Annotated in this window: 117 protein-coding genes, 4 tRNA genes and 2 pseudogenes (2 of these 123 running past the window's edge); 75 read left to right on the top strand and 48 right to left on the bottom strand. The window is 42.4% G+C overall.

Going from position 1 to position 115,343, the window contains the following annotated elements:
• Positions 1–179, bottom strand: partial view of a GTP cyclohydrolase II gene (gene ribA / locus J4G44_RS01110; RefSeq protein ID WP_004974633.1) — the 5' end (the start) only. It extends 424 nt beyond the left edge of the window; only the first 179 of its 603 coding nucleotides appear in the window; the start codon lies at positions 177–179; its stop codon lies beyond the left edge, outside the window.
• A 308-nt stretch (positions 180–487) separates the two neighbouring features.
• Here ribA and dxs point away from each other — a divergent pair, with 308 nt between their 5' ends.
• The 8 genes from dxs to J4G44_RS01070 all read left to right on the top strand — a co-directional run bounded on the left by dxs (position 488) and on the right by J4G44_RS01070 (position 9,280).
• Complete coding sequence (dxs, locus tag J4G44_RS01105; protein ID WP_207973763.1) at positions 488–2,398, top strand: 1-deoxy-D-xylulose-5-phosphate synthase; 1,911 nt, start codon at positions 488–490, stop codon at positions 2,396–2,398.
• A gap of 104 nt (positions 2,399–2,502) precedes the next feature.
• On the top strand, positions 2,503–3,333 hold the full coding sequence (locus tag J4G44_RS01100; RefSeq protein WP_019836885.1) for an inositol monophosphatase family protein: 831 nt from the start codon (positions 2,503–2,505) through the stop codon (positions 3,331–3,333).
• Between the two features lie 484 nt (positions 3,334–3,817).
• On the top strand, positions 3,818–5,668 hold the full coding sequence (locus J4G44_RS01095) for a DEAD/DEAH box helicase (RefSeq protein ID WP_070153378.1): 1,851 nt from the start codon (positions 3,818–3,820) through the stop codon (positions 5,666–5,668).
• 389 nt (positions 5,669–6,057) lie between these two features.
• Positions 6,058–6,876, top strand: a complete 819-nt coding sequence (locus J4G44_RS01090; protein WP_004974642.1) for an ABC transporter ATP-binding protein — start codon at positions 6,058–6,060, stop codon at positions 6,874–6,876.
• On the top strand, positions 6,873–7,652 hold the full coding sequence (gene mlaE / locus J4G44_RS01085; RefSeq protein WP_004974646.1) for a lipid asymmetry maintenance ABC transporter permease subunit MlaE: 780 nt from the start codon (positions 6,873–6,875) through the stop codon (positions 7,650–7,652). Before J4G44_RS01090 ends, mlaE begins: the two co-directional genes overlap by 4 nt.
• Positions 7,652–8,329, top strand: coding sequence for an outer membrane lipid asymmetry maintenance protein MlaD (gene mlaD / locus J4G44_RS01080; RefSeq protein WP_096901228.1), 678 nt, complete (start codon positions 7,652–7,654; stop codon positions 8,327–8,329). The genes mlaE and mlaD overlap by 1 nt, the downstream gene beginning before the upstream one ends.
• A gap of 15 nt (positions 8,330–8,344) precedes the next feature.
• Positions 8,345–8,980 carry an MlaC/ttg2D family ABC transporter substrate-binding protein gene (locus J4G44_RS01075; protein WP_004974651.1) on the top strand — a complete coding sequence of 212 codons (636 nt, stop codon included), beginning with the start codon at positions 8,345–8,347 and terminating at the stop codon, positions 8,978–8,980.
• Between the two features lie 12 nt (positions 8,981–8,992).
• Positions 8,993–9,280, top strand: a complete 288-nt coding sequence (locus J4G44_RS01070) for an STAS domain-containing protein (protein ID WP_207973762.1) — start codon at positions 8,993–8,995, stop codon at positions 9,278–9,280.
• 131 nt (positions 9,281–9,411) lie between these two features.
• On the opposite strand, the gene J4G44_RS01065 is transcribed toward J4G44_RS01070, so the two are convergent.
• Positions 9,412–10,425 carry a CorA family divalent cation transporter gene (locus J4G44_RS01065; RefSeq protein ID WP_096901036.1) on the bottom strand — a complete coding sequence of 338 codons (1,014 nt, stop codon included), beginning with the start codon at positions 10,423–10,425 and terminating at the stop codon, positions 9,412–9,414.
• Between the two features lie 154 nt (positions 10,426–10,579).
• Between J4G44_RS01065 and J4G44_RS01060 the strand changes: the two genes are divergently transcribed.
• Both J4G44_RS01060 and J4G44_RS01055 read left to right on the top strand, forming a co-directional pair.
• Complete coding sequence (locus J4G44_RS01060) at positions 10,580–11,182, top strand: LOG family protein (RefSeq protein ID WP_026438479.1); 603 nt, start codon at positions 10,580–10,582, stop codon at positions 11,180–11,182.
• A 1-nt stretch (position 11,183) separates the two neighbouring features.
• Positions 11,184–11,594, top strand: a complete 411-nt coding sequence (locus J4G44_RS01055; RefSeq protein WP_004974664.1) for an NUDIX hydrolase — start codon at positions 11,184–11,186, stop codon at positions 11,592–11,594.
• Between the two features lie 74 nt (positions 11,595–11,668).
• Here J4G44_RS01055 and J4G44_RS01050 read toward each other — a convergent pair whose 3' ends face one another.
• Both J4G44_RS01050 and recG read right to left on the bottom strand, forming a co-directional pair.
• A complete protein-coding gene (locus tag J4G44_RS01050) occupies positions 11,669–12,304 on the bottom strand; it encodes a ComF family protein (RefSeq protein ID WP_154320297.1) in 636 nt (211 codons plus the stop codon).
• A gap of 18 nt (positions 12,305–12,322) precedes the next feature.
• The gene (gene recG / locus J4G44_RS01045; protein WP_180044029.1) at positions 12,323–14,368 is read right to left on the bottom strand and encodes an ATP-dependent DNA helicase RecG; all 2,046 of its coding nucleotides are present in this window, start codon (positions 14,366–14,368) and stop codon (positions 12,323–12,325) included.
• Positions 14,369–14,404: 36 nt separating this feature from the next.
• On the opposite strand from recG, the gene J4G44_RS01040 reads away from it, so the two are divergent.
• From J4G44_RS01040 to J4G44_RS01030, 3 genes are all read left to right on the top strand, one after another.
• The gene (locus J4G44_RS01040; RefSeq protein WP_004974669.1) at positions 14,405–15,184 is read left to right on the top strand and encodes an NAD-dependent epimerase/dehydratase family protein; all 780 of its coding nucleotides are present in this window, start codon (positions 14,405–14,407) and stop codon (positions 15,182–15,184) included.
• Between the two features lie 98 nt (positions 15,185–15,282).
• On the top strand, positions 15,283–15,531 hold the full coding sequence (locus J4G44_RS01035) for a type II toxin-antitoxin system HicA family toxin (RefSeq protein WP_207973761.1): 249 nt from the start codon (positions 15,283–15,285) through the stop codon (positions 15,529–15,531).
• Complete coding sequence (locus J4G44_RS01030) at positions 15,528–15,863, top strand: type II toxin-antitoxin system HicB family antitoxin (protein ID WP_004974672.1); 336 nt, start codon at positions 15,528–15,530, stop codon at positions 15,861–15,863. The genes J4G44_RS01035 and J4G44_RS01030 overlap by 4 nt, the downstream gene beginning before the upstream one ends.
• A gap of 90 nt (positions 15,864–15,953) precedes the next feature.
• Here J4G44_RS01030 and plsB read toward each other — a convergent pair whose 3' ends face one another.
• Positions 15,954–18,518, bottom strand: a complete 2,565-nt coding sequence (plsB, locus tag J4G44_RS01025; protein WP_004974675.1) for a glycerol-3-phosphate 1-O-acyltransferase PlsB — start codon at positions 18,516–18,518, stop codon at positions 15,954–15,956.
• Positions 18,519–18,822: 304 nt separating this feature from the next.
• On the opposite strand from plsB, the gene J4G44_RS01020 reads away from it, so the two are divergent.
• The gene (locus J4G44_RS01020) at positions 18,823–19,695 is read left to right on the top strand and encodes an acyl-CoA thioesterase (RefSeq protein ID WP_004974677.1); all 873 of its coding nucleotides are present in this window, start codon (positions 18,823–18,825) and stop codon (positions 19,693–19,695) included.
• Between the two features lie 165 nt (positions 19,696–19,860).
• Complete coding sequence (locus tag J4G44_RS01015) at positions 19,861–21,102, top strand: dicarboxylate/amino acid:cation symporter (RefSeq protein WP_207973760.1); 1,242 nt, start codon at positions 19,861–19,863, stop codon at positions 21,100–21,102.
• A 78-nt stretch (positions 21,103–21,180) separates the two neighbouring features.
• Here the strand turns inward: J4G44_RS01015 and J4G44_RS01010 are convergent, their stop codons facing one another.
• The 6 genes from J4G44_RS01010 to J4G44_RS00985 form a co-directional block, all read right to left on the bottom strand.
• Positions 21,181–21,594: a VOC family protein gene (locus J4G44_RS01010; RefSeq protein WP_167846340.1), complete on the bottom strand. Its 414-nt coding sequence runs from the start codon at positions 21,592–21,594 to the stop codon at positions 21,181–21,183.
• A 215-nt stretch (positions 21,595–21,809) separates the two neighbouring features.
• Complete coding sequence (gene yihA, locus J4G44_RS01005) at positions 21,810–22,664, bottom strand: ribosome biogenesis GTP-binding protein YihA/YsxC (RefSeq protein WP_179989915.1); 855 nt, start codon at positions 22,662–22,664, stop codon at positions 21,810–21,812.
• Between the two features lie 130 nt (positions 22,665–22,794).
• On the bottom strand, positions 22,795–23,238 hold the full coding sequence (locus J4G44_RS01000; RefSeq protein ID WP_004974689.1) for an RrF2 family transcriptional regulator: 444 nt from the start codon (positions 23,236–23,238) through the stop codon (positions 22,795–22,797).
• A gap of 92 nt (positions 23,239–23,330) precedes the next feature.
• Entirely contained in the window at positions 23,331–24,542 is a 1,212-nt protein-coding gene (hmpA, locus tag J4G44_RS00995; RefSeq protein WP_004974691.1) for an NO-inducible flavohemoprotein, read from the bottom strand.
• 239 nt (positions 24,543–24,781) lie between these two features.
• On the bottom strand, positions 24,782–26,365 hold the full coding sequence (locus tag J4G44_RS00990; protein ID WP_096901360.1) for a helicase HerA-like domain-containing protein: 1,584 nt from the start codon (positions 26,363–26,365) through the stop codon (positions 24,782–24,784).
• 51 nt (positions 26,366–26,416) lie between these two features.
• Positions 26,417–27,607, bottom strand: a complete 1,191-nt coding sequence (locus J4G44_RS00985) for a PLP-dependent transferase (RefSeq protein WP_207973759.1) — start codon at positions 27,605–27,607, stop codon at positions 26,417–26,419.
• Between the two features lie 148 nt (positions 27,608–27,755).
• On the opposite strand from J4G44_RS00985, the gene J4G44_RS00980 reads away from it, so the two are divergent.
• From J4G44_RS00980 to J4G44_RS00835, 30 genes and pseudogenes are all read left to right on the top strand, one after another.
• Entirely contained in the window at positions 27,756–28,499 is a 744-nt protein-coding gene (locus J4G44_RS00980; RefSeq protein ID WP_180008678.1) for a type 1 glutamine amidotransferase, read from the top strand.
• A 425-nt stretch (positions 28,500–28,924) separates the two neighbouring features.
• Positions 28,925–29,236, top strand: coding sequence for a 30S ribosomal protein S10 (gene rpsJ / locus J4G44_RS00975; RefSeq protein WP_000070912.1), 312 nt, complete (start codon positions 28,925–28,927; stop codon positions 29,234–29,236).
• A 59-nt stretch (positions 29,237–29,295) separates the two neighbouring features.
• On the top strand, positions 29,296–29,934 hold the full coding sequence (rplC, locus tag J4G44_RS00970) for a 50S ribosomal protein L3 (RefSeq protein ID WP_026438075.1): 639 nt from the start codon (positions 29,296–29,298) through the stop codon (positions 29,932–29,934).
• A gap of 11 nt (positions 29,935–29,945) precedes the next feature.
• Complete coding sequence (gene rplD, locus J4G44_RS00965) at positions 29,946–30,548, top strand: 50S ribosomal protein L4 (protein ID WP_004974702.1); 603 nt, start codon at positions 29,946–29,948, stop codon at positions 30,546–30,548.
• The gene (gene rplW / locus J4G44_RS00960) at positions 30,545–30,865 is read left to right on the top strand and encodes a 50S ribosomal protein L23 (RefSeq protein WP_004974703.1); all 321 of its coding nucleotides are present in this window, start codon (positions 30,545–30,547) and stop codon (positions 30,863–30,865) included. The genes rplD and rplW overlap by 4 nt, the downstream gene beginning before the upstream one ends.
• Positions 30,866–30,876: 11 nt before the next feature.
• Entirely contained in the window at positions 30,877–31,701 is an 825-nt protein-coding gene (rplB, locus tag J4G44_RS00955; protein WP_004974706.1) for a 50S ribosomal protein L2, read from the top strand.
• A 19-nt stretch (positions 31,702–31,720) separates the two neighbouring features.
• Complete coding sequence (rpsS, locus tag J4G44_RS00950) at positions 31,721–31,996, top strand: 30S ribosomal protein S19 (protein WP_004673001.1); 276 nt, start codon at positions 31,721–31,723, stop codon at positions 31,994–31,996.
• Positions 31,997–32,007: 11 nt separating this feature from the next.
• Complete coding sequence (gene rplV, locus J4G44_RS00945; protein WP_001982638.1) at positions 32,008–32,337, top strand: 50S ribosomal protein L22; 330 nt, start codon at positions 32,008–32,010, stop codon at positions 32,335–32,337.
• A gap of 1 nt (position 32,338) precedes the next feature.
• A pseudogene (gene rpsC, locus J4G44_RS00940) lies at positions 32,339–33,155 on the top strand (30S ribosomal protein S3).
• Entirely contained in the window at positions 33,095–33,508 is a 414-nt protein-coding gene (gene rplP, locus J4G44_RS00935) for a 50S ribosomal protein L16 (protein WP_004691317.1), read from the top strand. Before rpsC ends, rplP begins: the two are co-directional and overlap by 61 nt.
• A complete protein-coding gene (rpmC, locus tag J4G44_RS00930) occupies positions 33,508–33,705 on the top strand; it encodes a 50S ribosomal protein L29 (RefSeq protein WP_004650482.1) in 198 nt (65 codons plus the stop codon). The genes rplP and rpmC overlap by 1 nt, the downstream gene beginning before the upstream one ends.
• The gene (rpsQ, locus tag J4G44_RS00925) at positions 33,702–33,959 is read left to right on the top strand and encodes a 30S ribosomal protein S17 (protein ID WP_004974714.1); all 258 of its coding nucleotides are present in this window, start codon (positions 33,702–33,704) and stop codon (positions 33,957–33,959) included. The genes rpmC and rpsQ overlap by 4 nt, the downstream gene beginning before the upstream one ends.
• A 91-nt stretch (positions 33,960–34,050) precedes the next feature.
• Positions 34,051–34,419: a 50S ribosomal protein L14 gene (gene rplN / locus J4G44_RS00920; RefSeq protein WP_001982634.1), complete on the top strand. Its 369-nt coding sequence runs from the start codon at positions 34,051–34,053 to the stop codon at positions 34,417–34,419.
• 9 nt (positions 34,420–34,428) lie between these two features.
• Positions 34,429–34,746 carry a 50S ribosomal protein L24 gene (rplX, locus tag J4G44_RS00915; RefSeq protein WP_004974717.1) on the top strand — a complete coding sequence of 106 codons (318 nt, stop codon included), beginning with the start codon at positions 34,429–34,431 and terminating at the stop codon, positions 34,744–34,746.
• Between the two features lie 16 nt (positions 34,747–34,762).
• Positions 34,763–35,299 carry a 50S ribosomal protein L5 gene (gene rplE / locus J4G44_RS00910; protein ID WP_004974719.1) on the top strand — a complete coding sequence of 179 codons (537 nt, stop codon included), beginning with the start codon at positions 34,763–34,765 and terminating at the stop codon, positions 35,297–35,299.
• Positions 35,300–35,308: 9 nt separating this feature from the next.
• Positions 35,309–35,614, top strand: a complete 306-nt coding sequence (gene rpsN, locus J4G44_RS00905; protein WP_004825185.1) for a 30S ribosomal protein S14 — start codon at positions 35,309–35,311, stop codon at positions 35,612–35,614.
• Positions 35,615–35,626: 12 nt separating this feature from the next.
• Positions 35,627–36,022 (top strand): 30S ribosomal protein S8, encoded by a 396-nt coding sequence (rpsH, locus tag J4G44_RS00900; RefSeq protein ID WP_004974720.1) that lies wholly within the window; start codon positions 35,627–35,629, stop codon positions 36,020–36,022.
• A gap of 16 nt (positions 36,023–36,038) precedes the next feature.
• On the top strand, positions 36,039–36,572 hold the full coding sequence (gene rplF / locus J4G44_RS00895) for a 50S ribosomal protein L6 (RefSeq protein WP_004974722.1): 534 nt from the start codon (positions 36,039–36,041) through the stop codon (positions 36,570–36,572).
• 14 nt (positions 36,573–36,586) lie between these two features.
• Complete coding sequence (rplR, locus tag J4G44_RS00890; RefSeq protein WP_004281497.1) at positions 36,587–36,937, top strand: 50S ribosomal protein L18; 351 nt, start codon at positions 36,587–36,589, stop codon at positions 36,935–36,937.
• A gap of 2 nt (positions 36,938–36,939) precedes the next feature.
• Positions 36,940–37,437, top strand: a complete 498-nt coding sequence (gene rpsE / locus J4G44_RS00885) for a 30S ribosomal protein S5 (protein WP_004974725.1) — start codon at positions 36,940–36,942, stop codon at positions 37,435–37,437.
• A gap of 6 nt (positions 37,438–37,443) precedes the next feature.
• The gene (gene rpmD, locus J4G44_RS00880) at positions 37,444–37,620 is read left to right on the top strand and encodes a 50S ribosomal protein L30 (protein WP_004786899.1); all 177 of its coding nucleotides are present in this window, start codon (positions 37,444–37,446) and stop codon (positions 37,618–37,620) included.
• A 3-nt stretch (positions 37,621–37,623) separates the two neighbouring features.
• The gene (gene rplO / locus J4G44_RS00875) at positions 37,624–38,064 is read left to right on the top strand and encodes a 50S ribosomal protein L15 (protein ID WP_004974728.1); all 441 of its coding nucleotides are present in this window, start codon (positions 37,624–37,626) and stop codon (positions 38,062–38,064) included.
• Between the two features lie 45 nt (positions 38,065–38,109).
• Complete coding sequence (gene secY / locus J4G44_RS00870; RefSeq protein WP_171062591.1) at positions 38,110–39,429, top strand: preprotein translocase subunit SecY; 1,320 nt, start codon at positions 38,110–38,112, stop codon at positions 39,427–39,429.
• Positions 39,430–39,449: 20 nt separating this feature from the next.
• Positions 39,450–39,566, top strand: a complete 117-nt coding sequence (rpmJ, locus tag J4G44_RS00865; RefSeq protein WP_000867907.1) for a 50S ribosomal protein L36 — start codon at positions 39,450–39,452, stop codon at positions 39,564–39,566.
• Positions 39,567–39,673: 107 nt separating this feature from the next.
• On the top strand, positions 39,674–40,030 hold the full coding sequence (gene rpsM, locus J4G44_RS00860; protein ID WP_004974734.1) for a 30S ribosomal protein S13: 357 nt from the start codon (positions 39,674–39,676) through the stop codon (positions 40,028–40,030).
• Positions 40,031–40,049: 19 nt separating this feature from the next.
• Complete coding sequence (gene rpsK / locus J4G44_RS00855; protein WP_001040166.1) at positions 40,050–40,436, top strand: 30S ribosomal protein S11; 387 nt, start codon at positions 40,050–40,052, stop codon at positions 40,434–40,436.
• A 12-nt stretch (positions 40,437–40,448) separates the two neighbouring features.
• The gene (rpsD, locus tag J4G44_RS00850) at positions 40,449–41,075 is read left to right on the top strand and encodes a 30S ribosomal protein S4 (RefSeq protein WP_004974744.1); all 627 of its coding nucleotides are present in this window, start codon (positions 40,449–40,451) and stop codon (positions 41,073–41,075) included.
• 17 nt (positions 41,076–41,092) lie between these two features.
• Positions 41,093–42,100: a DNA-directed RNA polymerase subunit alpha gene (locus tag J4G44_RS00845; protein ID WP_004974745.1), complete on the top strand. Its 1,008-nt coding sequence runs from the start codon at positions 41,093–41,095 to the stop codon at positions 42,098–42,100.
• Between the two features lie 18 nt (positions 42,101–42,118).
• Positions 42,119–42,484 (top strand): 50S ribosomal protein L17, encoded by a 366-nt coding sequence (gene rplQ, locus J4G44_RS00840; protein ID WP_004974746.1) that lies wholly within the window; start codon positions 42,119–42,121, stop codon positions 42,482–42,484.
• Between the two features lie 199 nt (positions 42,485–42,683).
• The gene (locus tag J4G44_RS00835; RefSeq protein WP_207973757.1) at positions 42,684–44,174 is read left to right on the top strand and encodes a flavin-containing monooxygenase; all 1,491 of its coding nucleotides are present in this window, start codon (positions 42,684–42,686) and stop codon (positions 44,172–44,174) included.
• 75 nt (positions 44,175–44,249) lie between these two features.
• Here J4G44_RS00835 and J4G44_RS00830 read toward each other — a convergent pair whose 3' ends face one another.
• On the bottom strand, positions 44,250–45,422 hold the full coding sequence (locus J4G44_RS00830) for an acyl-CoA dehydrogenase family protein (RefSeq protein ID WP_207973756.1): 1,173 nt from the start codon (positions 45,420–45,422) through the stop codon (positions 44,250–44,252).
• Between the two features lie 185 nt (positions 45,423–45,607).
• On the opposite strand from J4G44_RS00830, the gene J4G44_RS00825 reads away from it, so the two are divergent.
• The 5 genes from J4G44_RS00825 (at position 45,608) to J4G44_RS00805 (ending at position 50,886) form a co-directional block, all read left to right on the top strand.
• Positions 45,608–45,865: an FAD assembly factor SdhE gene (locus tag J4G44_RS00825; RefSeq protein WP_004974752.1), complete on the top strand. Its 258-nt coding sequence runs from the start codon at positions 45,608–45,610 to the stop codon at positions 45,863–45,865.
• The gene (locus tag J4G44_RS00820) at positions 45,858–46,280 is read left to right on the top strand and encodes a protein YgfX (RefSeq protein ID WP_096901367.1); all 423 of its coding nucleotides are present in this window, start codon (positions 45,858–45,860) and stop codon (positions 46,278–46,280) included. The genes J4G44_RS00825 and J4G44_RS00820 overlap by 8 nt, the downstream gene beginning before the upstream one ends.
• A gap of 446 nt (positions 46,281–46,726) precedes the next feature.
• Positions 46,727–47,773, top strand: a complete 1,047-nt coding sequence (locus tag J4G44_RS00815; protein WP_004974758.1) for a hypothetical protein — start codon at positions 46,727–46,729, stop codon at positions 47,771–47,773.
• A 103-nt stretch (positions 47,774–47,876) separates the two neighbouring features.
• The gene (gene rrtA, locus J4G44_RS00810; protein WP_167846334.1) at positions 47,877–48,458 is read left to right on the top strand and encodes a rhombosortase; all 582 of its coding nucleotides are present in this window, start codon (positions 47,877–47,879) and stop codon (positions 48,456–48,458) included.
• Between the two features lie 220 nt (positions 48,459–48,678).
• On the top strand, positions 48,679–50,886 hold the full coding sequence (locus J4G44_RS00805; protein WP_207973755.1) for a TRAP transporter large permease subunit: 2,208 nt from the start codon (positions 48,679–48,681) through the stop codon (positions 50,884–50,886).
• Positions 50,887–50,991: 105 nt separating this feature from the next.
• Here the strand turns inward: J4G44_RS00805 and J4G44_RS00800 are convergent, their stop codons facing one another.
• The 6 genes from J4G44_RS00800 to rnr all read right to left on the bottom strand — a co-directional run bounded on the left by J4G44_RS00800 (position 50,992) and on the right by rnr (position 57,870).
• On the bottom strand, positions 50,992–51,885 hold the full coding sequence (locus J4G44_RS00800) for a DMT family transporter (RefSeq protein WP_004974770.1): 894 nt from the start codon (positions 51,883–51,885) through the stop codon (positions 50,992–50,994).
• A gap of 101 nt (positions 51,886–51,986) precedes the next feature.
• Complete coding sequence (locus J4G44_RS00795; protein WP_004974772.1) at positions 51,987–52,397, bottom strand: hypothetical protein; 411 nt, start codon at positions 52,395–52,397, stop codon at positions 51,987–51,989.
• A 21-nt stretch (positions 52,398–52,418) separates the two neighbouring features.
• Positions 52,419–52,628: a YheV family putative zinc ribbon protein gene (locus tag J4G44_RS00790; protein WP_171324836.1), complete on the bottom strand. Its 210-nt coding sequence runs from the start codon at positions 52,626–52,628 to the stop codon at positions 52,419–52,421.
• A gap of 40 nt (positions 52,629–52,668) precedes the next feature.
• A complete protein-coding gene (locus J4G44_RS00785; protein WP_207973754.1) occupies positions 52,669–54,708 on the bottom strand; it encodes a M3 family metallopeptidase in 2,040 nt (679 codons plus the stop codon).
• A 74-nt stretch (positions 54,709–54,782) separates the two neighbouring features.
• A complete protein-coding gene (locus J4G44_RS00780) occupies positions 54,783–55,367 on the bottom strand; it encodes a hypothetical protein (protein ID WP_111885424.1) in 585 nt (194 codons plus the stop codon).
• Between the two features lie 79 nt (positions 55,368–55,446).
• A complete protein-coding gene (gene rnr, locus J4G44_RS00775; RefSeq protein ID WP_207973753.1) occupies positions 55,447–57,870 on the bottom strand; it encodes a ribonuclease R in 2,424 nt (807 codons plus the stop codon).
• Between the two features lie 264 nt (positions 57,871–58,134).
• On the opposite strand from rnr, the gene J4G44_RS00770 reads away from it, so the two are divergent.
• From J4G44_RS00770 to J4G44_RS00745, 6 genes are all read left to right on the top strand, one after another.
• Positions 58,135–58,224: transfer RNA gene (locus J4G44_RS00770), tRNA-Ser, on the top strand.
• A gap of 15 nt (positions 58,225–58,239) precedes the next feature.
• Positions 58,240–58,316 (top strand) — tRNA-Arg (locus J4G44_RS00765).
• A gap of 49 nt (positions 58,317–58,365) precedes the next feature.
• Positions 58,366–58,442 (top strand) — tRNA-Arg (locus tag J4G44_RS00760).
• Positions 58,443–58,654: 212 nt separating this feature from the next.
• Positions 58,655–58,731 (top strand) — tRNA-Arg (locus tag J4G44_RS00755).
• Between the two features lie 193 nt (positions 58,732–58,924).
• Positions 58,925–59,422 carry a YcxB family protein gene (locus J4G44_RS00750; RefSeq protein WP_096901373.1) on the top strand — a complete coding sequence of 166 codons (498 nt, stop codon included), beginning with the start codon at positions 58,925–58,927 and terminating at the stop codon, positions 59,420–59,422.
• A 40-nt stretch (positions 59,423–59,462) separates the two neighbouring features.
• Positions 59,463–60,101: a fumarylacetoacetate hydrolase family protein gene (locus J4G44_RS00745; protein ID WP_154320311.1), complete on the top strand. Its 639-nt coding sequence runs from the start codon at positions 59,463–59,465 to the stop codon at positions 60,099–60,101.
• A gap of 71 nt (positions 60,102–60,172) precedes the next feature.
• On the opposite strand, the gene msrA is transcribed toward J4G44_RS00745, so the two are convergent.
• The 7 genes from msrA to lgt all read right to left on the bottom strand — a co-directional run bounded on the left by msrA (position 60,173) and on the right by lgt (position 65,353).
• Positions 60,173–60,694 carry a peptide-methionine (S)-S-oxide reductase MsrA gene (gene msrA / locus J4G44_RS00740; RefSeq protein WP_179993955.1) on the bottom strand — a complete coding sequence of 174 codons (522 nt, stop codon included), beginning with the start codon at positions 60,692–60,694 and terminating at the stop codon, positions 60,173–60,175.
• A gap of 62 nt (positions 60,695–60,756) precedes the next feature.
• Positions 60,757–61,224 (bottom strand): META domain-containing protein, encoded by a 468-nt coding sequence (locus J4G44_RS00735; RefSeq protein WP_004974787.1) that lies wholly within the window; start codon positions 61,222–61,224, stop codon positions 60,757–60,759.
• 153 nt (positions 61,225–61,377) lie between these two features.
• On the bottom strand, positions 61,378–62,433 hold the full coding sequence (locus tag J4G44_RS00730) for an Lnb N-terminal periplasmic domain-containing protein (protein ID WP_207973752.1): 1,056 nt from the start codon (positions 62,431–62,433) through the stop codon (positions 61,378–61,380).
• Between the two features lie 70 nt (positions 62,434–62,503).
• A complete protein-coding gene (locus tag J4G44_RS00725; RefSeq protein WP_004974792.1) occupies positions 62,504–63,016 on the bottom strand; it encodes a dihydrofolate reductase in 513 nt (170 codons plus the stop codon).
• A gap of 91 nt (positions 63,017–63,107) precedes the next feature.
• Entirely contained in the window at positions 63,108–63,950 is an 843-nt protein-coding gene (gene thyA / locus J4G44_RS00720; RefSeq protein WP_004974795.1) for a thymidylate synthase, read from the bottom strand.
• A 98-nt stretch (positions 63,951–64,048) separates the two neighbouring features.
• Positions 64,049–64,432, bottom strand: coding sequence for an AzlD domain-containing protein (locus tag J4G44_RS00715; protein WP_004974797.1), 384 nt, complete (start codon positions 64,430–64,432; stop codon positions 64,049–64,051).
• A gap of 111 nt (positions 64,433–64,543) precedes the next feature.
• Complete coding sequence (lgt, locus tag J4G44_RS00710) at positions 64,544–65,353, bottom strand: prolipoprotein diacylglyceryl transferase (RefSeq protein ID WP_096901379.1); 810 nt, start codon at positions 65,351–65,353, stop codon at positions 64,544–64,546.
• 93 nt (positions 65,354–65,446) lie between these two features.
• On the opposite strand from lgt, the gene J4G44_RS00705 reads away from it, so the two are divergent.
• Entirely contained in the window at positions 65,447–66,229 is a 783-nt protein-coding gene (locus J4G44_RS00705; protein ID WP_004974805.1) for an NRDE family protein, read from the top strand.
• Positions 66,230–66,269: 40 nt separating this feature from the next.
• Here J4G44_RS00705 and J4G44_RS00700 read toward each other — a convergent pair whose 3' ends face one another.
• From J4G44_RS00700 to rdgB, 5 genes are all read right to left on the bottom strand, one after another.
• Positions 66,270–68,585: a PhoX family protein gene (locus J4G44_RS00700; protein WP_207973751.1), complete on the bottom strand. Its 2,316-nt coding sequence runs from the start codon at positions 68,583–68,585 to the stop codon at positions 66,270–66,272.
• Positions 68,586–68,757: 172 nt separating this feature from the next.
• Entirely contained in the window at positions 68,758–69,543 is a 786-nt protein-coding gene (gene tatC / locus J4G44_RS00695; protein WP_004974811.1) for a twin-arginine translocase subunit TatC, read from the bottom strand.
• Positions 69,540–70,010 carry a Sec-independent protein translocase protein TatB gene (tatB, locus tag J4G44_RS00690; protein ID WP_167846331.1) on the bottom strand — a complete coding sequence of 157 codons (471 nt, stop codon included), beginning with the start codon at positions 70,008–70,010 and terminating at the stop codon, positions 69,540–69,542. Before tatB ends, tatC begins: the two co-directional genes overlap by 4 nt.
• An 18-nt stretch (positions 70,011–70,028) precedes the next feature.
• Positions 70,029–70,253, bottom strand: a complete 225-nt coding sequence (tatA, locus tag J4G44_RS00685) for a Sec-independent protein translocase subunit TatA (RefSeq protein WP_004974820.1) — start codon at positions 70,251–70,253, stop codon at positions 70,029–70,031.
• 169 nt (positions 70,254–70,422) lie between these two features.
• Entirely contained in the window at positions 70,423–71,049 is a 627-nt protein-coding gene (rdgB, locus tag J4G44_RS00680) for an RdgB/HAM1 family non-canonical purine NTP pyrophosphatase (RefSeq protein ID WP_004974822.1), read from the bottom strand.
• Positions 71,050–71,179: 130 nt separating this feature from the next.
• Here rdgB and J4G44_RS00675 point away from each other — a divergent pair, with 130 nt between their 5' ends.
• Positions 71,180–71,425: a cytoplasmic protein gene (locus J4G44_RS00675; RefSeq protein WP_225530200.1), complete on the top strand. Its 246-nt coding sequence runs from the start codon at positions 71,180–71,182 to the stop codon at positions 71,423–71,425.
• A gap of 50 nt (positions 71,426–71,475) precedes the next feature.
• Here J4G44_RS00675 and J4G44_RS00670 read toward each other — a convergent pair whose 3' ends face one another.
• The 8 genes from J4G44_RS00670 to J4G44_RS00635 all read right to left on the bottom strand — a co-directional run bounded on the left by J4G44_RS00670 (position 71,476) and on the right by J4G44_RS00635 (position 82,476).
• The gene (locus J4G44_RS00670) at positions 71,476–72,066 is read right to left on the bottom strand and encodes a tetratricopeptide repeat protein (protein WP_070153255.1); all 591 of its coding nucleotides are present in this window, start codon (positions 72,064–72,066) and stop codon (positions 71,476–71,478) included.
• Positions 72,063–72,656 carry a methionine biosynthesis protein MetW gene (gene metW, locus J4G44_RS00665; RefSeq protein WP_004974832.1) on the bottom strand — a complete coding sequence of 198 codons (594 nt, stop codon included), beginning with the start codon at positions 72,654–72,656 and terminating at the stop codon, positions 72,063–72,065. The genes J4G44_RS00670 and metW overlap by 4 nt, the downstream gene beginning before the upstream one ends.
• Positions 72,656–73,816, bottom strand: coding sequence for a homoserine O-succinyltransferase MetX (gene metX / locus J4G44_RS00660; protein WP_180061134.1), 1,161 nt, complete (start codon positions 73,814–73,816; stop codon positions 72,656–72,658). Before metX ends, metW begins: the two co-directional genes overlap by 1 nt.
• A 93-nt stretch (positions 73,817–73,909) precedes the next feature.
• Positions 73,910–75,607 (bottom strand): 2-isopropylmalate synthase, encoded by a 1,698-nt coding sequence (leuA, locus tag J4G44_RS00655; RefSeq protein ID WP_131260575.1) that lies wholly within the window; start codon positions 75,605–75,607, stop codon positions 73,910–73,912.
• A gap of 227 nt (positions 75,608–75,834) precedes the next feature.
• On the bottom strand, positions 75,835–76,941 hold the full coding sequence (locus tag J4G44_RS00650; RefSeq protein WP_004974839.1) for an alpha-hydroxy acid oxidase: 1,107 nt from the start codon (positions 76,939–76,941) through the stop codon (positions 75,835–75,837).
• Positions 76,938–77,621 carry a Fe2+-dependent dioxygenase gene (locus J4G44_RS00645; RefSeq protein ID WP_167846329.1) on the bottom strand — a complete coding sequence of 228 codons (684 nt, stop codon included), beginning with the start codon at positions 77,619–77,621 and terminating at the stop codon, positions 76,938–76,940. The genes J4G44_RS00650 and J4G44_RS00645 overlap by 4 nt, the downstream gene beginning before the upstream one ends.
• A 159-nt stretch (positions 77,622–77,780) precedes the next feature.
• A complete protein-coding gene (locus J4G44_RS00640; RefSeq protein WP_207973750.1) occupies positions 77,781–80,015 on the bottom strand; it encodes a catecholate siderophore receptor Fiu in 2,235 nt (744 codons plus the stop codon).
• Between the two features lie 292 nt (positions 80,016–80,307).
• On the bottom strand, positions 80,308–82,476 hold the full coding sequence (locus J4G44_RS00635; RefSeq protein WP_207973749.1) for a TonB-dependent receptor domain-containing protein: 2,169 nt from the start codon (positions 82,474–82,476) through the stop codon (positions 80,308–80,310).
• A gap of 265 nt (positions 82,477–82,741) precedes the next feature.
• On the opposite strand from J4G44_RS00635, the gene tig reads away from it, so the two are divergent.
• The 4 genes from tig (at position 82,742) to J4G44_RS00615 (ending at position 87,119) form a co-directional block, all read left to right on the top strand.
• Positions 82,742–84,073 carry a trigger factor gene (gene tig / locus J4G44_RS00630; protein ID WP_180008662.1) on the top strand — a complete coding sequence of 444 codons (1,332 nt, stop codon included), beginning with the start codon at positions 82,742–82,744 and terminating at the stop codon, positions 84,071–84,073.
• Between the two features lie 190 nt (positions 84,074–84,263).
• Positions 84,264–84,869 (top strand): ATP-dependent Clp endopeptidase proteolytic subunit ClpP, encoded by a 606-nt coding sequence (clpP, locus tag J4G44_RS00625; protein ID WP_004974855.1) that lies wholly within the window; start codon positions 84,264–84,266, stop codon positions 84,867–84,869.
• Between the two features lie 29 nt (positions 84,870–84,898).
• Positions 84,899–86,209: an ATP-dependent protease ATP-binding subunit ClpX gene (gene clpX, locus J4G44_RS00620; protein WP_180158773.1), complete on the top strand. Its 1,311-nt coding sequence runs from the start codon at positions 84,899–84,901 to the stop codon at positions 86,207–86,209.
• A gap of 193 nt (positions 86,210–86,402) precedes the next feature.
• Positions 86,403–87,119 (top strand): DUF2846 domain-containing protein, encoded by a 717-nt coding sequence (locus J4G44_RS00615; RefSeq protein ID WP_180158774.1) that lies wholly within the window; start codon positions 86,403–86,405, stop codon positions 87,117–87,119.
• A 102-nt stretch (positions 87,120–87,221) separates the two neighbouring features.
• On the opposite strand, the gene J4G44_RS00610 is transcribed toward J4G44_RS00615, so the two are convergent.
• Entirely contained in the window at positions 87,222–88,748 is a 1,527-nt protein-coding gene (locus tag J4G44_RS00610) for a fumarate hydratase (protein WP_004974861.1), read from the bottom strand.
• Between the two features lie 236 nt (positions 88,749–88,984).
• Between J4G44_RS00610 and J4G44_RS00605 the strand changes: the two genes are divergently transcribed.
• From J4G44_RS00605 to J4G44_RS00595, 3 genes are all read left to right on the top strand, one after another.
• Positions 88,985–89,596, top strand: a complete 612-nt coding sequence (locus J4G44_RS00605) for a class I SAM-dependent DNA methyltransferase (RefSeq protein WP_207973748.1) — start codon at positions 88,985–88,987, stop codon at positions 89,594–89,596.
• Positions 89,597–89,757: 161 nt separating this feature from the next.
• Positions 89,758–90,105: a helix-turn-helix domain-containing protein gene (locus tag J4G44_RS00600; RefSeq protein WP_207973747.1), complete on the top strand. Its 348-nt coding sequence runs from the start codon at positions 89,758–89,760 to the stop codon at positions 90,103–90,105.
• Positions 90,086–90,991, top strand: coding sequence for a hypothetical protein (locus tag J4G44_RS00595; protein ID WP_207973746.1), 906 nt, complete (start codon positions 90,086–90,088; stop codon positions 90,989–90,991). Before J4G44_RS00600 ends, J4G44_RS00595 begins: the two co-directional genes overlap by 20 nt.
• On the opposite strand, the gene J4G44_RS00590 is transcribed toward J4G44_RS00595, so the two are convergent.
• From J4G44_RS00590 to J4G44_RS00570, 5 genes are all read right to left on the bottom strand, one after another.
• Positions 90,984–92,360: a DNA cytosine methyltransferase gene (locus tag J4G44_RS00590; RefSeq protein ID WP_207973745.1), complete on the bottom strand. Its 1,377-nt coding sequence runs from the start codon at positions 92,358–92,360 to the stop codon at positions 90,984–90,986. The genes J4G44_RS00595 and J4G44_RS00590 overlap by 8 nt on opposite strands.
• A 234-nt stretch (positions 92,361–92,594) precedes the next feature.
• Positions 92,595–94,736: a phosphate acetyltransferase gene (gene pta, locus J4G44_RS00585; RefSeq protein WP_207973744.1), complete on the bottom strand. Its 2,142-nt coding sequence runs from the start codon at positions 94,734–94,736 to the stop codon at positions 92,595–92,597.
• Between the two features lie 55 nt (positions 94,737–94,791).
• Positions 94,792–96,009, bottom strand: a complete 1,218-nt coding sequence (locus J4G44_RS00580; protein ID WP_096901391.1) for an acetate/propionate family kinase — start codon at positions 96,007–96,009, stop codon at positions 94,792–94,794.
• A gap of 340 nt (positions 96,010–96,349) precedes the next feature.
• Entirely contained in the window at positions 96,350–96,760 is a 411-nt protein-coding gene (locus J4G44_RS00575) for a hypothetical protein (protein ID WP_026438428.1), read from the bottom strand.
• 186 nt (positions 96,761–96,946) lie between these two features.
• Positions 96,947–98,212, bottom strand: coding sequence for a glutamate-5-semialdehyde dehydrogenase (locus J4G44_RS00570; protein ID WP_131260781.1), 1,266 nt, complete (start codon positions 98,210–98,212; stop codon positions 96,947–96,949).
• Between the two features lie 341 nt (positions 98,213–98,553).
• On the opposite strand from J4G44_RS00570, the gene J4G44_RS00565 reads away from it, so the two are divergent.
• Positions 98,554–99,888, top strand: a complete 1,335-nt coding sequence (locus J4G44_RS00565; protein ID WP_004974874.1) for an alpha/beta fold hydrolase — start codon at positions 98,554–98,556, stop codon at positions 99,886–99,888.
• Positions 99,889–99,947: 59 nt separating this feature from the next.
• On the opposite strand, the gene J4G44_RS00560 is transcribed toward J4G44_RS00565, so the two are convergent.
• Complete coding sequence (locus J4G44_RS00560) at positions 99,948–100,838, bottom strand: class I SAM-dependent methyltransferase (protein ID WP_207973937.1); 891 nt, start codon at positions 100,836–100,838, stop codon at positions 99,948–99,950.
• 557 nt (positions 100,839–101,395) lie between these two features.
• A complete protein-coding gene (gene nagZ / locus J4G44_RS00555; protein WP_207973743.1) occupies positions 101,396–102,499 on the bottom strand; it encodes a beta-N-acetylhexosaminidase in 1,104 nt (367 codons plus the stop codon).
• Between the two features lie 194 nt (positions 102,500–102,693).
• On the opposite strand from nagZ, the gene J4G44_RS00550 reads away from it, so the two are divergent.
• The 8 genes and pseudogenes from J4G44_RS00550 to J4G44_RS00515 all read left to right on the top strand — a co-directional run bounded on the left by J4G44_RS00550 (position 102,694) and on the right by J4G44_RS00515 (position 112,977).
• Entirely contained in the window at positions 102,694–104,898 is a 2,205-nt protein-coding gene (locus tag J4G44_RS00550) for a carboxy terminal-processing peptidase (RefSeq protein ID WP_004974881.1), read from the top strand.
• A 323-nt stretch (positions 104,899–105,221) separates the two neighbouring features.
• A complete protein-coding gene (locus J4G44_RS00545) occupies positions 105,222–107,288 on the top strand; it encodes a putative bifunctional diguanylate cyclase/phosphodiesterase (protein WP_154320324.1) in 2,067 nt (688 codons plus the stop codon).
• 3 nt (positions 107,289–107,291) lie between these two features.
• Positions 107,292–107,528 (top strand): annotated as a pseudogene (locus J4G44_RS00540) (Fic family protein); the annotation flags it as partial.
• A 136-nt stretch (positions 107,529–107,664) separates the two neighbouring features.
• Positions 107,665–109,257 carry a peptide chain release factor 3 gene (locus J4G44_RS00535; protein ID WP_004974887.1) on the top strand — a complete coding sequence of 531 codons (1,593 nt, stop codon included), beginning with the start codon at positions 107,665–107,667 and terminating at the stop codon, positions 109,255–109,257.
• Positions 109,258–109,424: 167 nt separating this feature from the next.
• Positions 109,425–110,240, top strand: a complete 816-nt coding sequence (locus J4G44_RS00530; RefSeq protein WP_004974888.1) for a hypothetical protein — start codon at positions 109,425–109,427, stop codon at positions 110,238–110,240.
• A gap of 49 nt (positions 110,241–110,289) precedes the next feature.
• Complete coding sequence (locus tag J4G44_RS00525) at positions 110,290–111,309, top strand: RsiV family protein (RefSeq protein ID WP_207973742.1); 1,020 nt, start codon at positions 110,290–110,292, stop codon at positions 111,307–111,309.
• A 1-nt stretch (position 111,310) separates the two neighbouring features.
• Positions 111,311–112,135, top strand: coding sequence for a TatD family hydrolase (locus J4G44_RS00520; RefSeq protein ID WP_207973741.1), 825 nt, complete (start codon positions 111,311–111,313; stop codon positions 112,133–112,135).
• Positions 112,136–112,203: 68 nt separating this feature from the next.
• Entirely contained in the window at positions 112,204–112,977 is a 774-nt protein-coding gene (locus tag J4G44_RS00515; protein ID WP_207973740.1) for a tRNA threonylcarbamoyladenosine dehydratase, read from the top strand.
• Positions 112,978–113,040: 63 nt separating this feature from the next.
• Here the strand turns inward: J4G44_RS00515 and dusA are convergent, their stop codons facing one another.
• Positions 113,041–114,063: a tRNA dihydrouridine(20/20a) synthase DusA gene (dusA, locus tag J4G44_RS00510; protein WP_004974902.1), complete on the bottom strand. Its 1,023-nt coding sequence runs from the start codon at positions 114,061–114,063 to the stop codon at positions 113,041–113,043.
• 230 nt (positions 114,064–114,293) lie between these two features.
• On the opposite strand from dusA, the gene J4G44_RS00505 reads away from it, so the two are divergent.
• Positions 114,294–114,938, top strand: a complete 645-nt coding sequence (locus tag J4G44_RS00505; protein ID WP_178867855.1) for a hypothetical protein — start codon at positions 114,294–114,296, stop codon at positions 114,936–114,938.
• A gap of 28 nt (positions 114,939–114,966) precedes the next feature.
• On the opposite strand, the gene J4G44_RS00500 is transcribed toward J4G44_RS00505, so the two are convergent.
• Positions 114,967–115,343, bottom strand: the end of a protein-coding gene (locus J4G44_RS00500) for an MFS transporter (RefSeq protein WP_207973739.1). The gene runs 814 nt beyond the window's last position; only the last 377 of its 1,191 coding nucleotides appear in the window; the start codon falls outside the window, past its right edge — the gene reads right to left on this strand; it ends in the stop codon at positions 114,967–114,969.

Below are 115,343 nucleotides of genomic sequence, written 5' to 3'. Positions count from 1 at the left end.
GCATCGCCAGTTAAACATTCTGAGTGAATCCGTACCAGAACGGGCTGGGTTGGCGCAGTGTCCAAACCTTTGGATAATGCCACGTGTTCTTCGCCAGTTTCAGGATCTTGAAATACCGTAATGTTGAATTCACCAAATGCGGTCGGTAATCGTGAGGTTGCGACAAACTTAATCGGCACTGTTTAACTCGTGAAATAGTCGATAAATTGTTTAAAGTATAGCGTAATGCTCAGACATTAGTAGAATAGCGAACACGAATTTATACAGAAGATTTTCTTTTTTGTATAAAGCGCACGATAATGGTTGATAAATAGTTAGATTATTCAGGATAATCTACCCACCCAACGTGTGCCCAACTGAAATCACTGCTCAAAACTACATCGCTAGAAATGTGGCTGATTGAAGGTAATACCATTCGGTTATATGATCGAGTAATTCCCATTGACCTCGCTTAGGATTTGCCAGGCTTTAGAAGGCTTTGCCACATATGCTGTATACAGAAATTCCAACTCAACGCCCTGTAACACCATTGCTCGATGAGATTGACCATCCGCAGCAATTACGTTTACTCGCGCAAAGCCAGCTTCCACAGGTGGCAGATGAGTTACGTCAATTCATTTTGTATGCCGCAGGTCAAAGTGGAGGACACTTTGGCGCAAACTTAGGCGTGATCGAACTGACCGTTGCGCTGCATTATTGCTTTAATACCCCACACGATCGCTTAATTTGGGATGTCGGTCATCAGGCTTATCCGCATAAAGCCCTAACAGGACGCCGCGAGCAACTCACCACCATTCGCGCCAAAGATGGTTTGGCTGCATTCCCTGCGCGTGAAGAATCTATTTTTGATACCTTTGGCGTTGGTCACTCCTCAACAGCAATTTCTGCAGGATTGGGGATGGCGTTGGCACGACGTTATCAACAAAACCCGTGTGAAGTTGTTGCCATTATTGGCGATGGTGCTATGACAGCAGGTATGGCTTTTGAAGCCATGAATGATGCAGTGGCTCACCAAGCCGATATGATGGTGGTGCTGAATGACAACGATATGTCAATTTCATGCAGCACAGGCGGCTTTGCTAAACATCTTGCTGCCATTTGGGAACGTGGTGAATCGGTTTATGTCAGTGAAACTGGCGAAGCTTACGTGCAGCCACATCCGAAATGGACGTATAACTCGCGTTTACACTGTGCTGCCACTGAAGCTGCAGACAATTTATTTAAAGCGATTGGGTTTGATTATTTCGGCCCTTTCGATGGACATGATGTTGAACAACTCACACACGTATTCAATGCGCTGAAAAAACGTAAAGGCCCACGTTTAATTCACGTTTATACCAAAAAAGGCAAAGGCTTTGCGCCTGCAGAAGCCGATCAAATTAAATATCACGCCATTGGTAAAATTCATGCCAAAGCTGCACCAGTTAGCGCACCTAAATATTCTGATGTATTTGGGCAGTGGTTATGTGATCAGGCAGAACAAGATTCACGATTATTGGCAATTACGCCAGCCATGTGCGAAGGTTCGGGCATGGTGCAATTTGCCAAACAATTTCCTGAACGCTATTTTGACGTCGCGATTGCCGAACAGCATGCCGTGACTTTGGCTGCGGGCATGGCCTGCGAAGGTTTAAAGCCTGTGGTGGCGATTTACTCTACCTTCTTGCAGCGCGGTTATGACCAACTGATTCATGATGTCGCTTTGCAAAACTTAGATGTCACTTTTGGCATCGATCGTGCAGGTTTGGTGGGTGAAGATGGTCCAACCCATGCAGGTGCTTACGACTACGCCTATATGCGTACCGTACCGAATATCGTGATTATGGCGCCAAAAGACGAAAATGAATGTCGTCAAATGCTGCACACCGCTTATTTATATAACGGTCCTGCAGCAGTGCGTTATCCACGCGGGCATGGTTTGGGTGTCGAAATTCAGCAGCAAATGACAGCAATTCCATTGGGACAAGCTGAAATTGTGGCGCAGTTTAATCCACAATATGATGACTATATTTCAGTGCTGGCTTTTGGTAGCCGTGTGCAAGCGGCAGTTGAGGCGGCAGAAGCATTTGCTCAGCAGCATGATGTCGCAGTACGTGTGGTGAATATGCGTTTTGTGAAGCCATTGGATGAAAAACTGTTAGCTGAGATTGCAGACAGCACTGCATTATTCGTCACTGTAGAAGAGCATGCGATTATGGGTGGTGCAGGCAGTGCCGTGAGTGAATACTTGGCGAAGGCCCAGATTGTCAAACCGATTATTCATTTAGGTTTAGAAGATAGCTTTATGCAACAAGCGACACATGGTCAAATGCTGCAACAGGCAGGTTTAGATGCACAAGGCATTGAAAAATCAATGCAAAATGCTTGGCAAATACTGCATCAATCTATATTGAATTAATTTTTAGCAACACTTCTTCCCCAAAAGCCTCAATATTTGCTAAAATATTGGGGCTTTCATGCATTATTCTTTATCAATCTCTTCAAATTTGTAGTGGGTGTTCAATGGAACCTATGGTGGTGATGGCTGCGCGTGCGGCTCAAACAGTTGGTCAAGAGCTTTTAAAAGCGCATCAGAATCGTCATAAACTCGATCTACAAGTCGAAGAAAAAGGCATTGATGGTCCTGTGACGCGCGTAGATCGTTATCTCGAGCAATTGACCATTGATACATTACGCAAAAGTTATAAAAATCACAGCTTCCTGGGCGAAGAATTTGGCATGCAGGAAGGCAAAGGTCACGATGCCGACTGGTGTTGGGTGATTGATCCTTTAGATGGCACGCTAAACTTTGTTCACGGTTTCCCTCATTTCTGTATTTCGATTGCAGTGCAACACAAAGGTGTGACACAGCACGGTGTTATTTACGATCCTGTAAAAGATGAGTTGTTCTCTGCGAGCCGTGGCCGTGGTGCGATGATGAATCAACGTCGTATTCGTGTAAATGTAAAAGACAGTTTAGACAACACCTTCTTGGCAGTGGGTCATGCTTATCGTGCTAAGCGCGATGGCGAAATTGTTTCTTATGCCAAAAACCATTTTGAAAGTTTATTGAATGTGACAGAAGCAGGCGCTCAATACCGCCGTGCAGGTTCTGCTGCATTAGACTTGGCTTATGTGGCTGCAGGTCGTTTAGATGGTTATTTTGAACTTGGCTTAAAACCGTGGGATATTGCTGCGGGTGAGTTAATTGTGAAAGAAGCGGGCGGTACTGTGGTCGATGCACGTGGTGGCAGCGACTCTATGGAAAATGGGCAAGTTTTGGCATGTTCAATGAAAATGTTAAAACCACTTATGAAAGCGGTTGTGCCTGCTTGGGGCGAAGCAGCGAAATAATCAGCTGATCATATTTATACTTAAATAAGACACTTAGCAAAGCTCTCATCCTGAGGGCTTTTCTTTTACCTAACGGTCTAAAACTGCTGGTTTTAAATCTGTTGTTATCGTCCATATACTAGCCATAAAAGTAGAATCTATCACTGTTTACACAAAAAACAGCAAAAGTCGATTAAATAAGGTGACTTTTAAAATAATCCTGCTATAATCCGCGCACGCACTTAATTTCTGTTCATTACCTGAACATTTCTCTTCTAATCATTGTGTATGCGCGTGCGGTCCAAAGAGAGGACGATATCTCGCGCCCCAATCGCTAAAGCGATTCCTTCAGGTTAAGCCGTAATCATGCGTGCGTTATATCACATCGTCGTTACTCGGATCGCCGCTGAATCTTAAATTGTCAGCGATAATTGCTGTACCGCTTTTTGCCGATGTCCATCTGACTTTATTTAATGGAGCACCCATTTTCAGGGTGAAAATCTCTATGAGCAAAACTTTTGCTGATTTTTCTTTACATGAATCTTTACAACAAGCTTTAGAAGGCTTGAACTTTACTACGCCGACTCCTGTTCAAGAACAATCGATCCCAGCGGCACTTGAAGGTAAAGACTTATTGGTATCTAGCCAAACAGGTTCTGGTAAAACTGCTGCATTTTTACTCCCAACTTTAAACGCGCTTGCTAATCAAGATACTTTCGTACCATTTAAAGAGCGTATGAAAGCTATTACTCAGCCGTCAATTTTAGTGCTTTGCCCAACACGTGAATTGGCTCAACAAGTTAGCCAAGACGCGATTGCATTTGTACGTCACATGAAAGGTGTACGTATTGCAGCAATCATGGGTGGTATGCCTTTTGGTAAGCAAATCCAACAATTAAAAGGTGCGCAAGTGGTTGTAGCGACTCCAGGTCGTTTACTTGACTTGGTGAACCGTCGTCAAATCAAACTTGATAAAGTTGATGCCTTAATTGTAGACGAAGCTGACCGTATGCTCGATTTAGGCTTCTCTGAAGACCTAGAAGCGATTAGCGATTTAGCTGCTAACCGTAAGCAAACCTTGATGTTCTCTGCAACTTTTGCAAGCCGTATTATCACACTTGCAGAACGTATGATGAATGAGCCTGTACGTATTGCGATTGAAACAGGTCACTCAACGAATATGGACATCACCCAGACTTTACACTGGACTGATGGTTTCGAGCACAAGAAAAAATTATTGTCACACTGGTTATCTGATGAAGGTGTAGATCAAGCGGTTGTATTCGCATCTACTCAAGAAGATACCGATATGCTGGCTGAAGAATTGGCTGAAGCGGGTCACTCGGTTGTTGCACTACACGGTGCAATGCCACAAACCGTTCGTAACCGTCGTTTACGCAGCATTCGCGAAGGCCGTGCAAAAATCTTGGTTGCAACAGACGTTGCAGCACGTGGTTTAGACGTACCAACTATTTCTCACGTGATTAACTTCGGTTTACCAATGAAAAATGAAGACTATGTACACCGTATTGGTCGTACAGGTCGTGCGGGTCGTACTGGTAACGCGATTACTTTGGCAACTTACCGTGAGCGCGGCAAAATCCGTGCGTTGGAAGATTTCTTAGATGCACGTTTAAGCGTTTCTGAAATTGAAGGCTTAGAGCCATCTCCACCTCCAGCACGTTCTGGTCGTGACGGTGGTCGTGGTCGTCGTGATGGCGGTCGCGGTGGTCGTGGCGGTTTTGGTGGCGGTCGTCGTTTTGAAGGCGAAAGCAACTTTAAACGTCGTGAAGGTGGTGATGATCGTCCACGTCGCAGCTTTGATGACAAACCACGTGGTGAACGTCCTGCATTTGGTGAAGATCGTCCGCGTCGCGAGTTCAACTCAGACCGTCCACGTCGTGAAGGTGGTTTCGGTGATCGTCCACAGCGTTCATTTGAAGACCGTCCACGTCGTGAATTTAATTCAGATCGTCCACGCCGCGAAGGTGGTTTTGGTGATCGTCCACAGCGTTCATTTGATGATCGTCCACGTCGTGAATTTAATTCAGATCGTCCGCGTCGCGAAGGTGGCTTCAACGATAAGCCGCGTTTTGATGCGAATGATGACAACCGTGGCAACCGCGTAGATTACAAACCACGTCGTGAAGGTAGCTTCGGTGATCGTCCAAAACGTGATTTTGGTGATCGTCCTGCACGTCGTGAAGGTGGTTTTGGTGACCGTCAACCACGTTCGTTTGATGATCGTCCTAAGCGTTCTTTTGGTGGCGAAGATCGTCCACGTCGCGAGTTCAATTCAGATCGTCCACGCCGTGAAGGTGGTTTTGATCGCCCACGTCGTAAATTTAACGACTAAAACCGCGATAGTCATTTGTATAAAGAAAAACCAGTGCTCAGCACTGGTTTTTTTATGTTAAATATTTTTGCTTTAGATAAATAAAATGTATAATATGTCACGTTTTTAACTCTATTTGCTAATTATGAACATCAATAGCTTACGATTGCTCATGCAGACGAGAGAGGGAATGATGCCGTATATTGGTTTAGCACTCATCTTATGCAATTTAATGTATTATATTATTTCTTCTTACTTTTAAATTGTTGCTGTCCTAAAAGTGATTTAAATAACAATAATAAGACTGCTTGAACAATACGTGCACAGTTTTTAAAAATTTGCTAGATAACATTTTGCGCTTCAATCCTTTATAGTATGCGTGCTGAAAAAATGCAGGAAGACCCTCAGCTATGAATAATCCAATGCCTCAACATGAGCCGTCATTGATTGAAGTCAATGAACTGAGCTTTAAACGAGGGAAACGTGTCATTTTCGAAAATGTCAGTTTAAAGATTCGCCGTGGTCAAATTACTGCCATTATGGGACCTTCAGGTACTGGTAAAACCACGTTATTACGTTTGATTGGTGGTCAGTTGACTCCCGATCATGGTGATATTTTTCTGGATGGAAAAAATCTTGCGCAAATGTCGCGTCAGGAGTTATTTGCTGCGCGCGCACGTATGGGCATGTTATTCCAAAGCGGTGCGTTATTTACCGATATGAGCGTATATGAAAACGTCGCGTTTCCATTGCGTGCACATACCCAGTTGCCTGAACATTTAATTGCAGAATTGGTGGCTTTAAAACTTGAAGCAGTCGGTTTGCGTGGTACAGAACAACTTATGCCTGCAGAACTCTCAGGCGGGATGAACCGTCGTGTGGCATTGGCACGTGCGATTGCGTTAGACCCTGAATTGATCATGTACGATGAGCCGTTTGCAGGGCAAGACCCGATTGTAAAAGGTGTGTTGACCCGTTTAATCCGTTCCTTGCGTGAAGCGTTGGATTTAACCACCATCATCGTCTCGCATGATGTTGGCGAAACTTTATCAATTGCCGACTACATTTATATTATCGCGGAAGGCGTGATTCAGGGCGAAGGTACACCTGCAGAATTAAAACAGCATGAATCGGCATTTGTACGTCAGTTCTTAACAGGCGCTGCCGAAGGGCCAGTCGATTATCAATTTAGCCATCGGGCTTATTTAAGTGATGAGGTGCGTTCATGAATGCTATTGCCGCATTAGGTCAACGCGTCATTGAGCGTGTTCGTGGCATTGGTGTCGCCACCCAAATGTTGTTGCAAATTCTATTTTCCATGCCAACCCTGCTTGGGGTGAAGCTGTTCCTGTACCAAATGTACCGTGTTGGCGTGATGTCATTATTGATTATTGCGGTATCAGGTTTATTTATTGGTTTGGTATTGGGCTTACAAGGCTACTCCATTTTGGTCAATATTGGTTCAGAAGCCATGTTGGGCACGATGGTGTCTTTGACTTTATTACGTGAGTTGGCACCTGTGGTCGCTGCGCTGTTATTTGCAGGTCGTGCAGGTTCTGCCTTAACTGCAGAAATTGGTCTGATGAAAGCCACAGAGCAATTGGCCAGCATGGAAATGATTGGGGTAGACCCACTCAAGCGTATTGTGTCACCACGTTTATGGGCGGGAATAGTCAGCCTGCCAATGCTCTCCATTATTTTTGCTGCAATTGGCATTATGGGCGGCAAAATGGTTGGGGTCGATTTTCTAGGGGTCGATGAAGGTTCTTTCTGGGGCGGTATGCAAAGCAGCGTGCAGTTCTATAAAGATATTTTTAACGGCACAATTATTAAAAGTTTTGTTTTTGCATTAATTTGTACTTGGATTGCAGTATATCAAGGCTATGCCTGTGTCCCAACATCGGAAGGCATTGCGACGTCGACCACACGAACCGTGGTGTATTCTTCATTATGTGTTTTAGGTTTTGATTTTGTGTTGACTGCGGTCATGTTCGGAGGTGTTTAATGAAATCACGTACAAGTGAGCTGGCCGTAGGTGTATTTGTCATTTTGACAGGCATTGCATTATTTTTCTTGGCCATGAAAGTCAGTGGATTGGTGGGTACCAATTTGCGCGACAGTTACAATATGACAGCAACTTTTGACAACGTGAATGGTTTAAAACCACGCGCCAAAGTCACTATGAGCGGTGTCACCATTGGTCGCGTCAATGATATTACCCTAGACCCTGTATCGCGTTTGGCTACAGTTGAATTTGAACTGGATGGCAAGTTGACCAGTTTTAATCCTGAACAACTAAAAACAGTGCAAAATTATGCGCTTGAAGAATTGCGCTACAGTGCAGAATACCAAGAAGCAAATCCTCAGCAACAAAAAGAAATGGAACAACAACTGTTGGGTAACATGAAATCCATCACCAGTATTGATGAAGATGCTTACATAATGGTAGCAACCAATGGTTTATTGGGTGAGAAATATCTCAAAGTGGTTCCAGGTGGTGGTTTGAACTTTGTGAAGCGTGGCGAAAGTATTGCCAACACGCAAGGCACCATGGATTTAGAAGATTTAATCAGTAAGTTTATTACTGGCGGTGCAGCGAAAACATCCAACGCAGCGTCAGACGCAGATAAAGACACAGCGACAGCTGAAACAACAGATGCAGAAGTGTCATTTGTTGAGTAACGAAGGAGATTGTCCGTGAAAACACTTTTAAAGCAAACTCTGGCGGTAAGTGTACTTTCAACCATGTTGGCAGGAACTGCATTTGCTGCACCTGCAGAAGCGCCACCAGCTTTTGTGAAAAAAGTTGCCGATAGCTTGATTGCACGTTTAAAAGCAGATCATGCTAAATTGCAGAACAATCCAGCATTGGTCAAAACGATTGTGCGTCAAAACCTTGATCCGTATGTAGATGCGCAAGCATTTACCCGTATTGTGATGGGTACTTATGCGACGAACCAATACAGTTCAGCAGCACAGCGCGCGCAGTTTGAGAAAAACTTCCGAGAAACCTTAATTGAGAACTATGGCACAGCGTTTGCGAAATTTAGCAACCAAAGCTACACCATGCGTCCTTATAAGGCGACCAACAGCAAGAACCCAGTAGTGACCATTGATTTCTTGCATAATGGTGAAAAAATTCCTGTGTCATTCCAGTTGGCAGACAAAGGTAGTCAATGGAAAATCCGTAACATTAACGTGTCGGGTATTGATTTAGGTTTGCAATTCCGTAACCAGTTTGCAGCGAACGTGAAGCGTAATGGCGGCAATATTGATAAAGCCATTGCAACCTTTAAGCCAGATGCAGAAGCTGCTGTTGAAAAGAAAAAATAGGTTAGGTGTGGCGTGATTGAATTATCAAATCAGGAATTATGTGTTTCTGGAAAAATAGATTTCAGTAATGCAAAGCAATATTACCAAAAAGGTCTGCAGTTGATTCGTCAGCAGCAGTTGCCTTTGGTGGTCAATTTGGCGCAGCTAGAACACGGGAGTACTTTAGCTTTGGCCGTTTTGGTGCAATGGTTGCGTCAGACGCCTGAAGCCAAAGGCTTACAGTTTAAAGCGGTTCCTGAAAAAATGATGAAGATCATTCAAGCCTGTCATTTGCAAGATGATTTACAGCTAATCGCCTAAAACTGAAAACCATAAAAAAGCACCTACTTGTAAGGTGCTTTTTTATTGCGTTTAGTTTTCCGCTTTATTCAAGTGAGGTGAGATTGCAAACCTCTCTAATCCGCTGCTAAAAGGAGAGGGAATAAAAGGCATCAAATCCATTTTTTCCATCTAAAGTAAATTAATGGGCCAATAAAGAAGCCAATTAAAATAATACTGACCACTATAAAACTGGTGGTACCTTTGGCAAAAGGTAACACGTCGGTGTTCATACCATAAACACTGGCAACCAACATCGGTGGTGCTAACATACTCGGTAAAATCGAGAATCGACGAATCGTATCGTTCTGTTCGGTGTTAATGAAGCCTGAAGTGGTATCGAGCAAGAAGCGCACTTTCTGGAATAAGAAGGCATCGTGTTCGACCAGTGAGCGTACATCTTCACTGAGTTCTCGAATGTCGGCATCGTAAATATGACTACCCAACGCACGCGGACGTGCCAAAAAGGTCAGGACACGACGTAAATCAATCAAACACAATTGCGCTTTTCCAAGCATGTCTTCTAATTGTGCCAGTCGGGTAATCATGTCATCGAGGTCTAAAATTTGCTCACGATGACGGTTATTCAGAACTTCTGTGGAATACTTTTCCAAGTCCTTGTGGATATCTTCTAAGATATCCGCAAGTTCGTCCAGTTTGGCTTCAAGCAAGCCTAAAAGCACCCAAGTCGGGTCTTTATAATCAATTTCGTAGTCGTTACGTCGTGCACGCGCCCGAAATGCCCGAAACGCCACTAATTTTTCACCACGTAGGGTAAACAAGTGTTCTTTATGTAAAATAAAGGCGACGGTTTGCACAGTGGCTAAAATACTGGAATTGTCTTCAGTTTCGCCATCGACTTGATAGTTTTTATTTTTAGTTAAAAAATAGGTACTAATGTGTAAAATACCGTCATCATCGCGGTAGAATCGCGCTGAAGATGAAATATCTTCCAAAGATTTTAAGGTCGGTAAATTTTGTGAGTATGCGTCTAGTACCCATTGCTGTTCTTCTTGTGAAGGGGCAATTAGGTCAATCCAGACCAGATCTGGATGCAAATCAAAACCACCGTTAATGGTGGCATCTTCCAGACTACCGCGCTCTGTGGCATAAAAGGCTTCAAGCATTCGTCTTTTCTCCTTGCGCAGTATGGGTTTTGTGGATGGGTGTATTTTAGACAAGGATCTTACTAAATACACTGCTCAGAATGCTATTTTATTTAAAAATCTCCCTGAAGTTTAATTTTATGGCATGACAGCCAGATAACATGGTGAAAAAATGATGTCGTCAATTGCTATTTTCTGTGGTTCTGCCCCAGGAAAAGATTCAGTTTTTGTTGAAAATGCACGAAAAGTGGGTGAAACATTGGCTGCACAAGGCAAAACTTTAATTTATGGCGGTGGACGCTCAGGCTTAATGGGTGTGGTGGCAGATAGTACTTTGGCCGCAGGTGGGCGTGCAATTGGTGTCATGCCTGAAAGTTTGGCAGAGCATGAATTGGCGCATCCGCATTTGACCGAATTACACATCGTAGAAAACATGCATGCCCGCAAAATAAAAATGTCAGAATTGGCCGAGGGCTTTATTGCTTTGCCGGGTGGTTCTGGAACTTTAGAAGAAATTTTTGAGCAATGGACGTGGGCACAATTAGGAATTCACTCAAAACCCTGTGCCTTTTTTAATGTAGCTGGCTTTTATGATGATTTGCTGAAGTTTTTAAGACAGACCTCTGAAAAAGGTTTTACTCAGCCACGTTTTTGTGAGGCATTGATTGTATCGAATTGTATTGACAATATTTTGCAGCAATTTGAACAATACCGTGTTCCTGAAATGAAATGGGAAGTGCCTGAGCTAGAGTGGGTGCAGCAGGAACTGGCGAAATAAAATGGCTGAGATCAACAACATCATTACCGTTGCAGCTGCAATTATTTTAAATGTCAAACAGCAGTTATTGGTGGTGCGTAAACAGCATACCGCGTGTTTTATGCAGGTCGGTGGCAAATTAGAACCCAATGAAGCGCCTGAAACGACCATGTTGCGAGAAATTGCCGAAGAAATTGGCTGTCAGGCGCAAATTCAACAATTTATTGGACGCTATGAAACAGCAACGGCCAATGAGCCCGACTGCCGTTTGGTCAGTTATGTGTATTGGGTTCAGCTTGATCAGGCACCAAAAATTGCTGCTGAAATTGCCGAAATGAAGTGGGTAGATTTGGATGATCAAGATACTTTGTTGGCACCGCTGACCCGTGAAGTGGTGATGCCGTGGTTAAAACAATATTTACAACAAAATTAAGAGCAGTTGATCATTCTTCTATATTTTAAGTTCAACTTTTTAATGCGTTGAGCATATTCAACCGAATAGTTTTTTTATTCAGCACTGGCCAGACAAACCGCCTCGACTTTTTGACAGCCGAGCTTGAGCAACTGCTGTTTGAGTGCATGAATTGAACTGCCCGTCGTGACCACATCATCCACAATTAAAACCCGACGAAAACGGATTTTAGGCGCATTCTGAATTTGAAATTGCTGTTGGATGTCTTCCAATCGTTCTAAGCGACTTAAGCCTTTTTGCGCGTGCTGTTGTAAGCGGGTCACAGGTTGCCAAATCGGGACATTTAAATGCCGCGCTAGTCCTTTTGCTAACAATAAAGATTGATTGTAGCCGCGTTCAGTCAAGCGGGCAGTGGAAATTGGCATCGGTACAATGGCTTGGATTTTAGGATAAGACAGTTGTTTTAGCGCGCCTACTAAAAGCAGTTGGTAATGTAACTGCTGTTCATATTTAAATTGTTGAATGATGCGATTAATTGGATAGTGATAATCAAAAGTGACTTGAATCTGCATTTCTTGTCGTTGTACCGCTTGGCTACGCCACGGCAATTGTTGCCAACAGGTTTGACAGACCGAATGTTGCCATTGCGTGTCGCTATGGCAGAGCTGACACGGTTGCAGTTGGCACAGCCATTGTATGCCGCATTGTAGTAGATTGATCGGCTGAGTCATCTTAGGACTGCAATCCGTTTAAACATAGGCATAACGTGGTGCCTCAGGCAGCCAGCGTTTTAGCAAAGCTTCGGCATGTGTAGGATAATCGTTTAAAATTTGCTGTGCCACATGATGCGCCTGTGCCAACAAATGATCATCCCGTTCTAATTTAGCCACCCGAAAGCCCATATCTCCCGTTTGTTTGGTTCCCAAGAGTTCACCTGGGCCGCGCAGTTCTAAATCTTTTTCTGCAATCACAAAACCATCGTTGGTTTCCCGCATAATCCGCAAGCGTTCTTGTCCATTTTGCGAAAGTGGATTTTTATACAACAGGGCACAAAAACTGGCTTTGGCACCCCGTCCGACTCGTCCACGTAGCTGATGTAGCTGTGAAAGTCCTAAACGCTCGGCATTTTCGATCACCATAATTGAAGCATTCGGTACATCGACCCCGACCTCAATTACTGTGGTGGCAATCAGCAACTGTAATTGATTGTCTTTAAATTGCTGCATGACGGCTTGTTTTTCATCGGCTTTCATTTTGCCGTGTACCAGCCCAATATTCAGTTCAGGAAAGCGTTCTTTAATTTCAGCAAAAGTCGCCTCGGCAGCTTGCGCATCTAAGGTTTCCGACTGTTCCACCAAGGTACAGACCCAATAGGCTTGTTTGCCTTCGGCACAATTGCTGGCAATACGTTGTAAGACTTCTTCACGCCGATCTAGCGGAATAGTCACCGTTTGAATAGGTGTACGTCCTGGCGGTAGTTCATCAATCACCGAAGTGTCCAAATCGCCATAGGCGGACATGGCTAAAGTTCGCGGAATAGGCGTTGCAGTCATCACCAATTGATGCGGTGTAGTGTGATTGGCACCTTTATTGCGCAAAGCCAGACGTTGATCGACCCCAAAACGGTGTTGTTCATCAATAATCACCAAACCTAATTTGGCAAATTGCACATTGTCCTGAAATAACGCATGTGTCCCAACCACCAAATTGGCGCTACCATCTTGAATGCTCAGTTCAGCCGCTGCGCGTGCTTTGCCTTTTTGTTTGCCAGACAACCATGCCACTGTTAAGCCCAATGGTTCAAACCATTTTTGAAAGTTCAGATAATGTTGTTCTGCCAAAATTTCAGTGGGTGCCATCAGCGCGACTTGCCAACCTTCTTCTAGCGCATGACACGCTGCGACTGCAGCGACCAGCGTTTTACCTGCACCTACATCACCTTGTACCAAGCGCAGCATGGGTTTATTACGCTGCAAATCCTGCATGACTTCTTGCGAAACCCGTTGCTGTGCGCCTGTCATTTGAAATGGCATGTTGCCGAGTAACGCAGGCGCTAGTTTTTGACTTGGGGAAAAGGCAGGTGAGGCAATTTGCTGAATATAAGCCCGTCGGGTCAGTAAACTGACTTGATGCGCCACCAATTCTTCAAAAATCAGGCGTTGCTGTGCAGGGTGAGAGCCTTGTGCCAATTGCAGCATATTGGCATTTAAAGGTGGATGATGAATATAATCCAACGCCTGTTTGAGTGCATAGCCATTGGTCATTTTTTCAGGCAGGAGTTCAGGCAAATCATCACTATGCTGTGTCAAGGCCTGTTTGACGTATTCACGTAATTTGGCTTGGGTCAGCCCATCGGTGCTTGGGTAAATGGCAGTCAGTTGGGTTTTAGGCAGTGGGGTATGTTCAGTAATCAGTTGTAATTCGGGGTGATACATTTCCAGACCACGCGCCCCAACCCGTACTTCGCCAAATACTCTTAAACGATTGCCGAGTTTGGCACGATCTGTAATACCTTTATAAATATGATAAAAACGTAAGGTGATTTTTCCAAATTCATCTTCTAAATTGACCGCCATCGACTTGCGTTTACCCGGTGGAAAATCGACCCCTTTAACCACACCTTCGAGTAAATAGCTGCGCCCCACGTTTAATTGGTTCATGGGAATGATCGTGCTACGATCTTCATAGTCACGCGGTAGATGAAACAGCAAGTCATCTGTGGTGAAAATATTTAGTTTTTCAAGTAATGCAGCAGAGGCAGAGCCTACCCCTTGCAACTGATGGACTGCAGCCATGTCCCCTCAACTTCAAATGCTATGATTAGGTGCTGAATGCATATTCTATTTATTGGTTATGGTAAAACATCGCAGCGTGTTGCAAAACAACTATTTACGCTCGGTCATCAAATTACCACAATTAGCCGCAGTCCGAAAACAGATCCTGATATGACGCATCTGCTTCAAGATATTCAACAGCTCGATTTATCACAGACTCAACCTGTTGATGCCGTTTATGTATTACTTGCACCATCTCGGAATACGGTTTTGAGTTCTGTAGAAGCGTATCAACAGACTTATGTAGATTCTGTGCAGCCGATTGTCGCTGCATTAAAAGATCATCCTGTAAAGCGAATTATTGTGGTGTCATCTACACGGGTTTATGGCGAAAACGCAGGTGAATGTATTGATGATGATACTGTGCCTAAGCCGAATGATGTACAAGGGCAGTTGTTGTTGCAGATGGAACACTTGTGGCAACAGGCTTATCCTGAACAATGTGTGATCGTACGTCCTTCGGGTATTTATGGCACTTCGACTGCACGCATGCTCAAACTTGCGGAAAGCACACAAAGTTACCCGAATATACATTGGTCAAATCGGATTCATATTGATGATTTGGCAGGTTTTTTGGCACATTTACTTCACGTGGAACATCCAGAACCATCATATATTTGCAGCAATAACCAAGCTCAGCCTTTGCATGAAATGATTTTAAAGATTCAGCGTGAATTGAATTTACCTGAGTTGGTGTTGGAAGGTGAGCGTGAAACAGGGAAAAGGATTTTTGCTCAGAGGATGGTGGCGAGTGGGGTTGAATTATTCAATGTGTAATCATTTATATCAAATAATAACCAAACAACAATAACTAAATTTAGTTGCAATTTTTACTTAGTAGTAACTATAATTAGTTGCAAAACCATGAGCCAAATATGGGTAAAACAGAAAAACTGTTGGATAAAATTGGGAATTCAAAAAACACATTTCCGTATAAGGACTTAGTTGTTTTACTAAGTCAGCTCGGCTATGAAAAGTTTGAAATGGCAGGCTCTCGCGTCCGTTTTTATAACCTTAAAACCGAGCACATGATTTTACTGCATCGACCTCACCCTGAAAATGAAATCAAAGGTGGGGCATTGAAAGCTGTAAAGCAAGCACTCAAGCAGGAGGGTTTTTTATGAGCTATTTTAAATACAAAGGTTATCTGGGGACGATTGAACCAGACCTTGAAACAGGTGAGTTGTTTGGAAAATTGGCGTTCATTCGAGATCTTATTACTTATGAGGCTGAAACCTTAAAAACACTTGAGCAAGCTTTTCAGGAATCGGTAGATGGATATTTAGATTCTTGTGCAGAATTAGGGAAGAAACCTGATCAGCCATTCAAGGGAACATTTAATGTTCGTATCAGTCCTGAATTACATCGCAAAGCTGTTTTAGCTTCGGAGGAGAGTTCTTTGAATGCATTTGTGAGTGATGCAATTCAAGAGAAATTAATGCGCTTAGGTGTATGATTTTATCAATGCTATAAACTTTATTCTATATTCAATTTAAAGCATAGCGACCTATTGCTATACAGATCGCTATGTTTTTTTGTGTGAAAATTACTTCTTCTTACGTTTTAAGCGTTTCTTCGCCTGTTGTGCAGCAAGAGCCTCTAACGCCTCACGCAATTCTTCATCGCTAAAGGTGGTGATGTGTTGCAGCATCTGTAAAGTCACATCATCCAACACCAAATTGGCGTATTGTGCGACGTTTTTAAAGTTATCATCAAACACAATCGCATTGTCACTGTTGGTGCTGATATAACCTTGCTGAGTTAAGACTTTAATAAAGCTTTGGAACAAGGCTTTGTCAAAGAATTCAGGTGAGTTGAATTCATACAGCACCGACAAACGCTGACCGACCAAATGGCTGAGTTCTTCGACCTGACGTGCCGAAATATTGCCTGAGCCGCGTTGTGTAATCAGCGCCAGTGTCATGTAATAACGCTCTAAACTCTGCATTACAGGTGCAGCCAATACTACCAACTGGTTATGGTCTTCACTATTTGGTGCAGGTGAAATTAAGTTGCCTTCCGCATCTTCAGAAATCAATTTGGCCTGAATTAACGCTTCTACATAGGCACAAATCCGTTCTTTGAGTTCCTGATCTTGCCATTTCAAGAACAACTCAGCTTTCAGGAACGGATATAAAGTACGAATGACGTTGATTAAATCACCACGACGAATCGAACCATTATGTTTCACCAATGCTGCAATTAAAGATGGTAAGACAAAGGCATGCAAAATATTGTTGCGGAAGTAGGTGAGTAACACCGCCTGATGGTCTTCAATCGCGATAATATCGCCCAAAACGTGCTGCACTCGTTTAATCAGTTTGAGTTTTAAGCCGTAGGCAATAATTTCTTTACCTGATAATGGTGTGACTTGAGTGCGCTCATCATAAGGCAGGGCAGTGAGCAGATTACGGTAAGTGTCTAACTGCTTCACACAAATTTCTTCATCCAAGGTATGTTTTGGTGTTGCCAGTAAAATCAGCGATAACAAAGATACCGGGTTAATTACCGCAGCACGGTTAATGTTTTCCAAAATCGCATGTGCTGAAGTATTCACTGCATCTGACACTTGTGGTGGAATAGGATCATCATTTTTTTCAATGCTGATGTGTTCGGCATCGTGTTGTTTTAGAACATCATCTAAAAACACAGGTTCGCCAAAATTGACATGCACCTTGCCAAAAATCCGTTCAATCTTGCGCATGGTTTTTAAAATGCCCATTAGCGATTCAGATTCTTTTGGCTTGCCTTGCATTTCACCGACATAGGTTGAACCTTCCATCAGGCGTTCATAACCAATATAAGTTGGCACAAAAGCAATCGGTTTAGCACGACCACGCAAATGACTGTGAATGGTCATGGCGAGCATGCCTGTTTTTGGTGGCAACAAGCGGCCTGTACGTGAACGTCCACCTTCAATAAAGTATTCAAGCGGCGTGTTACGCGACAAAATACTGAATAAATATTCTTTAAAGACGGTTGTGTATAAGCCATTGCCACGGAAAGTACGACGGATAAAAAACGCACCGCCACCACGAAGCAATTGACCTACAAATGGCATATTCAGGTTATCGCCCGCAGCAATGTACGGCACCATCATGCCGCGTTTGTAAATCACATAAGACAGCAATAAATAGTCGATATGACTGCGGTGACATGGGGTATAGATAATTTCATAGTCTTTGGCCAGTTCGCGCACGGTACTAAAATTATGCACTTCCACGCCATCGTACAATTGTGTCCATAAGCGGGTCAGTGCCATATCGGCAAAGCGTACCGCTGCATGAGAGTAGTCCGACACGATTTCATTTAAATAACCAATCGCACGACGCTCGGCTTCAATCACGCTAATTTTACTGCGTAAACTTTCACGACGAATGGCATCTTGCACATCGGGAGATTTAATCAGACTGAGCATGACATTGCGGCGGTCAGACAAGTCTGGGCCAAGTACGACTTCACGTTGTCCATCTAAGTAATTATTTAGAGTGTTAACAATAAAGGTCGCAGGCGACAGGTTCGGATGCTCAGTTTTGGCATGTTCAATTAAAGCGCGTAATGATTGTGGCTCGTGAAATTCCAAATAAGACTGACGACCATGCACCCCAATATTCATTAACTGCTTGACTGTGCCAGGCGTTGCCCACGTATCGGTAAACAGTAGTTTAAACCACGAATCCTCTTTGTCTGGAGAACGTCCCCACAACACGGTCACAGGTACCAATTCAATATCAAGTTCTGGGTGTTGTTCTAATTGTTCAATTAAACGTAACAAGCGTGGCGGAAAAGCATAAGGTGGTGGATTGAGTAGGTTGTTCTCATCGTGATGCTGTAAAAACAGAATCGAGGCTTTTTCTTTATGTGAACCCATCACCAATGGATCAAGCGCAGGCGTGAGTTTTAAGCGACGTGTTTCGCCATCGACCACCAAGGCATTGCTGCGTGAGTGATTTTGCAATACGTAGCAAGTTATCTTGGTGCGAGTGGCATTTGAGTCTACACTTTGCGCATCCTTGACAGGGACTTCACCCAAAACATGCGGTGTCACCACAAGGTCAAGCAGCTTACCAGAAAGCTGACGATACATTTGACCAAAACCACGCTTGGACATATTCACTCCTACTTCATCACCTAAGTCCCTAGCCAGTAGGGAATTTATTTTGCGTCATTGTATCTAATAATCGCGCTGCATTTTTAGATAATTTGCATGAATATTGTTAGATTTTATCGTTAAAAATCGTATTTTTAGCAAAATTGATCGGCTAAGTTGTGACACAGCGGTCAGTCTTTGATGGGTAAAAGATGCAGAATCTATGGCAAAATAGCAGGCTTAAAATAGTCAGTTTATTTTGACGATTTATTTTTTCATCGACTTCGATCCCGCATCCCCAATTTCCGCCATACATAGGTTAGTTATGAACGCACTCACACAAGAGCTGGTTGAACTTCTTTGTTTAGAAAAGTTAGAAGAAAATATCTACCGAGGTATCAGTCGTAACTTGGTGGGTAAACGTGTTTTTGGCGGACAGGTTTTGGGACAGGCTTTACGTGCTGCATCTTATACCACTGATCGTCCTGCGCACTCATTGCATGCCTATTTCTTGTTTGGTGGCGATGTCAACGCACCTATTATTTATGAAGTTGACCGTTTGCGTGATGGTAAAAGTTTTTCTAGCCGTCAAGTACGTGCCATTCAGCATGGGCGTACCATTTTTACTGCGATGGTGTCCTTTGCGCCGTTGGAAGACGGTCTGAATTATCAAATTTCAGAGCCAAACTATCCTGCAGCAGAAGCTTTAAAAAACGAAGCGGAACTCAAACAGCATATTGTCGAGTTTGTACCTGAAAATGTGCGTGCCAGTTTTATGCGTGATCGCTTGGTGGAGATTCGCCCGATTAATCCGAGCAATCCATTTTTACCGCAGCCTGAAGCACCTGCTTATGCACACTACATTCGTACCCATGACAGCATTTCACCAGAGGTGGATGAAGTGTCTTTGCATCAGGCAATTGCGGCATTTTATTCAGACTTCACGTTAATGACCACAGCACTGCGTCCGCATGGTTTGAGCTATTTATCACCAAGTTTGCAGTGTGCCAGTATTGACCATGCCATGTATTTCCATAAACCGTTCCGTGTGGATGACTGGATGCTGTACGACATGGAAGCCACCATTAGCACTAGTTCGCGTGGTTTGAACTTTGGGCGCATGTGGCAAAATGGTGAATTGGTGTGTAGCACCAGTCAGGAAGGCTTGATTCGTTTACGTGAAATCGAAACGCAATAAAATATAGCCTTTAAAATCTACATTCATCAGCCGACATTCATGTCGGCTTTTTTACATCCTGAAGCACGATCTGAACCTAATCAAAGTGCGCTAGAAAAATAATACTCGATTCAATTTCAGCCACATGGCATAGTCCACACATCACATTAAAAAACTCAATTGCGTATGAGCCTCAATACACAAATTCTAATTGCCGCAATTTTGGGTGTGGTGTTTGGTTTTATTCTGAATCTATTTCCAGACAGCACATTTTTTAGCGCCAGTTTGTATGGCATTGGTTTAATGAGCAGTATTTTTATTGGTTTACTGAAAATGCTGCTGATCCCACTAATTTTTAGCTCAATTGTGGTCGGTGTGTCGAACTTACAGGCTGTAGGGCAATTGAGTCGAGTCTGGAAAATTACGTTGGCGTGTTGTGTCACCACCACGACTTTGGCATTAATTTTAGGTTTGGCATGTGCGCATTTATTTGCTGTGGGTAAAGGCGTAGATATTGTGATGTTTCAAGATGCCATGGAACAGCATCAAACCCCAGACACGCTTACGCCGTCTTCGTTTTTTACCAACTTTGTTCAAAACACCTTAATCAATCCGTTTAAAGCTTTTGCCGAGGGTAATGTTTTGGCAGTGGTGATATTTGCCTTATTGGTGGGTGTGGCGCTGGTCAAAGGCGGGGAGCACTTTAAAACGGTACGTAAACTCAGTCAGCAATTTTTTGAAATTATGATGTTGATGATTGGCTGGGTAATGAAACTGGCACCTTTGGGGATTTTTGCTTTATTGGCTAAGTTGGTTGCAACCGAAGATATTTCAGTCCTGAGTCGTTTGGCAGAGTTTGCTGCAGTGGTCACGGGCACCACGATTTTTCATGGTGTGGTGGTCTTGCCTTTGCTGTTGTGGATATTTGGCAAAATGGATCCGATCACCTTTTTTAAAGGCACACGTGCTGCCTTAATTACGGCTTTTGCCACCAGTTCCAGTTCTGCCGCTATGCCACTTTCGATGAAATGTGCGCAGGAAAATTTAGGTGTGCGTCCGCAAACTGCAGGCTTTGTGATCCCGTTAGGTACACAACTGAATATGGATGGAACGGCATTGTATGAAGCTGCAGCGGCTTTGTTTGTTGCCAATTTAATGGGGCTGGATTTAAGTTTAGGACAGCAATTAATTGTCTGTGCCACAGCCATGATCGCTTCTTTGGGCGCGCCTGGTATTCCAAGCGCAGGTATGGTGACGATGATTATGGTATTACAATCGGTGGGCTTGCCTGCAGAAGCGATTGCGATTTTATTGCCGATCGACCGTTTGTTGGATACTGTGCGTACTGTGGTCAATGTGCAGGGCGATATGATGATTAGTGTGGTGGTCGATCGGCATACTCGTGATGACCCTGCACTGCATTCCTGATAATGGGTTTAAAATCGAATCAAGTTTTCAGCATCATCCTGTTTTATTGTGCTATGTAAAGACATGAGCCAAAGCAGATTAATCCCAACATGGGCTGTAGGCCACTTCCCAAATATGACCATCTAAGTCCTGAAAATAACCTGCATAACCGCCGTAAAAGGTGCTCTGTGCAGGTTTTAAAATTTTCGCACCTGCATTTTTTGCTTGTTTCAATACCTGATCGACCTCGAGTGGGCTATGTACATTATGTCCTAAAGTGATTTGTGCAGCACTGCTGGCTGTACCTGTTAAGCCTGTATCTTGTTGTAAACTTTGTTTAGACCATAAAGCCAGTTTTAAGCCTGCTTGCAGTTCAAAAAAGACCACCGCACCTGGTTCAAATTCCTGTCCAATAATGCCTTCAGTTACAAGTCCTAAGCCGTCGCGGTAAAAGTCGAGTGCACGTTGTAAATCTTCTACCGCTAAGGTAATCACTGAAATGTGTGCTTGCATGTTTGATCTCCTTATCGCATGTAATTGTTTAATGTCTAATTGTTATGATCTTGACAGTAGGGCATTTCTGGCTGCGTTGTAAAGTGCAACTTTGGTGGAGAGGGAGATTGTGATTACGGCGTAAAACTGAAAGTGGACATACAAATAAAAAGTCCTATTCGAGATTGAGCGAATAGGACTTTATGTTATAGACCAATAGTCAGTAATTTAACGGACTATTTGGTTTCGGTATCAGATGCGGTTAAATCGTCAGTTTCTAAAAATTCAGGCTGATCAACATCAACATCAACATCAACATCAACATCATCGCCAGTCGCTTCTGGAATGCTGTCTAAATCAAATTGATGCGCTTGTTCTAAGGTGAAGTTCAAACGACCGCCCATCACACTCGCAAGTTCTTCCAAACCTTGCTTATTGAGTGATGAAAACAATTGAATCGAGAAATCTAGTTTCATCTTTTTCAACTGCTGTTTGACTTCAAGCAATACTTTATTGGCAGGGCCGCGGTTGAGTTTGTCCGATTTGGTGAGCAATACATGCACGAACAATTTACGCGAATACGCCCATTCCAGCATCATCACATCAAAGTGCTGTAAGGGATGGCGAATATCCATCAGTAACACCAAGCCTTGTAAACTTTTACGATGAATCAAATAATTTTCGAGTTCTTTTTGCCACACAATTTTCATGGCTTCAGGTACGGCTGCATAACCATAACCGGGTAAATCGACCAAACGCTGTTCGGGGTTGCCCAAACTAAAGAAGTTGATCATTTGGGTGCGCCCCGGTTTTTTAGAAGCACGTGCCAATTGTTTTTGATTGGTTAAAGCATTAATTGCACTGGACTTACCTGCGTTGGAGCGTCCTGCAAAAGCCACTTCGTAGCCAGTATCTTCTACACATAAATTCAGTTTAGGCGCACTCATTAAAAACTCGGCTTTACGCAGCCAGTTTAAGGCGCGAACAGAGTATTCAGTAATGGCAGGGTCTACTTTTTTCTCGTAGCTAATTTTCTGCCGTGGCTGTGCTGCTGCCTTACTGTTTTTCGATTTTCCTCTGCTATGGTGCATAACTTAACTTCAATTCATGGTCTACAAACAGGCATTATAAAGCAAGTCATACAGGCAAGCGACCTTTGCGCTCTGAATGCCCGAAAAAAGCAACATCTAGGATGATATTGCTTTGACCGTTTAAGTTACTTTAAAGATGAATCAGCGGGATTGGAGATTGTGTACTGAACTGTAAATTGGGTACAGGCTGTAGCACTTCACCCAAGCTGTATTGATCTAAGCTTTGATAAAACTGTTCCATTGCCTGATTGAGAATGCCTTTTAGTCCACATTGCGCACGCAGCACGCAGGGCGGGGTATTACACTCTACAATTTGATTTTCACCTTGCAGGATTCTCACCACATGACCTAAACGCAAAGGCAATGCTTCAGGATGCAAGCGAATCCCGCCACCTTTACCACGAGTGGTAATTAGCCATCCTTGCTTACCCATAAAGTGAACGATTTTTACCAGATGGTTCTGGGAAACATGCAAATCCTGTGCAATTTCCGCAATGGTATAGGGTACATCTCGAGGACGCGAGATATACATTAAAATACGCAGCGCATAGTCGGTGAATTTATTTAATTGCATGATCGCACAGATGTTTTTTTTAAATACAAATAAATTAAGGCTAGTCTAGCATAACTAGACTAGCCTTACCTATTAGCTTTTAACGCTTTAGATTAGTGGCGAACACCACCTGTACCAAACGCTTCGCTATGGATTTGCTCATCTTTGATGCCACGCGCAAGTAAAGCTTTACGCTGTTCTGCCATGAATGGCATTGGACCACATAAGTAGTAATCTGCATCGGCTGGTAATAGCGCTGCATCTACAGTGCTGAGGTCTAAACGACCTGCAACATCGTAATCTTGACCCAGTACATCACCTTCGTTCGGGAACTCATACGCAGTCAACGTATGAATACGTGGACATTTTGCAGTTAAGTCTTGGAGATGCTGTTTCATGGCATGTACTTGTTTGCTACGACATGCGTGAATAAATGTCACAGGTTGTGGCACATCTAAAGTCACCAATTGATTCAACATTGCAATCATTGGTGTTAAGCCAACGCCGCCACTAATGAAGACATTGCGTTTGTTGCTGTCGATGAGGAAGAAGTTACCTGTTGGTGCAGATACTTCAACTTCAGAACCTTCTGGTAATTGGTGCAATACGTTCGATACCCAACCTGCAACTTTATCTGCACCATTGCCTGGCTCACGTTTTACAGAAATACGTAAGTAATCTTGTTGTGGGCTAGTCGATAGCGTGTATTGACGTGGTTGCTTCAAGCCAAGTTCAGGTACAAATACGCGTACTGAAATATATTGACCTGCTTCGTATTTTGGTAAATCGCCACCATCTACTGGCTCGAAGTAGATTGAAGTGATTTCGTCACTTTCTACAACTTTCTTGGCAATTTTGAAATTACGCCAGCCTAACCAGCTGCCTTTAGTTTGTTCGTGTTGTTCGTAGATTGCACGTTCAGCATTAATAAACACTTCTGCTAACTGACCATAAGCAGCTGCCCATGCATCAATTAGAGGATCTTCCATTGAAATATTTAATACTTCGCTAATAGAGTGAAGTAGGTTTTCGCCCACAATATTATAGTCAGGTGCTTGAATGTTTAAGCTCACGTGTTTGTGGGCAATCAATTCAATCACAGGCGCAAGCACAGAAGGATCTTCAATGTTTTCAGCATAAGCCAATACAGCACCTGCAAGCGCTTGAGCCTGCGCACCACTACGTTGGTGACCCATGTTAAAGGTTTCTTTTAGATCAGGATTATTCCCCAACATGCGGTTATAGAAATAACCAGTCAGTGCGACACCATTTTCACGGAGTACAGGAACAGTTGCTTTTACAAGGTCAATTTGCTGTGGAGTCATGTTCGATCTCTCATGGCTGTTATTTATAAGATGTATTCAAAATACATCTTATAAATAAGGATTGCAAACATTTTTTTGTGAAACCTTAAAAAAAATATGGATTATAAAAATATCCCATTATTTTTAAAGTTTTTATGGGGTTTGTAGATGTGACAGCGAGAGGTTTGTAAGTGTTCATTTAGGTTTTGGATGGTGCATCCATGAATGAAATCTATACAAACCTCATCGTTTATAACATGCTATTTCTTACCAAATAATGACCCTAACAAACCTCGTACAATTTTCTGCCCAGTAGAACCGCCTAAGCTGCGTGCTGCGCTTTTGGCAAAGGTACCCACAATATCTTGAGTCAGTTTTTCACGCTGTTTGGCAGCGCGTTCTGCTTCTTTTTGCTGTTCGCGGGCTAGACGTTCTTGCTCGCGCGCTTGTTGTTTGGCCAGTGCTTCGGCTTCTTTTGCCTCTTGCTTGGCGCGAGCTTCAGCTTCTTTGGCTTCAATTTTAGCTTGTTCTGCTGCTGCGGCTAGTTGCTGACGTTGTTCAACTTTTTGTTGCAGCATTTCATAAGCACTTTCACGATCTAATTGCTGCTCATACACACCTGCAATAACACTCTGGCTGATACAGGCTTGACGTTCTTCTGTGCTAATTGGGCTAAACGATGAGTAGGGCGGCATTACCCAAGCGCGTTCTACAATTTGCGGTGTGCCTTGTTCATCTAAGCAACTAATTAAGGCTTCACCTACCGCAAGTTCGGTAATGGCTTGTTCAACTTTAAAGTCTGGGTTGGCACGGAATGTATCTGCGGCAGTTTTTACTGCTTTTTGGTCTTTGGGTGTAAAAGCACGTAAGGCATGCTGAACACGGTTACCCAATTGTCCCAATACGCTTTCAGGCAAGTCCAGCGGGTTTTGGGTCACAAAATAAATCCCCACGCCTTTAGAGCGAATTAAGCGTACCACTTGTTCAATTTTTTCTTGTAGCGCGCTGCTGGCATTGTCAAATAACAAGTGTGCTTCATCAAAAAAGAACACCAGTTTTGGCTTGTCCATATCGCCCACTTCAGGCAATTGTTCAAACAGTTCTGATAACATCCATAATAAAAAGGTGGCGTACAGTTTTGGCGTGTTCATGAGTTTGTCTGCAGCCAAAACATTAATATTGCCGCGTCCCTGACTGTCAGTTTGAATAAAATCCAAAATATCCAAACTCGGCTCACCAAAGAATTTATCACCGCCCTGATCAGCTAAAGCCAGTAAATTGCGCTGAATCGCACCCAAACTGGCTGGAGAAAGATTGCCATACTCAGCTTTAAATTCACTGGCGTGTTCGCTGACATAGGTCAGCATGGCTTTTAAATCTTTAAAATCAATCAGTAATAAACCCTGATCATCGGCAATACGGAATACCGCAGACAACACGCCCTCTTGGGTGTCATTCAGGTTCAGCATTTGCGCCAATAATAACGGGCCAATTTCAGAAATGGTGGTACGAATCGGATGACCTTGTTCGGCAAATAAATCCCAAAACACCACAGGAGATGCTGCAAACGGAATGCTTTCGATACCTAAGCTCTTAATACGTGCATCAAACTTTGGGCTGCTGCTGCCTGCTTTGGCTAGACTGGAAACATCGCCTTTGGCATCGGCTAAAAATACGGGTACACCAATTCGTGAAAAGCTTTCTGCCAAGACTTTTAAGGTGACGGTTTTACCTGTACCTGTTGCACCTGCAATTAAACCGTGGCGGTTGGCAAACTGTGAATGTAAAACCACGTCTTGTTGAACGTCGGCAGTTTTTTTACCAATAACGATTGCTGTACTCATATTTTTATCCTGATTTATATAGCTATTGTTAAAATGATGATCTGTGCTGCATTAGTCGCTGAAGCGTTGTAAGGCATTTTGAATATCGTGAATTAAATCTGCAGGATGTTCTAGCCCAATACAAAAACGCACCAATAATCCTTCAGCCAAGTGAGAGTGCTCTAGGGTACGCATGGACTTGAGATCGTAAAGCATCACTAAACTTACGGGGCCGCCCCAGCTAAAGCCGAGTTTAAATAAAGATAGTGCATCACAGAATTGGCGTACAGCGGCTAAATCATATTCAGGCTTAAAAATCACACTGACCAAACCTGCGCTGTGTCCATCGCGGCAAATTTCTTTCCAATACGCATGCCCCGCAGATGTGGCATCGGCAGGGTGCAACACCTGAGCAAATTGTGGTTGTAGTTTCAGCCAGTTGAGTAATTCAATTGTGCTTTTTGCTTGGTGCTCATAACGTAGTTGCATCGAAGCCAAACTGCGTTGTACTTGCGCGACATCATCCCCCGATACGCAAATACCTTGAATGGCATGCATACGAAACAGTTGATGATGTAAGTGTTGATCACGGGTCACGACAGACCCCATTAAAATGTCACCACCACCACTTGGGTATTTGGTCAGGGCATGCACGGTCATATCGACACTTAAATGTTCATTGCCAAAATCAAAAGCATTAAAGGCAAGACCTGCACCCCAGGTATTGTCCAGTGCAGTCAGAATGTTATGGGCTTGGGCTTTTTTTACCAGACCAATTAAGTCCGGAAACTCCAGTGTCACCGAACCAGCCGCTTCGAGCCATAACAGTTTGGCTTTATCGCTTGGGCTAAAGCTTTCTACCTCCAACGGGTTATAGACCTTGACGGCAATGCCATAACGCTGCTGCAGATTACGCAGATGCTCCATATTCGGACCATAAATATTGTCCGGAACCCAGACCTCATCACCCTGGCTTAACAAGCAGGAATTGACCAGATTAATCGCAGAGAGGCCGCTCGGCGCCAGCAGGTGATACAGACCGCCTTCGATCTGCGCGATGTGATCACCTAACGTAAAGGTCGTCGGTGTGCCATGTGTGCCATAGCTATAATCATAAGCATCAGTCCAGTGTCGATTAAACAGTGCATCTGTGTTTTCAAAGATAATGGTCGATGCACGAAATAGGGGAGGCTGTACCGTTTGAATATATTGTGGGGCACGTCTTGGTGCATGAATTAAAGCAGTTTGAGCATTTTTCTTCACAGGTTCACTCAGAAAATAAGCAAATATTGAGTTTAGCTTAAGAGAAATACTGGCTTTAGGCTATAAAAAGCTGCACTACAAGACATGCCTTGAACTTGGCGCTATTTTTGCAGAAGCTGAAGTATAGAAAATACAAAGGATGATCCAGATGAAAGCACCACTAAGCGTGCATTATTTTCAGCATAGTGCAGGTGAAGGTTTTGGAAGTTGCTATGACTATTTAAAGCAGATGGGGGCGAATATCACTGCAACCGAATTTTTTGCTTTACCGCCTGAGCAAAATATTGAAATTGAAGCCTTACCCAAAGTTGAAGATATTGACCTGTTAATTGTGATGGGCGGTGCCATGAGTGTAAATGATGAAGTACATTATCCATGGTTAAAAACAGAAAAACGCTGGATTAGGCGTTATTTGGCGATGGGTAAACCTGCAATCGGTTTGTGTTTAGGTGGGCAGATGATTGCCAATGCGTTGGGTGCAGCAGTGAGTCCTAATCCTGAACAGGAGCGCGGTTGGCATCCTGTCTATAAAGTCGAAAATATACCAGAAAGCTGTTTCCAAATGCCTGATCAAATCTCAGTGATGCAGTGGCATGGCGAAACTTTTGAATTACCTAAGGGCGCGGTAAGACTTGCCAGTAATGCCGCTTGCACCAATCAACTGTATCAAATTGGGAAAAACGTACTAGGATTTCAGTTCCATCCAGAAATTACCCCACGGGCTTTGCAGTTGTTTTTGGACAATGCTGAAATGAAACCTGCATTTTCAGGCATGTATGTACAACCCGCGCATGAATTAAAACAGATGTCTGCAGCACAATTTCAGGCAGGCAACCAATTAATGAATCGTGCAATAGATTATGTTTTAGCACAAAGCAAACTTAGGGAATAAAGTCATGGATTGTGGAGTGAACACAAAAAATGAAAGTTAGTCATGGTGAGGATGATTTGCGCTGTCAAGGTAGAGGAAATGGTCAAAAAGCAGATTACCTACATTTACACTCAATAATTGGATAGGAATGCTGCCTAACTCATATATAAAGTGCTAATCGTATATTTTAAAAAGAGAAATCGGCAGAGCGTGAAAAATAAAGCAATAAAGCCAAAAAGAGATTTGCTTATGCATTAAACAATCGTTATAATGGGCGACCCTTTATGCAAGGGGGTTAACTGCGAAGAAAGTAGTTAACATCGTGACAGTCGTGGCATCGATCATGACCTTAGTGATAATTCACTGCCTTTGACACTTGCCTTAAATTAGTGGGGTGAGATGCGTCAAGGGTGATTCTTTATATATTTGGCTTGGAGTTAACTGGTATGTCTAACCAGAGAATTCGTATCCGTTTGAAGTCTTTTGATCATCGTCTGATCGATCAATCTGCTCAAGAAATCGTAGAAACCGCTAAGCGTACTGGCGCACAAGTTTGTGGTCCAATCCCGATGCCAACTCGCATCGAACGCTTCAACGTTTTAACATCACCACACGTAAACAAAGATGCGCGCGACCAGTATGAAATCCGTACTTACAAGCGTTTGATCGACATCGTTCAACCTACAGATAAAACTGTTGATGCGTTGATGAAATTAGATCTAGCAGCTGGTGTTGATGTTCAGATTGCATTGGGTTAAGGCTTTCGGTTAATTAACACTCTAAGTTAATTAGGCCGCTTTTTTAGAGGTTTATGCACATGGCTATTGGTTTAGTCGGTCGCAAGTGCGGTATGACCCGTATCTTTACAGATGCTGGTGTTTCTGTACCTGTTACAGTGATTGAGGTTGATCCTAACCGCATCACTCAAATCAAAACGCTTGAAACAGATGGTTATCAAGCAATTCAGGTTACTACTGGTGAACGTCGCGAATCTCGCGTAACTAACGCTCAGAAAGGTCACTTCGCTAAAGCGGGTGTTGCTGCTGGTCGTTTAGTTCAAGAATTCCGTGCTACAGAAGCTGACCTTGAAGGTCGTGAAGTTGGCGGAACTATCGGTGTAGATTTGTTCACAGTAGGTCAGATCGTTGACGTAACTGGTCAGTCTAAAGGTAAGGGTTTCCAGGGTGGTGTTAAGCGTTGGAACTTCCGTACTCAAGACGCTACTCACGGTAACTCTGTTTCTCACCGTGTTCTAGGTTCTACAGGTCAAAACCAGACTCCTGGTCGCGTATTCAAAGGCAAAAAAATGGCTGGCCATTTAGGTGCTGAACGCGTAACTGTACAGGGTCTTGAAATTGTATCTATCGACACAGAGCGTTCAGTTCTTGTTGTTAAAGGTGCGATTCCTGGTGCGACTGGTGGTGACGTAACTGTACGTCCTACGATCAAGGCTTGAGGGGAAATAACGTGAATTTAAATACTGTTTCCGGCTCTGCTGTTGAGTTATCTGAAGTTGCGTTCGGTCGTGAATTCAATGAAGCACTTGTACACCAAGTTGTTACAGCTTACTTAGCTGGTGGTCGTCAAGGCTCTAAAGCTCAGAAATCACGTGCAGACGTTGCTGGCGGTGGTAAAAAACCATTCCGTCAAAAAGGTACTGGCCGCGCTCGTGCTGGTTCTATTCGTAGCCCAATCTGGGTTGGTGGTGGTAAAACTTTTGCTGCTCGTCCACAAGATTGGTCTCAAAAAGTTAACCGCAAAATGTACCGCGGTGCAATGCAATGTATCTTAGCTGAACTTGTTCGCCAAGATCGTCTTGTATTGGTTGAAGAGTTTGCTGTTGAAGCTCCTAAAACTAAAGAGTTGCTTGCAAAACTTAACGACTTGAATGCAACTCGCGCATTGATCGTAACTGAAGCTGTAGATGAGAATCTATATCTTGCAGCGCGTAACCTTCCACACGTTGATGTGGTTGATGCTACTGCAATCGATCCTGTTAGCTTGATCGCGTTCGACAAAGTTGTAATGTCTGTTGCTGCTGCTAAGAAAATTGAGGTAGAACTCGGATGAACAACGAACGTTTATATCAAGTCCTACAAGGACCTGTATTTTCAGAAAAAGCACAAGTTTTAGGCGAAACTGCTGGTGTTCAAGTGTTCAAAGTTGCATTAAATGCAAACAAACTTGAAATCAAAAAAGCAGTTGAGCAATTATTTGGTGTGGAAGTTGTTAAAGTTAACACGACTATCACTAAAGGTAAGACTAAGCGCTTTGGTCGTACATTAGGACGCCGTTCTGATGTTAAAAAAGCATACGTCACCCTGAAAGCTGGCCAAGATGTTGAAATGGCTGACTTGGGCGATACCGCTGAAAGCGCAGCGGAATAAGGACGAAATTTATGCCGATTCAAAAATGTAAGCCAACGTCTCCAGGACGTCGCTTTGTAGAGAAAGTCGTTCACGACCATCTTCACAAAGGTGCGCCTTATGCGCCGTTGGTAGAAGCTAAAAAACGTACTGGTGGTCGTAACAACAACGGTCACATTACTACACGTCACGTTGGTGGTGGTCATAAGCAACACTACCGTATCGTAGACTTCAAACGTAACAAAGATGGCATTCCTGCTGTTGTAGAGCGTATTGAATACGATCCAAACCGTACTGCACACATCGCATTGTTGAAGTATGCTGACGGTGAACGTCGTTATATTATTGCGCCTAAAGGTTTACGTGCTGGTGATCAAGTTCAATCTGGTAACGATGCTCCAATTCGTCCAGGTAACTGCTTACCACTTCGTAATATGCCAATCGGTGCTACTCTTCACAACATCGAACTTAAAATCGGTAAAGGTGCTCAATTAGCGCGTTCTGCTGGTACTTCGGTTCAATTGTTGGGTCGTGACGGTTCATACGCTATCGTTCGTCTACGTTCAGGCGAAATGCGTAAAGTGCACGTTGAGTGTCGCGCTGTGTTAGGTGAAGTATCTAACTCAGAAAGCAACCTTCGTTCACTTGGTAAAGCAGGTGCTTCGCGCTGGCGTGGTGTTCGTCCTACCGTTCGTGGTATGGCAATGAACCCGGTTGATCACCCGCACGGTGGTGGTGAAGGGCGTACTAAAGGTATCCAACCTGTAAGCCCATGGGGTCAAAAAGCTAAAGGGTACAAGACACGTACCAACAAGCGTACGACTAAGATGATTATTCGCGACCGTCGCGTTAAGTAACAAGTAAAGGAATCTGACAATGCCTCGTTCTCTGAAAAAAGGCCCATTCGTCGATGCGCACTTGTTCGCTAAGGTTGAAGCGGCAATCGCGGCTAATAACCGTAAGCCGATCAAAACTTGGTCGCGTCGTTCGATGATCCTCCCAGATTTTGTTGGTTTAACAATTTCTGTTCACAATGGTCGTAACCATGTTCCAGTGATTATCTCTGAACACATGGTTGGTCATAAACTCGGTGAATTCGCGCCAACTCGTACCTATCGTGGTCACGGTGTTGACAAGAAGTCTAAACGTTAATAGGTGCTATGATGGAAGTAACTGCTAAATTACGCGGTGCCGCTATCTCGGCACAAAAAGCACGTTTGGTTGCAGATCTTATCCGCGGCAAATCTGTTGCGCATGCACTTAACATTTTAAACTTCAGCAACAAAAAAGCTGCTGTTTTAGTTAAGAAAGCATTGGAATCTGCAATTGCAAATGCTGAACACAATAACAGTTTAGATGTAGACGACCTTAAAGTATCTACGATTTACGTTGATGAAGGCATGAGCCTTAAACGTATTATGCCACGTGCTAAAGGCCGTGCAGATCGTATTACTAAGCGTACTTGTCACATCACCGTTAAGGTAGGGGTTTGATATGGGTCAGAAGGTTCATCCAATCGGTATCCGCCTAGGTGTTGTGAAACGTCATAACGCTAACTGGTATGCGAATCCGAAACAATACGCTGAATACTTGCTTAAAGACCTTCAAGTTCGTGAGTTTTTAACTAAAAAACTTAAGAACGCAATGGTAAGCAATATTCTTATCGAACGTCCAACGGGTGCTGCTAAAGTAACAATTAGCACTGCGCGTCCTGGTATCGTAATCGGTAAAAAAGGCGAAGACATTGAGAAATTACAACGCGAATTAACATCTATTATGGGTGTTCCTGCGCAAGTAAGCATCAACGAAATTGACCGTCCAGACTTAGATGCACGTTTAGTTGCTGAAGCAATCGCTTCTCAATTAGAAAAGCGTGTAATGTTCCGTCGTGCTATGAAGCGTGCGGTACAGAACTCTATGCGTGCTGGTGCTAAAGGTATCAAAGTTGAAGTTTCTGGTCGTTTAGGTGGTGCAGAGATTGCACGTACTGAATGGTATCGTGAAGGTCGTGTACCTTTGCATACACTTCGTGCGGACATCGACTATGCAACTATGCGTGCTGAAACTACTTACGGTACGATTGGTGTTAAAGTTTGGGTATTCCGTGGTGAAATCTTGGGTGGCATGAAGCAAGTCATGAACCCAGCACCTGCTGAAGAACGTCCAGCTAAACGCGGTCGCGGTCGTAGTGAAGGTCAAGAGCGTCGTGGTCGTCGCAATGATCGTTCTGCTGAAAAAGGAGAATAATCCATGTTGCAACCTAAACGTACTAAATTCCGTAAGGTGCAAAAAGGCCGTAACACTGGCTTAGCGCACCGTGGTAGCTCAGTATCTTTCGGTACTATCGCTCTTAAATCAGTTGAACGTGGTCAAATGACTGCGCGTCAAATTGAAGCGGCACGTCGTACAATCAGCCGTCGTATTAAGCGTGGTGGTAAGATCTTTATCCGTGTATTCCCAGACAAACCAATTACTTCTAAGCCTCTTGAAGTGCGTATGGGTAAAGGTAAAGGTTCTGTGGAATATTGGGTTTGTCAAATCAAACCAGGTAAAGTCTTGTACGAAATTGATGGTGTGAACGAAGAATTGGCACGTGAAGCATTTACGCTTGCTGCTGCTAAACTTCCGTTTAAAACCACTATCGTGACTCGGACGGTAATGTAATGAAAACTAAAGATCTACGTGAAAAGTCGGTAGAAGAGTTGACAGCTTTGCTTGATGAGCAACAGCTTAACCAATTCCGTCTTCGTATGGCGAAAGCAACTGGTCAATTGGGTAAATCGCATGAAGTTGCGCTTACTCGTAAAACTATTGCACGCATCAAGACCCTCCTTACCGAAAAACAGGGGAACGGGCAATGAGTCAAAATACAGTCCGCACGTTAACTGGCAAAGTTGTAAGCGACAAAATGGAAAAATCTATTGTTGTCCTTATTGAACGCCAAGTTCAACACCCGTTGTATGGCAAATTGATTCGCCGTTCAACCAAATTACACGCTCATGATGAGAACAATACCGCCAAGATTGGTGATGTTGTAACCATCAAAGAAAGCCGCCCAATGTCTAAAACTAAGTCATGGACTTTAGTTGAAGTTGTTGAAGCTGCTGCTGAGTAATTAACGTTCTTGTTGCATCATCGGTCAATTTCGAGTACTCTTTGAGCCTTTCGAAATTGTGACCGGTGATGCTCGGTTTTGGAGTAGGGCAATGATTCAAACCGAAACGATGCTTGACGTAGCTGACAACAGTGGTGCTCGCCGCGTACAATGTATTAAAGTACTAGGTGGTTCACATCGTCGTTATGCTTCTGTTGGCGACATTATTAAAGTTACTGTAAAAGAAGCTATTCCACGCGCACGTGTTAAAAAAGGTGACGTGATGAATGCTGTTGTTGTACGTACAAAGTTCGGTATTCGTCGTCCAGACGGTTCTGTGATCCGTTTTGATGATAACGCTGCTGTTATTTTGAATAACAACAAAGCACCGATTGCAACTCGTATTTTCGGACCAGTGACTCGTGAACTTCGTACTGAACAGTTCATGAAAATCATTTCATTGGCTCCTGAAGTTCTATAAGAGGCAATCATGGCTAAGATTAAAAAAGGCGATCAAGTAATTGTGATCGCAGGTAAAGAAAAAGGCAAACAGGGTACTGTTCTGTCAGTTTCTAATGACCGTGTTAAGGTCGAAGGTCTTAACTTGGTTAAGAAGCACCAGAAGCCAAACCGTGCTACGGGCGCTGAAGGCGGTATCGTAACGCAGGAAGCTTCGCTTCATATCTCAAACGTGGCAATTTTTAATGCTACAACCCAAAAGGCTGACCGTGTTGGTTACCAAACGATTGATGGCGTGAAAACTCGCGTTTATAAATCGAATGGTGAATCAGTGGCGGTGGCGAAGTAATAGGTTGAAATAGGCAATGGCCAGACTTAAAACACGTTACAACGACGAACTTAAGGCTCAATTACAAGAACAATTGGGCGTTAAGAATGTGATGGAGATCCCTCGCATCACTAAAATTACCATCAACATGGGTGTTGGTGCTGCAGCTGCTGACAAGAAATTGTTAGATGGCGCTCTTTCTGATATGCAAGCTATTGCTGGTCAAAAACCAGTTTTAACATTAGCTCGTAAATCAATCGCTGGTTTTAAAATCCGTGATGGTTGGCCGATTGGTTGTAAAGTTACTTTACGCGGCGAACGTATGTACGAATTCTTAGACCGTTTGATCTCTATCGCGATCCCTCGTATCCGTGACTTCCGTGGTTTCTCTTCGAAATCATTTGATGGTCGTGGTAACTACTCTATGGGTCTCAAGGAACAAATCATGTTCCCTGAAATCGATTTCGATAAGATTGATCAAATTCGTGGTATGGACATCACCATTACTACGACTGCTCGCACCGATGACGAAGGCCGTGCGCTTATGCGTGCATTCGGCTTCCCGTTCAAATAAGAGGTCGATATGGCTAAGAAAGGTATGATTAATCGCGAATTGAAACGCGAAGCTACTGTTGCTAAATACGCTGCAAAACGTGCTGAATTAAAAGCAACGATTGCAAACGTAAATGCAAGCGACGAAGAGCGTTTCGAAGCGATGATGAAATTACAAGCATTACCACGTAATGCGTCTCCAGTACGTCTTCGTAACCGTTGTGGTTTAACTGGTCGTCCTCATGGTTACTTCCGTAAGTTCGGTTTAAGCCGTAACAAATTACGTGACACAGTAATGCAAGGTGATGTACCGGGCGTTGTTAAGGCAAGCTGGTAAGGAGCACTATAAATGAGTATGCAAGATACCGTTGCCGACATGCTAACGCGTGTTCGTAACGCTCAAATGGCAAAGAAACAAACTGTTTCTATGCCTAATTCTAAGTTGAAGGTTGCTATTGCAAACGTACTTCAACAAGAAGGTTATATCGCAAATGTAGAAGTGGCTGACAACGAAGGCAAACCTACATTAACGATTACTTTAAAATACTATGAAGGCAAACCAGTTATCGAAACTGTGAAACGCGTAAGCCGTCCAGGTCTACGTCAGTATCGCGGTAAAGATGCACTTCCAAGCGTTAAGCAAGGTTTAGGTATTGCAATCGTTTCTACAAGCAAAGGCATCATGACTGATCGCGCTGCACGTGCTGCAGGTATCGGTGGTGAAGTTATTGCTTTTGTTTCTTAATAATAGGTGATTCCTCATGTCTCGTGTGGCTAAAGCCCCAGTAACTGTACCTAACGGTGTTACAGTTACTCAGAACGGCCGGCAGGTCGAAGTGAAAGGCAGCAAAGGTACATTGTCTTTCAACCTGCATGCGCTGGTCGAGCTAAAACAGGAAGACGGTATTTTAGCTATTGCTCCTAAAGCTGAGTCGAAAGACGCTTGGATGCAAGCTGGTACTGCTCGCGCTGTGCTTAACAACCTTGTAAAAGGTGTGAGCGAAGGCTTCGAACGTAAGTTGCAATTGATTGGTGTTGGTTATAAAGCTGCGGTAAAAGGTAACGTTGTTAACCTTAACCTTGGTTTTTCACACCCAATCGATTACACCCTTCCTGAAGGTGTGACTGCAGAAACTCCAACTGCAACTGAAATTATCCTTAAATCTGCTGATAAAGCAGCTTTAGGTCAAGTTGCTGCGGATATCCGTGGATACCGTCCACCAGAGCCATATAAAGGTAAAGGTGTTCGTTATTCGGATGAAGTTGTTCTTCGTAAAGAAGCTAAGAAGAAATAAGGCGCGAGGTTCTTATGAACGAAAAGAAACAATCCCGTTTGCGTCGTGCGAAAAGCACACGCTTGCACATCCGTGCATTGGGTGCGACTCGTTTGTGTGTAAACCGCACGCCGCGTCACATCTATGCTCAAGTTATTTCAGCAGATGGTGGCAAAGTTTTAGCGCAAGCTTCAACTTTAGATGCTACTTTACGTGCTGGTACAACTGGTAACGTTGAAGCAGCTCAAAAAGTAGGTGCTTTAATTGCAGAACGCGCGAAAGCAGCTGGCGTAACTAAAGTTGCGTTTGACCGTTCTGGTTTTAAATATCATGGTCGTATCAAAGCCTTGGCTGATGCTGCTCGTGAAAACGGCTTGGAGTTCTAATCATGGCTAAAGTTGAACAAAACGAAGGTCTTGTTGAAAAGCTGGTTGCCGTTGATCGCGTAGCCAAAGTTGTTAAAGGTGGTCGTATCTTCTCTTTCACAGCATTAACTGTTGTAGGTGATGGTAATGGTCGCGTAGGTTTTGGTCGTGGTAAAGCACGTGAAGTTCCAGCTGCTATTTCTAAAGCACTTGAAGCTGCACGTCGTAACATGATCACTATCGAATTGGCAGATGGTACTTTACAACACCCGATTCATGCGCGTCATGGTGCAAGCCGTGTTTACATGCAACCAGCATCTGAAGGTACTGGTGTAATTGCGGGTGGTTCTATGCGTGCAGTTTTAGAAGCTGCAGGTGTACGTAACGTATTGACTAAATGCCGTGGTTCTACTAACGCTGCAAACGTAGTGAACGCAACTTTTAACGGTTTGCGTGACATGACAACTCCTGAAAAGGTTGCTGCGAAACGTGGTCTTTCAGTAGAACAAATTCAAGGGTAATCAATCATGAAAACGATTAAAGTTACCCAGACTAAATCTGCATCGCACCGCTTGAAAAATCACAAGCTTAGCCTTAAAGGTTTAGGTCTGCGTCGTATTGGTCATACTGTAGAAGTGCAAGATACGCCTTCTAACCGTGGTATGATCAACCAAGTCTACTATATGGTTAGTGTAGAGGAATAAGCCATGACTCTGCGTTTAAATGAACTTGCACCTGCAGAAGGTGCTAAGCGTGAAGCCCGTCGTCTAGGCCGTGGTATCGGTTCTGGCGTTGGTAAGACTGGTGGTCGTGGTATCAAAGGTCAAAACTCACGTAAGAGCGGTGGTACACGTCCTGGATTCGAAGGTGGTCAAACTGCGTTATATCGTCGTTTACCTAAATTCGGTTTCACTAGCCAAATCGCTTTGAAAACTGCTGAAGTACGTTTATCTGAGCTTGCTAAAGTGGAAGGCGACATCGTTAGCCTTGAAACTTTAAAAGCAGCGAACGTTGTACGTAAAGATATGGCTCGTGCTCGTATCGTACTTTCTGGTGAAATTACTCGCGCATTCACTATTCAAGGTGTTGCTGTGACTAAAGGCGCTAAAGCTGCTGTTGAAGCGGCTGGCGGTAAAGTCGAGGAGTAATCCCCAGTGTCTATGTCTCCTAGTTCTTCAGGTCATGTTCACATGATGAAAGGCCAACCATTTCACGTGAAATACCGTGAAATTATACGCCGAATGATGTTTCTCATTGGTGCGTTGTTGGTATTTCGACTAGGAGCGCATATTCCAGTACCAGGCATTAATAATGCCGCACTTGAACAATTGTTTAATGCAAACCAAGGTACAATCCTTGGTTTGTTTAACATGTTTTCGGGTGGTGCATTAGAGCGGATGTCGATTCTTGCTTTAGGGATCATGCCATACATTTCTGCTTCGATTATCGTACAGTTGATGTCTACCGTGGTTCCTTCGCTTGAAGCTTTGAAAAAAGAAGGCGAGCAAGGCAAACGCAAAATTAATCAATATACGCGCCAAGGCACATTGTTTCTTGCACTTGTGCAAGCGATTGGGATGTGTGCAGGTCTGATTGGTCAAGGTATTACCTTAACGTCAGGTCTGGCTTTTTACGTTCCAGCTGTGACCTCTTTGGTTGCAGGCACAATGTTCTTAATGTGGTTGGGTGAACAAATTACCGAACGCGGAGTGGGCAATGGTATTTCCATGATCATTTTCGCAGGTATTGTTGCAGGCTTGCCTAATTTAATTATGCAATCCTTCACATCTATTGATAGTGGCCAGTCAAGCCTGATTGGTTTGGCAATTTTTGGTTTATTGTCTTTGGGTGTACTTGCAGCAATTGTGTTTATTGAGAAGGCGCAGCGTCGTATTCCAGTAAACTATGCTCAAAAACAACAAGGTCGTCGTGTATTTACTGCTCAGCAAACGCATTTGCCATTAAAAATTAATATGGCAGGTGTGATTCCAGCAATTTTTGCCAGTTCATTGCTTTTGTTCCCAGCGAGCTTAGGTCAATGGGTCGGCAGTGCGGATCCTAGTGCTGGATTAATCAAGCGTAGTCTACAAGACTTGGCATTGGTATTGTCGCCTGGACAACCGTTGTATTTGGTGCTCTTTGGTGCGTTAATTATCTTTTTCTGTTACTTCTACACTGCGCTGGTTTTCAGCCCTAAAGAAGTTTCGGAAAACTTGAAACGCAGCGGAGCTTATGTGCCTGGTATTCGCCCAGGTGAGCAAACTGCTCGTTACTTAGATCATATTCTCAGTCGTTTGACCTTTATTGGCGCGATTTACATCACTGTAGTCTGCTTAATGCCGATGATTCTACAAAGCTCATTTGGAATTCCATTTAGCTTAGGTGGTACATCATTATTAATCGTTGTAGTGGTTGTGATGGACTTTATGGCTCAGCTTCAAGCACATCTCACCTCGCACCAGTACGATAATCAAACGTTAATGAGAAAAACGACTGCTCATCCTAAGGGATAAGCGCACTTAGAGGTTTCATCATGAAAGTACAAGCTTCTGTAAAGAAAATTTGTGGTAGCTGCAAAGTTATCCGTCGTAATGGGGTTATTCGCGTAATTTGCAGCGCAGAACCTCGTCATAAGCAGCGTCAAGGTTAATTTGATTAAGACCTGTTGATTTCAGTAGGCTAATTAGGTTATTATCCGCCCCTCAAGATTTTTGTGGGGCGGTTGATTATCTTAACTGCCTTTTTGGAGAAAATTGAATGGCTCGTATTGCCGGTGTAAACATTCCGGATAACAAGCACGCTGTTATCTCTCTCACTTATATCTTTGGTATTGGTCGCCACACTGCTAAGACTATCTTAGCTGCTGCTGGTATCGCACCAACAACAAAGATCCGTGAATTAGATGACGCTCAGCTTGATGCGATTCGTGCAGAAGTTGCTAAGGTTCCGACCGAAGGTGACTTACGTCGCGAAATTTCCATGAACATTAAACGTTTAATGGATTTAGGCTGCTACCGCGGTCTTCGTCATCGTCGCAGCTTGCCTGTCCGTGGTCAACGCACCAAAACTAACGCACGTACCCGTAAAGGTCCGCGCAAACCGATTAAGAAATAAGATTTCTGGAAGCTAAAAGATGGCTAAAGATACTCGCACACGCAAGAAGGTCACTCGTACCGTCTCTGAAGGTGTTGCACACATTCACGCTTCTTTTAATAACACCATTGTGACCATTACCGATCGTCAAGGTAATGCACTGGCTTGGGCTACCTCAGGTGGACAAGGCTTCCGTGGATCACGTAAATCAACTCCGTTCGCTGCTCAGGTAGCTGCTGAAGTTGCTGGTAAAGCTGCTTTAGATTACGGTTTGAAAAACTTGGACGTCCTTGTTAAAGGTCCTGGTCCAGGTCGTGAGTCTGCGGTTCGTGCATTAGGTGCAGTGGGTTATAAAATTAACAGCATTACCGATGTGACTCCAATCCCTCACAACGGTTGCCGTCCACCTAAAAAACGTCGCGTGTAAGGAGAAACATTCATGGCTCGTTATATTGGTCCAAAATGCAAACTCTCTCGCCGCGAAGGGACAGACCTGCAACTAAAATCCGGCGTTAAACCATTTGACGTCAAAACTAAAAAACACGCTAAAGCTCCTGGCCAACATGGCGGGGCTCGTGGTGGTAAGCAATCTGAGTACTCACTACAATTACGTGAAAAACAAAAAGTACGTCGTATGTACGGTGTTTTAGAGCGTCAATTTAGTAACTACTATAAAGAAGCTGCTCGTGTGAAAGGCGCAACAGGTGAAAACTTGTTGAAATTGCTCGAAAGCCGTCTTGATAACGTTGTTTATCGCATGGGTTTTGGTTCTACACGTGCAGAAGCTCGTCAGCTTGTATCTCACCGTAGCATTACTTTAAATGGTCGTCGTGTTAACATTGCGTCTATTCAAGTTAAAGCTGGTGATGTAATTGCAGTTCACGAAGGTGCAAAACAACAATTACGTATTAAAAACGCAATTGAATTGGCTGCTCAACGTGGTATCCCTTCATGGATGGAAGTTGACCATTCTAAATTTGAAGGTACGTTTAAAGCTGCACCAGATCGTTCTGATTTACCTGCTGAAATCAACGAAAGCTTGATTGTAGAATTGTATTCTAAATAATCCTTGAGGTAGCAATAATGACGCGTACTGCAAATGAGTTTCTTACTCCGCAAGCGATCAAGGTCGAAGCGGCAAGCGGGACCTCGGCAAAAGTTATTCTAGAACCATTAGAGCGTGGCTTTGGTCACACTCTTGGTAATGCTTTACGTCGCATCCTTCTTTCTTCTTTACCTGGCGCAGCTGTGGTAGAAGTTGAAATTGAAGGTGTCGAGCACGAGTACAGTACTTTGGAAGGCTTGCAGCAGGACATCGTCGAGCTCTTGCTGAACCTGAAAGGATTGTCTATTAAGCTGTTCGATCAAAATGAAGCTTATTTGACATTGGAAAAACAAGGTCCAGGCGATGTAACTGCTGCAGACCTTCGTTTACCGCATAATGTTGAAGTGGTTAACCCTGAACACTTGATTGGCACTTTAAGTGCTACAGGCAATTTAAAAATGCGCCTGAAAGTTGCTCAAGGTCGTGGTTATGAAACATCTGATTCACGTTTCCCAGAAGGCGAAACTCGCCCTGTAGGTCGTTTGCAGTTAGATGCTTCTTATAGCCCAATCAAACGTGTGTCTTACATCGTAGAAAATGCGCGTGTAGAACAACGTACTGACCTTGACAAGTTGATCATTGATCTTGAAACCAATGGTACAGTTGATCCAGAAGAAGCAATCCGCAAAGCGGCAACAATCTTGCAACAACAAATTGCAATTTTTGTTGATCTTCAGAAAGATCAAGCTCCTGTTGCTCAAGAGCCTCGTGAAGAAGTTGACCCAATCTTGCTTCGTCCAGTAGATGATCTAGAGCTTACTGTTCGTTCTGCTAACTGTTTGAAAGCAGAAAATATTTACTACATTGGTGATCTTGTACAGCGTACTGAAGTTGAGCTACTTAAAACGCCTAACTTGGGTAAAAAATCGCTTACAGAGATCAAAGATGTTCTGGCTTCTAAAGGCTTACAGCTCGGCATGCGTTTAGAGAACTGGCCACCGGCTAGTCTCCGTATGGACGATCGTTTCGCCTATCGTAGCCGTTAATTAAGTAGGACTATCACCATGCGTCATCGTAATAGTGGTGTGAAATTAGGCCGTACAAGCAGCCATCGCAAAGCGATGTTCCAAAACTTGGCTAATTCTTTGTTCGAACACGAGTTAATCAAAACAACTGTTCCTAAAGCAAAAGAATTACGTCGTGTTGCTGAGCCTTTAATCACTTTAGCTAAAAACGATACAGTAGCAAACCGTCGTTTAGCGTTTGCTCGTACTCGTTCAGCAGCAACTGTTGGTAAATTATTTACCGTTCTTGGCCCTCGTTACAAAGAGCGTAACGGCGGTTATCTACGTGTTCTTAAAGCGGGCTTCCGTGCGGGTGATGCTGCACCGATGGCTTACGTTGAGCTTGTAGATCGCGAAGTTAAATAATTTCGCCAAGAATAACGCACGTTGTTCAGAAAAAGACCGGTTCTACCGGTCTTTTTTTATGAAAAAAATAAGTTGATCTCAAAAATGATCAAATTGTCCCGAATTGATATAAATTTTAGTAACTTTTGCCAAACTTGACATTGTGTATTGTCAAATTTATGCTTTAATAAAAAACATCATTCAAGCTGGACAATAAAACATGGATAAGCAGGTTGATATATTAATTATTGGGGCAGGGATTTCGGGCATTGGTGTAGCAGCACATTTAAGTCAAAACTGCCCACAGCGTTCTTTTGAAATTATTGAGCGTCGTCAAAGTTTTGGTGGCACTTGGGATTTATTCCAATATCCGGGCATTCGTTCAGATTCGGATATGTCGACCTTTGGTTATAATTTTAAGCCTTGGAAGAAAACCAATGTACTAGCCGATGGCGCATCTATCAAAGGTTATTTAGCAGAAGTCATTCAAGAAAAAGCCTTACATTCAAAAATTCATTTTCAGCATCGTGTGCTATCCGCCAATTATGACTCTCAAACACGTAAGTGGACGTTACGCATAGAAAATGCAGAACAACAGATTGAAACTTGGGTGGCTAATTTCGTTTTAGGCTGTACAGGCTATTACAACTACGATCAAGGTTTTCAGCCAGATTTCCCCAATCAGCAGGCATTTAAAGGTACATTTATCCACCCACAGCATTGGCCTGAAAATTTAGATTATCGTGGTAAAAAGGTGTTAATTATTGGTAGTGGTGCAACCGCCATTACCTTAGTCCCTGCCATGTCGAAAGGTGGTGCAGCGCATGTCACCATGCTGCAACGCTCACCGACATATATTGCTTCAGTGCCTGCAATGGATTTTGTTTATCAGCAAATGCGTAAAGTTTTGCCTGAAGATGTTGCTTACAAAATCACGCGCGCACGTAATATTGGCATGCAACGCGCAATTTATGCTTTAGCACAAAAACAGCCGAAATTACTGCGGACTTTGTTGCTGAAATCTATCCAAATGCAGCTCAAAGGCAAGGTGGATATGAAGCATTTCACACCACATTATAATCCGTGGGATCAGCGTTTATGTGTTGTGCCTGATGGTGATTTATTTAAGATTTTACGCGAAGGACATGCCTCGATTGAAACTGATCAAATTGCTAGTTTTACTGAAACAGGTGTGCAATTAAAATCAGGTAAACATTTGGATGCCGATATTATTGTGTCTGCGACAGGTTTGAATATTCAAATTCTAGGCGGTATTCAAGCCACAATTGATGGTGAGCCTTTGGATACCTCCAAACACATGCTGTATCAAGGTGTGATGGTCAGCGATGTGCCGAATATGGCGATGATTATTGGCTATATTAATGCGTCTTGGACACTTAAAGTGGATGTGGCTGCGGATTATATTTGTCGTTTGCTCAATTATATGGATCGACAAGGTTATGACGAGGTGATTCCTCAAGGTGACCAAACAGAGTTGTTAGAAGATACGGTGATGGGCAGTTTGAGTTCGGGCTATATCGCACGTGCTGCTGATGTGATGCCAAAGCAAGGCAAACATGCGCCATGGCGAGTCACTAACAATTACTTAGAAGATCGCAAAACTTTAAAACAAGCAAGCTTTGAAGATGGTATTTTAAAGTTCAAACAGGCTGTGCCTGCACAGCAGCGTAAACCTAAATTAGTGTCTTAAATCGTTGGGTGCAAAAATAATATGGTGCAAGGGATTTAAAATCTCTTGCGCCATTTTTATGTTGAGGTGGAAATTTTATAAAGAACGTGAAATCAGCTCTTTCATAATTTCATTGGTGCCTGCATAAATACGATTGGCCCGATTGTCTAAGTAAGCACGTGCAATTGGATACTCAAGCATATAGCCATAACCACCATGCAGTTGTAGACATTCATCCACCACTTTGGAGTACATCTCTGAAATTTTATATTTGGCGGCCGCTGCAGCTTCAACACTGAGCTGATCTTGAAGTTGTAACTGCATACATTGATCTAAAAAAGCACGACAGAAATCAATTTCGGTGCGTAATTCTGCCAGTTTAAAGCGCGTATTTTGAAAGCTATGAATACTTTTGCCAAAGGCTTGACGTTGCTGAGTATATTGCAGTGTATGTGCAAAAGCAGCTTCTGCACCTGCTTGGCAAATAATCGCGACAATTAAGCGTTCCCAAGCCAGTTCTTTCATCAGCATGATAAAGCCCATGCCTTCTGTACCCAATAAATTGCTGCGAGGCACGCGGACATTATCAAAAAATAATTCGCAAGTGTCCTGACCTTTCATACCAATTTTATTCAGTGGTTTGCCTTTGCTAAATCCCGCACGGTCTGCTTCTACCAATATTAAAGACAGATTGGCTGAACCTTTGTCTGTGTTCGCTGTTTTACATACCACAATCGCCATGTCGCACAAATAGCCGTTGGTAATAAAAATTTTAGAACCATTAATCACGTATTCATCGCCATCCAATACCGCAGAGGTACGCACAGCTTGTAAGTCTGAACCTGTACCGGGTTCGGTCATGGCAATCGCGGTTATCACTTCGCCTGTGGCCATGCGGGGTAACCAGTGTTGTTTTTGTTCAGTTGTGCCAAAGTTATTAATGTAATTGGCGACAATATCTGAATGCAGTGAAAAACCGGTAGCACTGTCACCTGCATAGGCTTGTTCTTCAATCAAAATCATGCTGTATAAGCGGTCTACCCCTGAACCTGCATATTCTTCAGGCATGGTGCTACACAGCAAACCCAAAGTACCTGCTTTACGCCATAGCTCACGGTCTACATGCTGCTGCGCTTCAAATTTTTCAGTATGGGGGATGACTTCCTGCAAATAGAATTTTCGTACCAAATCACGAAAACTGTCGTGTTCAGCATTGAATAAGGTGCGCGGTAACATATTGGCAATGGGGCGAATTGCGGCAGATTGCATGGTTTTATCTTCCTGATGTTGTTATTTTGAATTCACCTTAGAAGAATTTATAGGGGGCAACAAGGTGCAAAAGTTTCAATTGCAAATGAAAGATGATGCTTTTGGTCAATGCTGCATAAAAGTCATCGAAACTTTAAAAGGGGTCGGTTAAACTAGCCTGAGTTTAATTTTAATGGGGAAACCGCATGAGTGATGACATCAGCTTAGAAGAACGCAAAGTGATTTACCGTGCCCGTCGTGGTTTAAAGGAAATTGATGTCTATTTTGACCCGTATGTGAAAAATCATTATTTGACTGCCAGTGCGGAAGAAAAACAAATGTTTGCCGATTTGGTTGAGCAGGAAGACCCAGATTTATTGGATTGGTTTATGGAAGTGTCTGAGCCACCACGTCCTGAGTTGAAAGATTTTATCCGTAAACTAAAGCATTATGTGCATGGCTAAGCAGCAGTTTCAGCTGAAACCTAGTGTCATCGCAATAGTGTTTCAGCTGATGATCGCTCTACTCATCGTTTGGCTTTTACTACAAGTGTTAAAGCCATGGCTTAGCGTTGTATGTATTGTCATTATGGGCTGGACATATTTTAAATTTGTTCGTGCAAACCGAATTGTTGGTTTAGATCAATTAGATGACCGTGAATGGTCAATTTCCTATCTCGCGCCTCGTGTAGTATCACAACAGATTAAAAGCACAGCTCGCCAAATTGAAATTCAGCGTGTGCAACTGCGTCAAGTGATAGATCATCAAATTTATATCGTCATGGAATTTCAGCAAGCCTTTAAACCTCTGGTGATTTGGTGTGATCAGGTTTCCAAGGCGGAATGGAAGGCTCTAAAAGTATTGGCGAAAATGCTCTAATTTACAGACAGCTGTATATTTTTATAATAATAAAAAACTATAAGTATCATAAAGATAAAATTATCATCTATTTTTCGTGTCCTGATCAGTCATTTTATATTGGCATAAAAGATTACACATATCCCTATTTTCAGTTATATTCATTCCAGACAAGTGTAGATCAATACAAATCAGATTCCTGAAATGTGCAGATTTAAATTTAGTCGAAAGATTTTTTAAGATAAGCCCGAATTGGGCATCAGTTAATAAGTAGCATGTGCTGAACCGTCGCAATGCTACTTTTTTTTTGCCTAAATTTTGTCGGATGACAGATTTCAGTCAATTTTAGTCACTTTAAAACATGGCAAAGTTATCCATCTGAAGCAGCAAGTAGACGCTTTTATTCAGATATTGCTTCTGCTATGTTTGTTGCAATGGACATAAACACAATTATAGAGGACAGGAAAATGTCGCAAGTCCAAAAAATAGGCCAGGGTGTGGCCGTATTTGCAATCACAAGTTTATTATTATCAGGTTGTTCACAAGTGATCAAAACAGGTGCCAATGTCGCACTTGGATTTACTGAAAAACATATTGTGCCGCCAATTTTAGCGATGGAAGATGCTGAAATGGTGTGTAATTCTGGTAATTCCTTAACCCCTGCCATTATGGCGACTAAAGATATGGGCGCAGACCCAACCCGTGTTGCGGTACTAATGTATTCGGCTGCGGGTATTTGTGCCGAAGAAAAAGCTTTGGATGCTGAATTGCGTTATTTACGTGCAGCAAAAGCAGGGCAAGTGGGCGAAGCGCAAGATGCGCGGATTCAGCAAAAACGTTGGGCGGCTTTGGCGGCACAGCGCCAATACACAGGCTATCAATTGTTTCAGCATCGTTGGGAAAAGAAATATCGGAAACCTTTGGGCGAAGGTTGTCCAAAAATGAACAGTGATATTGATCAAACTGTGTATATGTTGGGGATGTTGAGTGGCTTGCAAGCCATGACCAATGATATTAATTCAGGCGGGGCAGTGCATGTGCCTAAAGATATTGCCGCGATTGTTGAACGTGGTATGACCTGTTTAAACAATGAAAAATTCTGGGGCGCACCAGAGGCTACACGTGCCGTAATTTGGACTTTGCTTCCAGGTGCGGGAGATGGCAAACCTGATCCGTATCAAACCTTAAAGCAGTCGATGCAAATTGGTGAAAATAAAGGGGTGCGTTTATCACACGCTTTATATGCGGTTGCTGCCCAAGCCAGTGGTGAAGATGCCAAAATCCGCGATGCACTCAAAGCCTTTTCTAATGCACGCAGTGACGAAAAACCTGTAAATCCACAATTTAAATTGATTGATGCCATGGCAGGAAGCATGGTACAAGGAATTTCAGACCGTTACTGGACTGAACATACAGGTGTGCGTACTGGTGATCAGCAACGTTTCTGGGATGAACAAGATGATTCATCTGAATTAGATGATTTATTTAATGAGGATACGGCAGCTCAATTGTAAAAATATCAAGATTGCCCAATTCAATATAGACAAGAAATTTTAGGATTGGGCAATCCGTTTGCCGAAGCACATAACAAGAATAATTTGGAGGATGCAAGCGCCTATGCAATATTCATCTCAATTTCTCAGTCGAAAAATTGTGTTTATTGCGGCATGTATGTCGGTTTCGGCATGTTTGCAGATTTTTGCAGAGCATTTTATTTATTGGTCTACACATTTATTGGATGAATTTTGGCGCTTATGGACAGGGCATTGGGTGCATGTGGGCTGGATTCATTATTTACTCAATATGATCGCGTTTGCCTGTTTACCTTTTATTTTTCCGCATGCCAAAGTATGGCACTTTGTGGCGCTTTTGCTGCTACTACCGCCAGCGATTAGTCTGAGTTTCTATTACTTCCTTGCCGATATTGATGCCTATGCAGGACTTTCTGGGGTGTTGCATGGTGCTTATGTGGCGGTGGCATGTGTGCATTTGCTTTATAAAAAAGAACGTGGTTTTGCCGCATTGGTGTTGCTGCTTATTTTATCTAAACTGATTTGGGAAAATACCGTGGGCAGTTTGGGTACAGCAGAATTAATCGGAAGTCCTGTGTTAGTTGAGGCACATTTATTGGGGGTGATTTGGGGTGTAATTTTTGCATTGGCTTATATTATTTGGGCCTATTGCATTGATCCGCACTAAAATTACATCAAAATGATGGCAAAAAGGGCTCACAAAAAATCTCACAATTGACCATTTTTACTTAAAAGAAAATCTATATTGTCATTTTAAAAATAACGACGCTCATGCACATTTAAACTGAATACAAAAATGCTCAATGGAAGATGGACATTCCGTTGAATAAGGATAGACAGAAATTCGAGAGTCTCGGTTTCTGCGCAGAATAAAAACAGGAAAATATATGCACAATAACGGACAACGTAGGTCTGGCTTGGCTTTGCTCAGACATATATGGACAGAATGGATTTCTACATTCGTTATTTTGATCTTGTTGTTACTGACCCTCATTATTGGTATAGGTGAAATGGTACATGGTCAGTTGTTGCGTATGGGTGAACGCCTATATGGTGACCCTGCAACAGGTATGCAATATTCATTTTTACGTGCCGAACCCACTGCACCTGACTGTGAACGCAACCCCGATATCGATGCACAAGTACATGCCCAAATGCAAGCCAATGCTGCTGATGAGTTTGCCGATATTTTTGGTACTGCCTCTGAATCAGATGTCCGCGCTTCCATTTTAGCAGCCAAACAAATTTGTGAAGAAAAATTTCAATTTCATGATCAGGCGATTCAGCATATTCAAGCCCATCCAAGCTTGAAAATGTATCGAACCATTGAAACCTCTTTTTTTGGTATTTTTAAATTTGGTACTGAAAACCGTGCCATTTTATTGGTATTGATGGTGGTCTTTGCTGCAATTAGTGCCACTTTAAAGACCCATCACATTGGTTTACGTGGCCCTGCGACCAAAATTGACTTCAAGGTGTATTCGACCTTAATGGTGGTGGCGAATGGTTTCTTAACCTCGTCAAGTATCAGTCAATATCGTTCAGTACTCAATTCAGGCGTACCGATGAGTGGTGAAACGCAAATCATTTACTGGATGTGGATGATTCTGTTTGCAACTCTGACTTTAATTAGTTTATTCCAGCTTATTAAGCCACCTGCACCGACCCGTGAAGGCGGTAGTTTAGGTCTTGCTTTCCTGAGCGTACCTTTGTATGCCTATATGGCAATTAGTACGGGTTTCTCTTTTACCTTCCTGATGGATTATCCAATGGGGCAAGGGATTTACCTAGGGCAACTGGTCGAATTCTCTAGTATTTTCTTGAACTTGGCTTTGTTTATTTGGGCGGGGATGTTGCTCAAACAAACCCGAATTGTGGATTTGTTCCTGAATATTCTGCGTCCGTGGAATTTGGCACCTGAAACTTTAACCTGGCTGATTCTGATTGCTGCTGCATTACCAACGGCTTATACCGGTGCATCGGGGATTTTTGTCATTGCTGCAGGTGCGATCATTTATAAAGAAGTTTGGAATGCGGGTGGACGACGTCAGTTTGCATTAGCGGCAACTGCCATGTCGGGTTCAATGGGGGTGGTGCTTCGCCCTTGCCTATTGATTGTTGTGGTGGCATCGCTGAATAAAGAAGTCACAACGGACATGCTATATCACTATGGTTTGTATGTGTTTCTTTTGACTTCAACCCTGTTTTTAGTGATTTCATTGTTCTTTGCTGAAAATAAATTCCGCATTGCTGCACCAAGAATAGCTGCGCCATTGTCCCTACGTGCTTTTGGCCCTGTACTACCATATATCCTCATTTTTGTGTTGATTTGGTTGTTCTATAAATATGCTTTAGACACCAATATGAATGAATTTACTGCACCTGTAATGATGCCGGTTATTTTATTGATGATGGTGTTGTTTGATAAATTGCGCCATGAACCTGCGCCTATTCCAGCGATGGGGCAGTGGGATCAGACTTTAGATCACAAGCCTGTAGCACAACAGACAGCAGCTTCATCTGAGCGTTCATTATTGACCGCACCTGATTCACCATTGCGTCAGTATGGTTTCTTCAAAGCTCTGCATTTATCGACCAGTGAAACGGTGGGACATATTGGTGCATTGGTAATTTTGATGGCGCTTTCAGTCAGTGTGGGCGGCTATTTAGAACGCATTGAAATTATGGAAGCGTTCCCAACCGACATTAGCAGCATCTTTATTGTGATTAGCCTGATTGTTGCCTTGATGATTTTTGTGGGCATGATTATGGATCCATTCGGTGCGGTGATTCTAATTTCTGCAACGGTTGCGCCTGTAGCTTATCAATATGGGATACATCCTGCGCATTTCTGGATGATTACCCTAATTGGTTTTGAATTAGGCTATGTGACGCCACCTGTAGCGCTGAATCACTTATTGGCAAGGCAGTCGATTGGAGATGAAGAAGTCGCTGCAGCCGATGCAGAAGTTCGTCATAAATCGTTCTATTATCGTTATGAGCGTTGGATTTTGCCTATGATTGTGATGCTTCCTGCGATGTTGATTATTGCCTATGCACCGTATGCGTTCAAGCTATTCGGCTGGTATGAATAAGCACATGGATACTTAATCACTGTCATCTTATTATTTAAAAACACCCTGTGGTTCACTACGGGGTGTTTTTTTAATAGGTTGATATGCAGGGAATACAAAGCAGCATTATGAATGCGGGGAGTGGTGATTCAGGTGTTTTTGTAACAGTGGACTGCACAAAATAATGGCAAGCAAAATTAGGGCAAAGCCAATTAAACTAAATAAGTCTGGCGTTTCATGCCAAAAGCTAAAGCCCCAAATCCCTGCAAAAATAATCGCAATGTAATTGACAGGGCCAATTTGCCCAGCAGGGGCAAGACGGTAGGCATTGGACATAAAGATCTGACTGATATTGGCCAGCAATCCTGCACCAATTAAAAAACTCAATTCTTTTAAGTTGTAAGGACGCCATGACCAGAACATCGGTACAACAGAAATGAGTGTCCCAATCATGCAAAAATAAAACACAATGCGTTCAGGCGGTTCGGTTTGAGTCAGGGCGCGTACCGTGACAAAAGCCATCGCTGCTAAAAAACTGGCACTGAGTCCAATTGCGGACATGCTATTAAACATACCTGCATCGGGTTTGGCGACAAATAACACGCCAAATAAACCAATGAACGCAGCCCATAGCATTGGTTTGGTGATTTTTTCTTTAAGGAATAGCCATGCAATTAAGGGAATAAAAATAGGCGATGAATAGGTAAAGACCATCGCATTGGACAGTTTTAGATTGGCAATCGCGTAGAAAAAACCATACATGGCGGTTAAGCCGACCACCGAACGCCAAGTGTGCATCCATAACTTTTCAGTTTTAAAAAAGCCCAAGCCTTTATTGAAAATGAGCGGGATAAAAATAAACAAACCAATGAAATTACGGAAAAATACCACTGTGGCATTATCTACCGTTTCTGATGCGTAACGAACGCACACTCCCATGAGTGAAAACAGAAAGGCAGAGCAGGTCAACAGCATAATTGCTTTGAGCAAATTTTGTTGGGCAGAACCAGAAGATGTCATACAAATAAAGCCAGAATAACCTCTGGCTATTCTAGCTTAAATTGGCTACAACACTGACCCTTTATCGTATTTTAAAATGACTGATGTGAAGCAGAGGAGGCTTACTGTGCCAGTTGGGCTTCCAGTATTTTGATTTGTTCTTCTTTCAGTTTAATCAATTCATCAGCATCGTTATGTTGCTGTTTTAATAAGGCACGTTGATCATTCAGCTGATTTTGAATGTCATCTAATTTAGCCACTTCTTCTTTGGCAAGCGCTGCATTCTCAGATATAGGTGCTTTGAGTAAATCTTCTGTGACCAACTGTTTTGGTGCTGCTTCATCTTCTTGCAATGGCGTTGCTTCAGCAGGTACAGCTTTCGCTACAGACGCCGTAGTTGGGGCAGTTTCTATAGGCGCAGTATTGTCGCTATCGCCCATCCATTGAAAGATAAATACGGCAATAATGACAATAATTAACCCACCCGTAATCGCCCATAAAAGCTTAGGGTTATGTCGTTGATCTTCAGTCATGCGTTGTTGAACCTTATTGTTTTACTTTGACTGACGCGGCTTAAACTGGATCACCCCAATTTCATCTGAAACCTCTGGGATTTCAGGTTCATCAATATGTGTTGGACGGTTTTCCGTATAATCACACTCGATACATTCGATCCATTCAGCTTCGTCAGCGGTGAGCATGACAACCCGATCCATCGCCTGACATTTCGGACATTTTGCGCCTGCAATGAAACGACGTTTAATGGTCATCACGACTCCCCTAACTTCATCTAAAGTTCTTAGTTTAAGCGTTTTTGACTATGTTCGTCCAACCTTGATGACGTAATAGTGCGTCTATTTTTGGCTCGCGTCCGCGGAAATTGATAAATGCGTCAAGCGCTGAATCTTTTCCGCCAACTGCTAGAATAAACTGTCTAAACTGCTTGCCAGTTTCGGTGTTAAATAGCCCTTCATTTTCAAAGCGATCAAAGGCATCGCTGGCCAAAACCTCTGCCCATTTGTATGAATAATATCCTGCAGCATAGCCGCCTGCGAAAATATGGCTGAAGCTGTGCTGGAAGCGGTTGTAAGCTGTAGTTGGCGCAACGGCATAGTTTTGACGAATATCATCTAGCATGGCTTGAATCTGTTCCGCATTTAAAGCAGGGTTGCTGCGATGAATACTTAAATCGAACAGGGCAAATTCAATTTGGCGCAGGCTCTGCATTCCCGACTGGAAGAAACGTGCATCTAACAGTGCTTTAAGCAGGTGTTCTGGCAGGGTGTCTTGGGTTTCAATATGCGCACTCAGCATATCTAAACTATCTTGATCCCAAGTCCAAAATTCCATGAATTGGCTTGGTAATTCCACCGCATCCCAAGCGACACCATGTGTACCTGCCACAGCAATATTATCTACTTCAGTTAGCATGTGATGTAAGCCATGTCCAAATTCATGGAATAGGGTGATGACTTCATCATGCGTTAAAAGCGCGGGTTGGTCTGCAACAGGTGGGGTAAAGTTACACACCATATAGCAAATTGGTTTTTGTAAACCTTGTGCCAATTGCATGCGTGAACGGAAACCACTCATCCATGCGCCGCCGCGTTTGCCTGTACGGGCATATAGATCAAAGTAAAAACCACCAATCACTTGACCTTGATCTTCAAGTTCAAAATAACGTGCATCAGGATGCCAAACAGGGGCAGCGCGCTCAATAATATCGACATCGTATAAACGCTTGACGATGCTAAATAGACCTTCAACCACTTTCGGTGCAGGGAAATATGGTTTTAACATTTCTTGTGAAAGGTTAAATTGCTGTAATTTTAATTTTTCAGAATAGTAGCCTGTATCCCACGGTTGTAAGGTATCAATCCCATCTTGGGCGGCAATGGCTTTGAGTTCGGCAATTTCTTGTTCTGCAGGTGCACGAGCATGTTCTGCCAGTTCACGCAGGAATTGATCGACTGCTTCGACACTTGGTGCCATTTTGCTGGCAAGGGATAATTCTGCATAGTTGTTAAAACCGAGCAATTGCGCCATTTCTTGACGTAAACGCAAGATTTCTTCCATGATCGGGGTGTTGTCAAATTCAGACTGGGCTGATTGATCGGACGCGCGAGTAGTGTATGCCTGATACAAGGTTTCGCGCAAAGCGCGATCATCGGCATAGGTCATAATGGCTAAATAGGCAGGAATATCCAGTGTTGCCACAGCTTGTTCCAATTCGCGTTGCTGACCATATTGTTTCAGCAATTCAACGCTGCTTGGCGGTAAACCTTTGAGCTGATCTTCGGACAATACTTTGTAATAGGCTTGGGTGGCATCCAACACATGATTGGAAAAGTCTGATGACAGTTGCGATAAACGCGCTGAAATTTCAGCATAGCGTTTTTTAGCTTCACCTTCTAAGGCCACACCTGACAGTTTAAAGTCGCGCAATGCCAGTTGAATTGCGCTTTGTTGTGCAGCAGGCAAATCTTTAAAGGTGTTGGCATCGTGAATATGTTGATAAGTTTGGTATAACACCGTGTGCTGACCCAATTGAGTGTAGTAGTCGCTTAAACTTGGTAACAGCGCTTGATACACTTCGCGGGTTTCAGGATTATTCATGACCGCATTTAAATGTGACAGCACGCCCCATGCTTCGCTCATGTTATTTTCGAGCTGATCAATCTGTTCTAAAACATTTAATTGCGCCGTCGTATTTTCAGGTACTGCAGTCAGATTATTTAAAAAGTTTTGTCCCTGCTGAATGGCATGCTCAATTTTTTGTTTTAAATCTGCCAGGGTAATTTGATCAAATTGTGGAACAGGCAAAGTTGCCTTTTCTAATGTCATGTCGGTCTGCCGATTTATTTCCTGTGTTATTTGTAGAAGTAAGGCTTCTAGAAGGATAAATCAAGCCTTGGGTGCTATTTATTCGCTCTTGTTTCACCGTGGATAGATTGAATATCTTGGATGTAGGTGCCAAAGCGCCCCTCAATGACCGATAATTTTATGAATAGATTTTGATTTTTGTAGTGTTCATATTCATCTACATTGATTCGAAACATACCAGTAGAGTCATACGGTGTTTCAATAGAATAGTAGACACTTCCTTTTTTACCATGTTTTTTAACAGCGCTTGCTTCCAATGTCACCACAGTAGGTGTACCCAAAACTAGGGTATGAAGCAGAGGAGGATAGACAACTAGATTTAAGTAAAGAAACAGAATTACAAAAATAGGGAAGAGGAGTAAAAAATAGAATTTTGGCTTTTTTTGTACATTTGTCCATGTACGTGGAATGATCCATTGTCCGTATCTATGCAGAACATAAAAGTAGATCAAAACAGCCAAATAAATCAACGTTGCAACAATGAAGGCTGTGATTTTGACTTGATTTGTTGGGGTGAAGTCTATAAAAAAGAGAGCAATCAGTGCTGAAATACTAAGTACAAAGACTAAGCATATTACATATTCATGGTAATAGTATTTAGTAATTTTCTGTGATGTCATGATTTTTAAGTGGTTTATTTTTATAGAGATATATTAAATGAAAAAGAGCGCCGTAGCACTCTTTTTTATTTAGTAAAATTTACTCACCCTTTGCTTTGGCATTGGATTTTTTCTTTTTCACCTTGGTCTTTTTTTTGGCTTTGTCTTTCGGTTTAGCTTCCGACTTCGCTGAGGTTTTTTTACCGTAAGAACTCGGTTTGTTTTTTGGTTTTTTCTTCGGCACAGGTTGCTCACCGTTTTCACTTAAAGTCGCCTTGCTTGGACGCTCAGAAAAAACTTCTTCGGTGGCTTCACGGCTGAACGGTTTTGCCACGCGCGGTGCGCGCATACGAATAGCGCGACCTGCATGGGTGAGTTGTTGCATGAGTTCAAAATCAATTTTGCGGTCTTCTAAATTGACAGCCGCGACTTTAATTTTGACTTCATCACCCAAGCTAAAGCTTTGACCACGTGCTTGTCCAATTAGGCTTTGGCTGGCTTGGTCAAATACAAAGAAGTCATCGCCCAATTGGCTGACATGAATCATGCCATCGACATAAAGGTCTTTGAGAGTGACAAACAGACCGAATTCGGCTACTGCAGAAATTACGCCTACAAATTCTTCGCCCAAATGCTGCTGCATATAGTGGCATTTTAGCCATGTGGTGACAGAGCGCGAGGCTTCATCGGCACGACGTTCAGTTGCAGAATAATGTTCGCCTGCATCATCTAAAGCTGCACCTGAAAGTGGTGATGGCTTTTGTTTTAAATGCGCTTTAATGGCACGGTGTAACAATAGGTCAGGGTAGCGGCGAATTGGTGAAGTGAAATGCGTGTAGGCATCATAAGCTAAACCAAAGTGTCCTGCATTGTTGGCACCATAATAGGCCTGCATCATGGAACGTAATAACACCGCGTGAATACTTGGCGCATCAATACGATCTTTAGTGGCTTCAATCACCGCTTGATAGTCGGCCTGAGTGGGTTGTTCTGGAAAATGTAGCCCAAGTAATTTGACAAAATCACGGACTTTTTGAATACGTGAAAACTCTGGCGGTTCATGCACACGGTACAGCATCGGCACATCATGTTTGAGTGCATATTCTGCTGCTGCGACGTTGGCGAGTAACATACATTCTTCAATCAGTTTATGCGCATCGTTACGGCTGCGCGGCAAAATTTCTTTAATTCCACCTAACTCATCAAAGGTCATGTAGGTTTCAACGGTTTCAAACTCCATGGCATGACGTTCAGCACGTAAACCTTTCAGCACTTGATACAGTTGGAACAGAGTATTTAATGATTTGCACACCTCCCGATCTTCTGGAATTGCCGCACTATCACCCTCAAAATATTGTGCCACTTGAGTATAGGTTAAACGTGCTTTGGAATGCATGACCGATGGATAAAATTCAAAACCTGTGACCCGACCTGCGCGTGACAGTTTTAAATCGCAGACCATACACAAACGGTCAACCTGCGGATTCAGCGAACATAAGCCATTCGATAAAGCTTCAGGCAACATCGGCAATACAAAATGCGGGAAATAGACTGAAGTCCCACGTTCCTGAGCTTCATCATCCAACGGTTTGCCTGTGCGGACGTAATGGCTGACATCGGCAATGGCAACCACGACACGGTAACCCCCGCCTGGGCGTTTTTCGGCATAGACAGCATCGTCAAAGTCACGCGCATCTTCACCATCAATGGTAACTAAGGCTAAATCACGTAAGTCGATACGCCCTTCACGGTCTTGCGCCGTAGGCTCCTGAAAACTTTCAGCTTCCTGAATCACGGCTTCAGGAAATTCATACGGTAGACCAAATTCCAAAATGGTTTGTGGAATAATAATTTCGGTATCTGCTTTATCTGCCATGGACTGAACAATATGACCAGTCGCAAACTCTTCACGAGTTGGATAGTCGTCAATTGCAATGCGTACAGAGTCGCCCAGTTTGACTTGGGCATGTTCAATCAGTTCTTTTTCTAAGGTAATGGGTTGATGGCTATTCGGCTGGGCAGGCTGAATAAAATATTCACCATCGTATTCTGACAATTTACCAATGATTTGTTTGACGCGACGCTGGGTGACTTCAGTAATAAAGCCCCATGCTTTGCCTTTACGATCCACTGAAGTCTGGCGGACTTTAACCTGATCGCCATTAAACACTAAACGCAGTTCACGTTCAGGCAGCAAAATATCATCATGGCCTGCAATATTGGCTGTGCCTAAACCTTTACTGTTGATGTAAACCGTGGCGTCATGAGTCGGTTGTTCTGCAGCCAGCTGGAACTTGAATCCATCTTTCATGAGCTGACCATCACGTACCATGGCAATTAAACGATGGCTCAGGGCATCAATACTTTTTTGATCGGCAATCGCAAAATGCTCTACCAAGTCTGCATGTGACTGTGCCGCTTGCAAGGTTTCAATGGTTTCTAAGATTAAGGTACGGCTTGGAATAGGATTTTCGTAGCGTTCGGCTTCAGCTTTCGCTTCAGGATCGACCCAATTTTTCATCATGGAATAAACTTCATGTCAGAAGATAGGTTTAGCATAAGTCATGTACGGAAAGACTGCACGTAAATGATTGCAATAATGTGTTTTCTGTCGTTATTTTACGATGTTTCTAGTTCTTGTGCAGCGATTGCCAAAAGTTCAGGCGTAATTCTGGTGATGAATCCTGAAAATTGTTTAAAAAATATTTAATTGAGCAAAAATATGCAAAAATTGTGGTATCGAAGCTTGCAGTGCTAGCACTTAATTTGTATTATGGCGGCACGTTACGGTGAGATGGGTGAGTGGCTGAAACCACGTCCCTGCTAAGGACGCATACGGGTAACTGTATCGAGGGTTCGAATCCCTCTCTCACCGCCACGCTTTACTTATGTCGCGCTCATAGCTCAGCTGGATAGAGCACTTGGCTACGAACTAAGGGGTCGGGAGTTCGAATCTCTCTGAGCGCACCAATAAGTAAACCGAACAGTAACGTATCGCCTAAATTGGCACACAAGTAATGCGCTCATAGCTCAGCTGGATAGAGCACTTGGCTACGAACTAAGGGGTCGGGAGTTCGAATCTCTCTGAGCGCACCAACTTGAACAATCAACCGCTTAAATGCGGTTTTTTTGTGCCTGAAATTTAGTAAACTCAAACAATAATCAGTTTATTAAAAAGAATAGCGTACTCATGGTTTTACGTTAAAATTCTTTTGAATCGTCCAATATCTGTGCATTTGATTGCAAAATGATGAATTAATACTTAACAGCCAGAAAAAAACACGTATAATGCACCCCATCAAGTCGTCGCGCTCATAGCTCAGCTGGATAGAGCACTTGGCTACGAACTAAGGGGTCGGGAGTTCGAATCTCTCTGAGCGCACCAACTTGAAATAAAAAACCGCACTTTTGATGCGGTTTTTTTGCATCTACACTATCTAAAAATGATGAAATTTCTGTGTCAAAAGCATGACCATTGTTTTACGTCTGGCTTTGAGCGAATAAACACGAAAAAAATAAGGAAAGTGCTCAATCTAGTGTAAGATTTAGCTCAATTTGAATGACTTGATGATGAGCTTATGTCTGACACGCAGCCAGCATTGTCTTTGCGCTATTTTTTAAATTTAGAAGAATCTCAAGACGGCTTTGCCCTTGCGACTTTTGGTAAAAAACAATTTACCCGTTTTATTACACCGTTGATTAGTGTGGCGATTATTGCTTGGGGCTTTTATTTGGGCTTCGATGGGGTAGGTCGCTATTATGTTGCACTCGGTGCTTTCTTTTTAATCTTGCAAACTTTAATGCGTTATTGGTTTTTGCCAATGATGTTTAAACGCCAGTTTGTAAAATACCAATTTGGAAAAAGCGAGCAAGGCATTGATTTATTTCAGGACTATGCCGAGCTGTATGCCAATGGTCGTAAACAGGTATTTCATTATAACGAGGTGCAAAATTTCGCTGTGGGTAAACTCACCTATATGCTGGAATTAAAAAATCGTACAGTGGTGATTGTACCGAAACGTGCATTTAATCTGCCTGCAGAACAAACGGTTTTTGAAAATACTTTTAAAAAGTAAGTTCTAATTTTCCCAATTTACGAGTTATTCGAGGATGATCATGAGTACACGTCCATCTAAAATTGTCTGTGTCGGTCGCAGTTATGCAGACCATGCCAAAGAATTAGGTAATGCTGTACCTGATCATCCTGTGTTATTTATTAAACCGCCAAGCAGTTTACGCAGTTTAAGTGATGGGATTACGTGGAATAAGGTCTGGGGCAATTGTCACTATGAATGTGAATTGAGTTTACGCATTGACCAGCCTTTAAATGCAGACACAGATCCTGCCAAAGTATTGGATGCTGTAAGTGCAGTGACTTTGGGCTTGGATTTAACTTTGCGTGAATTGCAGGATGAACTTAAGAAAAAAGGACAGCCGTGGGAACGAGCCAAAGCGTTTGACGGTTCTTGTGTGTTGGCAGATTGGGTGGATGTATCGGAAATTCAGGACTGGAAAAACGTGCAATATCGTTTGGACATTAATGATGAATTACGTCAGCAAGGCGATACCAGTTTATTGATTTTTGATATTGCGGCATTGTTGGCAGATATTAGCCAAGTATTTAGTTTAGAACCTGGTGATGTGGTAATGACTGGTACACCTGCAGGGGTGGCAGCATTACAGTCGGGCGATCAGTTGAAGATGACCTTACAAGGACGTACTCAGGCATTTGTCTGGACGACTTTTGTAAAATAAATAGTGGTGTAAACGGTGATGTCATCAAAAGATGAGTATCACCGTTTTGTACTTGCTTTTAAATCCAATGGTTATACTTTCAGTAAATGCTGAAATTTACTGCGTAATTTATTCAGTTTCGGTGGAATGGAAAAATTGCAGTAGCCCTGATTTGGATTTTTGGCAAAGAAATTCTGATGATAGTCTTCTGCAGGGTAAAATTCAGGTGCTGCACTGAGTTCAGTCACAACATTCACAGCTTCAGCTTGTAAGGCTGCAATCATCTCGGCGGCAGCTTGTTGCTGTGTAGCATCTAAATAATAAATCACAGAGCGGTATTGTGTGCCGACATCATTGCCCTGACGGTTTAATGTGGTTGGGTCGTGTGTGGCAAAAAACACCTCAAGTAATTGTGAATAGCTGATCTGCTGCTCATCAAAATCAATCAAAATGACTTCTGCATGTCCGCTGTCGCCACGGCAAATATCTTCATAGCTTGGGTTTAAGGTATGTCCACCTGCATAACCGCTGGTGACTTTTTCTACGCCTTGCAGTTGTAAAAATACGGCTTCGACACACCAGAAACATCCGCCACCAAACAATGCTTGTTGCATGATTTTGTCCTTATATTTTATGAATAAACCATTTTAAGCCTGTCTATTATTAGGCTTAGCCGTTAACGTGCAGCCGTTGGTGTTTCAAATTGAATCAGTAAATTTCCATGGCGATCTAGCAATTTCAGGGTTTTACCATAGACCTGATAATGCGTCACTTTATTTAGGGCTTCATGAAATTTCTGATCTAAGTTGTTGTTATTTAAGCAAGCCATTCGCGTGGTTGCCAATTGCCCCAATTGTAGGGTGTCACGTCCTGCGACATAACTACCGCTGAGTCGGTTACAACTATCTGAACCTGTGACTGTTTGTGTGGCGGCATCAAAGTTTAAATATGGCAAGTTTTGGCGGTTTGCTTCTGTTTTTAACATGCTGTTGCCCAATTGCGTAGCAGTCCATGTACGTTGTACTAAGTTGGCTTGATTGATTGCGCTAATTTGGCTTGCACTCGTTTGAGTTGGCATAGTTTCACATCCTGATAAAGCAATCATTGCACCCAATAAGGTGATCCCGAAGTATTTTTTTAGCATGGAATGATCTCTAATTTTTTGAAATTGTTGCTATCTAAACAAATTATGCGCCGTGGCTCTAGTTAAATTTGTATGTTTGCTGCAACTTTTTCCAAGATATGGTGTGGTTTTTTCTCTGAATTGATTGTATCTGCGCAAAATGACCAAAATAGGTCAGGGCAGCACTTTGTTCTGATAAGTCGGATGCGAATAAGGCGTGCTGATGTTTGCTGAAGAATCGAGCTGCACGCCTTGTCGAATGAGCGCGGAAAAGTCTTGGCTGTGGATATCTTTTAAGTTTTCCACACGTGGGTTAATGTGGGCACGTTGATACCAAGTTTGCATATCCCAACGATGATCCAGCGCATGCAAATCATATAAATAATTGGGTAAATAACCCGAAGCAAACAGACGATAGTCGGCAGGGAAACGTTTTTGAGATACTGCCTGAATCATGTCAAACAGCAGCGTGGTGCAATTACTGGTCAACGTATTATACCAATGCGCTTTGGCGGCTAAAGCATCGGCTTTATGCAGATATTCCTGAAACAGTGCTTGTGCTTCTTGTGGATTGAGCTGGATCGGGAAAAAATAAACTTGCTCACCCCGAATATTGCTGCGGGTGTAGATGATATCTTTTTCATCGGCAGCGACAAGGCTGAGTTCATATTGCCGAAAGAAGCCACCAATCGCAGAAAACTCTTCGTGTTTTTCTTTGCGAATTTCAATGGAAAAGGCGAGTGGCGCTTGATCGGCAAAGTCAAAACTGACTAAGGTATGCGCAATTTTTGGCCCCATCCAGTAAGAGGTGATGATATTCACCCCCGTAATCTGTTTCAGGTTAAATTGGCGGGTTTCCCAACGTTCGGTATAGCGACCATCGGCATGCCAGTCAAAATTGCGGACATTGTGCAGCGTGACCTGATCTTGTACTTGTTCATAATGCAGCATACGGGCTACTTCAGGGTTCCAGTCACGGTCTTGCTTGGCATCCATCCCAAAATACCAAAACAGCCCCAAGGTAAAACCCAAAAGATAAACCAAAATATCCTGATTGCGACTGAGCAAATGCTGAGTGATATAAATGCCCAAAATGCTGAGGGTGAAGGCTAGCCAAGTCCCAATCAGCACACGGCTCATTAACCAACCCAAAGGCTGATGAATCCACAAGGCCATACTGAGCCAAATAGAAGAAAGAACGACACCTAAACTGAAGATGAAATGCAGCATCCGCCATTCCTGAGGCAAAGTTAAATTCCGTTTAAGTCATCATAATCAAATATTGCCAAGGCTGTCAGCATTATTTTTGATAGCGGGCAAACTCAAAGGCAATCCCTGATTTTTCATCGACATGCTGTTCTGAGGCCACTTTTTTAAACTCGGCAGGAATGGCAGGATAATGCGCATCTCCCTGAACATCTAGTTCAATATGCGTCAGTTCCAAACGGTCAGCAATCGGCATAGTTTGGCTAAAAATTTCACCACCACCAATAATAAATAAAGTGTTTGGTTTTTCTGAGGCTTGAACATCGGCAACGGCTTGTTGCAAGGCATCTTCAATGCTATGCGCCACTTTTGTGCCTTCAAATGCCCAGTTTGGGTCGCGGGTAATCACCCAATTGACACGTTTAGGCAGGGTGCGTCCCATCGACTCCAAGGTTTTGCGTCCCATAATCACCACGCCACCTTGGGTGATTTCTTTGAAGTGTTTTAAGTCTGCCGAAATATGCCACGGCAATTGGTTACCCTGACCAATGCAGCGTTGTTGATCCATAGCGACTACGTGTACAACTTCTAAATTTTGAAATGACATAATTAGGCTCGTATTTTCTTAGTCTGCCAAGCATCTTTTGGGGACGTTGGGGCAATTTAAATGTTGAGATGCTAAATCTAGCAACAGGCAATTAAACAGCGACAGGTGCTTTAATTGCAGGATGTGACTCATAGCCTACAATTTCAATATCTTCAAATTTAAAATCGAAAATATCTTTGATTTCAGGATTGAGTTTTAACTGACATAACGCCAGTGGTTCACGGCTTAGCTGTAACTGTGCCTGTTCAAAGTGGTTGGCATATAAATGCGTATCGCCACCTGTCCAGACAAAATCTCCGACTTCTAAATCACAGACTTGCGCGATCATGTGGGTTAGTAAAGCATAGCTGGCAATATTAAAAGGCACGCCTAAAAACACATCGGCACTGCGTTGATATAGCTGGCATGAGAGTTTGCCGTTGTGCACAAAAAACTGGAATAAAGTATGGCAAGGCGGTAAAGCAACTTGACCTGCTTCTTTCGGGTTCCAGCCTGACACGATTAAACGCCGTGAATTTGGATTGGTTTTAATTTCATTGATTAACCATGCAATTTGGTCAAAACCATCTTGCTCATACAGACCATCGGCTTTTTGTGTTGCACCAAAATTACGCCATTGATGTCCGTACACTGGGCCAAGTTCACCTTCAGGACGACCAAAGCGCGCGGTTTGTTCTGCGGTAGACCATTCATCCCAAATACTGACTTTATGTTCTTGTAGATATTTGACGTTGGTATCGCCTTTTAAAAACCATAACAGCTCAATTACGATAGAACGGAAATGTACTTTTTTGGTAGTCAGCAGTGGAAAACCTTGTGCAAGGTTAAAACGCATTTGGTGCCCAAACACTGAACGTGTGCCTGTTCCGGTACGGTCACCTTTGTCGCCACCATGGTCAAGAATATGTTGGAGTAGGTCTAAATACTGGCGCATAGCGTTCTCTGGTCAAGCAAAAGAAATATTTTTTGTTTGGGCAATTCGATGCCCAGTAAATCAGAAAGAATAATAGCAGAGTTTTTAAAGTTGTGACTTTATTGTGTGTCGGAAGCGTGATGTTGATGCAATAAAGCCAACGGCGAAAACAGGCAAATAGCCAAAGCGGTAAAGCCAATGCCTTGAGCGCCCGACAGTAAAATTTCACCGTGTTGAATCTGCATGAAAATTATTGCGAGTAACAACGCCAGTGGAATCCAAGTCAATAGTCGTGCCAACCAACCTGTGGGATGTTGTGCAGTAAAATGAATTTTGCAGTAACGACAAATTAAAAAAACAATACCTGTGGCCAGAAACATTAAAATCGCATCGAGCTTTAAGGGTTCTAAGAAGTATACCGCTGCAGTGACCAGCGCGATCACCATCAGCAGGGCAATTTTCTTTGTGACCGCAACCTGTGGGTTAAACCAAAATTCAAGCATGTGAGATATTGATGTCTGAAAAGTGTAAGTAATAGATAGCACTGTAGCATAAAAAAGGCGAAGATTGACTTCGCCTGAATGGATGAAACCTGCATTTAAATGGGTAGTAGCTTAGCTGTTTTTTTGCGGCCCCCAATCATAAATTTTCTTTTGATAGGCATACCACATCATCCAGAAACCGACCAAAATCATTGGTAAGCTCAGGAATTGTCCCTTACTCATCCATGCAATAAAGAGCTGACCATGATCGGGTTCGCGGAAAAATTCGACAACAAAGCGCGCCAAACCATAACCAATCAGGAATAGGGCAGACACTGCCATGCGTGGACGTGGCTTTGAACTAAACCACCACAGTACAATAAACAGGATTAGACCTTCACATAAGGCTTGATACAATTGCGATGGATGACGTACCAATTGTAAAGGATCGGTCGGGAAAATCATCCCCAAAGCAAAATTCGGATCGGTCACAGGGCGACCATATAATTCACCACCAATAAAGTTACCAATACGACCAAACATTAGACCTGTAGGTACACATGGGGCAATAAAATCCAAAGTTTGAAACCACGTCATTTTGTATTTTTTACACCAGAACAGCATGGCTAAAATCACGCCCAGAAAGCCGCCATGGAAACTCATGCCGCCTGTCCAGACTTGGAATAACCACAGTGGATTTTCCAAAAATTGTTCAAAGCCGTAGAAAAACACATAACCGACACGTCCACCAATCACCACGCCCAAAGCGCCGTAAAAGATCAGGTCGGAAACCATGTCTGGTGTCCAGCCACGTTGTTTGGCACGGTAAGTTGCCAAACCCCATGCAAATAAAAATGCCAGTAAATACATCAAGCCATACCAATGGACTTGTAAAGGCCCGAGCGAAATAGCAACGGGGTCAATATTTGGATAGGTGAGCATTCCTGTTCCTTGTGATTCTGTTTTGCACAGATTTTAGCTGAATGTGATGAAAAATGTTGTACATTCAATGTGTAAAGATCAAGAGTTTAAATTATGTGTATTGTGGCATTGGCTTGGCAGGTCTTGACAGACACACCACTGTGTTTGATTTCAAATCGAGATGAGTTCTATCGGCGTCCGACAGCAGCACTGGCAGCATGGTCTGATAGTCCAATTGTTGCAGGGCAAGATTTAGAATCGGGCGGTACGTGGATGGGCATTACCCCATCGGGACGCTGGGCTGTGATTACCAATTATCGTGATGCGAATGATGTTCGTGAATATCCAACTTCACGTGGGCATATTATTCAGGCTTTTTTAGAATCTGAGCAAACGCCTATCCGTTTTGCGCAAGCCTTAGAAAAACAGCAATGTGAATATGCAGGTTTTAATTTATTTGTGGGTGACACCACTCAAGCGGTGTACATGAGTAACCGTGGAGAAGCGCCGCAGGTTTTAGCTAAAGGCGTTTATGTGGTGTCGAATGGATTGATGAGTGACCCTTGGGAGAAAACTGCACGCTTACGCAAACGCTTTACGCAGGAGTTTTTACCGATGCTGCAATTGCCTGATCTTGCAACGGCAGAGCTAAATGCTGCGGCGTGGGATATTTTGCAAGATGAACGCAAAGTTGCATCTGAATTGTTACCGCAAACAGGGATTTCATTGGAGATGGAAGCGTTGTTGTCATCGACTTTTATTCAAAGTCCACTTTACGGTACACGTTGTTCCAATTTTTTACGTATGCAGGCGCAGCAATTTACATGGCTGGAAAAAACACAATATGGTGAGCAAAAGGGAGATATTGTGCAGCAACAGTTGAACATTGAGGCATAAAAAATGCCGACGTGATGTCGGCATTTTTAATTTATGGATGTTATCCAGCAATTGCTTTGCCGTCTTTACGGGTGATGACAACCGTTGCTGAACGAGGACGTACAGTTTTATTGTTCATGTCAGTTTGTGTTGCAGGCCAATGGCTGCTTGGCGCATCAAAACTCTTTGAATCTTCACCTGGGTGCTGAACGTTAATAAAGATTGCTTTGTAGTCAGGTGTCATGGTTACACCTGTAATTTCACATTCTTTTGGCCCAACAAGGAAGCGACGTAAGTTTTTATCGGTGACTTGAGCACCAGCAATTGTACTTTGATCACCAACAGTTTTTACAACACCGCCATCACCAACTTGACCAGGTAGTGCTGCTAACATCATACAGTTTGTAACATCTGTATATGCGCCATCATCTGTTTGAATCCAAAGAACACCACGTGGGTCAAACCACATACCATCTGGACTTGAGAAGTCGTTTGCATCGCTTAAATTAGAAAGGTTAATTGTCGGATCCATACTTGCTTCAGCACCAAATAGATAGATATCCCATTCAAATGATGTTGCTGCAGTATTCTCTTCTTTAAAGCGGATAATATGACCATTGACGTTACCTTTACCACCTTCAGGATCGGTGTAGTTACGTGGGTTTGCAGGATCTGTTGCATAGCTTGAACCACGGTTCGAGTTATTGGTTAAAGTCACGTACACTTCACCATTTTCAGGGTTTACAGCAACCCATTCTGGACGATCCATTTTTGTAGCTCCTACAGCATCTGCTGCAAGACGAGCAAAAGTAAGGACATCCGCTTGTGAGCTAAATGGGTAAATAGCGTTTGTTTCGGTTAAGCCATTTTTACCATAAGCCAGTTCAATCCACTCTCCTGTGCCTGATGCATTAAATTTAGCGACATAGAATTTCCCTGAATTCATATATTTGTCGCCAGCTCGATAGCCACCATTCACATCTTTAGGATCCCATGTTGCATCTGATACAAATTTGTAGATGTACTCACCGCGCGAGTCATCGCCCATATAGAATGCAAATTTTTGCCCTTCAATTGCGCGGCTGGCGCGACAGTCTTCGTGAGCAAAACGACCTAATGCAGTACGTTTTACTGGGTTTGAGCGGCTATCGAATGGATCAATTTCTACAATCCAGCCAAATGTATTTGGCGCATTACGATAGTCTTGAGTTGCAGACTCTTTGGTTACGTTAGCAGCCCAACGATCATACATGTCTTGAGATTCAAAACCAGCTTCTGCTGTTTCCCAACCATAGCGTGAAGATTTATTCAAATACACGATGCGATCTTGCTCATCGCGTTCTGGAATTTTTTTACCATCAGCATCTAAAATATAAATGATGTTGTTTTTCGCATCACGTTTAACACTACCGTCTGCATTTTTTTCAGTTTGATAAGAGATCTCTAAGCCTAAGCCATAGCGTTTAAGTGCTATTTTTTCAGCTTCACTACGGGCTGAGTATTGGTCTGTACCTGAGCGTTGGAAATAACCAATAAAATTTTCTTCAGCAGTTAAATAAGTGCCCCATGGTGTATAACCATTACCACAGTTATTTTGTGTGCCTCGAGTTTGACGACCAGCGGGAGAGAATGCTGTGTGCAGTAATGGAGAACCAGCTACAGGCCCTGCAAAATCCATGACAGTCGAAGCTGTAATACGACGGTTAAATGGTGATGACTTCACAATCTCTACAGCTTGAGTTTCAGCATTTTTCTTAATATGAACGACTGAAACACCGTGTGCATTTACTTCACGAATCACTTCATCTTCTGGGCGACGTCCATCCTTTTTAGTTGCGCCTTTTGGATGTAAGAAGGTTTGGTTGATATATTCGTGGTTCAAAACCAATAAGCCATGATCTGATGCATTTTCATCATAACGACCAGTTTTAGTACTTAAGCCAAAATAGCTCATGCCATCGTGACAGTCACCAGAGCGGAATTGGAAACTTGGGCCAGATGGAACATCTGCATCTGCATTCCAATTGCTATAAGAAGGATTGATTGAGTCACCTAAAGCATATAATACAGTTGCTTGGTAACCTTCAGGAACAGTAACAATATCATTTAAATTTTTATCTACAGCTTTAAATGTTAATGTTTCAGGCTTGGTATTGGGTTCTTCTTTACTTGTTGGTGGTGTTACATTTGTATCTTCATCATCATCACTACATGCAGATAAAGAAGAAGCTAAAGCTAAAGCTGCTGCACCGCTTGCAGTTTTTTTAATTAAACTGCGACGGCTCATGCGTTGTTCTAGAATGTCACGAAAGTGCGTATTGTCTGAAGTGTTATTATCTAACTCTTGATCTTCATTGTAAGGCATAAAATCAGTCATTTTTTTTCCTAGCAAATTGCTTAGTCGTTTGAAAGTTATATGTAAATTAGTGGCTAAACATGACATGCGGGTTAAGCTTATGTGTCAAACTGATTAAATCCGTTCAGTTGTGATCTACACGCACAAAAAAAGAAGCAACCATGTGCTTCTTTTTAAAATTCAATATTTTAGATTAGCTGTGACTGACTCGGCGCTTCTCAATTAATTTGCCAAAAAACAAACCAATTTCAAACAGCATCCACATCGGAATGGCAAGCATGATCATCGATAAAGCGTCTGGCGGTGTGACAAACATGGCCACAAAAAAACAGCCAACAATAATAAAGCGACGTTTTTCAACCAAAGTTTGCGTAGACACGACACCAATCATAATCAGCAAAAGTGTGACAATTGGAATCTCAAAGGTAAAACCAAAAACCAAAAACAGCTTCAAACAAAACGTAAGATAGCTATTAATGTCGGTCATCGGGGCGACTGTTTCAGGGGAAACGCTAATGAAAAAGTGCAGAATGGATGGCAAGGCGACAAAGTAAGCAAAGCTAATTCCGATATAGAACAAGCAAATACTGCCGATCAGCAAAGGCAGCGCCAAACTTTTTTCTTTTTCATATAACGCTGGTTTTACGAATGCCCAAATCTGATACAAAATAAATGGCATCGCAATGAACAGCGCGACAAAAAAGTTTAGTTTAAACGGCGCCATAAAGGTTGCGGTAACATCAGTCGCAATCATGGTTGATGTATGTGGCAACTGTGCACGTAATGGTTCCGACAATACTTGATAAGTTTTATTGGCAAAGGGCAATAAACAGAAGAATAAGGCAAGAATAAGCCCTACAATTTTAAAAAGATGATTACGCAGCACCATCAAGTGCTTGGTAATTGGCATTTCTTCTAATGCGGCTTGCTCTGCCTTCACAGGCAAATGTGAAAGCTCAGAAGCGTTTGATTGGCTCATACTGCAACCTTCATTTCAGTATAGGGCGCTGTAGTATGTTGTAGCGCAGATAAATTTGAATGTGATGTCATTTTAGTTTTAGGGAGTAACACCGCAGAGGTTTTTTCAGTATTTAAAACCAAGGTGTAATGATGCTGTTGTAAGGTATTTTTTGATACGGCATGCGGGGAATGTGTGCTTTTTGCAGTTATATCTTCAAATATTTTTTCTTGCTGCATTTCATGCATTTGTGCTTGCATCTTTGCTTCAAGTTCCTGAATACGCGCCATTTCTTGCTGCATTTGCTCGCGTAATTCAGATAAACGCAATTCGCGGTCAATGTCATTTTGAACATTACTGACCATACGTTTAATTTTAGCGTACCACTTGCCGACAAAACGCGCTGCTTCAGGGAGTTTTTCAGGACCCAGCACCAATAATGCAATGATGCCGAAAATCAGCAGTTCCGTCATTCCAATATTGAGCATAATCTCAAACCCTCAGCCTTAATGCTTTACAGTCGAATTTACATCACTGCTATTGGCTTGATGTTCAATCGTACGAGGTTCTTTCAGTTGCGCCGCTTCTGCCTCATCATCTTTTATTGATTTTTTAAAATCTTTGACCGCGCCACCTACATCTTTACCTAAGTTTTTAAGCTTAGATGTACCAAATAATAAAATGACCACAATTGCAAAAATCAGCACGTGCCAAATAGATAATCCTGCCATGATTTAGACCTCTCAATAGTTGAGCCTATCTCAACAGGTCTGTATGACAATGCGGTGACGAATGTGTTGCGATTTGACGACAAGGGATGTTTGACCTGATTTGTAAAGCTTGAAAATAAAACAGCCCGTGTTTGAAAACGGGCTGTAAGATCAATCACATCTGTTAAATCTAAGCTTGTAAACTTGCTTTAAACAGTTGCATCGCCTGACCACGGTGACTGATTTTATTCTTTTCTGCTTTCGACATTTCTGCGCTCGACACTCCCAATTCAGGCAACCAAAAGAGCGGGTCATAGCCAAAACCATTTTCACCACGAGCTTCTGCTAAAATCTCGCCTTTCCAAATACCTTGGAAAATTTGTGGTAATGGATCATCGGCATGTTCAACCAAAGCCAAAACACAAACAAACATACCTTCAATTGCTGCGCCGTCTTGACGTAGTGGTTTGAGTTTATTCAAAAGTTTTTCATTGTTGGCTGCATCATTGCCATGTTCGCCTGCAAAACGTGCAGAATAAATCCCCGGTGCGCCGCCTAAAATAGGCACACATAAACCAGAGTCATCTGCAATGGCAGGCTTTCCTGAAATTTTTGCGGCATGGCGTGCTTTTAAAATGGCATTTTCAACAAAGCTCAAACCATCTTCAACAGCATCTTCAATATTTAGTTGACCTTGCGGAATCACTTGCACAGGCAAGTCTAATTGCGCAAACAGGGTTTCAAATTCTGCAATTTTTCCCTTGTTATTGCTTGCTAAAACCAAAGTACCTTGAGCGCGCCAATCAGTTGCAGCCATAATTCAGATCTTAATTTAAAATAATCTTGGATATTTTAACGGATTTTGCAGACTTAAAAGTTTAATCTTAGATAGATTTGTTTTAATACATACCAATTATGCTGAGATATAAAAAAATAGGGGAATCATGATGAGCAAAATTTCAGAGATCTACCGTTATTCGAGTCAGCACCGTACATTATTGCAGCAAAGTGAGCGTTCTGGCTGTTTTTACTGTCTGGAAACTTTTGCTTATAGCGAAATTGAAGATTGGTGTGATGATGAGCAAACCGCAATTTGTCCGCATTGTGGTATAGATGCGGTATTAGGTTCTGCTGCACTAGAAGAATTCAGTCCTGAACTGCTACAGGCCATGCAGGCAGTTTATTTCGGATAAAACAAAAAGCACCCGAAGGTGCTTTGAGATCACTTCAAACGTAGTTAAATTTATTGCGCTTGAATCCATTGGTCAGCACGGTCACGTGCTTGACGAATTTGTTCTTGAGTTAAGTTGGCTGCCAAAGCGGTTTTCTTACCTTCAGACAAAGAAATTACTTTATTGTCGAGCATGCCATCACGGGTAGATAACTCATACCACTGATACGCGCCCATATAGTTTTTCTTTTGTTCTTCCATCATGGCAAGGTTAAAGCTGGCACGGTTATCACCACGGCTAGCCGCCTTTTCAAAATATTGACGTGCTAAGACTTCGTCTTTTTTCGTGCCAATACCATCCGCCAACATACGGCCTACATTTAATTGCGCAGCCGATAAACCTTGATCTGCCGCAGCTTTGTACCAAGCAAACGCTTGACGGCTGTCTTGTTGAACGTCTTTACCTTGTTGATATTTCGTCGCTAAGTAAAATTGTGCGCCTGCCTGACCTGCTTTGGCTGCTTTAATCAAGCCATTAATATCCATAGTTGAATATTGAGCCGCTTGGCTCGCTACAGAAGATGACGGTGAAACATAATCTGCATGGGCTTGAATGCTCAACAGTCCAACCAATAGCGTGGTGCTTAATAATAGTTTTTTCATAGAGCGCTCACTCGATAAATTGCGACTTCACCAAACAAATTAGGCAGATGCTTACTGAGTAAACTATCTTGTTGATTCCCATTCACGGCAAGTCGGTTAATGATGCGAATATTATTTTCGGCACAAAGTGCCTCAAAATCACGAAACGTACATAAATGAATATTTGGGGTGTTGTACCACATATAAGGTAATGCATCTGAAACAGGCATTTTTCCTTTTAAGGCAAGAAAAGAGCGAGTCTTCCAATGCGCAAAGTTTGGAAAGGTAATAATTGCCTGTTTACCCACACGTACCATATCTCTTAATAATACGTCAGGTGCATCTACTGCTTGCAAGGCTTGTGCCATGACCACATAGTCAAAAGACTGGTCAGCAAAACGGCTAAGCCCCAAATTCAAGTCTTGTTGGATGATATTTAACCCGCGACTGATCGCAATTGCAATCTTTTCTTGATCAATTTCTAATCCGTATGCACGAATATTATGCTGTTTGCTCATGTGTGCCAACAGTTCACCATCGCCACAACCCAAATCGAGTACTTTAGAATTGGGTTTAATCCACTTTTCGGCAAGTTGCTGATCAAGACGCATTATACGGCCTCCTGTGGGGTTGCTTGAAGATGTTCTGTTCCACCTAAGAACGCACGCATGGCTTTCACGTACAGTGGAATTGGGAACAAGAATGAGTCGTGTCCTTGTTCGGCATCAATATCTAAATAGCTGACAGGTTTATGATTGCTAATTAGCGCATCCACAATTTCCTGCGAACGCTCAGGGCTAAAACGCCAGTCGGTGGTAAATGACACCACTAAAAATTTGCATTTTGTATTCGCCATGGCTTTTTGTAAGGATTGCTCGTATTCACGTGCAGGATCAAAATAATCCAGTGCCTTGGTCATAATTAAATAGGTATTGGCATCAAAATTACGGCTAAATTGTTCGCCCTGATAGCGTAAATAGCTTTCGACCTGAAATTCGACATCAAAACCATACATAAACTTGCCAGATTTTAAGTCACGACCAAATTTCTGTTTCATGGCTTCTTCAGACAAATAGGTGATGTGTCCGACCATGCGTGCCAAAATCAATCCACGTTTTGGATAGCTGTCATGTTCCAAATAACGCCCATGATGAAAATCTGGGTCAGATAAAATGGACTGACGTGCGACTTCGTTAAAGGCAATATTTTGTGCAGACAGTTTTGGTGCACTGGCAATAATCACGCATTTTTTCAGACGGTCAGGATAATCTACCGACCACTGCAAGGCCTGCATACCACCCAAAGAGCCGCCAATAATCGAATACCAGACCTCAATCCCTAAACGATCAGACAGCATGGCTTGGGTTTTTACCCAATCTCGCACCGTAACTAACGGGAAGTCTGGGCCATAAGGACGGTTGTCATTTTCAGGGTTAGGCGATGTGGGGCCAGTAGAACCGTTACAGCCGCCAATATTGTTTAGCGCCACCACAAAGAAACGACTGGTATCAATGGCTTTTCCAGGGCCAATACAGGCATCCCACCAACCTGATTTTTTATCATCGGCATGATGATAACCCGCAGCATGGTGATGCCCTGATAGTGCATGACAGATCAGAATCGCATTGGATTTATCGGCATTTAGCGTGCCATAAGTTTCGACCATGAGTTCAAAGCGGGGCAGAACACGACCGCATTCGAGTTCTAAAGGTTCTTCAAATTGGAATTTTTCTGGAACAACAATACCTACTGAGTCAGCTGGAAAAGACACGGGAATAATTCGCCTTAAATCCTGAGGATGAATAAATAAAAGGATACCACTTGGGGTATCCTTTTCAAAATGCTTTTACATGTTAGCGCAAGATTATACTGCTGCTGCAACTACTTGATCTGTGCTTAATACGCCTTGTTCAATCAAGCGGTTGGTGCAGGCAATAATTGCATCAATAGATGAGGTCACGATGTTGTCATGTACCCCTGCACCAAAGGCAGATTTACCTGTGCCTTTGACTTGCAACTCAATCAATGCCAACGCTTTTGCATGTGCGCCAGAGCTAATGCTGCGTTCTTCATAATTCAAGACATCAATTGGTAATTGAAGTGCATTCAAAATTGCTGAAATTGGGCCATTGCCTTCACCGCGTAAGCGTTGCGTTTCGCCGTTCACGACCACATCTAACTCAATGACTTGATTGCCATTTTCATCAGATAGTTTGTAGTTTTTGGTCGCATAGTGCGCATCTTTTACTGCAACGTAAGTGTCTTTAAACAAGTTCCAGATTTCGCTTGCGCTAATTTCAGTGCCTTGCTCATCGGTACGTTGTTGCACAATTTGTGAGAATTCGATTTGTAAACGACGTGGTAAAGTCACGTTGTAGTTCGATTCTAACAAGTAAGCTATCCCGCCTTTACCCGATTGTGAGTTGACACGAATCACCGCATCATAGTCACGACCTAAGTCTTTCGGGTCGATTGGCAAGTAAGGCATATCCCAAATTTCTTCGTTTTTCTGGAATTCAAAACCTTTCTTAATCGCATCTTGGTGTGAACCAGAGAATGCAGTAAACACCAAATCACCTGCATACGGATGACGTGGATGCACTGGCAAACCTGTGCATTCTTCAACTGTGGCAATAATTTCGTTGATGTTCGAGAAATCCAATTCTGGTGCAACACCTTGGGTGTACATGTTCAAGGCAATTGCAGCAACGTCTACGTTACCGGTACGTTCACCATTACCAAATACACAGCCTTCTACACGGTCTGCACCTGCCATGATTGCCAATTCAGATGCGGCAATACCACAACCACGGTCATTGTGACAGTGTACTGAAATGATCACGCCATCACGACGCGCAATGTTGCGGTGCATCCATTCCACTTGGTCGGCATACACGTTTGGTGTAGACACTTCTACCGTTGCAGGCAAGTTTAAAATTACTTTATTGGTTGGCGATGCTTCCCAAATTTCAGTCACGGCATCACAAACATCTTTAGCCACTTCCAACTCAGTTGCAGTAAAACATTCTGGGCTGTACTGGAATACCCATTCTGTTTCAGGTTGCTTCGCTGCGTATTCTTTTACTTTGCTTGCTGCATTGATTGCCAATTGTTTGGCACCTTCAACATCAACATTCAAGACTTTGTTACGGAAGGTTGGTGAGTTGGCATTATAAATATGCACAATCGCACGTTTAGCACCTTGTAAAGATTCAAAAGTACGTTGAATTAAGTGGTCACGCGCCTGTACCAAGACTTCAATATACACGTCATCTGGAATATGACCTTCTTCAATCAATTTACGGGTGAAATCGAAGTCAACTTGAGATGCCGATGGGAAACCAATTTCGATGTGTTTAAAACCAATTTTCACAAGCATTTGGAACATTTTGAATTTTTGTTCGATGTTCATTGGCTCAAAGATCGCTTGGTTACCGTCACGTAGGTCGGTACTCATCCAAATTGGCGCTTTGGTAATTTCGTTATTCGGCCATTGGCGGTCTGGTAAATCGACACGCTGGTACATACGACGGTATTTTTTGCTTGGATCTGCCAACATCATGTGAAAACTCCTTGAATAGTAGCGGTTGCATCGCGTGGATAACGGCAACTTACTATAAATATAGATTGTGTCTATTCTATCAATTTACAAGCTGTTTTCAGGAGGCTATCGCTAAAAGTAGAATCATGGCACTTGTAAACCAATATCTGTATGTTAATCGATCTGCAAGGGTAATAATTCCCTGTTTTTTACAGATACGGCATGTGTTGTGAAATATTTTTCTGATATTAGCTATTTTGGTGATAAATATAGCTGCTGTTGATTTGTTTGATGCAGCTTGTTCCCATAAGTGCCATTGTGACTTCAAATTCTTCCTTTAACAGTTTAATGCTATGCGCTGCCCCTAGCGCGCCTGCAACTGCCAAGCCATAAATATATGGACGACCGACCAAAACCGCACTTGCTCCCAAGGCCAGTGCTTTAAAAATATCTGTGCCACGACGAATCCCACTGTCTAATAAAATTGGGAAATCGTGCGATAAAATTTTTCGCATCGTGCCTAAAATTTGAATTGGGCTGACCGCGGTATCTAAAATTCGGCCACCATGATTAGACACAATAATACCGTGTGCTCCGTACTGATATGCCTGCTGCGCATCGGCAGGATGTAAAATACCTTTGAGTAAAATAGGCAGTGGACTGTGTTGTAGCAACCAAGCAATATCTTCCCATGTGGCAGCCTGCTGCATCAATCCATCAAAAAGAGGGTGCTGATTTTCCTTAAGCGGAGTGGTATTTACAGATGATTGATATACCGCCCGAATATGTGCAGGCAATTGAAAAGCAGCGCGACGTTCCCGATCTCGAATGCCCATGTGCGGTGCATCAACCGTGAGTACAATGGCTTGATAGGCATAGTGTTGCGCTTGAAAAATCAAATCCAAAGCAGCTTTACGACTGCCTTGCCAATACAGTTGAAACCATTTTGCCGCGCCCGAAACCTGATTCAGTGTGCTCATTGAAGTGGTACTTAAATGACTGAGAATCATGGGGGCTTGTAGGGCGGCTGCCGCTTGCGCTGTAGCAATTTCCCCCTGTGGATGAAACAGTTGTTGGTAAGCCACGGGTGCTAAAAAAATTGGGTGTGGATACTGTTCGCCCAAGAGCTGAATTTGCGTATTTGCCCCTGCAAAAGTATTTAAATGACGGGGCAATAATTGAATATCGGCAAACGCACGTAAATTGTTGTTCAGACTATATTCATCGCCTGCAGCGCCTTCTAAATTGGCCCAAGTGGCTGCATCTAAATGTAATTGCGCCTGTTTTTGATAGTCGGCAATGGTGTGTAAATGTGGCGGGATGTGATTCAAAGCTGCCAATGGCGTGGTATTCATAACTGACTCCATTGACGAATCAGATTGTGATAATGTGCGGTTAGTGCCAATACTTCTGCTGTATCTCCAAGTTGTTGACGCAATTGCAAAATAGTCATATCTAAATTGAACAGCATACTGCGTTGCCAGTCATCTTTTACCATACTTTGACACCATGTAAACGCTGCAATTCGTTGACCTGCTGTAACAGGTTCGACCCGATGTAAACTGGTAGCAGGGTACACGATGGCATCACCTGCACTGAGTTTGACTTCATGACTACCGTAATTGTCTTCAATAATCAGTTCACCGCCCTGATATTCTTCAGGCTCACTTAAAAACAGGGTCATGGACACATCTGTGCGAATCGGACGTTGTACCTGTGCGCAATATTGCACGGCATTATCGACATGATTGCCATAAGTTCCTGTGTTTTGATAACAATTGAACATGGGTTGCAGAATGTGCAGCGGCAAGGCAAAGGACTGCAATAAAGCCTGTTGTTTTAGTGCACTGAGGATGTCTTGTGACAGAGTTACATAGCTCGGATGCTGCAGGTCAAATTGTAAATTCTGTTTAATTTTCTGTGCTTGTGCGCCTGCACTGAATTGACCATTTTGCCATGCAGCTGCAGTGTCCAATTCAGCGCGAATCTGTTGGACTTGCACTTTGCTAAGAACTTCTGGAATGTGAAGCATCATATTGATTCTTCCTGTGAAAGTTATAATTCAAAAAATTGAATACTCGACATTATGGTTCAGCATAAAAAGTTCGAGCGATATGTACTATGAAAGCGACTCATCGCCCGAACCAATCTATATAGCCTCTTTTGAGCCGTGCTATAGATTTATTGCAATTACTTAGAACTTGTAATTCAAGCTAAGTGCTGCTGAGCGTGGCTGTCCAAGAACCACACGACCACCACCATTGTTGAGGGTGCTGATATATTCTTTATCGGCAAGGTTGTAGAGGTTGAGATTTAGTGAAGCATGCTTGTTAAAGTTGTAGCCTGCTAAGGCATCAAATACGACATAGCCTGGAATATTTGGCATGTTGGCAGGTGCGTTGCTGTCAGTCACAACACGTTTTTGTTCATCGACATAGCGAGCACCTAAACCAAATTTAAAGCCCGCCCAGTCGTAGGTTGACCATAAGCTTGCAGTCCATTCAGGTGACCAGCGTTCAGATAATGTTGTGCTACTCGATGAGCGTTGATTCAGTTGTTTAACTTTCATGTGGGCAACGCCTGCAGAAACATTCCAGGCATCGGTAATTTGACCTACAGCACTTAGCTCAACACCATCGACACGTTTTTTGCCTTCCTGCACGGCAAGCTGGGAAATCGGATCAATGGTCGATTGATTTTCATTTTCTGTGCGATACGCTGCAGCAGCCACAGCCAGTTTGCCTTGCAATAACTCCCATTTGCTGCCTAATTCATAATGATGGGTTTCTTGAGGCTGCGCATTAATGGCGTCATTGCCTGATTCAGACAGGCTAAAGTTGGCGCTGCCGGGCGGAGTCAGCGATTTTGCATACGCAGCGTAAATGCTGCTATTTAACGTAGGCTTATACACAGCGCCAAGTTTCCAACTGAACAGCGTATCGTGGGTGCTCAGATCTGTGGCCACCAAAGCATTTCCCCCACGTGGCAGAGTAAGCCCTTGATAATCTGTTTCATAATAATCGACCCGTACGCCACCATTCAGTTGAAAACGCTCCCCAAATTTTAGAGTATCAAATAAATATGCGGCTGCCGTTTGGGTTTCACCATCGGTATAACCGCCATTATAAATAAGCGCTGGCATGGCTTGATTGCGGTCTGGGTGATAAAGATTGGCCCACGGTGTATCGGCAGTGGCTTCGCCAGGCATCTGGGTTGCCATGAGTTTGCTAGATTGTTGTTCTTTTAAAAACTCCATGCCTGCAACAACATCATGCTGTACTGCCCCCGTTTTGACACTCCAGTTTAAAGTGCTTTGATTGGCCAGAATTTTATTTTCTTGATCGACGCCTTGGCGGGAGCGGTTCACTTCCCATTCGGCAGGGTTTGATGAACCATTGGTTCGAAGACCATTTGCACCTGTATTGATGCCTGTTAAAACCCGATTCATGTGGGTTTTCGCTACACGGGTGATATTGGTCAGTTTGAGTTGATCGGTTAAATCACTTTCAATTTTTGCGGTGAACATATCAGCATCGACATCTTCATAGTCATTGACATGACCATAAAAATTCTCCCGATTAACTTTAGGCGCAGTGGCTAACAGTGAATCGGTATTGTAAAAGCCTTGCATGCCCACAGTTGGAATGCCACCATCTGGAATATTGCGTTGTCTGATGTGTTGAGAATATAAATAAAGGCGTGTGGCAGTGTTTAATCCAAAGGCAATAGAAGGGGCGATGGCATAACTATTGTTTTCAATATAGTCACGTCCTTCTATGCCGCCTTCTTGCCCCATTACATTTAGACGAAATGCGGTATTTGGATTGATGGCCTGGTTAATATCTGCAGAAAGTCTTGTATGTTGTGCTGTGTTGTAAGTTGCAGAAATTTCCTGACTGCTTTCACTTTGCGGTAATTTGCTGACTAAATTGATATAACCCGATGCTGCACCACGACCCGCTTCTGAACCCGATGGGCCTTTGACAACTTCAATTTGATCAATGTTAAATACATCACGGCTGATTGCGCCTAAATCTCGGACACCATCAACATAGGTCGAGGTTTGGGTGGAAAAACCACGCATTTGAAAGGCATCGCCAGCACTAGTATTGCCATTTTCTCCCAATTGTAGAGTAATGCCTGGTGTATTGCGTAAGGCTTCAACTAAGGACGTTGCGCCTTGTTCTTGTAGCATTTCTTTTTTAATCACAGAAATTGTTTGTGGGGTATCCAACAACGGCTGTGTATATTTTGCAGAACTTAAACGGTCTGCCTTGTATTTGCTTTCGGCTTCTGATTTAACCGTAATGGTGGGTAAGTGGGTGACGTCATCTTCAGGGCTTGCGGCATGTGCAAGTAGTGGAAGAGAGGCGGCTAAAGCCATCAGTTGCGCAGAGCGATTGTGTTTGCGGCTTTTGATCTGTGCCATTTATGGTATTTCCCTAAATGTAAACCAACAGGAGGCCACGCTTTATTCAGCGTTTTTAGTTCAAAATGAATAAAGTGTGAAGTTGTTGTTATGACGTCTATAACAATTGTTGCTAATTGTATTGAGAATCATTATCAACAACAATGTGTGGGATGACACTTTCTTTTGATTCTTATTTGAAAATAATAATCATTATCAATATTTTTATTTAATAAAACGATGTAAACGTGAAAGGCTTGGGAATAAAGACAGAAAACCCTGCCGAAGCAGGGTTTAAAAAGAAATTTAAGGCTTAGAAGTCATAAGAAACAGAGAGCCAGTAGTTGCGACCTGCTAAATATGTGCCCGAAACAGATGAACCAATGTCTAAGTATTTATAGGCAGTTGCAGTTTGAGTTTTACCTTTGTTGACATAGGTATAGCTCTGATTATCTTTGGTGAAGTCCTTATCTAATAGGTTATTCACTGCCATATTGAAACGAAGATTATCTGTTACTGTATAGCTTGCACCTAAGTTAAATACGTTATAGCCACCAAATTTATCGCCCATGATTTTGTATTCTTCAAAATCGCTAGTTTGTGGTGTTGTTGGTAATTGTTTGAAGCGCAAACGGGCTGACTTGTATTCGTGTTGTAACCACACATCAACGTTCGGATTAATGTGCCAAGTCGAGGTCAGGTTAAAGGCATTGCGAGGATTGTTGTTATAGTACAGTCCTTCATCCTTACCATCTGTAATTTCACTTTTGGTGTAAGTATAGGCCGCTTTAATATCCCATTCAGGAATAATGCTGTACTGTAAAGACGTCTCAGCACCATAGATTTTGGCTTCGTTGGCATTTACACTTCTAGAGCAATCATCTACAGGGCAAATCGCTAAATTAGAGATGTCTTGGGAAACAATCGCATCTTCAATTTGGCTGTAAAAGCCTGTGGCGGTAAAATTCAGCTGATCATTAGGCTGTAAATTAAAACCAAGTTCGTAATTGGTCGATGTTTCTGGTTTTAAAGCAGCGTTACCAAATACATAGGTCGAACCCTGACCACTCATATTGATTAAACCATCGTAGAGTGCCTTAGGCGAAGGTGCTTTATAACCTGTGCTGACACCACCCTTAATGGTTAAAATATCATTGGTATTCCAGACTAAATAAGCACGTGGACTAAACTCGCCACCAAAACCAGAGTGGTCTTCATAGCGTGTACCAAACGTGAAGGTCAAATTGTCGAGTAAGCTCCACTCATCTTCGGCATAGATTGCCCAAGAGTCTTTCTCAAATTCATCTTTGCCGCTTTTATGTTGAGCAATATTGTCACGAATGGTGAGCTTTTTATATTCTGCACCGACTGTAACTTTGTGCGCACCAAAGGTGGAAATTAGATGGCTATCTGCAACCAGATCGGTATTTTCTAAAGTACGGTCACTGCCAATGAGTGGATTGTTCTGCTGCGCAGTTTTGTCAAAAGCATCGGTTGGTAGAGTACGACCTTTAGTTTCAGTGTCTGAATGGCTAACATAGCTTTTCCAAATCCCAAAATCGTAATTACCTTCATGTCCCAAAGAAATTTGAGTACGGTTGAATTCTAATTCATCTTTATAACCTGATGCTTTGGTTGCGGTATCTAAAGTCCCTAAACGGTTATCTTCATTTTTATATTGCTGGCTAGAATGAAAACCATCTATCCAAAATGAATTTTGATCATCCAGTTTAAAGTCGAGTTTAGCACCAACATCGTAATTGTCTGCTGTACTTGGGCGTGGGTCACGACCTGTTGAGCCCTGAATGCGTTCTGAACGCTGACGGTCTAAATAGCTACCACGTAGTTGTAAGCCTAAACGTTCATTGATCAGTGGGCCATTGACAACAAAATTGGTTTTCCATGAATCGGCTTCGGCATTGTTTTCCATTACATTACCGCTGATAGTGACATTACCATTCCATTCATCTGACACTTTTTTGGTAATGATATTGATCACACCGCCCATTGCCTCTGAGCCATAGCGCGTTGCCATAGGGCCACGAATTACTTCAATGCGTTCAATTGAAGCAAGTGGTGGCAAAAATCCATTTGATGTTTCACCAAAACCATTCGGGGTGACATCTGAAGATGTGGTTTGACGACGTCCATCAATCAGAATCAGCGTGTACTCTTGCCCCATACCACGCAAACCGATATTTAAGTTTGAGGTTTTACCTACGCCGTTACGAATATCGACTCCAGGGACATCAGCCAGTAAGTCAGCAATGCTGGTGGCATTTTTTTTCTCAATATCTTCTTTACTGACTATACTTATAGATGCGGGTGCATTTTTTAGCTCTTGTTCAAAACCTGCCGCTGAAACCACAATTGTGGAAAGTTGGTGGGTTGAAGTCGCATCGGTAGAGGTATTTGCGAAAACAGCAGTAGAGGTTGCCCCAAGTAATGCAAGACACAGCGGGTGTAGGTTGAACTTAGCCATAAAATTATATCTCTAATATGAATCAATGATCCTAATTCAGACCTATATGGTAATTAGAATCATTCATGAAGGAGTTGGTTAATAATAATGATAAGGATTCTTATTTACAACAAGAAATATACACAAAGTTGAAAATTTACAGAAAATAGCGTGACGATTAAAAAAATTCAGTCGAGATCAGAACGTATTTTGTATATCCTTTAATGTTGTCATATAATGTGGCACTTTTTTATAAACTGTTATTACTAACTATATCGAGGAAGCCATGCAAGTAACTTCTGAAGCGGTTTCGGGCGTTGCCCGTCGTTTAAATGTATCTGTACCGACGAGCCGTATTAACGAGCAGTTTGAAGCTCGCTTGAAACGCACTGCCAAAACTGTGAAGATCAACGGCTTCCGTCCAGGTAAAGTGCCTCTAAACGTTGTTCGTCGTGAATACGGTGCGGGTATTTATCAAGAAGTGGTCAACGACATTATTCGTGACACCGTGTTTGAAGCAATCCAACAAGAAAAAATCAATGCTGTGGGTATGCCAAACATCGAAAAAACTGAAATGAAAGACGACGCTTTAGTATATGAAGCGACTGTTGAAGTTTATCCAGAAGTTGAAGTGAAATTTGACGGTTTGGAAGTTGAACGCAAGTCTTCTGAAGTAAATGATAGCGATGTTGAACAAATGCTTGAAAACCTTCAAAAGCAACGTGCTTCTTGGGTTGAAACCAAAGGCATGGCGAAAAAAGACATGCAAGTGACTTTTGACTTTGAAGGCACTGTAGATGGCGAGAAGTTTGAAGGCGGTGAAGCTGAAGACTTTAAACTGGTACTTGGTTCTGGTCGCATGATTCCTGGTTTTGAAGATGGTATCGTGGGCATGAAAAAAGGCGAAGAGAAAGTGATTGATGTAACTTTCCCTGAAGACTACCAAGCAGCGAACCTTGCAGGTAAAGCAGCACAATTCAAAATCACATTGAAGCTGGTTGAAAAGCAAAAACTTCCAGAAATTGATGCTGAATTCCTACAAATCTTCGGTATTTCTGAAGAAGAAGGCGTAGAAAAGTTAAAAGCTGACGTTCGTAAAAACATGGAACGTGAAGTGAAAAACGGTTTACGTAACCAAGTAAAAGGTGCAACTTTTGATGCACTCGTTGCGGCAAACGAAGTTGAAATTCCGTCTGCAATGGTTGCTCAAGAAATTGACCGTCAACGTCAACAAATGATTCAGCAATTCACACAGCAGTTTGGTGCGCAAGGTGCAAAAGCATTTGACTCAAGCATGCTTCCAGATGAATTGTTCAAAGAACAAGCTGAAAAATCTGTAAAACTTGGCGTATTGGTTAGCAAAGTATTAGAAAATGCTAAACTTGAAGTAGATCAAGCGCGTGTAGATGCTTACATCGAAGACATGGCTTCTTCTTATGAAGATCCAAGCGAAGTGATTGAATACTTCAAAAACGACAAACAACAACGTTCACAAATTGAAGCTGTTGTTTTAGAAGACCAGGTTGTAGATCACATCTTGGCTTCTGCAAAAGTGACTGATACATCTGTAAGCTATGAAGACTTATTGAAAGAGCAACAAGCTCGTCAACAAGGCTAATTGACTTTAGGTAAAAAAGGCGCTTTGTGCGCCTTTTTTATTGCATCGCAGTTTTTGGGTTTTTCACAGATCGACAACATTTAACTCAAAATATCTACGATTTAAGCTGTGAATATTTTGCAATTTAGACAATTATCCCTCATATTGTGAACATGAGTCGTGTCACAAGAATTTAGGAATAAATAACCATATGTATGTTCCAACAATTGAAAATGCTTTAGTGCCCATGGTGGTTGAACAATCCTCTCGTGGTGAGCGTTCTTTTGATATTTATTCACGTCTTTTACGTGAACGTGTCATTTTTTTGACGGGTGAAGTCGAAGATAATATGGCCAACTTAATTGTGGCGCAGATGTTGTTTTTAGAAGCAGAAAACCCGGATAAAGATATTCACCTATACATTAACTCACCAGGCGGTTCTGTGACTGCAGGTATGGCAATTTACGATACCATGCAATTTATTAAACCAGACGTCGTGACTTACTGTATGGGACAAGCAGCATCTATGGGTGCATTCCTGTTAAATGCAGGCGCAAAAGGTAAGCGTTACTGTCTTGAGAATGCCCGCGTTATGATTCACCAACCATTGGGTGGTTTCCGTGGTCAGGCATCAGATATTGAAATTCATGCGCGTGAAATTCTATTCATTAAAGAGCGTTTAAACCGTTTAATGGCAGAACATAGTGGTCAGGACTATGAAACTGTCGCAAGAGATACCGACCGTGACAACTTCATGACTGCGCAGGCAGCGAAGGAATACGGTCTTGTGGATGAAGTTTTAACAAAACGTCCATAAGTTTTAAAGATTGAGATATTGGAGTGACTATGTCCGAACATCCTCAGGGACAAAAACATTGTTCATTTTGCGGTAAAACGCAGTCTGAAGTCGGGAAGCTGATTGCAGGCGAGGACGCATACATCTGTAATGAATGTGTGGACGTATGCTTAGACTTGGTTCAGACCAGTCAACAAGTTGAGTCGGGTGATTGGGCAACACGTCCATTGCCAAAACCACATGAAATTCGTGCTGCGCTTGATCAGTATGTAATTGGTCAAGATACTGCGAAAAAAACCTTATCGGTTGCAGTATATAACCATTACAAACGCCTAAAAGTGAGCAATCAGGCGCATAAAGCAGGCGATGCTGTCGAAATCTCAAAAAGTAACATCATGTTGGTAGGTCCAACGGGTTCGGGTAAAACCTTACTTGCACAGACCTTAGCACGTTTATTAGATGTGCCTTTTGCAATGGCAGATGCCACGACTTTAACCGAAGCGGGTTATGTGGGTGAAGATGTCGAAAACATCGTGCAAAAGCTGTTGCAAAAAGCCGATTACGATGTAGAAAAAGCACAAAAAGGCATTATCTACATTGATGAAATTGACAAGATCACGCGTAAGTCTGAAAACCCATCAATTACTCGTGATGTGTCTGGTGAAGGTGTTCAGCAAGCCTTGCTCAAAATGATTGAAGGCACGGTGGCTTCTATTCCGCCTCAAGGTGGACGTAAGCATCCGCAGCAAGAATTCATTCAAATTGATACTTCAAATATCTTGTTTATTTGCGGTGGCGCATTCTCTGGTTTAGAGAAAATTGTGCAGCAACGCCAAGAAAAAGGCGGCATTGGTTTTACGGCAGACGTGAAGAAAAAAGATGAAGGCAAGAAATTGTCGGATTTATTCCGTCAGGTAGAAGCAACCGACTTGGTGAAGTTTGGTTTAATTCCAGAATTTATTGGTCGTTTGCCAGTGATTGCAACACTAGATGAACTGGATGAAGATGCATTATTGCAAATTCTGACTGAACCAAAAAATGCCCTAACCCGTCAGTATCAATACTTATTCGAGATGGAAAATGTCGATTTAGTCTTTGAAGAGGCGGCTTTACGTGCAGTGGCGAAAAAAGCCCTTGAACGTAATACAGGCGCACGTGGTTTACGTTCTATTTTAGAAAATGCTTTGCTTGAAACCATGTATGACCTACCAAGCCGTACCGATGTAGGCACGGTGGTGGTGACTGAGGCTGTGATTGATGAAGGTGCGAAGCCTGAATTTCAGGTCGAGCGTCAAGCCAAAGCTGAAGAGCCAGTTGAAGAAAAAGTCGACTTAAAAGTATTAGACAGCAAAACAGCTTAATTCGCTGTTCGTCTGAAACGTGCCGAAACGCTAAGTTTCGGCACGTTTTTTATTGTCAAAAAAAACAAGGCGGTGTTAATCTTAGTTCAAGGCGCGGACGCCTATTATTCAAAACAACAATTGCAAAATGAATTTGCAGCTTGATTTGCAAAAACTTAATTTACAAAAATAAGAAACGCAGTGAGGGATAGACATGCGTGGTGTCGCAATCTTGGTCGTGACCAGTTTAATGTTAGTGGGATGTCATGGCAAAAAAAACGTGGTGCAACAAACGCAACCACCGAGTACCTTAAAAGTTTTAGATTTAGAACAAAAGCCTGGTTTTGTAGAGCAGCACCGCTTAGGCATGATGACCATTGGTGGTTGGGTCAATCAAAAACTAGGGCAAAATTTTAAACCTGTTCAGGCACAGCATCAAGATGCGGCCATTGTGTATTTGTATCGCCCTGACTCTAAGTGGAATAGGCAGGAAATTGTCGCAGCCAGTATGTTTATCAACAAACATCGGATTCCAAGTTTATTGCACAATCATTATTACTGGATTGAACTTGCACCAGGTGAGTATCGTTTAAGTGTAAGTCGGCCTTTGGGGGCATTGCATTTTCAAAAACCGAAGTATTTAGATTTTCAGGTACAAGCAGGGCAGTCGTATTTTATTAAGTATGACGAAGAAAACTTGAGCACACGTAAGGAGGTTTCAGGGCCTTTAATTTTAATGCCTACAAGTACCGCACAACAGGAAATCGCATTTACTCAACTCAAAACAGAAAGCTATAACTTTGTTGCGGAAGATCAGCACACAGGCAAGTTACGCAAAAAGCCACAAAAAATTAAGCATGAGAAATATGACCCTGCAGAAGATGTGCATTTAACCCAACCCTTTAAATTGTGGGATCCGAGAACGTGGTAAGGTTTTGCATCTTTATCTCATGCATTGCTTTTATTTATTTCCAGTAAGCATAAAAAAGCACCCAATGTTGGGTGCTTTTTCGCTTATTACTAAATTGGAATATTATTCTGCTGCAGCATCTACAACGGGAATCTTGCCAATTTTAGCTTGCCAGATTTTTGGTGCAATCGCGTGGATAGATGTACCATTGACATCTACCGCAACAGATACAGGCATATCTTCAACTTTGAACTTGTAGATTGCTTCCATACCTAAGTCTTCAAAAGCAACCACTTCTGCTTCACGTACAGCTTTAGATACAAGATAAGCCGCACCACCTACTGCCATAAGGTAAGTTGCTTTATGGTCTTTGATGGCTTCAATTGCTGCAGGACCACGATCCGCCTTACCAATCATACCGAACAAACCAGTGTGCTCTAATACTTGGCGTGTGAACTTGTCCATACGTGTTGCTGTTGTCGGACCTGCAGGGCCAACCACTTCATCACCAACAGGATCAACTGGGCCAACGTAGTAAATGAATTTGCCTTTTAAGTCGACTGGTAATTCTTCACCATTGTTGATCATGTCGACCATGCGCTTATGTGCAGCATCACGACCTGTGTAAATCGTACCGTTTAATAACAACGTATCGCCTGGCTGCCAAGAGTTCATTTCTTCTTGAGTAATGTTGTCTAAATCTACACGTTTAGATTTAGAAGAATCCCAAGTTACTTCTGGGTAGTCTTCAAGTTTAGGTGCTTGAATATGGGCTACACCTGAACCATCTAACTGGAAGTGTGCGTGACGAGTTGCAGCACAGTTTGGAATCATACCCACTGGTTTGCCTGCAGCGTGGCAAGGGTAGTCTTTAATTTTAATATCAAGAACCGTCGTTAAGCCGCCCAAACCTTGTGCGCCAATACCAAGAGCATTCACTTTCTCGAAGATCTCGATACGGAGTTCTTCCATTTTGTTTTGTGGACCGCGACGTAATAATTCGTCCATGTTGATTTCTTCCATAAGTGCTTCTTTTGCAAGCATCATGGCTTTTTCGGCAGTACCACCAATACCAATACCAAGCATACCCGGTGGACACCAGCCTGCGCCCATAGTCGGAACAGTTTTAAGTACCCAATCTACAATTGAGTCAGATGGGTTCAACATCGCCAATTTAGATTTGTTTTCTGAACCGCCACCTTTGGCAGCAACTGTAATATCTACTTTGTTACCCGGAACGAGTTTGTAGTGAATTACTGCAGGGGTGTTGTCTTTGGTGTTTTTACGACCAAATGCAGGATCAGCCAATACCGATGCACGAAGTACGTTTGAGTTTTCTAGGTAACCTTGACGTACACCTTCGTTGATCGCATCGTCCAAGCTCATCGTTAAATCAAATTTAACGTCTAAACCCACTTCAAGGAATACGTTTACGATACCAGTATCTTGACAGATTGGACGATGACCTTCTGCACACATACGTGAGTTAATTAAGATCTGTGCAATCGCATCTTTCGCAGCTTTGTTTTCTTCACGATCATAAGCACGGCTCATCGCTTGGATGAAGTCTTGTGGATGATAGTAGGAAATGAACTGAAGCGCGTCTTTGATCGAAGTGATCAAGTCATCTTGCTTGATAATAGTTGTCATATCAAAAATCTCTTGAGCGGGCGGATAGCTAGCGGGCTAAATTATAAGATAAAATGCAGCGATTGTGGGCACTTTGATCAAGCTTTGGGCGAAAGTTTAATATCAGTCGTTAGCTTGAGAGAATTTGTGAAATATCCATAAAATTATGTCGTCAAAACGGGCCATGATTTTGCTGTTTTGTTGGTGCAAATTCAGCTATGTTCAAAGACTTCTTTGGAATGATGTTTGGGGTAAATATGAATGATCACACGCATTTAGCTGCTCAGATTATCCCCATTTATCAACGGCATGCAAAAGCGTGGACAGACTTGCGCGGTCAGTTGTTATATGAAAAAACTTGGCTGGATCGTTTTCTTGCTTATTTGCCTGCGCAGGCCAAAATATTAGATTTGGGCTGTGGTTCGGGGCGTCCTATTGCTGCATATCTATTACAGCATGGGCATCAACTTACAGGGGTAGATAGCGCAGACAGCATGCTGGAGATGGCACGTGAACATTTTCCTGAACAGTGCTGGATTGAAGCCAATATGCGCTCAGTGAACTTGAATCGGTGCTTTGATGGTATTTTGGCGTGGGATAGCTTTTTTCATTTAACGCCAAACGATCAGCGCTGCATGTTCGAGAAATTTGCGCAATGGTCTACCGCCAATACGGTTCTCATGTTTAGCAGCGGACCTGCGGCAGGTGAGGCGATTGGGGATATGTTTGGCGAGGCACTTTATCATGCCAGTTTGTCGCCAGAAGAATACCGTCAATTGTTAGCACAACATGGTTTTAAGGTATTAGGCATGCAAGCTGAAGATCAGGACTGTGCAGGGCATACGGTGTGGTTGGCGCAGAGGTTGTGATTTAGTCATGCTAAATAATAATGTGGAACAATGATTGAGAATTGATCGTGAAACATGAAAAATCATAAAAAAAGCCCAATCGGAGATGATTGGACTTTTTGGTATACGGTAAGACTATGATTTAAAAAAGGAAATCAAAAGCATTTCGTATAATCTGCATTATGTTAATTTTAGAAAAACTTAACCCACCCCCTTTTGTAAATAATAAATATTATCATTTAGTGTTTACTTTTGTCCGTAGATATATTGTCTACATTCTAAATAATGTCCTTATGCCGAAATCATTAATTTTTCTAGGATTAAAGGTTAAAAATCAGCGTAATTCACTAGGTTTATCCCAAGAAGAACTGGCTGAAAGGACATCTTTAGATCGTACATATATAAGTTTATTAGAGAGAGGGAAACGAAACCCATCTCTCCTTACACTCATGAAAGTAGCAAATGGATTAGAGATTTCGGTATCTATATTAATAAAGGATATTGAAAACAGTGGCTCTAGTTCCGATTAACACTCAACATGCATTACGAATTTTAGCAGGTACTCAAGGTAGAAATACTGGTCATAGCTACGAAGAAGATTTAGCTGATGCTATTAATCAAATACCTCTACCAATAAGTATAAATACCCACCTTATTGGTAATGTTTTTCAGACCATAAGTGAAGCACTCACTTTAATTTCATATATCGCACAAACATTGAATGTCCATACCATTACTCAATTATCTGCTGTGGCGACTGGTGGATTAGCAACTTCATCTAAAACTCAGGGAGTATTATTTAATGGTCAGAATATTAAAAAATGTAAAAGTGATATATTAATAAAAATCAATAATATGTTTGATATTGGTGTTTCTATTAAACAATGTAACAATCGAATTCCAACTAATGCTCAAGTTTATTTCACAACAGCAACTGGATTTTCCAATTTATTAAGAAGCAACCAAATTAGTGTTTCTCAAACAGCTGAAAATGCTATGAAACAATTTTGTGGAGATGCTGGGTTCACACCACCGAATGCATCTAGATATTTTTGGGAGGAAATCAACACGATTGGACGTCTAGAATGGGAAAATACTTTCTCAACCTATCAAGATGAAATTTCTAAAATTTTACTTCAAAAAGCCTATAGTCATGATCCTTTTGCACCAAATTTTTTATTACATAAAACCAAAAAATTTACGGTTACTAGTAGAGAAATAGCCATTTATTCAATAGATGAGCTAATTCAAAAAAGTAAAAATTATGGATCTTTCTCTACCAGAAAATATTCATCTAGAGGAAAACTTCATCTAGCTCCAAGATTTGGAATATTTCAAATGCAACGTGCAGGGAGTAAACAACACCCTACACAATTGCAATTTAATCTAAAAGCTGGCTACTTCTACGTCATTTAATTTTTTTTAGTTCATTCACTAAATGACTGGCAATTTTATAAGCCAATAAAGGAGGAACTGCATTGCCAATTGCAGTTCTAATTGTCCCAACTTTACCATTGAAAATGAATCTATCAGGGAAAGATTGAATACGAGCTGCTTCCCTAACTGTCAACGACCTTGTTGCTACTGGATGTACATTTCTACATCCAGATATCATTCCAAATGTAGTTTGGACTGTTGATCCTTCTTCATTCCATACTTGGCGTTTATAGGTAGTGTTATAGCCTGATGGTGGTCTCAATGATTCATCTTCATTATCGTGAGCACTACTTCCTTCAGGCACATTCCACAACCACTCTAATACATGGGGTGGATGATTAACCGCAAAGTGTAATTCATCAACATTTGAGGATTCTCCTGACTCCAAATATTCTAAATCAGAACAAGCATCTCCAAATGTTAAATTTTCCTTTTCTATTGTTGGAAAACCTAAATCTAATGCAATATCATTTTTAATTGCTAAAAAGAAAACACGAGCACGGCTCTGTGGGACACCATAATCCTTAGCATTTACTTCAAAATATGAAATTTTATATCCAAGATCTTGAAATTTATTAATTATTAAATCTTTTATGTACTTACCACTTTCATCTTTCATGGAAGTCAATAACTGTACATTTTCTAATAATGCTATCTTGGGCTTAAAAACAGAAACAATATCAAGGTAATTTTCAAATAACTTATTTCTGGCATCAGATTTATCTCTTTTACCGGATAAGCTAAAGCCTTGACATGGTGGTCCTCCAATTACTATATCGACATCACCAATAGATTCTTTATATTCCTCAATATCTTTATGCGATAAAGATGTTATATCGTTTGCTAATTGAGGAGTAGAACTAAAATTATCTCTATATATTTGACTAATATCTTTATCTTTTTCAATAAATCCAGCTATACGTACACCAGCTGCAGAAAAACCTAAACATAACCCACCACATCCTGAGAAAAGGCTTATAGCCTTAAAGTCTTTATTAGAGTTCAAATGACGGTCATATAAAGTATCTAGATCCTGAACATATTTTTTATTTTTAGGAGATAACGCATATTTTTTTTTCCGCTCATTAACATCTAATGAACTAATAGAAAAATTGCTTTGTTTTGTAATTCTTTTCTTAGCTTTAACAACTTTTTCCACCTTGCTAGAGTTAGAAAAAAATTGAAAAATCTTGGCTTTATCTTCATCGGATAAAATACCTTTATCTAATTCAAAAGAAGAGATTTTCGCTTGTACAATTGAAGTCTCTTTCGCTAATTTCGCTTGAGAAACTTTCTGACTTTCCCTAAACAATCGCAACTCTTGACCTGAAAAATTACTATCCAACATAAAAACACTCTAAACAACGTTTAATTTTCTGAATTATATACTTTTAAATATGTATACAAAAATGCAGACGTCTTTACTTGTCGTTTAACATAAAAATTCTTATTCGCAATTTTAAAAACTGGAATTTTCCACCAATTCACCATCCATTTAACATAATGGCCGTTATACGAAATCTACACATAAAAAACCACCCAATTTTTCAATCAGGTGGTTTGTAAAACTTAACTTTACGAATTATTGAGCTGCTTGTTGCTCTGCCTGAATCGCAGTCAATGCAATCGTGAACACAATGTCATCTACCAATGCACCACGTGACAAGTCATTCACTGGCTTGTTCAAGCCTTGTAGCATTGGGCCAACACTCACCACGTTAGCAGAACGCTGTACTGCTTTATACGTCGTGTTACCTGTGTTCAAGTCAGGGAAAATGAACACATTGGCGCGACCTGCAACTTGAGAGTTTGGTGCTTTAGAGCGACCAACACTTTCAACCGATGCTGCATCGTACTGTAATGGGCCATCAATCAGTAAGTCAGGACGACGTTGTTTCGCAATTTCAGTCGCTTTCGCTACTTTTTCTACGTCAGCACCTGCACCCGAAGTACCTGTTGAGTAAGAAATCATGGCAATACGTGGGTCAATACCAAACGCTTTTGCAGAGTCAGCAGATTGAATCGCAATTTCAGCCAATTGTTCAGCATCTGGGTCTGGGTTAATCGCACAGTCACCGTACACATATACTTCATCTGGTAACAGCATAAAGAATACTGAAGATACCAATGAATAATCAGGTGCAGTTTTAATGAGCTGGAATGCGGGACGAACTGTATTGGCTGTAGTATGCACAGCACCAGACACCAAACCATCAACCTGATCAAGTGCTAACATCATCGTACCTAATACGACAGTGTCTTGCAGCTGTTCACGTGCTTGATCGTCAGTAAGTTTGCCTTTACGCATCGCAACCATTTTTTCGACATAGTTTTCACGAATCAAGTCAGGATCAATGATTTCTAAGTCGTGTGGAAGCTCAATACCGCGTGCTTTGGCAACATCGACTACCGCTTCTGGTTTTGCCAATAATACGCAGTGGGCAATACCACGTGATTGACAAATCGCTGCAGCTTGAACGGTACGTGGCTCATCACCCTCTGGAAGCACGATACGTTTTTTCGCTGCAATAGATTTTTGCACCAATTCATGGCGGAACGCAGAAGGCGATAAACGTGGTTTATGCGTATCGCTGATTAATTGGGTTAACCATTCTGCATTGATGTGACTGGCCACAAAGCGGGTAACTTGTTCTGCACGCTCAGTATCATCTACAGGAATTTCGTTGCTCAGGTTTAATAACTGTTGTGCAGTTTCAAAGGTGCTCAATTTAGTATGTAAAATTGGCAAGCCATTTTTCATTGCTGCTTGGCAGAACTCTAAAGCTTGTGCGCTTGGTGCTTGATGTTCAGTTAACACCAAACCTGCAAGTGGAATACCATTGCTGCTGGCTAAGCTACTGGCAAGCAATACATCGACACGGTCAGAACCACTGATAATCAGCTCGCCTGCAACGAATTTATGCATTTCGTGTTCAATATTCGATGCAATTAAGCTGCTGTGTAATACACGGCGCTGCGCTGCTTCACCTTGGTTAATCCATTCTGCAGAAATGTGTGCAGCCAAGTCCGACATGCGTGGCACACTTAAAGTATTGCTGAATGGCACCAAGCCAATCACTGGCATGCAATCTTTACCAATCATTGGATGTGTAGTTTGAATTTTGCTGACAAACTGGTTGGTGTCGCTAATTAAACGTAAGTTTGGATCAAGCGTAACAGGAATTTGTGCAGAATCTTCTGGTAAACCTTTGGTACGCATAAACAATACGCCCGCAGTACGCTCACAAGTTGCACCACCAAAGAAACGTAATTGATTGTCTACTTTTGACGCTGTTTTAACAGCATTGTTGATGTCGGCATTGCTGACAATAATGACTTTTGCATCAAGTGCTTTAGCCAAATTTGCATTCAATTCAGTTGCAAATGGATCACGTCCGTTTGGCAACACGCCTTCTACAATAATGATATCGTGATGTTTAGAAATTTCACGATGTAAACGAACTGCATCTTCAAGCAATTCGTCATTTTCATCATTTTTTAAACGCTCAGTCAGCGCAGTATAAGAAATCGGCTCAACTGTTTCATGCTTGAACAGGTGACGATACAACGCAGTTGTGCGGTCTGCTTCAGGTTGTAATTCTTGTGAAAAAGGCTTTAAGAAACCTGCTTTTACGCCGTGGCATTCCAAAGCGTAAATTAAACCTAAACATGCTGATGTTAAACCAACACCAATTTCTGTAGGAACCAAAAGTATTGTTTTCATAATTTTTTCTAAATCGTAAAGGGACTGATTGAAAGTGGCTGAGCACTACGATTGCTTAAGCAATCGCAGCGTCACATTCAGACTTTTTTGCAGCTGACTTTAGCTCCTCTGCAACTTGCGCAGTTTCTTTCGCAATACGGCCTTCTTCGTCAGTTGGTACAACCCAAATTTGTGGACCGCCTGTACCTGCATCAATACGACCTTCAGTACCGCGTTTTAAGCTGTCATTGCGTTCTTTGCTGAAGTTAAAGCCAAAGTGTGGCAAGTAAGATACAGTTTTTTCACGGATGTACGCAGAGTTTTCGCCAATACCACCTGTGAAGAATAAGCCATCTAAGCGTGGTAAACCACAGCTAAGTGCAGCTAAAGATTTAGCTAAACGGTAGCAGAATACTTCAATTGCAAGCGTTGCATCTTCGTTGCCTTGTTCAGATGCTTCAATCAGGGTACGCATGTCGTTCGATAAGCCTGACAAACCAAGTAAACCACTTTGGCTGTTTAGCATTTTGTCAATTTTGTAGATATCCCAACCTAAGTTGCTTGCAAGGAAGCTGTGTAAGCTTGGGTCTACATCACCACTACGAGTACCCATCACCAAACCTTCAAGTGGGGTTAGGCCCATCGATGTGTCTACACTTTGACCATTCCAGATTGCACAAGTCGAGCTACCGTTACCCAAGTGAGCAGTTAACCAGCCACCTTGTTTGAAGCTGCCAGCCAACTCTGAACCGCGCTCTGAAACGTATGCGTGACTTGTACCGTGGAAGCCATAACGACGTACGTTGTGGTCGGTATATAAGAATTTAGGCACTGCATAACGGTAAGCGTGAGCAGGCATCGTTTGGTGGAATGCAGTATCAAATACAGCCACTTGCGGAAGTTCTGGGAACAAACGCATTGTTGCTTCAATACCCACCAAGTGTGCAGGGTTGTGTAAAGGTGCAAGCGGAGTTGCTTCACGAATACGTTGCACGATTTCTTCAGTTAATAATTCTGCTTTGGTTAAAGTACCGCCGTGTACAACGCGGTGACCAATGGCTTGTGGCTTATATTGAGATAAGCGACCAAGAATAGTTTCCAATGCTTTTTCATGGTCAGCATGTGGAATAGAAAGTTCGAGCGGCTCACCACCTGCGGTAATGCCTTTAATGCGCGCATCAGCAGAACCTAGATTTTCTGCCAAACCAAAGATACGATCTCCAACGCTTTCAGATACAAGCGCATATTTGATAGAAGAAGATCCGCAGTTAATCACTAATACTGATGTAGTCACTTTTATGTACCCGAATTCTAATTGAAGTTATCCCTAGTCAATCAAGCTGCATTGCAAGATATGGCAAACGGCAATCTATTGTGTTGCAATCTTGATCATTACGTATGTTTTATCATGGGTTTTTTATTGCTCCTAGATAGACTTTAGGAGATTAGACTTAAGCATTATCGACCATGAAATCAGAAATAATTAAAATTTATCAGCCCGAAACTTTCATTTTTTCATGAAATGATGGTCTAAAATTTCTGCTTAATTCCTGTTGTATTCTCTTAACATAGCACACTTCATTCTGCAGGCGAGTGGCAAACTGTTTTAAATTATTTCCTCAATCTTTGTCGGTTTATTTTGATTTGGCAGCGTATTTAATTTCCGACCAACGGACAATCACATAAGCAATCAGTGCCACCATAAAAAACACCAACATCATCCACGCCAAGCCTTGTAAGGTTTCAATAATGGTGCGGTAAATTTCCAATACCCAGCGTTCTTGCGTCAGTTCAATCACAATTCTTTTGTCATTTTCGGCATAGGTGAGTGGGGTAATGTATTTTTCCATATCGTAAATACGAATGCCTGAAGATGTGCCGACCACCATGCCTGCAAATTTGGTGTACTTTGCCCATGCTTCATGAATTGGGTCGTGGATGATACGCGCCAAAATTGCATTGATGGAGCTGGAAAACAGACGCATGACAATGAACGACACCAACAGTGCTAAAGCAAAGGTACTAATAATCAAATAATAAAACATAAGCATCGCCACTCTTTTTGATGATTTTTCTAATCTTGATGGTGTTTTTATTTTAAGTGAGCGTGAGGCAGAAATGTGTAGTGGAACTGTGTCTTAAAACAATGTCTAAAAAATAGAAGGGAATAATGTTCAGCTTCCTGTGAAACTGAACATTATATTTGGATATTGCAAAATTACAGATGGATTTTATTGGCGGATTTGACCATCGCCAAACACGATCCATTTTTGTGAGGTTAAACCTTCCAAACCGACAGGGCCACGGGTATGAATTTTATCGGTAGAGATTCCAATTTCAGCACCTAAACCATATTCAAAACCATCAGCAAAGCGTGTAGAAGCGTTAATCATGACTGAACTAGAATCTACCGCAGCCAAGAATTGACGCGCCAAACTAAAGTTTTCAGTAATAATGGCATCAGTATGATGTGAACCATATTTATTGATATGTTCAATTGCCTCATCAATTCCTGAAACCACTTTAACTGCCAAAATTGGGCCTAAATATTCGGTGTACCAATCTTCTTCGGTTGCTGTTTTAACACTTGTACCCAAAATCTTTTGGGTTGCAGGACAGCCGCGTAATTCGATTTGTTTTTCTGCATATAGTTCGGCAATACGTGGCAAGAATTGTGCGGCAACAGCCTCATCGACCAACAATGTTTCCATGGCATTACAGACGCCATAACGGTGAGTTTTTGCATTCAGGGCAATAGGCAGGGCTTTTTGTAAATCGGCCTGTGCTTCTACAAATACGTGACAGTTACCATCCAAATGTTTAATCACTGGAATACGCGCTTCATTGCTGATGCGTTCAATCAGACTTTTACCGCCACGTGGCACAATTACATCTACATATTCAGACATGGTAATTAATTGCCCAACGGCAGCACGGTCTGAGGTGTTAATCACTTGCACCGATGTTTCTGGCAAGCCTGATGCTTTTAAGCCGTGTTGAATCGCGGCAGCAATCGCTTGGTTAGATTCCAGTGCTTCAGAACCACCACGTAAAATAATCGCATTGCCTGATTTTAATGCCAAAGACGCAGCTTCAAGGGTTACGTTTGGACGTGATTCGTAAATCATGCCCACCACACCTAGCGGTACACGCATTTTGCCCAATTGAATACCAGATGGACGGTAAGCCATATCGGTAATTTCACCAATTGGATCCATGAGACCAATCACATCTTTCAGACCTTGTAACATGCCTTTAAAGCGTGCGGGGTTAAGTTCTAAGCGATCAAGCAGTGCGCTATCCAAGTTGTTGTTACGACCTTTGGTCATATCAATTTGGTTGGCAGCTAAAATAGCGGACTCGCTATTTTCCAATGCCGTATAAATAGCCGATAACGCATTGTTTTTAGATTGGGTAGAAGCGCTTGCTAAGACACGAGAGGCTTGGCGTGCTTGTTGTCCTACCGTTTGCATATATTGTTCAATAGACTCTTGCATAGCGGTTTGATCACTTAGAAATTTCAACTCGATATTAACAGTCTGTGCCTGCACAATGAAGCGTCTCAGCGGAAAATCGACTAAATTGTTCAATCTTTTCATATTTTTCAATGCTTTCATCACAAAAATTAATATTTTGAAATGCTTTATGATTTAAAAGTAGATGAGCGGTCATAGAAAATGTTGCGTATAAAATCAGCACCTGTATAGAATGATGCGATAACGACATTGATGTCATTCACAACAATAAGCAGGATGCCACTTTAATTCAGATAAGTGGGTAATCGTTCAATGACGAACACTTGCACAATAAAAATAAAATGCGCATGGAGGTAAGGAATATGAATTCCATGATCCAGATGGACACGGATGTACAGGACGCAAGTTCGCATGTCTGTTTTTTTGATATTTACGATAAACACAGCTTTAAACAACCCGCTCGTACCACTTGGATCAACGGCTGGAAAGTGGAATACATGGCAATTGCTCAGCCAGAAACCGCACATTTAACTCCAATTGTGATTATTGGTGGTGCATTCCAAAACTTTAATTCATATAAATATTGTGTCGAGCAGCTTTTTCGTGCAGGGCCAATCATTTTAATTGATATGCCATCTATGGGCGCCAATCAGCAAATGACCAATGTGGAAACAGGTGAGTCGGCAGGAACGCTAGAACTGCATGATTTAGGTCAGATGTTGGGTGATTGGCTGGATATTGTCGGCTTAGATAAAGTATCCGTCATGGGCATGTCATTGGGTTCGGTGGTGGCATCGTGTCTAGCAGATCAGCGTCCTGAATTGATTGATCGCATGATTTTAATGGGGGTTATGCAAAAGACCCGTAAAAGTTGGCGCATGTTGCTTGAAGAATCACTGCATTTAATGAAAGAGCAGCGCATGGATGAATTTGGTCAGGCGGTGATTTTATACTTGGTCAATCATGCCAAAATGGAACAAACTCGCATGTCACCGACTGCAAAGCGTTTGTTTTACCGACAAATGGCCGACTTTACCGCTACAGAGCAAGATCGCTACGATGTGAACTGCAACCGTTTATTGCGGTTAACCAATGTGCCTATTCCGCAATGTAAGGTTTTGGTGGCGTGTGGGCAATATGACAGTTTTACCTTGCCGCATGAAAATGCCAATTTTGCCTTACAGTGCCCGAACATGGAATTTGCCATGATTGCCAATGCAGATCATGTGCCGCAATTACAGCGCCGTAAAGAAACCATGAATTTATTTGCGACCTTTTTAAGCGATGAATCTATTCAGGACTTAGATGGCATTATTCCAATGACACGTGCGCAACTATTGACGATGGAACGCCGTGGAGAAGCGCGTATTCGGGTGCAAAATCCGCAAAGTCATTTGCAGTATCGTCATTCTGATTTGAAAATTGCCACGCACATTGTCGATTTAAACTTCTTTGGTGTATTGCTTGATTTTGAAAATGCTGCGTTGGCGGCACAAGCAGCACAGTTTGAACGAGATATGGCCTTAGAATTACAGGATGAGGAAGGCAGTTTTAGCATTGAATGTTTAATTTTTGAAAGCCAAGGGCAGCAACTACGCGCATTATTTAAGCATGGTAGTTTTGAGGTGGCAGAGCGTTTGTTGCGTTATGTGGAACGTCAAAAAGCGGCTGCACAAAATTTGGAATATGCCCGTTAGTAGATAAAATCAGTGCTTGGTTTAAAATTATCCAAAGAAAATAGAATCAAAATAGCGTGTTAAACCACGCTATTTTTTTTGTAGGCATGAACCATCCAGACTAAATCGCCTAAATGTTCTGCGGTTGTTTTTTCTAAAGAGCTGTTGGAAAAATACAGTTGTGGTTGTTGTAGCTGCACTTGCTCAAAACCTGCATTTTGAAAAAACTGAGTTAATTCCTGCGGAGATTGAAAGTGAAAGGTGAAAGCACTGCGTGACATAAATTTCAATAATCGGCTGCAGTTCCAAATAAAATTGGCGAGCTTGTTTTTGACGGGTTCAGGGTAAATATCGGTTAAATAATGCAGTTCTGGAAAGTCTTGGGTGTAGTTACACATGCCATTTAACAGCTGTTGTAGCATGTCTTTGCTGAAGTAGTTAATTAAACCTTCACTAATAATTACTAAGGGCTGCGAGTGATCAAAATATTCAAAGGCCTGTTTAAAGGATTCACTAAAAATATCGGCGGTGAGAACTTCAGGTGCGTCGTGGTCAATTTGTCGTAACGCTTGAGTTTTAATTTGCGCCATATCAGGCAAATCCAGTTCACGGTAATTCAGTTCAGGATATTTTTGTCGAAAGTTCCAGCTGCGTGGTGACAGCCCAGATGCAATTTCGAGCACTTGTAATTGCGGATGTTGCTGAATCAGTGCGGTTAAGTGTGCATCAATCATTTGGTGACGTTGTTTGAGGGTGCTGCGCATACTGCCGCCCACATGACGTTCTGCCCAGTTTTCTAAAGGATGTACCAATTTGGCTAAAAACTTGCCTTTTCGGGTCGCAAATACAGGATGTGAAATCCCCCTTTGATACCAGATATATCCCGTATAATGTGCGGTAAAAGAAATATGCCGATGTTTGGACAATGCAGTCGTGTCTGAGCGAGTTGGCTTGGCATCCGAGTTGTGCATTTCAGTCCTTTTTTCTGTCGTGATTTTGCTGTTCAGCAATGTTTTTGTCATTTTCGTATAGACCTTAATTGTTTGTATGGTGGTCGTTGTCTTTTTAGGCATGCTTTGACACTCAAGCTGCGGTGTCAGGCATATACTCAAAATAGAATAAGTTTATCATAATCAAAAAGGAATAAGCTGTCGTGTTCCTTTGTCGTATAAATGCTGTGAAAAAGTAAAGGCGTATAGGGTCTGTTGACATTTCATAAATGGCTTGCGCTGTAGGCTAAAACTGAGCAGATCAGGCATAAAACGCAGGGAATAGTGGACCTATTTTCAAGTTCCATAACGCAATCTGAGAAAGTTTTAGCCACATGAGCAAGAACAAAGCGTTGCTTTGTTTGCTGCGCAAGGGGACGAGCATATTTTTTGCTGCTATTGCGTTATGTGCCAGTCATTTAGAATGACTAAATTTCCTGTCCCATGCCTTATATCAGCTAAAAAATCTTGCGAGATATATCTCTCACGTCGCAAACATAGACGAATTGTCAACAGACCCTAGTTAGTTTGTGGTGATCTCAAGTCGCAGCGTTTTTAGTGGTACTTGAATAATTGGTCGGGTCGTGACTAGTTTGTGCTGCCAGTAGCGCGGCACTTTGTTCTTTAAATACCAAGATACGATCACGGACGCTTCGCCATTCATCACCCAAGTCTAAAACTTCAGCAATGCTAAACTCTGCACTAAGCTCAGGGATTTTACCGCGCATGCGTTCTAAACGTGCCTGATTCGGCAAGGGTAAATCGGCAATCGCATTTAAAGCCAATCGTTGTGCAGCACGGTTGTTGCAGACCAATCCCATGTCACAGCCTGCAAGCAAAGCGGCATGAATACGTGCATCGGCATCGCCTGCTACACAAGCCGCCTGCATGCTTAAATCATCCGAAAAGAGTACACCATCATAGCCCAAGTCTTTGCGAAGCACTTGCTGTAACCAAAATTCAGAAAAACCTGCAGGGTTCGGATCGACCTGATCATAAATAACATGTGCAGGCATGAGCGCATCCAGTTGATTTTGCAGTTGGATAAAGGTTTGCATATCCTGTTGCTGAATTTCGGCAAAAGAACGTGAATCTATCGCGGCAGCAACGTGAGAGTCTGCTTTAACCGATCCATGCCCAGGAAAATGCTTGCCTGTGGTTGCCATTCCTGCACGATGCATTCCACGTAAAAAAGCATCTGCCAAAGCAATAATATCGGCAGGACGCGCAGCAAAAGCACGATCTCCAATGACATCACTGATGTCATTTAAATCTAAAACAGGCGCAAAACTAAAATCAATGCCTACCGCTAATACTTCGGTGGCCATCAACCAGCCACATTCTTCGGCTAAATCTAAGGCACGTTCAGGTTCGTTTTGGTATAACTCGCCAAATCTACCCATGGCAGGTAATAGGGTAAAACCTTGTTTTAAGCGTTGTACGCGTCCGCCTTCTTGATCGACTGCAATTAAAATATCAGGGCGCACCTGACGCATGTGGTCGGTCAAGGCGCGTACTTGCGCAGGAGATTGGATATTTCGGGCAAATAAAATGACTCCACCGACTTGCGGAGCGCTTAATAGTTCAATATCTTCTTGAGTAAGTTCTGTGCCAGCGATGTCGAGCATCAATGCGCCAATCATATTGGGTGTCCGTATTCGATTTTTATCAATAAAAAAACAATACCTGAATTCTGCAATGATTTGCTACATTTTGACAGCACAGATTATGATAAAACTACACGACAGACCCAAATTAAGTTGTATAAGATTTTGAATCTGCTCAATTCATTGTGAAAAGCAGAGATTGGTCAAAAACCAAGGACGTAAATATTTTTATGAAACTTCAAACCATCGCTTGTGCGGTTGCAATAGCAACTGGCGGTTTTTTCTTTTCTCACGCCATTAACGAGGCAATTGCAGCCAATAATACCGCTGTCGTTGCTAACAGTATTGTGCCGACGCAGGAACAAGCTTTGGTTTCGCGTCAATTGGCGACCTTGGTCGATCGTCAGCATTATTTAAATCAGCGTTTAGATGCCGCAACGTCGCAGCGCATTTTTGATTTTTATATCGACAGTTTAGACCCAGACCATACTTTGTTTTTGGCTAAAGAAGTTGAGCAATACCGCAAACAATATGCAGCAACATTTGGCGCTTCATTAAAAGCAGGCAATTTGGCGGGGCCGTATCAAATTCATGCACAGTATCGTGAACGCTTAAAACAGTTTTATCATTTCATGTTGGCAGAGCTGAAAAAACCACAAAATTTAAAACAGCCAAATGTTACGATTGAGACAGATCGGGAAAAAGCACCATTCTTTAATACTGAAGCAGAAATGCGTACACATTGGCAAAAAATGCTGGTGTCGCAGCTCATTAACCTGACCATTAGCAAAGAAGAAGAATTGGCAAAACAAAAAGCCATTAAAGATAACCCTGAATTGACCAATGGTCAGGATTTGGCAAGTCCAGAAGATTTGACTCCAGTGCAGACTTTAACCAAGCGTTATACCCGCCAGTTAGAGCGAATGGATCGTTTAAAGAGCGATGACGTGCTGGATAAAACTTTGAATGCGATGATGCTGACTTATGATCCGCACAGCAATTATTTCCCACCTGTCGATGCGATGGAGCTGAATCGTCAAACGACTTTGCAGCTTGAAGGGATTGGGGTGTCGATTCGTCCTGAACGGGGCAATGAAGACTACACCAAAATTGAAACCATTGTTGAAGGTGGTCCTGCCAGTAAAACTGGGCAGGTGAAATCGGGTGACCGCATTATTGGTGTGGCGCAAGATGGCGAAAAAATGGTGGATGTTGTGGGTTGGCCGAGCAATGAAATTGTGGGGCTGATTCGCGGTAAACGTGGCACCAAAGTCACTGTGCGTTTGTTGGGTGCGGGTGCGGCGATGAATCAGGCGCGTAATGTGACCATTGTGCGTGATGTGATTCAGGAAGAAGATGCGGGAGTTCGCTCACGAACGATTGACATCAAACGTGATGGTCAAACTTATACCTATGGTGTGATTGAAATTCCATCCTTTTATTTGAATTACCGTGCACGTCGTGCAGGCAATGAATATCGCTCGGTGTCGGAGGATACCAACAATGCCCTGAAAAGTTTGGCGGCCAAAAATGTCGCAGGGATTATTGTCGATTTACGTAACAACCCTGGCGGTTCACTAGAAGAAGTGGCACGTATGCTTGGGCAAGTAATCAAATCAGGCCCTGTAGTGCAAATTCGTGATGGCAATGGCAACGTGAGCGTATTTGAAGATGACGATGGCGGTGCACAGACTTATGCAGGCCCATTGGCAGTGATGATTAACCTTGCTTCTGCTTCGGCCAGTGAAATTTACTCTGCTGCAATTCAGGACTATCAGCGCGGGATTGTGATTGGTAGCACCACCACAGGTAAAGGTACAGCGCAGGTACAACTCGACACCTTAGCTTATGGGCAGGCGACCTTAACTCAACGTAAGTTCTACCGTATTACAGGTGGAAGTACCCAAAACAAAGGTGTGATTCCAGATATTAAACTGGTGGATATTTACAATGAGGAGTTTGGTGAGCGTAAAGCTAAAAATGCCTTGAAGTGGGATACCATTCCAACTGCGCCATTTAAGCGTGAAGGTTCAGTACAGCCGTACATCACCAAGTTGGGTCAATTGTCACAGCAACGTGTCACGCTTGATCCACAATTTCAATATTTGGAACAACGTAAGCAAATTGCCAAACAAACTGAAGATCGCAAAAGCATTGTGTTAGATATTGAACAACGCAGAGCAGAGTTGTTAGCTTTGGAGCAACAAACGCTGACTGCGGAAAACAAACGCCGTCAGGAAACAGGTTTGAAACCATTTGCCAATTGGGAAAGCTATCAGGCATCTATTGATGCTTTGGCAGAAGCGCGTGCCAAAATGAAAGCGGCACAACGCCCTGCTTTACCTGAGGAAGAAGCTTTTGTGATTGAAGCAGCGCAGGTGTTGCAAGACTATGCCATGTTACAAAAAGGTGTTTCTGAGCCGAATCAACCTTAAAACAATGTTAGAATCTTAATCAAATAGAACCAGCAGCGAAAAGTTGCTGGTTTTTTTCATCCTAAAGCGAAAAGTAAAGTGACAAGATGCATATAGCTTTGAGTCAGACAGCTATTTTTAGCAGTTTTGAATTGCCATTATTTCATGATGACATATTATATATTTGACTATTGACCAAAGCGGAATAGTATTAGACTCTTAAGTCAATGCAGTCTTTGCTAGATCAATCCGTCGTTCAGGTTGCTTTTTAGTTATTATTTATAAGAGAGTGTGAGATTGAGTAGCCGAAAAACAATAAAATATGACAGAGATGGATACATCTAATGATGCATGTACATTATGATCTGAGCTTGGTAATTGGCTCGGTAGCAATCTCAGTATTGGCCTGCTATTTTGCAGTGTCTGTTGGGCAAATGCTTTTTCAAAATGTACAACAACAACTAAAAAAAATTGCATTAATCATGAGTGGTTTGCTGCTGGGTGCGGCAGTGTGGAGTATGCATTTTGTGGGCATGTTGGCCTGCCAGTTACCTGCACCGTATCAATTTGATCTTAGCTTTACGACCCTATCTTTTGTTATTGCATTTATCGCCTCTACGTTTGCGGTTTGGCTGACCACGCAATCGACCTTGCCTGTGGCGCGTTTGATCCTGAGCGGCATTTTAATGGGGTTGGGTATTTCAGGCATGCACTATACGGGCATGATGGGAATTCAGGTAGAAGGCTACCGTAGTTATTATGATCCTACCATTGTTTTGCTGTCTGTATTAGTGGCCATTGGCGGAGCAATACTTACCTTTTGGTTTATGTTTCATTCCAAGTGCAGAATGGGGCGTCAGGCACAATATAAAATTTTCATTGCGGTGCTCATGAGTCTGAGCATTGTTGCCATGCACTATATAGGCATGGAAGCACTGCATTTTTACTCTACAGCAGATTTGCCTCAATCAGGGCACTTCCAGATCGGGCAAGGGCCAGCTCTGTTGGTGGTTATTTTAGTGACCAGTCTGATTTTTGCTGCTGCGGTGGGCGTATCTCTGCTGGAGCTGCGCTTAGAAGAAAAAAGCAGACAATTGTCTTTAGCCAACCGTGAATTGGCCAATCAGGCAGTCAAAGATAACCTGACCAAATTGCCCAACCGTTTATATTTAGCTGAATATGCACAATTGCTTTTTTCTGAGCATCGGCAAAAAAACACTAAAATTGCATTTTTGTATATCGACTTAGACCGCTTTAAAGCGGTGAATGACGTATTTGGGCATCATGTTGGCGATCAATTGCTGATTCAGTTGTCTAAACGTGTGCAATCCCACTTGGGCGAAAATACCCAGTTATTAAGAATTGGTGGCGATGAATTTCTTTTGGTGATTGAACATACCGATATCGCAGAAGCCACGCTCATTTCTGAAAAAATATTAGAACTGATTCAGCAAAGTTTCTTAATTGCAGGCAAGGTCATTAATATTTCAGGCAGTATTGGCATTGCGATGTATCCAGAGCATGGCACCAATTTGCAAGATATTTTAATGAATGCTGATGCGGCGATGCTGACCTCTAAATATCAGGGGCGTAACACCAGTTCGGTATTTAATTATGATCTGGAGTTACTTGAGGCCAAAAGCCAAAGTAAGTTGATTAATGATTTATATAAAGCGGTTGAACAACAACAATTTGCGTTGTTCTATCAGCCAAAGTTTAAAGCCGCTGACCATAAAATTTGTGGCGTAGAAGCTTTAATTCGTTGGTATCACCCCGTACATGGTTTACTTACCCCAAATATGTTTATTAAAGGGGCTGAAAAGACGGGGTTGATTATTCAAATTGGCTATTGGACGCTAGAAGAAGCCTTTAAACAAATTCAAATTTGGGAAAGATCGGGTGCACCGTTATTTCCTGTGGCTGTGAATTTATCGGCAGTGCAGTTTGAACATAAACACTTATTTTCGACGTTAGAAAACTTGTTTAAACGCTATGAGATTCAACCCCATCACCTGATGATTGAAGTGACTGAAAGTACAGCAATGCATCATATTGAATCGAGTATTCGTAGTTTTGAGCGTTTGCGTCAAATGGGGATTCAATTGGCGATTGATGATTTTGGTACAGGACATTCGAGTTTCTTGTATTTGAAAAAATTGCCAGTCGATGAGTTGAAAATTGACCGTGCTTTTATTTTAGATTTGTGTTTGGACAGCAAAGAAGAATTAATTTTAGAAAGTATTATTCAGTTAGCCATTAAACTGGGTTTAACTGTGACCGCTGAAGGGGTGGAAACGCCATTGCAAGCTGAGATTTTAACCCGTTTAGGCTGTCAGCAATTACAGGGCTACTTATTAGGCTTACCAATGGATGTTGAGCGTTTAGAAGAGCTGTTTAAACATTCGGCTTAAGCTAGCGATCATGCTACCGCTCAAGATAGCGCACAAGTGAGCGACCAAGTCCAGCGTTTAATTTCAGTGATGAAACAAGATGAATATAGTTTGGCTGAGTTGATGCAGTTGTTAGGTTTAACTCATAGCGCAACATTCCAAAAGAACGATATGAATCCTGCCATAGAAGTAGGTTTGATTGAACGTACGATTCCAGAAAAACCGAAAAGCCAAAAGCAAAAGTATAGATTGAAAAAATAACTATATTCTCAGTTGTGGATAAATTAGAACATATCAACAATCAATAAAATTTGATTCAAATCTGCTACAATTACGCCAATTTTTCATATTGATCATTTTGATCTTATACACTGCGGTTCTGCAGTAGGTGTCTTGCATGAGTTTTAAAGATGAGTTAGCGGCGCAGGTCGCACAGCGACGTACTTTCGCGATTATTTCCCACCCCGATGCTGGTAAAACCACCATGACAGAAAAACTGCTGTTATGGGGACAAGCCATTCAAGTTGCAGGGATGGTAAAAAGCCGTAAGTCAGATCGTGGCGCAACATCTGACTGGATGGAAATGGAAAAAGAACGTGGTATTTCCATTACAACTTCGGTGATGCAATTCCCGTATAAAGACAAAATGATTAACCTGCTCGATACCCCAGGGCACGAAGATTTCTCTGAAGATACTTACCGCACTCTAACTGCGGTGGACTCTGCACTGATGGTGATTGATGGTGCGAAAGGTGTCGAAGACCGTACCATTAAATTAATGGATGTGTGTCGTATGCGTGACACACCCATCATTTCATTCGTCAACAAAATGGACCGCGAAATTCGTGAACCATTAGAGTTGTTGGATGAAATTGAAAATGTCCTCAAAATTAAGTGTGTGCCAATCACTTGGCCAATGGGTACAGGGCGTGATTTCGCAGGGGTGTTTAACCTCATCGAAGAAAAGTTTTATGTGTACAAATCAGGTTTTGGTTCAACCATTCCTGAAATTGAAGTACGTGATGGCTATAACCATGCAGACCTACGTGAAAAAGTAGGTGAATTGGCATGGGCGGCATTTGAAGAATCACTTGAATTGGTACAAATGGCGAATGAGCCTTTAGACCGTGAAGAGTTTTTAGCGGGTCGTCAAACACCAGTGCTATTTGGTACTGCTTTGGGTAACTTCGGTGTAGATCATGTATTGAATGCATTCAGTGAATATGCGCCGCCGCCAAAAGCACATCCAACGCAAGACCGTATTGTAGAAGCCAATGAAGAAGGCTTTAGTGGTTTTGTTTTTAAAATTCAGGCCAATATGGATCCGAAGCACCGTGACCGTATTGCTTTCATGCGAATCTGTTCAGGCAAGTATGAAAAAGGCTTAAAAATGAAGCATGTGCGTATTGATAAAGATGTACGTATCAGCGATGCCTTGACCTTCTTGGCAGGTGACCGTCAGCACCTCGAAGAAGCTTGGCCGGGCGACATTATTGGTCTACATAACCACGGGACGATTCAAATTGGCGATACCTTCACTTCGGGTGAAAAGTTGCAATTTACAGGGATTCCGCACTTCGCACCTGAAATGTTCCGTCGTGTACGCTTGAAAGACCCATTGAAGTCCAAACAGCTGCAAAAAGGCCTTAAAGAGCTTTCAGAAGAAGGTGCAACGCAAGTCTTTATGCCACAAAACAGCAATGATTTAATCGTAGGTGCTGTTGGTGTGCTACAGTTTGAAGTCGTCGCCTATCGCCTGAAAGAAGAATACAAAGTCGATTGTATTTACGAGCCTGTCAGCATCAACACGGTACGCTGGGTGTCTTGTGCCGATGAGAAAAAGTTTAACGAATTTAAGAAAAAAGCCCACGATCAGTTGTCTGTCGATGGTGGTGGTCACTTAACTTATCTCGCGCCAAGTCGTGTGAATTTACAGTTAATGCAAGAGCGTTACCCTGACATTGAGTTTAGAAATACACGCGAGCACTAAGCCTCAGGTTGATGATGCTTAATCTGGCAGATGCAATCAGCGTAGCGCAGATGAATGTTCGGCATGCCTAAAAGTTTCAAAATTAAAACAGCTTCTTTAGGAAGCTGTTTTATTATGGGGGCGGTAAAAGATTAAAGATTATTTTTGATAAATGAATTGGGGAAATCATGCAGCAAAAATCGGTTTATCTGGGTGCAATTTTGAGCGGGATGGTTTTGCTTAGCGCCTGTGACTCATCTAAACAAGATCAAAACTCAGATGAGCAAACGTCTATTTTTCAGAAAGATCAAGCGGATGTTTTACCGTATTTGAATATCAAGCAACAGGCGGCAGAAATTGCCTTGCCATTTTGTGAAAATAAAAACTGCATTGAATTAGAAGTACAAACTTTAAATACCCAAGATACATGGCTCAACAGTTGGATTGCAAAAAATCAGGCCATGGTGATTCAAGACCAAATTGGCTTAAAACAAAACATGAATTTGCAGCAAGCCGTAGATGCCTATGTGAAAAAATCCGATGCTTGGCAGGCACAATTAGATCAAAATAAAGCTTATGAATTGGCGATGTACACCCGTATGGCATATCAACGCAATCAATATGTTTTGTTGCAAGTCGGGGTAGATAGCAAACAGGAAGGCACGCAAGTCAAGGAACGCTATTATTTCTTTGTGGCAGATCGGAAGCAGCAAAAAGCCTTGTCTGTTTTAGATGTGATTGATGCCAAACAACAAACCCGTATGAATACTTTTGTACAGCAGGCCTATCAGGATTGGCTCAAAACACAAAGCAGTGACGTGCAAAAAGCAGCACCTGCCAAATTATACTGGGGGCAGGCAGATTGGTTTTTTGATGATCAGGGCTTAGGATTGCATTATCGCACCCATGAAATTGTCAAAGATGGCACGCAGTTAGATATTTACCTAAGCAAAGCACAAACACAACAAGTTTTAAAAGCAGACATCTATCCATCTATGTTTTAGTAGGTGAGTGCGGTGACAAGCAAAAATAGATGAAATCAAGGTTGGATCCATGTTGAAAAATAAAAGTATTTTGGCGATCAGTATTTTAATTACAACGCTAGGGATTACTGCATGTCAGCCAAAGAAAACCGAACCAGAAACAGTCGAGCCAGAGCAGACGCAGGCGGAACAACAAAGCTTAAAACTGGTCGGGGATACTGAAAAACTGAATTTGTCGTTGCCTAAATGTGAAGGGAATAACTGCCCTGAAATTTCAATTGAGCGTTTGAATAGTAATCAGGCCTTTATCGACCATTTTATTGATCAGAAAATTATTCAAGAATTGGCACAAATTTTAGAAATTGCACCACAGCAGGCGGCTTCTGAGGCTATAGCAGTTGAGAATGCAGCCAGTGAAAATACAGCAGCCAGTGCTGCAGATGCACCTGCCAGCAACCCCACTGCAGCAGCCATTGCACAAGTGGAAACTTTGGCGCAAAAATTAGAAAAACAAACTGTGCCTTATGTGCAAAGCTTTTTGGTACTTGATCAGGAACTGAAAGCTTTAAGCTCAAATCATAAAATCAGTTTGATGATTAAGCCTAAAATTTTGAATGCAGATCAGCCTTTGGCAACCGTGGTACTGAATAGCAGTAGTTATTTGGGCGGAGCGCATGGTGCATCGGCACAGCAATACTATAATTTTGATTTAGAACAGAAAAAATTAGTATTGTTAAATGACATTCTGTTAGAGAAGCAGCGTCCACAATTGGAGCGCAAAGCCTACGAAGCGTTTAAACAATGGGTCATCACATCTGAACTTTCCACCAATGTGCAAGAATATGAACAAGCGTGGAAATTTAAGCTGTCGGAAAATTACTATTTAGGTCAACAGGGGTTAATTTTGCAATATGCAGAATATGAAATAGGCCCTTATGTCGTTGGTTTACCGCGCTTAACCATTCCGTATGCAGAACTGCAGGGAATTTTAAAAGCTGCGTATTTGCCTGTAACAGAAGCAGCCTCTGAAGCAACCGCAAAACCTGCCGAAGCCAGTGCAGCAAACACAACAACCAAAGCGAAATCTTAATATGAGCATTGCGCTGTTTGATACGCATACCCATTTTGATGTACCTGATTTTGACTCAGATCGGGAGCAATTGGCGTATGCGGCCAAGGCAGCAGGCGTAGAACATTTGGTACTGATTGGCTTTGTACAATCACGTTTTCAAGATTTAATCTCTACACAACAGTTTTTAAACCAACTTGAGCATGTGCCACAAAGTCATCTTGCACCAGGCTTGCATCCTTTTTATATCGAACAGCATCAAGACCAACATCTACAAGATTTAGAACAGTTTTTGCAACAACAGCATTGTGTCGCTGTGGGTGAAATTGGCTTAGATACTTTTTTGGCTGAACATAAACAGCCTGAAGCGTTTCAAAAGCAGCAAGATTTTTTTGCTGCACAATTGGAAATCGCACGCCAGCAACATAAACCTGTACTGCTACATATTCGTAAGGCCCATGCCGAAACCTTAAAAACACTCAAACAGCAACAATTTCAGTTTGGTGGCATCGCACATGCTTTTAGCGGTGGGGTGGAAGAAGCCAAAGCACTGATCAAATTGGGTTTTAAAATTGGTGTGACAGGGCAGATTACCAATCCCAATGCAAAAAAACTGCGCCGTGTTGTGCAGGAAATTGGTGCTGAACATTTGGTTTTGGAAACCGACTGTCCCGATATTACGCCTTTATGTTGTCAGACAGATACTCAATCACGAACCCGAAATACCCCTGCGAACCTGATTTATGTGCTTGAAGGTTTGGCGGATTGTTTAGATATTGCACCGCAAACTTTAGCCGCACAGATTTGGCAGAATAGCATTCAAATATTAGACTTGCCTAAACTTTAGATGAAACAACACGAAGTCTGCGAAACGCAGTAAAATGCCCACACTTTGAAATTAGATTTGATTGCAGCATGACAGACCTTCTTCAAGATGATGAATATGAACGCCGTTTTGCGGGTGTGGCCAAGATTTATGGCGACAGTGCTTTTCAGCATTATGCCCAAAGTCATGTCATGGTGATTGGAATTGGCGGTGTCGGCTCTTGGGCAGTTGAGGCGTTGGCACGTACAGGTATCGGCGAGCTGACATTGGTGGATATGGATGTGGTCGTAGCATCTAACATTAACCGTCAATTGCCTGCCATGAGCTCAACCTTGGGGCATGAAAAAATTAATGTCATGGCAGAGCGTTGTCGCGCCATTAATCCACGTATCAAAATTAATTTGGTCGATGATTACCTCAGTCCAGATAACGTCAAAGCGTTATTGGCGACTGCACCTGATTTGATTTTAGATTGCATTGATGACGTAAAAGCTAAACTAGCGTTGATGCTGCATTGTCGTTTTAACAAGATTCCACTGATTGTTTCGGGTGGTGCAGGTGGCAAACTTGATCCGTTGAAAATTCGAGTGGCAGATTTATCTAAAACCGAACAAGACCCAATGTTGGCCAAATTGCGCGCCCAATTACGCAGCAAAGGTATTTGTAAAAAGCCAAAAGAAAAGTTTGGGATTACCTGTGTGTATTCCATCGACAATCCGTTTTCTAGTGCCGATGTATGCCCAAGCGCAGGCTTGCGCTGTGGCGGCTATGGTTCGGCGGTGGTGGTCACGTCCAGTTTTGCGATGGTAGCTGTGGCAGAAGTGTTGAAAAAGTTAGATGCCTTACAGGCTAAAAATACATAAATCAAAGCCATGCGAGGCATGGCTTATAAAAAAGTTCTTTGATTTTGCACATCGCCAATGACTTTATTCAGTAGGTCGTTGTAGCTGCTGCTCTTTTAAATAGTCTTCCGTACGCTGCATTGCTGCTTGAATATTGACCAATGCTTGCTCTACATCTGCAAATGTTTTGGCATTGCCGCCACTTAGTGCCTGACGCCATTTACGTGCACCTGGCAGGTTTTGGAATAAACCTAAAATATGGCGGGTAATGACAGAAAGTGGTGCACCTTGTTGTAGACGTTGTTCAATATACGGCAACATGCGCTGCATAATTTCAAAACGGTCAGGTAATTCTAGCCCCCATAATTGCCCAAGCTCTGCCAGTAAATAAGGGTTGTGATAGGCTTCACGACCAATCATCACCCCATCGACATGCTTGAGGTGTTGTTGGGTTTCGGCAAACGTTTTAATTCCACCATTAATTTCAATTAACAATTCGGGGCGGTCTTGTTTTAAACGATACACATCCTCATAACGCAGAGGCGGAACTTCGCGGTTTTCTTTAGGCGATAAACCTTGTAATAAGGCAATTCGGGCATGCACGATAAAGTTATTGCAACCTGTTTGAGCCACAGTATCCACAAAATGCAGCATCTCTGCATAAGAGTGCATGTCATCAATCCCGATTCGATGTTTTACGGTCACAGGAATATCAACCGATTGACGCATGGCGGCAATACACTCTGCAACCAAGTCTGGTTCTGCCATTAAACACGCACCAATTTTATTGTTTTGTACTCGATCACTTGGGCAGCCAACATTCAGGTTGATTTCATCATAACCCCAGTCTTGTGCCATTTTACTGCAGGTCGCAAGGTCTTTCGGATTTGAACCGCCCAACTGCAAGACAATAGGATGTTCTTCTTTGCTGTAATCTAAATGGCGCTTGGCATCACCAAATAAAATTGCGCCAGTGGTTACCATTTCAGTATACAGAATGATATTGGGGTTAAATAAACGTGCAAAAAAACGGTAATCGCGGGTAGTCCAATCCATCATAGGGGCAACCGAAATGCGAGGTTGTAAAGTTTGGATGGCACGTGTCATAACCCACCTGAATTGAAAAACAAAAGCACAAGACCGCGCATTATACGGGGTTTAAGTGAAAATCGACAGTATCCCCAACCCACATCCATTGGCATTAACTTTGCTTTGTTCGCTATGAACAAAGCAGCGCAACCGTAGATGCTAAAGCGGAACTGCTCAGTATTTGTATGCGTAGCCGTTTTTTAGTATGTTGAAAAGATAGGATAACGCAGCATAAGAGGGAAAATAAAATGTTGGTATTAGAAGAAATTTATCGAACTAAGAAAAATGAATTTTCAACGGCATTTAATTTACGCATGCAGCGCAGTTTAAGTTGGTGGAAAAAAGCCATTAAGTTTCATGATGATGTCGATATGCAATTTATGACAGCATGGGTGGCGTTGAGTGCTTTGTATGCGCAAGGTCAGACGGCAGAGCATACACAACAGACTTTGCAGCAATTTGTGCAGCGCATGTATCAAAAAGATGTCGATCAGCGCATGGCGAGAATCATTTGGGAAAAATATCCACAAAGTTTAGAGGTATTGCTGACCAATCCTTATTTGTATCAAAGTTTTTGGGATTGGCGTAATCAAAAAATGACTGAAGCTGAATGGCGTGCAGATTATGAGGCAGAAAAACAGCAGATTATGCAGGCATTGCACATTCATGATTCGGTCACAATTTTGGCATGTTTGTTTAAGCGCTTATTGACGTTACAGCAGCAACTTTTACAAGGTGGTGCAACTTATAACAGTGCAATCAACCGCAAACAACTCAGCCATGCCAATACTTTATTGTGTGCGTTGATGCCGTGTTTTATCCAAATTTTATTGGAAAATTTAGAAAATGTGGAATTGAGTCAGCCATTTTACCCTGTGATGCAAATGTCTTAAGCGACTTGCTTGATTGTAATAGCAGCGTTTAAGGCATGGCGGTGTGTTGACGTTGATGTTGCCAGTCGAGCAGGGCAAAGCTCATTGCGGCGGTAACAAAACACAAACCAACTAGGCAACTCCATAACCATCCACCGTGTTGCCATGCATAGATTCCCAAGGCAGAACCACAAGCACCGCCAGTAAAATAACTGGTCATATAAATTGAGTTAATCCGCGATTTGGCATCGGGGTGTAAACGGAAAATCACGTTTTGGTTGCTGCTGTGTACGGTGGCAAGCCCAAGGTTAATTAAGCCAAAACCAAGAATATAACTCCATAAGCTGAATTGTCCGTTGTATAGAAAGACCCAGCTAATTGCCAATAACCCCACCCCCCCCCAAGTCAGTGCTGTAACATAGCCGC

This window comes from Acinetobacter towneri (genome assembly GCF_017498585.1).
Taxonomy (GTDB): Bacteria; Pseudomonadota; Gammaproteobacteria; order Pseudomonadales; family Moraxellaceae; genus Acinetobacter; species Acinetobacter towneri.
This window is presented reverse-complemented; position numbering and strand designations above follow the sequence as displayed.

What these genes read in the sequence shown, in the direction of transcription:
- dxs (WP_207973763.1), top strand. Translation starts at nt 488, where the DNA reads ATGCTGTATACAGAAATTCCAACTCAACGCCCTGTAACACCATTGCTC.
- J4G44_RS01100 (WP_019836885.1), top strand. Translation starts at nt 2,503, where the DNA reads ATGGAACCTATGGTGGTGATGGCTGCGCGTGCGGCTCAAACAGTTGGT.
- J4G44_RS01095 (WP_070153378.1), top strand. Translation starts at nt 3,818, where the DNA reads ATGAGCAAAACTTTTGCTGATTTTTCTTTACATGAATCTTTACAACAA.
- J4G44_RS01090 (WP_004974642.1), top strand. Translation starts at nt 6,058, where the DNA reads ATGAATAATCCAATGCCTCAACATGAGCCGTCATTGATTGAAGTCAAT.
- mlaE (WP_004974646.1), top strand. Translation starts at nt 6,873, where the DNA reads ATGAATGCTATTGCCGCATTAGGTCAACGCGTCATTGAGCGTGTTCGT.
- mlaD (WP_096901228.1), top strand. Translation starts at nt 7,652, where the DNA reads ATGAAATCACGTACAAGTGAGCTGGCCGTAGGTGTATTTGTCATTTTG.
- J4G44_RS01065 (WP_096901036.1), bottom strand. Translation starts at nt 10,425, where the DNA reads ATGCTTGAAGCCTTTTATGCCACAGAGCGCGGTAGTCTGGAAGATGCC.
- J4G44_RS01060 (WP_026438479.1), top strand. Translation starts at nt 10,580, where the DNA reads ATGTCGTCAATTGCTATTTTCTGTGGTTCTGCCCCAGGAAAAGATTCA.
- J4G44_RS01055 (WP_004974664.1), top strand. Translation starts at nt 11,184, where the DNA reads ATGGCTGAGATCAACAACATCATTACCGTTGCAGCTGCAATTATTTTA.
- J4G44_RS01050 (WP_154320297.1), bottom strand. Translation starts at nt 12,304, where the DNA reads ATGACTCAGCCGATCAATCTACTACAATGCGGCATACAATGGCTGTGC.
- recG (WP_180044029.1), bottom strand. Translation starts at nt 14,368, where the DNA reads ATGGCTGCAGTCCATCAGTTGCAAGGGGTAGGCTCTGCCTCTGCTGCA.
- J4G44_RS01040 (WP_004974669.1), top strand. Translation starts at nt 14,405, where the DNA reads ATGCATATTCTATTTATTGGTTATGGTAAAACATCGCAGCGTGTTGCA.
- J4G44_RS01035 (WP_207973761.1), top strand. Translation starts at nt 15,283, where the DNA reads ATGGGTAAAACAGAAAAACTGTTGGATAAAATTGGGAATTCAAAAAAC.
- J4G44_RS01030 (WP_004974672.1), top strand. Translation starts at nt 15,528, where the DNA reads ATGAGCTATTTTAAATACAAAGGTTATCTGGGGACGATTGAACCAGAC.
- plsB (WP_004974675.1), bottom strand. Translation starts at nt 18,518, where the DNA reads ATGTCCAAGCGTGGTTTTGGTCAAATGTATCGTCAGCTTTCTGGTAAG.
- J4G44_RS01020 (WP_004974677.1), top strand. Translation starts at nt 18,823, where the DNA reads ATGAACGCACTCACACAAGAGCTGGTTGAACTTCTTTGTTTAGAAAAG.
- J4G44_RS01015 (WP_207973760.1), top strand. Translation starts at nt 19,861, where the DNA reads ATGAGCCTCAATACACAAATTCTAATTGCCGCAATTTTGGGTGTGGTG.
- J4G44_RS01010 (WP_167846340.1), bottom strand. Translation starts at nt 21,594, where the DNA reads ATGCAAGCACACATTTCAGTGATTACCTTAGCGGTAGAAGATTTACAA.
- yihA (WP_179989915.1), bottom strand. Translation starts at nt 22,664, where the DNA reads ATGCACCATAGCAGAGGAAAATCGAAAAACAGTAAGGCAGCAGCACAG.
- J4G44_RS01000 (WP_004974689.1), bottom strand. Translation starts at nt 23,238, where the DNA reads ATGCAATTAAATAAATTCACCGACTATGCGCTGCGTATTTTAATGTAT.
- hmpA (WP_004974691.1), bottom strand. Translation starts at nt 24,542, where the DNA reads ATGACTCCACAGCAAATTGACCTTGTAAAAGCAACTGTTCCTGTACTC.
- J4G44_RS00990 (WP_096901360.1), bottom strand. Translation starts at nt 26,365, where the DNA reads ATGAGTACAGCAATCGTTATTGGTAAAAAAACTGCCGACGTTCAACAA.
- J4G44_RS00980 (WP_180008678.1), top strand. Translation starts at nt 27,756, where the DNA reads ATGAAAGCACCACTAAGCGTGCATTATTTTCAGCATAGTGCAGGTGAA.
- rpsJ (WP_000070912.1), top strand. Translation starts at nt 28,925, where the DNA reads ATGTCTAACCAGAGAATTCGTATCCGTTTGAAGTCTTTTGATCATCGT.
- rplC (WP_026438075.1), top strand. Translation starts at nt 29,296, where the DNA reads ATGGCTATTGGTTTAGTCGGTCGCAAGTGCGGTATGACCCGTATCTTT.
- rplW (WP_004974703.1), top strand. Translation starts at nt 30,545, where the DNA reads ATGAACAACGAACGTTTATATCAAGTCCTACAAGGACCTGTATTTTCA.
- rplB (WP_004974706.1), top strand. Translation starts at nt 30,877, where the DNA reads ATGCCGATTCAAAAATGTAAGCCAACGTCTCCAGGACGTCGCTTTGTA.
- rpsS (WP_004673001.1), top strand. Translation starts at nt 31,721, where the DNA reads ATGCCTCGTTCTCTGAAAAAAGGCCCATTCGTCGATGCGCACTTGTTC.
- rplV (WP_001982638.1), top strand. Translation starts at nt 32,008, where the DNA reads ATGGAAGTAACTGCTAAATTACGCGGTGCCGCTATCTCGGCACAAAAA.
- rplP (WP_004691317.1), top strand. Translation starts at nt 33,095, where the DNA reads ATGTTGCAACCTAAACGTACTAAATTCCGTAAGGTGCAAAAAGGCCGT.
- rpmC (WP_004650482.1), top strand. Translation starts at nt 33,508, where the DNA reads ATGAAAACTAAAGATCTACGTGAAAAGTCGGTAGAAGAGTTGACAGCT.
- rpsQ (WP_004974714.1), top strand. Translation starts at nt 33,702, where the DNA reads ATGAGTCAAAATACAGTCCGCACGTTAACTGGCAAAGTTGTAAGCGAC.
- rplN (WP_001982634.1), top strand. Translation starts at nt 34,051, where the DNA reads ATGATTCAAACCGAAACGATGCTTGACGTAGCTGACAACAGTGGTGCT.
- rplX (WP_004974717.1), top strand. Translation starts at nt 34,429, where the DNA reads ATGGCTAAGATTAAAAAAGGCGATCAAGTAATTGTGATCGCAGGTAAA.
- rplE (WP_004974719.1), top strand. Translation starts at nt 34,763, where the DNA reads ATGGCCAGACTTAAAACACGTTACAACGACGAACTTAAGGCTCAATTA.
- rpsN (WP_004825185.1), top strand. Translation starts at nt 35,309, where the DNA reads ATGGCTAAGAAAGGTATGATTAATCGCGAATTGAAACGCGAAGCTACT.
- rpsH (WP_004974720.1), top strand. Translation starts at nt 35,627, where the DNA reads ATGAGTATGCAAGATACCGTTGCCGACATGCTAACGCGTGTTCGTAAC.
- rplF (WP_004974722.1), top strand. Translation starts at nt 36,039, where the DNA reads ATGTCTCGTGTGGCTAAAGCCCCAGTAACTGTACCTAACGGTGTTACA.
- rplR (WP_004281497.1), top strand. Translation starts at nt 36,587, where the DNA reads ATGAACGAAAAGAAACAATCCCGTTTGCGTCGTGCGAAAAGCACACGC.
- rpsE (WP_004974725.1), top strand. Translation starts at nt 36,940, where the DNA reads ATGGCTAAAGTTGAACAAAACGAAGGTCTTGTTGAAAAGCTGGTTGCC.
- rpmD (WP_004786899.1), top strand. Translation starts at nt 37,444, where the DNA reads ATGAAAACGATTAAAGTTACCCAGACTAAATCTGCATCGCACCGCTTG.
- rplO (WP_004974728.1), top strand. Translation starts at nt 37,624, where the DNA reads ATGACTCTGCGTTTAAATGAACTTGCACCTGCAGAAGGTGCTAAGCGT.
- secY (WP_171062591.1), top strand. Translation starts at nt 38,110, where the DNA reads ATGAAAGGCCAACCATTTCACGTGAAATACCGTGAAATTATACGCCGA.
- rpmJ (WP_000867907.1), top strand. Translation starts at nt 39,450, where the DNA reads ATGAAAGTACAAGCTTCTGTAAAGAAAATTTGTGGTAGCTGCAAAGTT.
- rpsM (WP_004974734.1), top strand. Translation starts at nt 39,674, where the DNA reads ATGGCTCGTATTGCCGGTGTAAACATTCCGGATAACAAGCACGCTGTT.
- rpsK (WP_001040166.1), top strand. Translation starts at nt 40,050, where the DNA reads ATGGCTAAAGATACTCGCACACGCAAGAAGGTCACTCGTACCGTCTCT.
- rpsD (WP_004974744.1), top strand. Translation starts at nt 40,449, where the DNA reads ATGGCTCGTTATATTGGTCCAAAATGCAAACTCTCTCGCCGCGAAGGG.
- J4G44_RS00845 (WP_004974745.1), top strand. Translation starts at nt 41,093, where the DNA reads ATGACGCGTACTGCAAATGAGTTTCTTACTCCGCAAGCGATCAAGGTC.
- rplQ (WP_004974746.1), top strand. Translation starts at nt 42,119, where the DNA reads ATGCGTCATCGTAATAGTGGTGTGAAATTAGGCCGTACAAGCAGCCAT.
- J4G44_RS00835 (WP_207973757.1), top strand. Translation starts at nt 42,684, where the DNA reads ATGGATAAGCAGGTTGATATATTAATTATTGGGGCAGGGATTTCGGGC.
- J4G44_RS00830 (WP_207973756.1), bottom strand. Translation starts at nt 45,422, where the DNA reads ATGCAATCTGCCGCAATTCGCCCCATTGCCAATATGTTACCGCGCACC.
- J4G44_RS00825 (WP_004974752.1), top strand. Translation starts at nt 45,608, where the DNA reads ATGAGTGATGACATCAGCTTAGAAGAACGCAAAGTGATTTACCGTGCC.
- J4G44_RS00820 (WP_096901367.1), top strand. Translation starts at nt 45,858, where the DNA reads ATGGCTAAGCAGCAGTTTCAGCTGAAACCTAGTGTCATCGCAATAGTG.
- J4G44_RS00815 (WP_004974758.1), top strand. Translation starts at nt 46,727, where the DNA reads ATGTCGCAAGTCCAAAAAATAGGCCAGGGTGTGGCCGTATTTGCAATC.
- rrtA (WP_167846334.1), top strand. Translation starts at nt 47,877, where the DNA reads ATGCAATATTCATCTCAATTTCTCAGTCGAAAAATTGTGTTTATTGCG.
- J4G44_RS00805 (WP_207973755.1), top strand. Translation starts at nt 48,679, where the DNA reads ATGCACAATAACGGACAACGTAGGTCTGGCTTGGCTTTGCTCAGACAT.
- J4G44_RS00800 (WP_004974770.1), bottom strand. Translation starts at nt 51,885, where the DNA reads ATGACATCTTCTGGTTCTGCCCAACAAAATTTGCTCAAAGCAATTATG.
- J4G44_RS00795 (WP_004974772.1), bottom strand. Translation starts at nt 52,397, where the DNA reads ATGACTGAAGATCAACGACATAACCCTAAGCTTTTATGGGCGATTACG.
- J4G44_RS00785 (WP_207973754.1), bottom strand. Translation starts at nt 54,708, where the DNA reads ATGACATTAGAAAAGGCAACTTTGCCTGTTCCACAATTTGATCAAATT.
- J4G44_RS00780 (WP_111885424.1), bottom strand. Translation starts at nt 55,367, where the DNA reads ATGACATCACAGAAAATTACTAAATACTATTACCATGAATATGTAATA.
- rnr (WP_207973753.1), bottom strand. Translation starts at nt 57,870, where the DNA reads ATGATGAAAAATTGGGTCGATCCTGAAGCGAAAGCTGAAGCCGAACGC.
- J4G44_RS00750 (WP_096901373.1), top strand. Translation starts at nt 58,925, where the DNA reads ATGTCTGACACGCAGCCAGCATTGTCTTTGCGCTATTTTTTAAATTTA.
- J4G44_RS00745 (WP_154320311.1), top strand. Translation starts at nt 59,463, where the DNA reads ATGAGTACACGTCCATCTAAAATTGTCTGTGTCGGTCGCAGTTATGCA.
- msrA (WP_179993955.1), bottom strand. Translation starts at nt 60,694, where the DNA reads ATGCAACAAGCATTGTTTGGTGGCGGATGTTTCTGGTGTGTCGAAGCC.
- J4G44_RS00735 (WP_004974787.1), bottom strand. Translation starts at nt 61,224, where the DNA reads ATGCTAAAAAAATACTTCGGGATCACCTTATTGGGTGCAATGATTGCT.
- J4G44_RS00730 (WP_207973752.1), bottom strand. Translation starts at nt 62,433, where the DNA reads ATGCTGCATTTCATCTTCAGTTTAGGTGTCGTTCTTTCTTCTATTTGG.
- J4G44_RS00725 (WP_004974792.1), bottom strand. Translation starts at nt 63,016, where the DNA reads ATGTCATTTCAAAATTTAGAAGTTGTACACGTAGTCGCTATGGATCAA.
- thyA (WP_004974795.1), bottom strand. Translation starts at nt 63,950, where the DNA reads ATGCGCCAGTATTTAGACCTACTCCAACATATTCTTGACCATGGTGGC.
- J4G44_RS00715 (WP_004974797.1), bottom strand. Translation starts at nt 64,432, where the DNA reads ATGCTTGAATTTTGGTTTAACCCACAGGTTGCGGTCACAAAGAAAATT.
- lgt (WP_096901379.1), bottom strand. Translation starts at nt 65,353, where the DNA reads ATGCTCACCTATCCAAATATTGACCCCGTTGCTATTTCGCTCGGGCCT.
- J4G44_RS00705 (WP_004974805.1), top strand. Translation starts at nt 65,447, where the DNA reads ATGTGTATTGTGGCATTGGCTTGGCAGGTCTTGACAGACACACCACTG.
- J4G44_RS00700 (WP_207973751.1), bottom strand. Translation starts at nt 68,585, where the DNA reads ATGACTGATTTTATGCCTTACAATGAAGATCAAGAGTTAGATAATAAC.
- tatC (WP_004974811.1), bottom strand. Translation starts at nt 69,543, where the DNA reads ATGAGCCAATCAAACGCTTCTGAGCTTTCACATTTGCCTGTGAAGGCA.
- tatB (WP_167846331.1), bottom strand. Translation starts at nt 70,010, where the DNA reads ATGCTCAATATTGGAATGACGGAACTGCTGATTTTCGGCATCATTGCA.
- tatA (WP_004974820.1), bottom strand. Translation starts at nt 70,253, where the DNA reads ATGGCAGGATTATCTATTTGGCACGTGCTGATTTTTGCAATTGTGGTC.
- rdgB (WP_004974822.1), bottom strand. Translation starts at nt 71,049, where the DNA reads ATGGCTGCAACTGATTGGCGCGCTCAAGGTACTTTGGTTTTAGCAAGC.
- J4G44_RS00675 (WP_225530200.1), top strand. Translation starts at nt 71,180, where the DNA reads ATGAGCAAAATTTCAGAGATCTACCGTTATTCGAGTCAGCACCGTACA.
- J4G44_RS00670 (WP_070153255.1), bottom strand. Translation starts at nt 72,066, where the DNA reads ATGAAAAAACTATTATTAAGCACCACGCTATTGGTTGGACTGTTGAGC.
- metW (WP_004974832.1), bottom strand. Translation starts at nt 72,656, where the DNA reads ATGCGTCTTGATCAGCAACTTGCCGAAAAGTGGATTAAACCCAATTCT.
- leuA (WP_131260575.1), bottom strand. Translation starts at nt 75,607, where the DNA reads ATGATGTTGGCAGATCCAAGCAAAAAATACCGTCGTATGTACCAGCGT.
- J4G44_RS00650 (WP_004974839.1), bottom strand. Translation starts at nt 76,941, where the DNA reads ATGAATACCACGCCATTGGCAGCTTTGAATCACATCCCGCCACATTTA.
- J4G44_RS00645 (WP_167846329.1), bottom strand. Translation starts at nt 77,621, where the DNA reads ATGATGCTTCACATTCCAGAAGTTCTTAGCAAAGTGCAAGTCCAACAG.
- J4G44_RS00640 (WP_207973750.1), bottom strand. Translation starts at nt 80,015, where the DNA reads ATGGCACAGATCAAAAGCCGCAAACACAATCGCTCTGCGCAACTGATG.
- J4G44_RS00635 (WP_207973749.1), bottom strand. Translation starts at nt 82,476, where the DNA reads ATGGCTAAGTTCAACCTACACCCGCTGTGTCTTGCATTACTTGGGGCA.
- tig (WP_180008662.1), top strand. Translation starts at nt 82,742, where the DNA reads ATGCAAGTAACTTCTGAAGCGGTTTCGGGCGTTGCCCGTCGTTTAAAT.
- clpP (WP_004974855.1), top strand. Translation starts at nt 84,264, where the DNA reads ATGTATGTTCCAACAATTGAAAATGCTTTAGTGCCCATGGTGGTTGAA.
- clpX (WP_180158773.1), top strand. Translation starts at nt 84,899, where the DNA reads ATGTCCGAACATCCTCAGGGACAAAAACATTGTTCATTTTGCGGTAAA.
- J4G44_RS00615 (WP_180158774.1), top strand. Translation starts at nt 86,403, where the DNA reads ATGCGTGGTGTCGCAATCTTGGTCGTGACCAGTTTAATGTTAGTGGGA.
- J4G44_RS00610 (WP_004974861.1), bottom strand. Translation starts at nt 88,748, where the DNA reads ATGACAACTATTATCAAGCAAGATGACTTGATCACTTCGATCAAAGAC.
- J4G44_RS00605 (WP_207973748.1), top strand. Translation starts at nt 88,985, where the DNA reads ATGAATGATCACACGCATTTAGCTGCTCAGATTATCCCCATTTATCAA.
- J4G44_RS00600 (WP_207973747.1), top strand. Translation starts at nt 89,758, where the DNA reads ATGTTAATTTTAGAAAAACTTAACCCACCCCCTTTTGTAAATAATAAA.
- J4G44_RS00590 (WP_207973745.1), bottom strand. Translation starts at nt 92,360, where the DNA reads ATGTTGGATAGTAATTTTTCAGGTCAAGAGTTGCGATTGTTTAGGGAA.
- pta (WP_207973744.1), bottom strand. Translation starts at nt 94,736, where the DNA reads ATGAAAACAATACTTTTGGTTCCTACAGAAATTGGTGTTGGTTTAACA.
- J4G44_RS00575 (WP_026438428.1), bottom strand. Translation starts at nt 96,760, where the DNA reads ATGTTTTATTATTTGATTATTAGTACCTTTGCTTTAGCACTGTTGGTG.
- J4G44_RS00570 (WP_131260781.1), bottom strand. Translation starts at nt 98,212, where the DNA reads ATGCAAGAGTCTATTGAACAATATATGCAAACGGTAGGACAACAAGCA.
- J4G44_RS00565 (WP_004974874.1), top strand. Translation starts at nt 98,554, where the DNA reads ATGAATTCCATGATCCAGATGGACACGGATGTACAGGACGCAAGTTCG.
- J4G44_RS00560 (WP_207973937.1), bottom strand. Translation starts at nt 100,838, where the DNA reads ATGCACAACTCGGATGCCAAGCCAACTCGCTCAGACACGACTGCATTG.
- nagZ (WP_207973743.1), bottom strand. Translation starts at nt 102,499, where the DNA reads ATGATTGGCGCATTGATGCTCGACATCGCTGGCACAGAACTTACTCAA.
- J4G44_RS00550 (WP_004974881.1), top strand. Translation starts at nt 102,694, where the DNA reads ATGAAACTTCAAACCATCGCTTGTGCGGTTGCAATAGCAACTGGCGGT.
- J4G44_RS00545 (WP_154320324.1), top strand. Translation starts at nt 105,222, where the DNA reads ATGATGCATGTACATTATGATCTGAGCTTGGTAATTGGCTCGGTAGCA.
- J4G44_RS00535 (WP_004974887.1), top strand. Translation starts at nt 107,665, where the DNA reads ATGAGTTTTAAAGATGAGTTAGCGGCGCAGGTCGCACAGCGACGTACT.
- J4G44_RS00530 (WP_004974888.1), top strand. Translation starts at nt 109,425, where the DNA reads ATGCAGCAAAAATCGGTTTATCTGGGTGCAATTTTGAGCGGGATGGTT.
- J4G44_RS00525 (WP_207973742.1), top strand. Translation starts at nt 110,290, where the DNA reads ATGTTGAAAAATAAAAGTATTTTGGCGATCAGTATTTTAATTACAACG.
- J4G44_RS00520 (WP_207973741.1), top strand. Translation starts at nt 111,311, where the DNA reads ATGAGCATTGCGCTGTTTGATACGCATACCCATTTTGATGTACCTGAT.
- J4G44_RS00515 (WP_207973740.1), top strand. Translation starts at nt 112,204, where the DNA reads ATGACAGACCTTCTTCAAGATGATGAATATGAACGCCGTTTTGCGGGT.
- dusA (WP_004974902.1), bottom strand. Translation starts at nt 114,063, where the DNA reads ATGACACGTGCCATCCAAACTTTACAACCTCGCATTTCGGTTGCCCCT.
- J4G44_RS00505 (WP_178867855.1), top strand. Translation starts at nt 114,294, where the DNA reads ATGTTGGTATTAGAAGAAATTTATCGAACTAAGAAAAATGAATTTTCA.